The sequence below is a fragment of the Citrobacter sp. Cb023 genome (assembly GCF_030336805.1).
GTDB lineage: Bacteria > Pseudomonadota > Gammaproteobacteria > Enterobacterales > Enterobacteriaceae > Citrobacter > Citrobacter braakii.
Genome location: NZ_JAOWCV010000033.1, coordinates 1 through 115343, shown reverse-complemented (window position 1 = coordinate 115343; position 115343 = coordinate 1). Strand labels below are relative to the sequence as shown.

Sequence of the window (115343 nt, the reverse complement as noted above, 5' to 3'; positions counted from 1 at the left end):
AGGAAGGTATCAAAAATCCGGTCGGTCTTTCCGGTGTGCGTATGCAGGCAAAAGTCCACCTTATTACCTGCCACAACGACATGGCGAAGAATATTGTCAAAGCCGTTGAACGTTGTGGTCTGAAAGTTGACCAACTGATTTTTGCCGGGTTGGCAGCCAGTTATTCCGTATTGACGGAAGATGAACGTGAACTGGGTGTCTGCGTGGTGGATATTGGTGGTGGTACAATGGACATCGCCGTTTATACTGGCGGGGCGTTGCGCCACACTAAAGTTATCCCTTATGCAGGGAATGTCGTGACCAGCGATATCGCGTATGCCTTTGGTACGCCGCCGAGCGATGCTGAAGCCATCAAAGTGCGTCATGGCTGCGCACTGGGTTCCATCGTGGGTAAAGACGAGAGCGTTGAAGTGCCAAGCGTTGGTGGTCGTCCGCCGCGTAGCCTGCAACGTCAGACTCTGGCAGAGGTCATTGAGCCGCGTTATACCGAGCTGCTCAACCTGGTCAACGAAGAAATTTTGCAATTACAAGAACAGCTTCGCCAGCAGGGTGTGAAACATCATCTGGCGGCGGGGATTGTGTTAACCGGCGGTGCTGCGCAAATTGAAGGTCTTGCGGCCTGCGCACAGCGCGTGTTCCATACACAAGTACGTATTGGCGCACCGCTGAATATTACCGGTCTGACGGATTATGCCCAGGAGCCGTATTATTCAACGGCGGTAGGGCTGCTGCACTACGGGAAAGAATCCCATTTAAGTGGTGAGGCTGAAGTAGAAAAGCGCGTAACTGCCTCGGTCGGATCGTGGATCAAGCGACTGAATAGCTGGTTACGTAAAGAGTTTTAATTTTTAAAGAGACCGACGCAAATTAACGGTCTCAGGCGACAGGCACTACACAAAGTCATTCAAGTTGCATCGCGGCGGCAACTGAGCGAATCTCCTGGAGCATAGTTTACTATGTCACGGGAGTGAGTGAAGGCAGCCAACAAAGAGGCGGCTTGAAGGATGAAGTGTAAAACGGAGAGAGAAACTATGTTTGAACCTATGGAACTAACCAACGACGCGGTGATTAAAGTCATCGGCGTCGGTGGCGGCGGCGGTAATGCCGTTGAACACATGGTGCGTGAGCGCATCGAAGGTGTTGAATTCTTCGCGGTGAATACCGACGCTCAGGCGTTGCGTAAAACGGCGGTTGGACAGACCATTCAGATTGGTAGCGGCATCACCAAAGGTCTGGGCGCGGGTGCAAACCCGGAAGTCGGTCGTAATGCGGCAGACGAAGATCGCGAAGCTCTGCGCGCAGCGCTTGACGGCGCAGACATGGTGTTTATCGCAGCTGGCATGGGCGGCGGTACCGGTACCGGTGCAGCGCCAGTGGTAGCTGAAGTCGCAAAAGATTTAGGTATCCTGACCGTTGCTGTCGTGACTAAGCCTTTCAACTTTGAAGGCAAGAAGCGTATGGCATTCGCGGAGCAGGGTATCACCGAGCTGTCCAAACACGTGGACTCTCTGATCACTATCCCGAACGACAAGCTGCTGAAAGTACTGGGCCGTGGTATCTCCCTGCTGGATGCATTTGGCGCAGCGAACGACGTGCTGAAAGGCGCAGTCCAGGGTATCGCTGAACTAATTACTCGTCCGGGCCTGATGAACGTCGACTTTGCAGACGTACGCACCGTGATGTCCGAAATGGGCTACGCGATGATGGGTTCTGGCGTGGCGAGTGGTGAAGACCGTGCAGAAGAAGCGGCTGAAATGGCTATCTCTTCTCCGCTGCTGGAAGATATCGATCTGTCCGGCGCACGCGGCGTGCTGGTTAACATTACTGCGGGCTTCGACCTGCGTCTGGATGAGTTCGAAACCGTGGGTAACACGATTCGTGCCTTTGCATCGGATAACGCAACTGTGGTTATCGGTACCTCTCTGGACCCGGATATGAACGACGAACTGCGCGTGACCGTTGTTGCGACTGGAATTGGTATGGACAAGCGTCCTGAAATCACTCTGGTGACCAACAAACAGGTACAGCAGCCGGTAATGGATCGTTACCAGCAGCACGGTATGGCGCCGTTGACGCAAGAGCAGAAACCGGTAGCGAAAGTGGTTAACGACAATACGCCGCAAACCACGAAAGAGCCGGATTATCTGGATATCCCTGCATTCCTGCGTAAGCAAGCTGATTAAGAATTAGCTGGAATTTGGGAATTGTGGCTCTTTGTGCTAAACTGGCCCACCGAATGTATAGTACACTTCGGTTGGATAGGTAATTTGGCGAGATTATACGATGATCAAACAAAGGACTCTTAAACGTATCGTTCAGGCGACTGGCGTCGGTTTGCATACCGGCAAAAAAGTCACCCTGACATTACGCCCTGCGCCGGCCAACACCGGGGTCATCTATCGTCGCACCGACTTGAATCCTCCGGTAGATTTCCCGGCCGATGCCAAATCTGTGCGTGATACCATGCTCTGTACGTGTCTGGTCAATGAGCATGATGTGCGGATTTCAACCGTAGAGCACCTTAATGCTGCTCTGGCGGGCTTAGGTATCGATAACATCGTTATTGAAGTTAATGCCCCGGAAATCCCGATTATGGATGGCAGTGCCGCTCCGTTCGTTTACCTGCTGCTTGATGCAGGTATTGAAGAACTGAGCAGCGCCAAAAAATTTGTTCGCATCAAAGAGACCGTTCGTGTCGAAGATGGCGATAAGTGGGCTGAGTTTAAGCCGTATAATGGTTTTACGTTGGATTTCACCATCGACTTTAACCATCCGGCGATCGACTCCAGCACGCAGCGCTACGCGATGAACTTCTCTGCGGATGCGTTCATGCGCCAGATCAGCCGCGCGCGTACTTTCGGCTTCATGCGTGATATCGAATATCTGCAGTCCCGCGGCCTGTGCCTGGGCGGCAGCTTCGATTGTGCCATCGTTGTTGACGATTATCGCGTATTGAACGAAGACGGCCTGCGTTTTGAAGACGAATTCGTTCGTCACAAAATGCTCGACGCGATTGGTGACTTGTTCATGTGTGGTCACAACATTATTGGTGCATTCACCGCGTATAAATCCGGTCATGCACTGAATAACAAACTATTGCAGGCAGTCCTGGCAAAACAGGAAGCTTGGGAATATGTGACCTTCCAGGACGATGCAGAACTGCCGTTGGCGTTCAAAGCACCTTCGACTGTACTGGCATAACGACATACGCTGTCGCATAAATTCGACTGGTAAATCTGGCACTCTCTCCGGCCAGGTGAGCCAGTCGTTTTTTTATCTTCCGATTGCAAAACCACCTTATCTGAATCGACTTTTCCCCACCGACAGATTAAAACACCGTTCGAACGCTGCTTTCTTAAGCATATTTACCCGCGACTTGCTGTCATTACTGCTGTGGAGCGTACGCTTTAATGGTAATATTTATGCGCAAAAAAATGGTTTTGCATTTGTAACCCCAAACGCAGGGTATATCAGGTGGCAATAACGTGAGTGGAATACTGACGCGTTGGCGACAGTTAGGCAGACGGTACTTCTGGCCGCATCTCCTGTTGGGGATGGTCGCGGCTAGTTTTGGCCTGCCTGCGCTCGGTAATGCTGCTGAACCTAATACTCCCGCGAAGGCGACCGCCAGCAATCACGATCAATCTGCCAAAGTTAACTTTAGCCAGCTTGCTTTGCTGGAGGCGACCAATCGCCGCCCGAATTTTACCGTTGACTACTGGCATCAGCATGCCATTCGTACGGTCATTCGCCATCTTTCTTTTGCTATGGCTCCTCAGGCGCTGCCTGTTGCCGAAGAGCCGTTGCCAATCCAGGCGCACCATCTTGCGTTACTGAATACGCTCAGCGCGATGCTGACGCAAGAAGGCAGACCGCCCGCGGCCGTGAGTCGCGTGACATATGCTCATTTTACCTCTCAGGCCGCATTTAGCGTTCCGGTCTGGATCAGCCAGCTGCAGGGTATCCGTGCTGGCCCTCAACGCCTCAGCTAAAAAAGAACCTTCCAACTTATAATTTTTGACTCCGCACCGCGGGGCGTTTGAGATTTTATTATGCTAATCAAATTATTAACAAAAGTATTCGGTAGCCGTAACGAGCGTACGCTGCGTCGTATGCGTAAAGTGGTCAATGTCATCAATGCAATGGAACCGGAGATGGAAAAACTCTCCGATGATGAACTGAAAGCGAAGACCGCTGAATTCCGCGCCCGTCTGGAAAAAGGCGCCAGCGTTGAAAGCCTGATCCCGGAAGCGTTCGCGGTGGTCCGCGAAGCGAGTAAGCGTGTGTTCGGCATGCGTCATTTCGACGTACAGCTGCTGGGTGGTATGGTGCTTAACGATCGCTGCATCGCGGAAATGCGTACCGGTGAAGGTAAAACCCTTACCGCAACGCTGCCAGCCTACCTGAACGCCTTAAGCGGGAAGGGTGTACACGTGGTTACCGTGAACGACTACCTGGCTCAGCGTGACGCCGAAAATAACCGCCCGTTGTTTGAATTCCTCGGCATGACCGTGGGTATCAACATGTCTGGCCTGCCTGCGCCAGCCAAGCGTGAAGCCTACAATGCCGATATTACTTACGGTACCAACAACGAATACGGCTTTGACTACCTGCGCGACAACATGGCGTTTAGCCCGGAAGAGCGCGTTCAGCGTAAACTGCACTATGCGCTGGTCGATGAAGTCGACTCCATCCTGATCGATGAAGCGCGTACGCCGCTGATCATTTCCGGTCCGGCTGAAGACAGCTCGGAAATGTATAAAAAAGTGAACAAAATCATCCCGCACCTGATTCGTCAGGAGAAGGATGATTCCGACACGTTCCAGGGGGAAGGCCACTTCTCTGTTGATGAGAAAGCGCGCCAGGTCAACCTGACCGAACGTGGTCTGGTACTGATTGAAGAGCTGTTGGTTAACGAAGGCATCATGGATGAGGGCGAATCGCTGTACTCTCCGGGCAACATTATGCTGATGCACCACGTGACTGCTGCACTGCGCGCACACGTGCTGTTTACCCGCGACGTTGACTATATCGTGAAAGACGGTGAAGTTATCATCGTCGACGAACACACCGGTCGTACTATGCAGGGCCGCCGCTGGTCCGATGGTCTGCACCAGGCTGTTGAAGCCAAAGAAGGCGTAGATATCCAAAACGAGAACCAGACGCTGGCATCTATTACCTTCCAGAACTACTTCCGTTTGTACGAAAAACTGGCCGGTATGACCGGTACAGCAGATACTGAAGCCTTTGAATTCAGCTCCATTTACAAACTGGATACCGTTGTTGTGCCGACCAACCGCCCGATGATCCGTAAGGATTTACCGGATCTGGTGTACATGACTGAAGCGGAAAAAATTCAGGCGATCATTGAAGATATTAAAGAGCGTACCGCAAATGGCCAGCCGGTGCTGGTTGGTACTATCTCTATTGAAAAATCGGAAGTGGTTTCTAACGAGCTGAACAAGGCGGGTATCAAACACAACGTTCTGAACGCCAAGTTCCACGCCAACGAAGCCGCAATCGTCGCCCAGGCGGGTTATCCGTCCGCAGTGACTATCGCGACAAACATGGCAGGTCGTGGTACCGATATCGTGCTGGGTGGTAGCTGGCAGGCGGAAATTGCCGAGCTGGAGGACCCGACTCCAGAACAAATCGCGCAGATCAAAGCCGAGTGGCAGGTTCGCCATGATGCGGTGTTAGCTGCAGGCGGTTTACATATTATCGGTACCGAGCGTCACGAATCTCGTCGTATAGATAACCAACTGCGTGGTCGTTCTGGTCGTCAGGGGGATGCGGGGTCTTCTCGTTTCTATCTGTCGATGGAAGATGCGCTGATGCGTATTTTTGCTTCTGACCGCGTGTCCGGCATGATGCGTAAACTGGGCATGAAGCCTGGTGAAGCGATTGAACACCCGTGGGTGACTAAAGCGATTGCAAACGCGCAGCGTAAAGTAGAAAGCCGCAACTTCGATATTCGTAAGCAACTGCTGGAATATGATGACGTTGCCAATGACCAGCGTCGCGCAATCTACACCCAGCGTAACGAACTGCTGGACGTAACTGACGTTAGCGAAACCATTAATAGCATCCGTGAGGATGTCTTCAAAGCGACGATTGATGCATATATTCCGCCGCAGTCTCTGGAAGAAATGTGGGATATCCCGGGTCTGCAGGAACGTCTGAAAAACGACTTCGATCTGGAAATGCCTATTTCAGAGTGGCTTGATAAAGAGCCTGAGCTGCATGAGGAAACGCTGCGCGAACGTATTCTGGCAAACGCCATCGAAGTTTATCAGCGTAAAGAAGAAGTTGTGGGCGCGGAGATGATGCGTCACTTCGAAAAAGGCGTGATGCTGCAAACTCTCGATTCTCTGTGGAAAGAGCACCTTGCGGCGATGGACTACCTGCGTCAGGGTATCCACCTGCGTGGTTATGCGCAAAAAGATCCGAAGCAGGAATACAAGCGTGAATCCTTCTCTATGTTTGCATCAATGCTGGAATCACTGAAGTACGAAGTGATCAGCACCCTGAGCAAAGTTCAGGTACGTATGCCTGAAGAAGTAGAAGCGATGGAGCAGCAACGTCGTGAAGACGCTGAACGTTTAGCGCAGATGCAGCAGTTGAGCCATAAAGGTGACGATTCTGCCGCGGCAGAAGAGCTGGCAGCACAAACTGGCGATCGTAAAGTGGGTCGTAACGATCCGTGTCCTTGCGGTTCCGGCAAAAAGTACAAACAGTGCCATGGCCGCCTGAGTTAAGAAAATAACTTACTGAAAAGGCGCAGAATTCTGCGCCTTTTTTATGGACGATAAAGATGAAAATACTACAGATCGCCGTCGGGATTATTCGCAACCAGCACCATGAAATTTTTATTACCCAGCGTGCGGCTGATGCCCACATGGCAAATAAGCTGGAGTTCCCCGGCGGGAAAATTGAAGCGGGCGAAACGCCGGAGCAGGCGCTGATTCGCGAGTTACAGGAAGAAGTAGGCATTACGCCGACTCAAAGCTCACTGTTCGAAAAGCTGGAGTACCAGTTTCCGGACCGGCATATCACTCTGTGGTTCTGGCTGGTTGAAAGCTGGGAAGGCGAACCGTGGGGGAAAGAGGGGCAACCGGCGCAGTGGATTGCGCAAGATGCTCTGAATACAGAAGATTTTCCGCCTGCGAATGCGCCGGTAATTGAAAAGCTGATTGCTGGATAAAGGTGTTCGTAGGCCGGATTAGGCAACCCCACCATCCGGCAAATTAGGGCGGGGTCGCTACGCTTGCCCGCCCTACGTTTTAGCTGAATTACTTCTGCTCTTCACTCCAGTCGTCGTTTTCCGACAGATCACCAGAGCTTGGGATACGTTTCTCTTCTGCGGCCCACTCACCCAGATCGATTAACTGGCAGCGCTTGCTGCAGAATGGGCGAAACGGGCTGACTTCACCCCACACTACGGGTTTGCCGCAGGTTGGGCAGTTGACGATGGTTTGTTCAGACATGTTGACTCCTTAACAGCACGCCAGATCAAAATCGAGACGCTCAGGCACCTGGCCATTCTCGCTATCCAGCGGCATAAAGCGAATAGCAAAGCGGCTCTTATGACCAGAAATTTGCGGATAAAGCTGCGAATCAAGCGGCAGCTGCAAGCGAAGCAGATCGGCATCTTCGCCGTTGTCCTGATAAAAACCATTCAAGCTGGTTTGCTTACGGAATGGCGCAGAGTTGCGAATTAAATCCAGCACCAGCGACAGTGCCTGATTGAGCGGATTCAGACTTGCAAGCCAGGTTTCAACCTGCGCGTCGCGATGCGACTGCGGTAGATGTAACCAGATATGCAGGGTCGGCAGATCGAAACTGCAGCATCCGCCAGGAATGCTTAAACGCTGACGTACAAGGCCAATCAGACGATCTTCGCGCAGCGTCTGTCCAATACGCGGAGCCGAAATCAGAATGCTGCCCGCGCTTTTTAACTGCTGGCGCAATGCGTCGATCCTGTTTTGATCGACGCCGGGAACTTCAACCCAGGCCTGGAGTTTACGCTGTTGTCTTTCCAGCTCTTTGAGGAGTTCGGTACGGACTTCGCCGCGTTCAAATACATCCAGTAAGTCCCCGATGTTGCGGAAAAAATGCAGTGCGCCTGCATGGTCCGCTATGGGTACATTAACGGAGAGCTGTTGGATTAAAAACTCAATGCGCAGCCATGTACGCATCTTCTCATTGAGAGGGTGTTCAAAAAGGACCTGGGTGTGCATTACGGTTTTTCCTGTGAGACAAACTGCAACGCGCATTGCAAATAGAGCGCGTGCAGGCGGGCGACATCCGAGGCGATGGCCTCCGGTGCGCCATTATTATCAATAACATCGTCTGCCACGGCCAGACGCGCTTCGCGCGTTGCCTGGGCAGCAAGAATTTGTTCAACATGCTCACGCGTGACGTCATCGCGCTGCATAGTGCGTCTGAGCTGTGTCTCGGGGGTAACATCCACCACGAGTACGCGGTTGGCTTTTTTATACAGCGAATTTTCCACCAGCAAAGGTACAACCCACAACAGATAAGGGGAGGTTGCTTGCTGAAACTGGCGCTGCGTTTCCTGCTGAATAAGTGGATGGAGCAAGGCATTCAACCAGCTTTTTTCCTCAGGACTGGAAAAAATGCGTTCGCGTAAAATGCGTCGCTGCAACGATCCGTCGGCAGCGATAACTTCGGTACCAAAATGTTCTTCGATCGCCTTAAGGGCTGGGGTACCGGGTTCAACCACCTGGCGCGCAATAATATCTGCATCAATGACGTTTATTCCGAGGTCAGCGAACGCATTTGCAACGGTACTTTTACCACTGCCAATGCCGCCGGTTAAGGCTACCGTATACCTCATAGATGCAGATCCTGGAGTTTAAGTTTGATTATCAAACAGTTAAAAGTTACGCGTGCGACGGCGAGGTTGCTGCAGGATTAACCTACTATTCGCCAGGTAAATTTATGGGATTGTAGCGTAAAAAAAGAGAATTTCGCAGTCTTGCGCGGCATTGATTAGTGCGTATGATAGCGTCACTGGAGTTGTGAGTTTCGATTTTTCGCCATTAACCCCAGGAATCCGCATATGCGTATCGAAGAAGATCTGAAGTTAGGTTTCAAAGACGTTCTTATCCGCCCTAAGCGTTCTACTCTCAAAAGCCGTTCCGATGTTGAGCTGGAACGTCAATTTACCTTTAAGCACTCAGGTCAGACCTGGTCCGGCGTACCCATTATTGCCGCGAACATGGACACTGTCGGGACGTTTGCCATGGCAACGGCGCTGGCATCCTTCGACATCCTGACTGCGGTACACAAACACTATTCTGTTGAAGACTGGGCTGCTTTCATCGCAGAGAGCTCTGCTGATGTGCTCAAACACGTAATGGTTTCAACCGGCACCTCTGACGCAGATTTCGAAAAAACCAAACAGATTCTGGCGCTCAACCCGGCGCTGAACTTTATCTGCATTGATGTGGCAAATGGCTACTCAGAGCATTTTGTTCAGTTTGTGTCGAAAGCGCGTGAAGCATGGCCGACAAAAACAATTTGTGCGGGCAATGTGGTTACTGGGGAAATGTGTGAAGAGCTGGTTCTTTCCGGCGCGGACATTGTTAAAGTCGGCATTGGCCCGGGTTCTGTATGTACCACACGTGTAAAAACCGGCGTTGGCTACCCACAGCTTTCTGCGGTTATTGAATGTGCCGATGCAGCTCACGGTCTGGGCGGCATGATTGTCAGTGACGGCGGCTGCACAATGCCGGGTGACGTGGCAAAAGCGTTCGGCGGTGGCGCGGACTTCGTTATGCTCGGCGGTATGTTGGCCGGTCATGAAGAAAGCGGCGGCAAAATTGTTGAAGAGAACGGTGAGAAATTCATGCTGTTCTACGGCATGAGCTCTGAATCAGCCATGACGCGTCACGTTGGTGGTGTTGCACAATACCGCGCCGCGGAAGGTAAAACAGTTAAGTTGCCTCTGCGTGGCCCGGTTGATAACACTGCACGCGATATCCTTGGCGGCCTGCGTTCTGCCTGTACCTATGTCGGTGCATCTCGCCTGAAAGAACTGACCAAACGTACAACGTTTATTCGTGTACAGGAACAAGAAAACCGCGTTTTCAATAGCCTGTAAGAACAGGTAGGACTATGACATGCCGGATAAGCAGTGCGCCATCCGGCATTTGAATTTATCCCACCCCGCTCATCGCATCTCCTAAATGAAAAATCGGCAAATACATCGCAACGACCAGCGTACCGATTATCAGCCCCGTAATGACCAGTAACGCAGGCTCGAGTAGCGCAGCCAGATTCTCTGCCTGAGACAATGTTTTCTCGCCGTGGTGATAGGCGAGATTACGCAGCATTGTATCCAGCGAGCCGGAAGCCTCACCTGTTCTGACCAACTGTATGCACAATGGGCTGAATTCACCGCAATTTTTTAGCGCTAACCAGACCGGTTTTCCGGCGCTGATGTCGTGATGTACCTGCGCTAAGCGTTGTGACCAGAAAGGGTTGGCCAGCGTTTCAGTGACGCTCTCAAGACCTTGCAGAAAAGGAATACCTGCATTTTGCGTTAACGCCAGAACAGTGAAGATCTGCGTGAGTTTTTGCCCTCTCACCATCGGCCCTATGACCGGGAGGCCGAGCAGCAATTTCTGGCGCAGAGTGAGCCAGTATGGCTGCTGCTTCATCAGGTGATATGCTGTAACCGCTATCAGGCTGAATGCTCCCGCCAGCCATCCCCATTGGCTGCTAAAATGCGCGATGGCAATAATCCACTGAGTGAGTGCCGGTAGCGGGGTGTTAAACGTCTGGTAAATGGCGGCAAACTCAGGGAGTACAAACTGCAGCATCGCGAATACCACCATCACTGCCATCGTGATGATGAATATCGGATAGCGTAGGGCTTTTTTAACTTTATCCGCCAGCTGCTGTTGATTCTTCTGCTGGCGGGCGAGTTCAAAGCAGCAGTCGTCCAGCTTACCCGTAAGCTCTCCGGTACGGATCATTGCCTGATAAAGAGGCGGAAAAACGTGTTGCCACTGAGATAGCGAGGTGGAGAGAGAAATACCCTGTTCCATATCGTGAGCCAGCGTGCGCAGTAGCGCTTGCCATTGGCTGCTGGGATGCTGTTCAGCCAGCAAAGCTAAACTTGCCGAGAGTGTTAGCCCTGCTTTCAGCAACGTCGCCAGTTGATGTATGGTTTCAGCGCTTTTTTCACGGCTCCAGTGTGAGGCTTTGACACGCATACGATTAATGCGCAGCGGCGTGATATGCCGTTGCTCGAGAGCAAGCATCAATGAGGGGCGGGTATCGGCCCAAAGTACGCCTTCCAGTGGATTACCTTCGTTGCTAATACCTTGCCAGCGCCAAAGCAGTTTAGCTGACATGGGGCATGCCCAGTACGCGTACCAACTCTTCAAATGTTGTTAACCCTTGTTCGACGGCCTTGCAACCATTTTCGAAAAGCGTGCTCATCCCCAGTTGCTGAGCATTCGATTCCACTCCGTCTACGGACGTACCGTTGGCGATGCTCTGGCGCAATGCAGGTGTAACGGGGAGAACTTCAAACAATGCCGTACGGCCATAAAATCCGTGATAGCAATGTTGGCAGCCCGGAGCCTGCCAACGAGGCAGTGGCGTAGGCCAGATCGCTTCCGGGAGCATGATCGGCGTTTCCAGACGTTGTCGGCAATGGGGACACAATTTTCTCACCAACCGCTGCGCAATGACGAGCGTCAGCGCGGAGGCGATCATCCAGCGTGCAACCCCCATTTGCTGCAAGCGTATTAGTGTTTCTGTGGTGGAATTGGTATGTAGTGTTGATAGAACCAGATGACCGGTTTGTGCGGCTTTAAGGGCTATTTCAGCCGTTTCGCCATCACGGATTTCACCCACCATGATAATGTCGGGATCCTGACGCAGCAGCGCGCGCAATACTCCCTGAAAAGTGAGACCGGCACGTGGATGAATTTGTGTCTGGTTAAGACCTGCGATCGGGATCTCTACTGGATCTTCCACGCTACAGAGGTTAACGTCCGGAGTGTTTCGGGTCTGCAGCGCACTGTACAGCGTGACCGTTTTACCGCTTCCGGTCGGTCCGGTGACCAGAATCAGCCCCTGAGGCTGCTGCAACGCTTGTAAAAATGCTGCCAGCTGCGCGTCCTGCATTCCCAGCGCGGTGATTTCCAGCGCTTGATCGACCTGATGCAGTAGCCGTAGCACCACTTTTTCGCCAAAGCGACAGGGCAAGGTGGCGATGCGAAACGAGACCGGCTCTCCTGAAATTTCAACGGTAAATTGGCCGTCTTGCGCAAGTCGGTGCTCGGCAATATCCAGACTGCCTAAAACTTTTAGTCTGGCAGTGATGGCGATACCCATCTCGGTCGTGACGTCCGGTAAAGCATGCAGTACGCCATCCACACGTAATCTGATTCGATAGTGATTTTCCGCTGGCTCAAAATGAATATCAGAAGCCCGTTGCACCAGCGCGGATTGAAACGTCTGATTCAGCAAATCTGCTGCGCTGGCGCTGCTTTTCGTGACCACTGCCGGGAGCATTTTCTGTGGCGTATGCGTGTGGCCTTCCATTTGTTGACGCGTCCAGCAGACGATGTCGATACGTCGGGTGGTGGCAAAATGCAGTGCGTCCAGCAATTCGTGGGACGGAGCGTCCACGACGGCGATGTGCACCACTTCATTGTCTGCATCCAGTAATATTCCCTGATGACGTTGGCACAGCGCCGTAAGTTGGGTGGTATTCATCTCTTTTCCTTAATTGATATCGAAACGGAAAACGTCTTCACAGGCCTGTTGCAATGCGCTGTCATTCTGGATAGCGCAGTTACGACTCCAGCCGGTAATACCGTTGGCATTGTCCCAACCCGGCGTCATGGTGATGCTTAACCCGTTCAGGCTTTCTTGTCCGCTGAGGCTGACCACCCCTTTTTCAACGCTCATGGCGGAGACATAACGGGTGGTGGCTGGAGAAGGGATGCCATTCGTTCCGGCATCACAGGTTGTTGTTCCGCCATGCTCCAGCGCACAGAGCTCAACCGCCGTGCGATAGGGAACAAAGGTTTGCAGCATGTCTGTTAACGCGGCTTTGCGCAGATAGTTTTGATAAGCCGGAATACCGATGGCGCTAAGGATGGCAATAATGCCAATGACCACCATGAGTTCGATAAGTGTGAAGCCTCGTTGCTTGTCCATCGTTCGCTCCTTGAGTTAGCTGGCGCTACTTTGGCAAACGCTCGGGGTCACGGCGAGAGGCAAAAAACAGAACGGGAAGGCGGGTTCCGAGGATTTTTATGAAATTACAGAGTCAGACAACGTATTTGCGAAGAGGCTCGAAGAAACAGCCGTATGGCGGCGTAAACGCTTATCCGGCCGATAGAAAAAACCGACGTGATGGGCCCGATAAGTGAAAGTACTATCGGGCTAAACCATCAGTAATTAGCGAAAACGCATAGAGAGATCGAGCGCGCGAACATGCTTGGTCAGCGCGCCAACAGAGATGAAATCCACGCCGGTTTCGGCAAATTCGCGCAGAGTTTCATGAGTGACGTTACCCGACACTTCCAGACGCGCCTGGCCGTTGGTGCGTTTTACCGCTTCCCGCATTTGGTCAGTTTCGAAGTTATCGAGCATGATGATGTCGGCCCCTGCTTTCAGCGCGTCGTCCAGTTCATCCAGGCTTTCTACTTCGACTTCAACCGGCACATCCGGGTGCAGCCAGAAGGCTTTTTCAACGGCCTGACGTACCGAACCAGAAGCAATAATGTGGTTTTCTTTAATCAGGAAAGCGTCAGAAAGGCCCAGACGATGATTCGCGCCACCGCCGCATAATACGGCGTATTTCAGCGCGGTACGTAGCCCCGGCAGAGTTTTACGTGTATCCAGCAGTTGGGTTTTTGTTCCCGCCAGCAGGTCGACATATTTACGCACCTCGCTCGCCACACCCGAAAGCGTCTGTACAAAATTAAGCGCGGTACGTTCGCCAGTTAGCAGCATGCGGGAAGGGCCGTCCAGTTCAAATAGCGGCTGATTGGCCTTAATGCTGTCGCCATCTTCGACATGCCAGGTGATGTTGACATCATCGCCAGCCAGTTGAATAAAGACCTCTTCTACCCAACGTTTTCCACAAAAAACGCCATCTTCGCGGGTGATCACGGTGGCGTGGGAGCGCATATCCGCGGGTAAAAGCTGTGCGGTGATATCGTTATTGGCATCAACTTCTCCGCCTAAATCTTCACGCAGCGCCTGAGCTACAGCGGCAGGGATATCCAGATTTATGCGTTCCAACAGCGCGTCACGTCGGTAGTCAGGGTTATAGCGGCGAGGCGGCATGATAAAACTCCAAATTGCTAACGAATCATAAGGTGGAAACATGCTACCCTGAACCTGATATGAGCACCACCAATAAGGAGATTCTGCATGTTGTTAGACGAGGGCTGGCTGGCAGAGGCGCGACGCGTTCCCTCTCCTCATTACGATTGCCGCCCGGATGACGAAAACCCTTCTCTGCTGGTGGTGCATAATATCAGCCTGCCGCCCGGTGAGTTTGGCGGCCCGTGGATCGATGCGCTGTTTACGGGCACGATTGATCCCAATGCCCATCCTTATTTTGCCGGGATCGCCCATTTGCGCGTTTCGGCACATTGTTTAATTCGCCGTGACGGTGAAATCGTGCAGTATGTCCCCTTTGATAAACGCGCCTGGCATGCTGGCGTGTCGAACTATCAAGGCCGCGAACGCTGTAATGATTTCTCAATTGGTATTGAGCTGGAAGGGACGGATACGCTGGCCTATACCGATGCGCAGTATCAGCAACTGGCAGCCGTGACGAATGCCCTGATTACGTGTTATCCGGCCATTGCCAACAACATGACAGGACATTGCAATATTGCGCCCGAGCGTAAGACCGATCCCGGGCCCTCTTTTGACTGGGCAAGGTTTCGCGCCCTGGTCACCCCCTCGTCGCACAAGGAGATGACATGACGCTGTTTACAACATTACTGGTGTTGATTGTTGAACGCCTGTTTAAGCTGGGTGAGCACTGGCAGCTTGATCACCGGGTTGAAGCTTTTTTCCGCCGGGTGAAGCATTTTTCGATGATGCGTACGGTAGGCATGGCCCTTATTGCGATGGGGGTGACGTTCCTGCTGCTGCGCGCACTTCAAGGCCTGTTGTTTAACGTGCCTTTGCTGGTGGCGTGGATCTTAATTGGTTTGCTGTGCATCGGCGCTGGCAAGACGCGTCTTCATTATCATGCCTATCTGAACGCGGCTGCTCGCGATGACGCTCACGCCCGTGAAGCGATGGCCAGCGAGCTGACCCTGATTCATGGGATTCCGCCTGAGTGCGATGAGCGTGAGTTCTTGCGCGAACTGCAGAACGCGCTGTTATGGAACAACTTTCGTTTTTATCTGGCGCCGTTATTCTGGCTGATTGTCGGTGGCCCGTGGGGACCGGTGACGCTGGTGGGTTATGCCTTTCTACGTGCCTGGCAGTCCTGGCTGGCGCGCTATCAGACGCCACACCAGCGTTTGCAATCAGGTATCGATGCGATCCTGCATGTGCTGGACTGGATCCCGGTGCGCCTGGCGGGTGTCGTCTATGCGCTGCTGGGGCACGGCGAGAAGGCGTTGCCAGCCTGGTTTGCGTCGCTGGCGGATCTGCATACTTCGCAATATCAGGTGCTTACTCGCCTTGCGCAGTTTTCTTTAGCGCGTGAACCACATACCGATAAAGTCGCAACGCCAAAAGCCGCGGTTTCGATGGCGAAGAAGACCTCGTTTGTGGTGGTGGTGGTCATTGCCGTGTTGACCATTTATGGAACATTAATTTAAGCCATTATTAGTGGATGGCGCTGCGCTTATCCGTCGAGGAAAAAAATTGGCCCGGTCGCTTTGTGCTTGCGGGCCAATCTTTCAAAGCGTATCAGCAGGCGGGATGCCAAAATCTGGCATCCCGTTTTCGTTCCAGCGCACCAGCTTCAGACGAGTGTGGCGGTTTGGATCGTATAGCGGGTCGCCCTCGATTTCAGTGTAATTTCTCGCGTGGTACACCAGCACATCTTCACCTTCCGGCGTTTGCGTAAAGCTGTTGTGCCCCGGCCCGTATTGGCGGTTTTCGTAGCTGGTGGTAAAGACCGGGCGCGGCGATTTGTGCCAGTTCTGCGGGTTGAGCGGATCGGCATTGAGATCAATCCACAATAATCCCATACAGTAGTTCTCATCGGTGGCGCTGGCGGAATAGCTGATAAACAGCTTGTCGCCGTGAACCATGACGGCCGGGCCTTCGTTGACCCAAAAACCCCGGCATTCCCAGTCATACTCTGGATGACTGAGCATTACCGGCTCGCCTTTAATCGTCCATGGATTTTCCAGTTCGGCGAGATAGATATTGGAGTTTCCGGCGATATCGGGGGATTTCTGCGCCCACAGATACCACTGTTTTCCCTGATGGTTAAAGGTAGTGGCATCAAGCGCGAAGGTATCAAACTGCGTTTTAATCTGCCCTTTCTCTGTCCATTGGCCGGTCAGCGGATCGGCGTCTGCACATTCGAGCGCAAACATACGGTGCTGGAACATCCCCAGCTTGTCGAGCGCCTGTGTGTGGGCGGCGGCAAAATAGATGTACCACTTGCCTGCCAGATGATGGATCTCAGGTGCCCAGATCAACTGGCTCATGGGGCCGTTTTCTGGTTTGCGCCAGACGACAACCGGGATAGCGGTGCGTAACCCTTCCAGCGAGTCCGCCCGGCGGATCTCCAGACGATCGTATTCGGGCACTGAAGCAATGAAATAGTAGTGGCTACCGTCACGTAAAATAAACGGGTCGGCACGCTGTTCAATAAAGGGATTTGGCCACTGATTCATTAGGCTTTCCTTACGTTTTCAGTCGTTTTTATATCGTGGTACTCATTCAGTTCACGGTAGTTGGCGCGGCGCTTTTCTAAATCTGTCTGGATTTGTTGCATAAACTCGCGGTCAACTTTCAGCAGACGAACTACGCCTGCGGTAATCAGGTAGCCTACACCCGGTATGATGGTAAACAGCAACATAATACCGTTAATGGCGGAGTCGCTTTGCGCTTTCGCCCCTGCGTCGTAGCCGTACCAGGAGAGCAGGAAACCAACCATCGCTCCGGCAATCGCCAGGCCCAGTTTCAAGAAGAACAGGTTGCCGGAGAAGCTGATTCCGGTGATACGTTTACCGGTTTTCCACTCGCCGTAATCATCGACATCCGCCATCAGCGACCAGTGCAGTGGGGATGGGATCTGATGCAGAATGTTGAGCAGGAAGTAAAGCACCATAATCATCATGGTGGCTTTAGGATCGAAGAAGTAAAACGCGCCGGAGAAAATCGCCAGGATGATATTGGTCCAGAAGAAGACTTTCAGTTTGCACCAGCGATCGGTTAACACCTTCGCCAGCATGCTGCCGATCATCATGCCCACAACGCCAAGGCTGATAAACAGCGTTGCGAACTGCGTGCTTTGCTGCATAACCCAGGTTACGTAGTACATGGTGGCAGCCATGCGAATAAAGCCCGGACAGACGTTGCACAGGGTTAACAGCAGGATTTTTACCCACTGATCGTTTTTCCATACATCTTTCAGGTCGGCTTTTAAATCGTCGTTAGTCGGGACGGCAGGACGTACGCGCTCACGGACGGTTGCAAAGCAAAACAGGAACATACACATGCCGATGAAGGCCAGCACTGCCATCGCCATCTGATAGCCTTTAGCTTTATCTTCCCCGCCAAACCAGTCCGCCATTGGCAGCAAGGTGAGGGAGAGCAGCAGGGTTGCAATTCCTACCAACACAAAGCGATATGACTGGCAGGCGACACGTTCCTTTGGATCGTTAGTGATGACGCTGCCGAGCGAGCAGTAAGGGATGTTGATCGCCGTATAGGTGATAGAGAGCAGGAAGTAGGTGACGAACGCATAGATTACTTTGCTGTTATATGTCCACTCAGGGGTGGTAAACATGAGTACGCTAAATAATGCGTATGGGAAAGCCATCCACAAAAGCCATGGACGAAATCGACCATATTTGCTGCGGGTGCGGTCGGCCATCGCGCCCATAATAGGGTCGGTAACGGCATCTATAACGCGTACTGAGAGCAGTAACACGCCGACCAGGGCCGGTGCCAGGCCAAAAATATCTGTGTAAAAATAGTTAACAAACAACATGATGGCGCCAAAGATGATGTTGCATCCGGCGTCGCCCATTCCATAGCCGATCTTTTCTTTCACCGTGAGCTTACTGGTTTCCATCAACTGCACTCCATTAATAAGATATGGAGATAATTATTGTCTGGCAGAGGTGTTTTTGCGTTGCAGGATAACGCCAGTGATATGGACGAAACAGTCGTGAGTGGGAAAGTGTGAGGCAGGTAACAACCCCCACCTGATGCAGGTGGGGGAGGGAGAATTAATGCGCTTTAGCTACTTTGGCGGTTTTCTGTTTGCACAAATAGCCGATGCCAAGAATGGCTATCCATACCGGGATTAAGTACACCGAAATCGCCATGCCCGGCGTCATCAGCATAATCACCAGCACTGCAGCCATGAAAATCAGACATACCCAGTTACCAAGCGGATAGAGCAGCGCCGGGAAACGGGTGGTAACGCCTTGCTGCTGTTTGGCTTTGCGGAACTTCATGTGCGCCAGGCTAATCATTGCCCAGTTGATCACCAGTGCGGAAACCACCAGCGCCATCAGCAGGCCAAAGGCGGATTCCGGGGCCAGATAGTTGATCAGTACACACAGAGCCGTAACCAGCGCGGAGACCAGAATGGTGTTCACCGGTACGCCGCGTTTGTCGACGTTCATCAGCGCTTTTGGCGCGTTGCCCTGCTGTGCCAGACCGAACAGCATACGGCTGTTGCAGTATACGCAGCTGTTATACACAGAAAGGGCAGCGGTCAGCACTACGATGTTCAGTGCATTGGCAACAAAGGTGTCGCCCAGCTCGTGGAAAATAAGGACAAACGGGCTGGTATCAGCCGTGACGCGCGTCCACGGCATCAGGGAAAGCAGAACAGCCAGCGAACCTACATAGAAAATCAGGATACGGTAGATAACCTGGTTGGTTGCTTTGGGAATGCTTTGCTCCGGGTTATCGGCTTCTGCTGCGGTGATCCCGACCAGCTCCAGCCCACCGAAAGAGAACATAATAATAGCCATCATCATCACCAGACCGGTGAAGCCGTGCGGCAGGAAGCCACCCTGACTCCACAGGTTACTGACGCTGGCCTGCGGGCCGCCGTTGCCGCTAAACAGCAACCAGCCGCCGAACAGAATCATCGCAACCACGGCAATGACTTTAATAATGGCGAACCAGAACTCCATTTCCCCAAACACTTTCACGTTGGTCAGGTTGATGGCGTTGATCAGCACGAAGAAGGCTGCAGCAGAAACCCAGGTGGGGATATCCGGATACCAGAACTGGATGTATTTACCTACGGCAGTCAGTTCAGCCATGGCAACCAGGACGTACAGTACCCAATAGTTCCAGCCAGAAGAGAAACCCGCGAAACCGCCCCAGTATTTATAAGCAAAGTGGCTAAAGGAGCCTGCAACCGGCTCTTCAACTACCATTTCACCTAATTGACGCATAATCAAAAAGGCGATAAAGCCGGCAATTGCGTAACCCAGAATAATACCCGGTCCTGCAGACTGGATAACGGATGCGCTACCGAGGAATAACCCGGTACCAATCGCGCCACCCAGCGCGATTAGCTGTATATGGCGGTTCTTAAGACCGCGCTTGAGCTGATCGCCATGCTGTTGACTTTCCATCATTAAACCTCGTGTGTGGTTTTACTCTTCATATTTCGAGTACTTATTTTTTGAACTACGCAGCAATGCGTGTGTAAGTTTGCAATTCCGTTTGTTGTATTTATTTGTTTACAGATGCTTTATATAAAATGTTGCCTCAATGCTTTTGTCTTGATCAGAATAATGATATGCGAGCGCGAATGCACCTGCTTTATGCGGGCAAGATGACGAGTTGAATAAAAAGAAACCATTTGTAAATGCGAGTTTATCTACCACAAAATTTCCATTTTGAATTTTTATTCACTAATTGTGGCTAATGTGTCGATAAATAATCAGGTGAATCGGTTCAGATGAGATATTTTTTCGTTTCAATTCCGTTAAAACTACCCCGTGGTGGGTAAATTTAACATTTGTGCATAGTTACATGTTTGAAACGTTATTTCTGTAATGTTGTTAAAATATGCCCCCTTTACTGATTTCAATCAAAACCTGTATGGACAGAAGGTGAATACTTTGTTACTTTAGCGTCAAGAACATGAAATTGGTAAGACCAATTGACTCCGGGCAAATGGCTTAAGACAGGAAATCATGGCCTACAGCAAAATCCGCCAACCAAAACTCTCCGATGTGATTGAGCAGCAGCTGGAGTTTTTAATTCTTGAGGGGACACTTCGCCCCGGAGAAAAACTCCCACCGGAACGCGAGCTGGCAAAACAGTTCGACGTCTCCCGCCCCTCCTTACGCGAGGCGATCCAACGCCTTGAAGCGAAGGGGTTACTGCTTCGTCGTCAGGGCGGTGGCACTTTTGTTCAGAGCAGCCTGTGGCAGAGCTTTAGCGACCCACTGGTAGAGCTGCTCTCCGACCATCCTGAATCCCAGTTTGACCTGCTTGAGACGCGCCATGCGCTGGAAGGTATTGCAGCCTATTACGCTGCACTGCGCAGCACGGATGAAGACAAAACGCGTATCCGTGAACTCCACCATGCGATCGAGCTTGCTCAACAGTCCGGCGATCTTGACGGCGAATCTGACGCGGTACTCCAGTATCAAATTGCTGTCACCGAAGCGGCACATAATGTGGTGCTGCTCCATTTGCTAAGGTGTATGGAGCCGATGCTGGCCCAGAACGTTCGGCAAAACTTCGAATTGCTGTATGCGCGTCGCGAGATGCTGCCGCTGGTGAGCAGTCACCGTACCCGCATCTTTGAAGCAATTATCGCCGGGAAGCCTGAAGAAGCGCGTGAAGCGTCTCACCGTCACCTGGCGTTTATCGAAGAGATTCTGCTGGACAGGAGCCGTGAGGAAAGCCGTCGTGAACGCGCCTTACGCCGTCTGGAGCAACGAAAGAATTAGTGATTTTTCTGGCAGAACGTTAACCAGAAGATGTTGTAAATCAAGCGCTATCGAAAGGCGCGGCAACTAAACGCAGAACCTGTCTTATTACGCTCTCTGGTGAGAACGTAATGGGACAGGTTCCAGATAACTCAACGTATTAGATAGATAAGGAATACCCCCATGTCAGAACGTTTCCCAAATGACGTGGATCCGATCGAAACTCGCGACTGGCTACAGGCGATCGAATCGGTCATCCGTGAAGAAGGTGTTGAGCGTGCTCAGTATCTGATCGACCAACTGCTTTCAGAAGCTCGCAAAGGCGGCGTGAAAGTAGCGGCAGGTGCTGGGGCCAGCAATTATGTAAACACTATTGCCGTTGAAGATGAACCGGAATACCCGGGCAATCTGGAGCTGGAACGTCGTATTCGTTCTGCTATCCGCTGGAACGCCATCATGACCGTACTGCGCGCGTCTAAAAAGGACCTCGAGCTGGGTGGCCACATGGCATCCTTCCAGTCCTCCGCAACGGTGTATGATGTTTGCTTCAACCACTTCTTCCGTGCACGTAACGAGCAGGATGGCGGCGATCTGGTTTACTTCCAGGGCCACATCTCTCCGGGCATCTACGCTCGCGCATTCCTGGAAGGTCGTCTGACTGAAGAGCAGATGAACAACTTCCGTCAGGAAGTACATGGCAAAGGCCTGTCTTCCTACCCGCACCCGAAACTGATGCCGGAATTCTGGCAGTTCCCGACCGTATCTATGGGTCTGGGCCCAATCGGTGCAATCTACCAGGCTAAATTCCTGAAATATCTGGAACACCGTGGCCTGAAAGATACCTCTAAACAAACCGTTTACGCCTTCCTGGGCGACGGCGAAATGGATGAGCCAGAATCTAAGGGTGCTATCACCATCGCGACCCGTGAGAAACTGGACAACCTGGTCTTTGTTATCAACTGTAACCTGCAGCGTCTTGACGGTCCGGTCACCGGTAACGGCAAGATTGTTAACGAACTGGAAGGCATTTTCGCGGGCGCTGGCTGGAACGTTATCAAAGTCATGTGGGGCGGTCGTTGGGATGAGCTGCTGCGTAAAGATACCAGCGGTAAACTGATCCAACTGATGAACGAAACCGTTGACGGCGACTACCAGACCTTTAAATCCAAAGATGGCGCATACGTACGTGAGCACTTCTTCGGTAAATACCCGGAAACCGCAGCCCTGGTTGCTGACTGGACTGACGAGCAGATTTGGGCTCTGAACCGTGGTGGTCACGATCCGAAGAAAGTCTACGCTGCACTGAAGAAAGCGCAGGAAACCAAAGGCAAAGCAACTGTAATCCTGGCCCATACCATCAAAGGTTACGGCATGGGTGACACCGCCGAAGGTAAAAACATCGCTCACCAGGTTAAGAAAATGAACATGGACGGCGTGCGTTATATCCGCGACCGTTTCAATGTTCCTGTGACCGATGAGCAGGTTGAAAACCTGTCTTACATCACCTTCCCGGAAGGTTCTGAAGAGCACACTTATCTGCACGCTCAGCGTCAGAAACTGCACGGCTATCTGCCTGCTCGTCAGCCGAACTTCACCGAGAAGCTGGAACTGCCTGCTCTGGAAGACTTCGGTGCGCTGCTGGAAGAGCAGAACAAAGAAATCTCCACCACTATCGCTTTCGTTCGTGCCCTGAACGTGATGCTGAAGAACAAGTCGATCAAAGATCGTCTGGTTCCGATCATCGCTGACGAAGCGCGTACTTTCGGTATGGAAGGTCTGTTCCGTCAGATCGGTATCTACAGCCCGAACGGTCAGCAGTACACCCCGCAGGACCGTGAGCAGGTTGCTTACTATAAAGAAGACGAGAAAGGTCAGATCCTGCAGGAAGGCATCAACGAACTGGGTGCTGGCGCATCCTGGCTGGCTGCTGCGACCTCCTACAGCACCAACGATCTGCCGATGATTCCGTTCTACATCTACTACTCCATGTTCGGGTTCCAGCGTATCGGTGACCTGTGCTGGCAGGCAGGCGACCAACAGGCTCGCGGCTTCCTGGTAGGGGGAACTTCTGGTCGTACGACGCTGAACGGCGAAGGTCTGCAGCACGAAGATGGTCACAGCCATATTCAGTCTCTGACTATCCCGAACTGTATCTCTTACGATCCGTCTTACGCGTACGAAGTTGCGGTCATCATGCACGATGGTCTGGAGCGTATGTACGGTGAGAAACAAGAGAACGTTTACTACTACATCACCACGCTGAACGAAAACTACCACATGCCGGCAATGCCAGCAGGTGCCGAGGAAGGTATCCGTAAAGGTATCTACAAACTCGAAACCCTCGAAGGTAAGAAAGGTAAAGTTCAGCTGCTGGGCTCCGGTTCTATCCTGCGTCACGTGCGTGAAGCAGCACAGATCCTGGCGAACGACTACGGTGTAGGTTCTGACGTTTACAGCGTAACCTCCTTCACTGAACTGGCGCGTGATGGCCAGGATTGTGAACGCTGGAACATGCTGCACCCGATGGAAACTCCGCGCGTTCCGTACATCGCTCAGGTGATGAACGACGCTCCGGCAGTGGCATCTACTGACTATATGAAACTGTTTGCCGAACAGGTTCGTACTTATGTACCGGCTGATGATTATCGCGTACTGGGTACTGACGGCTTCGGTCGCTCTGACAGCCGTGAAAACCTGCGTCACCACTTCGAAGTTGATGCTTCTTATGTGGTTGTAGCGGCCCTGGGCGAACTGGCTAAACGTGGCGAAATCGATAAGAAAGTGGTTGCTGACGCAATCATCAAATTCAACATCGATGCAGATAAAGTTAACCCGCGTCTGGCGTAAGAGGTAAAAGAATAATGGCTATCGAAATCAATGTACCGGACATCGGGGCTGATGAAGTTGAAATCACCGAGATCCTGGTCAAAGTGGGCGACAAAGTTGAAGCTGAACAGTCGCTGATCACCGTAGAAGGCGACAAAGCCTCTATGGAAGTTCCGTCTCCTCAGGCAGGTATCGTTAAAGAGATCAAAGTCTCTGTTGGCGACAAAACTGAGACCGGCAAACTGATCATGATTTTCGATTCCGCCGATGGTGCAGCAGCCGCTGCACCTGCTCCGGCAGAAGAGAAGAAAGAAGCCGCTCCGGCAGCAGCACCTGCTGCGGCAGCGGCGAAAGAAGTACACGTACCGGACATCGGCGGTGACGAAGTCGAAGTTACCGAGGTTATGGTTAAAGTGGGCGACACCGTTGCGGCTGAACAGTCTCTGATCACTGTTGAAGGCGATAAAGCGTCGATGGAAGTTCCGGCGCCGTTCGCGGGCACCGTTAAAGAGATCAAAATCAACACGGGCGACAAAGTGTCTACCGGTTCTCTGATTATGGTCTTCGAAGTTGCAGGCGCAGCGCCTGCTGCAGCACCGGCTCAGGCGGCAGCTCCAGCAGCAGCGGCGGCTCCGGCAGCTTCTGGCTCGAAAGAGGTTAACGTTCCGGATATCGGCGGTGACGAAGTTGAAGTCACTGAAGTGATGGTTAAAGTGGGCGATAAAATTGCCGCTGAGCAGTCACTGATTACCGTTGAAGGCGATAAAGCGTCGATGGAAGTTCCGGCACCGTTCGCGGGCACCGTGAAAGAAATCAAAATCAGCACCGGCGACAAAGTCAAAACCGGTTCTCTGATTATGATCTTCGAAGTTGAAGGCGCAGCACCTGCTGCCGCTCCAGCTGCCGCGGCTGCTCCAGCCTCTGCAGCTGCACCGGCTCAGGCTGCTAAACCAGCCGCAGCTCCGGCCGCGAAAGCGGAAGGTAAATCTGAGTTCGCTGAGAACGACGCTTACGTTCATGCAACACCTCTGATTCGTCGCCTGGCGCGCGAGTTCGGTGTAAACCTGGCGAAAGTGAAAGGTTCTGGCCGTAAAGGTCGTATCCTGCGTGAAGACGTTCAGGCTTACGTGAAAGACGCTATCAAGCGTGCTGAAGCTGCTCCGGCAGCGGCAGGCGGCGGTATTCCGGGCATGCTGCCTTGGCCGAAAGTGGACTTCAGCAAGTTTGGTGAAATCGAAGAAGTGGAACTGGGCCGTATCCAGAAAATCTCTGGTGCTAACCTGAGCCGTAACTGGGTGATGATCCCGCACGTTACTCACTTCGACAAGACCGATATCACCGATCTGGAAGCGTTCCGTAAACAGCAGAACGCCGAAGCTGAAAAACGTAAACTGGATGTGAAATTCACGCCAGTGGTCTTCATCATGAAAGCCGTTGCCGCCGCTCTGGAACAGATGCCGCGCTTCAACAGCTCTCTGTCTGAAGACGGTCAGCGTCTGACCCTGAAAAAATACATCAACATCGGTGTCGCGGTGGATACGCCGAATGGTCTGGTTGTTCCGGTCTTCAAAGACGTGAACAAGAAGAGCATTACCGAGCTGTCTCGTGAACTGACCACCATCTCCAAGAAAGCGCGTGATGGCAAGCTGACCGCTGGCGAAATGCAGGGCGGTTGCTTCACCATCTCCAGCATCGGTGGCCTGGGTACGACCCACTTCGCGCCGATTGTGAACGCGCCGGAAGTGGCTATCCTCGGTGTCTCCAAGTCCTCTATGGAGCCAGTGTGGAACGGTAAAGAGTTTATGCCGCGTCTGATGATGCCGATTTCGCTCTCCTTCGACCACCGCGTAATCGACGGTGCTGATGGTGCGCGCTTTATCACCATCATCAACAACATGCTGTCTGACATTCGCCGCCTGGTGATGTAAGCGAAAAAGCCGGCCCGACGGCCGGCTTTTTTCTGGTAATCTCATGAAGTCAGTGAGGTTATTGTGCGAAAGACAAATCGGTTGCCGTTTGTTGTTTCAAAATTGTTAACAATTTTGTAAAATACGGGCGGATAGAACGACCCGGTGGACGACGGGTATAAATTAAGAGGTCATGATGAGCACTGAAATCAAAACTCAGGTCGTGGTACTTGGGGCAGGCCCTGCAGGTTACTCTGCTGCCTTCCGTTGCGCAGATTTAGGTCTGGAGACCGTCATCGTAGAACGTTACAGCACCCTCGGTGGTGTTTGTCTGAACGTCGGCTGTATCCCTTCTAAAGCGCTGCTGCACGTAGCAAAAGTTATCGAAGAAGCCAAAGCGCTGGCTGAACACGGTATCGTTTTTGGCGAGCCGAAAACCGATATCGACAAGATTCGTACCTGGAAAGAAAAAGTTATCACTCAACTGACCGGCGGTCTGGCGGGTATGGCCAAAGGCCGTAAAGTGAAAGTGGTTAACGGTCTGGGTAAATTTACCGGGGCGAACACCCTGGAAGTTGAAGGTGAAAACGGCAAAACCGTGATCAACTTTGACAACGCGATCATCGCGGCGGGTTCCCGTCCGATCGAACTGCCATTCATTCCGCATGAAGATCCGCGCGTGTGGGATTCCACCGATGCACTGGAACTGAAAACTGTTCCTAAGCGCCTGCTGGTAATGGGCGGCGGTATCATCGGTCTGGAAATGGGTACCGTGTACCATGCGCTGGGTTCAGAGATCGACGTGGTTGAAATGTTCGACCAGGTTATCCCGGCTGCCGATAAAGACGTGGTTAAAGTCTTTACCAAACGCATCAGCAAGAAATTCAACCTGATGCTGGAAACCAAAGTAACCGCCGTTGAAGCGAAAGAAGACGGTATCTACGTTTCCATGGAAGGCAAAAAAGCGCCTGCTGAAGCTCAGCGTTACGATGCAGTGCTGGTGGCTATCGGTCGTGTACCGAACGGCAAAAACCTCGACGCGGGTAAAGCTGGCGTGGAAGTTGATGACCGTGGCTTCATCCGCGTTGACAAACAGCTGCGCACCAACGTGCCGCACATCTTTGCTATCGGCGATATCGTCGGTCAGCCGATGCTGGCGCACAAAGGTGTTCACGAAGGTCACGTTGCCGCTGAAGTTATCGCCGGTAAGAAACACTACTTCGATCCGAAAGTTATCCCATCCATCGCATACACTGAACCAGAAGTTGCATGGGTTGGCCTGACTGAGAAAGAAGCGAAAGAGAAAGGCATCAGCTTTGAGACCGCCACCTTCCCGTGGGCTGCTTCTGGTCGTGCTATCGCTTCCGACTGCGCAGACGGTATGACTAAACTGATTTTCGACAAAGAATCTCACCGTGTTATCGGTGGTGCGATTGTCGGTACCAACGGCGGCGAGCTTCTGGGTGAAATCGGTCTGGCGATCGAAATGGGTTGTGATGCTGAAGACATCGCGCTGACCATCCACGCGCACCCGACTCTGCACGAGTCTGTGGGCCTGGCGGCAGAAGTGTTCGAAGGTAGCATCACCGACCTGCCAAACCCGAAAGCGAAGAAAAAGTAATCTTCCCGCTTTTGTGAAAACGCCTCTTCGGAGGCGTTTTTTTTGCCTGAAAGCTACCAGTTTTGGTAACGTTGCCGCACTGCGCCAGGGCACGTCCGGTATCAAGCTGCAAACCAGCAGCGCGCAGGGCGATCGCGCAAAATACCAGACCCGCGTCGTGTCTAATTCCAACAAAGTGAACCTGAAGTTCGAAGAAGCGAAACCGGTTCTGGAAGCGCAGCTGGCGAAATCCGTCGCTAACATCCTGTAATCTCTCGTGAGTTGGCCGGAGCCCCGGTCAACTCACTATTTGACTGGCATTCAGGGCGCTACGGGCTGCCAGTTTTTATCCAGATGATATGCGGTTAACGCCTCGGCTTTCTGCTGTGCATCAGCGCCGAGATCGGCCTGATAGACTTTATCATCACCGTTAATCATAAAACTCATAACGCCAGTGTGATCGTAGCTGACGGGCCAGGCAACCATCGCAAAGCCGCTGGTTTTATCGGGAAGGATACGGAAACGATAGCCGTGATAGCCCGTGCCAGGCTCCTGCGGACTAAAGGCCGGGCCAAGCGGGCTTGGCGCTTCGCCGGGCGAAACAGGCCAGTACAGACCATCTTTTTTCCCTTCAGAACTGACAATCTTTTGCGCGTATTTTTGGTTCATCGCAAAGTAGCTTTGCTGAGCATCTACATAGGCGTGTAATGCTTCAATAGCGGCAAGTTCGTTGCGCCCAATCTCTCGGGTCAGGATCTCTTCAGCCGCTTCCTTGATATCAAATTGCCAGCCGGAAGCGGTTTTAACAACCGGGATCGGCAGTTGCCAGTCGCTGTCCCCGACCACCAGGTGCGCGCTATTGCCGTCGATGACGGTATTATGGCGGACCTTCCAGTCGCGCAGGAAGCGATCAACCGCATCAGGATCGACGCCTTCCGGTGGCAGAAACTCGCGCCAGTTTTCCCCGAGCAGGTTGTTCATCGCGCTTTCATTCTGCTCGCTTATCGCGGTTGCCAGGGCATCGGTCGCCTGGTCTGGTGCGCTGAAGGATTGCTGTGCCATCGCGGTGGTCGAAACCATGAATAACACCATTCCACTGAGTAGTTTATTTTTCATGTCGGTTCCCTTAACGATGACGGAATTCACGGTGTTCAGCACGGTCGCCGGATAGCTGGCGAGATGGCTGGTTGCGGGCGACCTGCCTGCTTTGAGCCCCTCGCTGCTGCTGCGCCTGCCAACTGGCGGAGCGACTGTCGTTGCCGCTCAGCGCATTGGCCCGCGGCTGGCTAGTCCGCTGTTGAAGATTGCGCTGCTGCACGTTGCGTTGCTGCGCTGGTTGCGTGACCCGTTTCTCTTGTCGCTGAGTGGCGGCCTGGCGATGTTCATGTTGCTGAGTGTTTGCCCGTTTTGCCGTTTGCGGTTTGCTATCGTAACCACGGTAGTTATTACGCTGGGAAATTTGCTTAAGCTGTTGGCTGGATGCCTGACGCTGGGCGTCTTTCGTTCCCGTACGCGCCGTCTGGGGGAAGGTTTTCCCCGTTGATTTTTCCATCTGGCTCAACGCTGCCTGACGCTGGCTATCACGGTTGACCGGTCTTTGCTGGGTTGAACTTAGGCCCGTAGCCGTGTTAGTGGAGTGGAAGCGGTTATTGAGCTGGCTATTAGGGTACGGCACCCCTTCGCGATAGGCCGGGTTGTGCTGCCAGGTACGGTTGGCATCCGTCAGACGCTGTCCACTGATTTTATTGAAGTTATCAACGTTGATATTGATGTTGTTATCACCGTTGCGGTTATAGCCGCCATGGTTATCCCAGTCATCGTTATGATGGTGATCCCAGTCATCGTCGTCATCCCAGTCAATATTGCTGAAGATGGCATAAGTTGTGGCGACGCCGAGGCTGAAGCCTAAACCGTTAACGAAGCTGTTGCCAAACTGCTCGCCGGGCGTTGGCGGTAGATAGGTTGGCGGATAGGCGGTGTTCGGCCAGGTACCGTAAACCGTATTTGGGTTATAGGTGGGAACGTAAACTACCTGCGGGTCGGCGGATTCAATTTTGATTACCGTTGGGCTTGCTGAGGCGGCGGTCGTGGCTGTTGTGGTCGTTGACTCGCTGGTAACGGTTTTAGCCGGAGCTGCTTTGGCCACGGTGGTAACAGTCTGCTGCGGTGTTGATTGCAATGCTCCGGTCTGTTGCGCCAGCGCACGCAGGCGTTGAACGGAATCCATAACCTCTTTCGGCTGCGCAAGGAATGCATCGCCTAGGCTCTGTACCCACGGCGGATTTTCACCCATCAGCGACATCAGCTGTGGAAACGCCACCAGCGATTTCACGCTGGGATCCCAGGGTTGGCTGGCAACGGCCTGAATGGCGGCATCACCCTGCATTTTGGGATTGTCTTTTGACCACTGCGCGGCCTGGATGACGTTGGCCGGGTAGGTTGAGGCCATCAAAATTTGCGACAGCAGTGAATCCGGATAGAGCGCGATAGGCGCAACCCACTGATCGATTTGTGCCGATGTGTACGTAGGGGCTGCGGTGGGCGCTGGTTGATCGGCCGGGGCAGGGGCCGCTACGGGAGCTGGAGCCGGTGCGGACGGTTGCTGTGCGACGGGGGCTGGAGCTGCTGGCTCCGTTGCGCGACTTTTAACGAACATCACGCCAGAGGCGGCAAACAGCCCGGCACTGCACAGAAGGACAAGCAGATGTGGCTTAAAGGGCAACTTCATAAAATGACTCCAACGAGACAAGCGCTGTGCCGTGAGGCGTTCTGTTGCCGCGAGTATTATTCACCCGTGTTAGATAGTTTTGACTTTTATTGGGGATTCACCCGGCAGGTCCGGAAAAAGAGTGTGACGATTTATTACACAATTATATCTGATGGCTGAAAAATCGCTGGAATATTCAGCATATCGCGCTTGAAAATCAACCGTTTCACATCGTTTTTAGGGAGCCTAAATTACGCCCCGCCTTGTCGCTACACCATTCTTAACGATTCAGCCAATTTTTTATGTTGCTTTTTTGTAAACGGATTAACACTTAATGAAAATCCTGTTATTGTGCCTTACGCGGTACCGGGCATTTACCCTACTAACTACTGTCTCACAGGAGCGTGAAGAGAATCGCCCATCTACAAAAGCGCCGCATTATGACAATGAGAGCGAGGAGATATCGTCGTGCTAGAAGAATACCGTAAGCACGTAGCTGAGCGTGCTGCCCAGGGGATTGTGCCAAAACCGTTAGACGCAACCCAAATGGCCGCACTTGTCGAGCTGCTGAAGACCCCGCCTGTGGGCGAAGAAGAATTCCTGTTAGACCTGTTGATCAACCGCGTTCCTCCTGGCGTAGATGAAGCCGCTTATATTAAAGCGGGTTTTCTCGCTGCCGTCGCGAAAGGCGACACCACCTCCCCGCTGGTGACTCCAGAAAAAGCCATTGAACTGCTGGGCACTATGCAGGGTGGTTACAACATTCATCCGCTGATCGACGCGCTTGACGACGCAAAACTGGCGCCGATTGCCGCCAAAGCGCTCTCCTCAACGCTGCTGATGTTCGATAACTTCTACGATGTAGAAGAAAAAGCCAAAGCGGGCAACGAATATGCGAAGCAGGTAATGCAGTCCTGGGCCGATGCCGAATGGTTCCTGAACCGTCCAGCTCTGGCTAAAAAAATCACCGTTACCGTGTTTAAAGTGACGGGTGAAACCAACACCGATGACCTCTCGCCGGCACCGGACGCATGGTCTCGCCCGGATATCCCTCTGCACGCGCTGGCGATGCTGAAAAACGCCCGTGAAGGTATTGAACCGGACCAGCCGGGCGCGGTAGGCCCGATCAAACAGATTGAAGAACTGCAGAAAAAAGGCTACCCGCTGGCTTATGTGGGTGACGTTGTTGGTACCGGCTCTTCGCGTAAATCTGCAACCAACTCCGTACTGTGGTTCATGGGCGATGATATCCCTCATGTACCGAACAAGCGCGGCGGCGGTCTGTGTCTCGGCGGCAAAATTGCACCGATCTTCTTCAATACCATGGAAGATGCGGGCGCACTGCCAATCGAAGTGGACGTTTCGAACATGAACATGGGCGACGTGATTGACGTTTACCCGTTCAAAGGAGAAGTGCGTAACCACGAAACCGGCGAATTGCTGGCAAGCTTTGAGCTGAAAACTGATGTGCTGATCGACGAAGTGCGCGCTGGTGGCCGTATTCCGCTGATCATCGGTCGTGGCCTGACCACCAAAGCGCGCGAAGCGCTGGGACTGCCGCACAGCGACGTATTCCGTCAGGCGAAAGACGTGGCGGAAAGCAGCCGCGGCTTCTCTCTGGCGCAGAAAATGGTGGGCCGCGCCTGCGGCGTGAAAGGTATCCGTCCGGGCGCGTACTGCGAACCGAAGATGACCTCCGTGGGTTCTCAGGATACCACCGGCCCGATGACCCGTGATGAACTGAAAGACCTGGCGTGCCTGGGCTTCTCTGCTGACCTGGTGATGCAGTCCTTCTGTCACACTGCCGCGTATCCGAAGCCGGTTGACGTGACCACGCACCACACTCTGCCGGACTTCATCATGAACCGTGGCGGCGTGTCGCTGCGTCCGGGGGATGGCGTAATCCACTCCTGGCTGAACCGCATGCTGTTGCCGGATACCGTCGGCACCGGCGGTGACTCCCATACTCGTTTCCCGATTGGTATCTCCTTCCCGGCGGGTTCTGGCCTGGTGGCGTTTGCTGCTGCGACCGGCGTGATGCCGCTGGATATGCCGGAATCCGTTCTGGTGCGTTTCAAAGGCAAAATGCAGCCGGGGATTACCCTGCGCGATCTGGTACACGCCATTCCGCTGTACGCGATCAAACAGGGTCTGCTGACCGTTGAGAAGAAAGGTAAGAAAAACATCTTCTCTGGCCGCATCCTCGAAATCGAAGGTCTGCCGGATCTGAAAGTGGAGCAGGCGTTCGAACTGACCGATGCCTCCGCTGAACGTTCCGCTGCTGGTTGTACCATCAAACTGAACAAAGAGCCGATCGTTGAGTATCTGAACTCTAACATCGTTCTGCTGAAGTGGATGATCGCTGAAGGTTACGGCGATCGCCGTACGCTGGAGCGCCGTGTGCAGGGGATGGAAAAATGGCTGGCGGATCCGCAATTGCTGGAAGCCGACTCTGACGCAGAATACGCGGCAGTGATCGACATCGATCTGGCGGATATCAAAGAGCCAATCCTGTGTGCACCGAACGATCCGGACGACGCGCGTCTGCTGTCTGACGTGCAGGGCGAGAAGATCGATGAAGTCTTCATTGGCTCCTGCATGACTAACATCGGCCACTTCCGTGCAGCGGGTAAACTGCTGGATGCACACAAAGGCCAGTTGCCGACGCGTCTGTGGGTGGCTCCGCCAACCCGTATGGATGCGGCGCAGCTGACCGAAGAAGGCTACTACAGCGTGTTTGGTAAGAGCGGTGCGCGTATTGAGATCCCAGGCTGTTCGCTGTGCATGGGTAACCAGGCGCGTGTGGCTGACGGCGCAACGGTGGTTTCGACCTCTACCCGTAACTTCCCGAACCGTTTAGGTACCGGGGCGAACGTCTACCTGGCTTCTGCGGAGCTGGCGGCGGTTGCGGCGCTGATTGGCAAACTGCCGACGGCGGAAGAATATCAGGCCTATGTGGCGCAGGTTGATAAGACGGCGGTGGATACTTACCGTTATCTGAACTTCGACCAGCTGTCTCAGTATACTGAGAAAGCCGATGGTGTGATTTTCCAGACCGCGGTGTAATACGCAAACGCGATTTGTGTAAAAACGCATCAATGCCCGGAGAAGTCTGCTTCTCCGGGCATTTTTATTTCTATTCCTTATACCCGCTACGCTTTTTTTCTGCCGCGCTGCTGCGATAATTACAGCAAGGTGCAATGCGGTATTGGCGCATTGCCGGGAGCAGAGGAAGACATTATGGATTACGAATTTCTGCGCGATATTACCGGAGTGGTAAAAGTGCGTATGTCCATGGGCCACGAGGTGGTGGGGCACTGGTTTAACGAAGAAGTGAAAGAGAACCTGGCCTTACTTGATGAAGTGGAACAGGCGGCGCATGCGGTGAAGGGCAGTGAGCGCTCCTGGCAGCGAGCAGGGCATGAATACACGCTCTGGCTGGATGGTGAAGAGGTGATGGTGCGCGCCAATCAGCTGGAATTCTCCGGAGATGAAATGGAAGAGGGGATGAGCTACTACGACGAAGAGAGCTTTTCACTCTGCGGCGTAGAGGACTTTCTTCAGGTCGTGGCGGCTTATCGTGAATTTTTAAAGCAAAAATGATCTTCTTAGGGTTGTGTAATTAACTGGGAGGTTTTAAATTTAGACATCTTGTGAATTAACAAGATGTCTAAATTTTATGGATGAAAGTAAATCAGAATCAGGGATTATCAATCATGAGTTATCTAAAGATAAGTGGGTTTAAAAATAGTAAATGGGCTGTTACTGCGGTTCTTGTTTTTGTTAATTTTGTTTTCTTTGTTTTTTCGGCTTATTTGGATTCGCGGGCGTTTAATTTATATCAAGCATCCTCATTCATCATTGCATGGGGAGGGAATGCGTCTCCGTTAACCCTATCAGGTGAATACTGGAGACTTTTAAGTAGCATGTTTATGCATTTAAGTATTTTTCATTTTTTCTCTAATATGATTGCACTACTTGGGATTGGTTTTTTGTTTGAAAACATGTTTTCACGTAGAGTTTTTATTGCTGTCTATATGTTATCTGGTATCGCTGGAGGGATATTAAGTGCTGTAGTTCATCGATATGAGTTGATAGTTAGTTGTGGAGCATCAGGAGCCATTCTTGGTATTACCGGCTATTTGCTAGCTTTTGGATTGTGTAACAAGATCGAGCTTCCATTTTCTAAAATTTTCACCAATGTTATTATTGTAATATGTTTAGGATTATTTCTGCCTGTAGATAACATGGCACATTTGGGTGGTTTTGTTACTGGGTTCGTCTTAGGTGCCCTAAGTGTAGATGGGAAGACCCATTTTTTTAAAAAACCAGGCAAGGTTTCAATAATTCTGATCATGACAGTGTGTATAGTTGAAGGTGCTGTGCTTGCTAAATATTCAATTCCTGAGAATATTAAGTTCGTTCGACTTTCTAGATTAGAGTTTATTGTGAAAGACATGCGAGAGGGTGCCCCAGACCAACCGATAGATTTTAGATTTTTTAACCAATGTGTTGATGCTAGTGTTGAAAGCGGAAGTATTGTTCGATCTGAACTAATCGACTGTGAAAAAATGAGGGGGTTGTTTTATAAATATGGCTTAAGAATTAAAGAGCGTATTGAAGAGGATTTGAATAATTGTATAAATATTACTGAGGATCTGCGTTCTGAAAAGATAAGTGAAACTGAAAAACATAGTATAGAAATAATTAGTAATTATTGCGTGGCCCGACAAAAACTTGTTAATATTTCTTTTAAAAATTATCCAAATTCATCTGTAGATATCAAAAAATATTTTGAAGCTGAACATCAATTTAACGAATCAGTGATCGTGAATGATAACTCTAGTAAAATATTTGAGAATATCCCTGAATTAATATTTAATGCTGTTTCTTTAGAGCGGTGCAGAACTACAATTTGTCGTCGGTGGTAATAAACAATTTTTGTCACAAGACCTGTGTTGAAAATCGGTGTCTGAATGTGAAGTTAGATAAAATTACTTGTATATTATGGGGGGAGTAGATTTCGCGTATCTCTCTCCAGAGCAGACCGGTGATGACATTAGGTTCCTCTTCTCTAAACTCTTTCGGTTCAGTATGGGACGTGCAGTGCTGAAGGTAGATTTCTTTCAGTAAAATCTTAGTATGAAAGATATTTTCCTTGTTCACGTCGTAGGTGAAGTCGCGAACGTGGTACTTCACTCGGTATAGCGTCGTCCCCCCTCCTGATAATCAGCATATTCCTGGCATGGCTATGGGCCAATACAGGAACGTGGGCCATCATTTCATGATTCATAAACTCATCGCGCTCGGTGATTTGCACCACGTCATCCAGCAGCCAAAATCTTCGTTTTCAAAAATGATGTGATCTTGGTGATCCAAAGTAAACAATGACAGGGAATGCCCAGTCATTGTTTCAATAGACGTTTCAGTGGATAGAGGCTATTTAACGTAAGCCAACAGGCTCAGGGAGTCACGTGCCAGCGCTTTGCATTTCTTGGCCGTTGGGATGCCTATACCGCTGAGGTCGCGGTAGCTGTCTTCACCCAACGCTTTCATATTGAAGGTGTCGTAATTGCTCAGGTCCCACTGGTTTTGCTGGGCAAAAAAGACCAGTGCGCGACGAATCTGCCCATTTGGCAAATTCTGGTATCCACAGTCATTTTTCAGAAAAACAAAAACTGCCGTTAAATCGGCCATATCTTCGGCTTCGGACTCACTAAGCGCGTAGCTGTTTGCGCATACGGCCATCAGGCTGCCGAACAAAACGGTTCTGAAAAACGTCTTCATTGCTTCTACCACTGCATCACGGAATTTAAACGTTAGCACACTGCGAGCGAAGCGACGACCTTTATTATTAGCCGTTTACTTGACCTTCCCGTAAGGGGAGGGCTTATGCTTAAAAGATAGCCTGCTTAAGCTGCTGAATATAAGGAAGTGATTATGCAACGTCGTGACTTTTTAAAGTACTCCGTGGCGCTGGGCGTCGCGTCAGCGTTACCTCTGTGGAGCCGGAGCGTATTTGCTGCAGACCGTCCCGCATTACCCATTCCAGACCTGTTAACCGCAGATGCCTCTAACCGTATGCAGCTGATCGTGCAAGCCGGACAGTCGAGTTTTGCCGGTAAAACAGCCACGACCTGGGGATATAACGGCAGTTTGCTCGGGCCGGCGGTCAAGCTGAGTAAAGGGCAATCGGTGACGGTGGATATCCATAACCAGCTTGCCGAAGAGACGACGTTGCACTGGCACGGGCTGGAAATCCCCGGTGAAGTCGACGGTGGCCCGCAAGGTATTATTCCGGCGGGTGGGAAACGTTCTGTGACCTTCACACCGGATCAGCGCGCGGCAACCTGCTGGTTCCACCCGCATCAGCATGGGAAGACTGGTCATCAGGTGGCGATGGGCCTGGCCGGACTGGTGCTGATTGAAGATGAAGAGATTCGCAAGCTGCTGCTGCCTAAGCAGTGGGGCATTGATGATGTGCCGGTGATTATTCAGGATAAACAGTTCTCTGCTGATGGTCAGGTTAACTATCAACTGGACATCATGACCGCTGCCGTCGGTTGGTTTGGCGATACGCTGCTGACCAATGGGGCGATTTATCCTCAGCATGCTGCACCGCGCGGTTGGCTGCGTCTGCGTCTGCTAAATGGTTGTAACGCACGCTCACTGAATATCGCGGCCAGCGACAATCGTCCTTTGTACGTTATTGCCAGCGACGGCGGACTGTTGGCGGAGCCAGTAAAAGTAACCGAACTTCCTATGCTGATGGGCGAACGCTTTGAAGTGCTGGTGGATGTGAGCGACGGTAAAGCGTTTGATCTGGTCACTCTGCCTGTGGGTCAGATGGGCATGGCGATTGCGCCATTTGATAAGCCGCATCCGGTGATGCGCGTTCAGCCGCTGCTGATTACCGCTTCCGGCACGTTACCGGATACGCTGACATCCATGCCGGCGCTGCCATCGCTTGAGGGGCTGACGGTGCGCAAACTGCAATTATCGATGGACCCAATGCTCGACATGATGGGCATGCAAATGTTGATGAAGAAGTACGGCGCTCAGGCTATGGCGGGTATGGATCATGGCAAGATGATGGGCCATATGAATAATGACAATATGGGCCACGGGAGCATGAAGCATGGCAATATGAACCACGGTGAGATGGGGAATATGCAACATGGCGACATGGGCAACATGAAGCATGGAACATTCGATTTCCATAATGCCAACCGGATTAATGGTCAGGCGTTTGATATGAATAAACCGATGTTTGCCGCGGCGAAAGGTCAACACGAACGCTGGGTGATTTCCGGTCAGGGCGACATGATGCTGCATCCGTTCCACATTCACGGCACGCAGTTCCGTATTCTGTCTGAAAATGGCAAAGCGCCTGCTGCGCACCGCGCGGGATGGAAAGATACGGTGCGGGTAGAGGGCGGCGTGAGCGAGGTGCTGGTGAAATTTGACCACGACGCGCCAAAGGAACATGCCTATATGGCGCACTGCCATTTGTTAGAGCATGAAGACACCGGGATGATGCTCGGTTTTACCGTATAAACATTTAGCGGATAGCGGTGGCGCTATCCGCTAAATGTTTATTCCAAAAACGGATTATTACTCTATCGTCGAGTAAAGGCATTCATATACTGATGAGATTAATCACTCATCACGAGGTATTCATGACCCTTTTGCGTAAAGTACTGACGGCATCTTTTATTATGCTTCTGGCGGTTTCGGCACAGGCTGCGATGAAGATGGAACGCCAACAGATTTCAAAACTGAATTTAGGTCTCGAAATTCCGCAGACGCTCACGCCGATGCCGGACGAAATGGCAAAAATCAAATACCCTTCTGAAAACCGTCCACAGGTGATTTACGGTGACGAACGCGGTAAAGCGTCTCTAGGTATTACCGCCGGGCGCAACGCGTTGCCTGCCGCTCAGTTGGATATGGCAAAGGATGCGACGCTGAAGATGCTGACCAATTTCAAGCCGCAGGCGGAACCTGTCACGGTTGATGGACATAAAGCGTGGCTGATTACTTTCCGTTCTCAAGCGCCGGATACTGAAATTCTCAATATGCTGCTGATTACCTCGCAAAACGAGAAAGCGGTGCAGGTCTCCTTCAATATGACCAAAGATCTGGTGGCTCAGTATCAGGAAGCCGCAAAAGCGTCGTTACTGTCACTGAAGTTTGAATAAAAAAACGCCCGCTGATTAGCGGGCGTTGTCCATTTTACTTCGCGTCGTCCGGCAACGCATATGCCACAATATAATCGCCCATCTTGGTGCCAAATGAGCCGTGGCCCCCGGCGGATATCACCACATATTGCTTACCGTTAACTTCATACGTCATCGGCGTTGCCTGGCCGCCTGCCGGAAGCCGACCCTGCCACAGTTTTTCACCGTTGCTCATGTTGTATGCGCGCAGATAGTTATCGGCAGTCGCAGCTATAAACAGCACGTTACCCGCGGTGGAGATAGGTCCACCCAGCATCGGCATTCCCATATTGAACGGCACCGGAACCGGCATTGGGAATGGCATGCTGTCCTGTGGCGTGCCAATGCGTTTTTTCCATACCACTTGATTGGTTTTCAGATCTACGGCGGAAATGTAGCCCCATGCTGGCTGTTTACACGGCAGACCAAATGGTGAAAGGAACGGATTGAGCGTTACGCCGAATGGTACGCCGTACTGCGGCTGAATACCGGACTCCGTGCCAGTACCTTTGGCATCTTTCGGCGGCTCCATCGGATTGCCGGGACCGCGTGGGATCAGCTTAGAAACGAACGGCAGCGCCATCGGGTTGGCAATGGCTATCTGACGGTTGGGATCCACGGAAATACCGCCCCATTCGAACATGCCGAGGTTACCCGGGAACACCAGAGTGCCTTGCTCTGAAGGCGGGGTAAAAATGCCTTCATAGCGCAGCTGGTGGAACATTACGCGGCACACCAACTGGTCAAACATGGTTGCGCCCCACATATCCGCACCACTGAGATCTTTTTGCGGACGGAAACTGAGATCGGAGAACGGCTGGGTTTTGCTGACATAATCACCTTTGGCTGCACCTTGCGGCACCGGTTTTTCCGGGGCAGGCACCACCAGTTCACCATTACGGCGGTCAAGCACAAAGATATTACCGGTTTTTGCCGGGGCATAAATGACCGGAATTTTCTCTCCATTGACGTTGATATTCGCCAGGGTTGGCTGCGCCGGTAAGTCCATATCCCACAGATCGTGGTGAACGGTCTGATAGCTCCAGGCCAATTTCCCGGTCGTGGCATTTAACGCCAGAATGGCGCTGGCGTAACGTTCCTGTTCCGGTGTGCGGTTACCGCCCCAGATATCCGGCGTGGTAACGCCCATGGGTAGATACACCAGATCCAGCTTCGCGTCGTAGGCCGCAGGCGCCCAAGAGTTGGGTGAATTAAAGGTGAAGGTATGTTCATCTGACGGGATGAAATTAGGATCCTTGGCTCCGGGATCAAACGCCCACAGAAGCTTGCCGTTATTGACGTCAAAACCACGTATCACCCCGGATGTTTCGCGGGTTGAGTAGTTATCGGTTACCGACCCGGCAATAACGATAGTTTTATCGGTGATTATCGGGGGAGACGTCGGTTCGTACAGGCCCGGTGAGGTATCCGGCATATTGGTCTGCAGATTCAAAATACCTTTATTGGCGAAGGTTTCGCACAGCTTGCCGGTCTCGGCATTCAAGGCAAACAGTCGACCATCATTGACCGGCAAAAGGATGCGGCGCGGACAGTCGGCCATCACCTCTGCAGAAGCTGTATCCGGTCTGGCTTCATGATAAGAAACGCCGCGACAGGTTACGTGCTGGAAGCTGGTATTGGTATTGAGTTGGGGATCGAAATGCCACTTCTCTTTCCCGCTGGCCGCATCCAGGGCGAACAGCCGCTGATGGGCGGTACACAGATAAAGAGTATCCCCCACTTTTATTGGCGTGACTTCATTGGTGATTTCACCGGGATCGTTGGGTTGTTTTAAATCCCCGGTACGAAATACCCAGGCTTCTTTCAACTGATGAACGTTGTCAGCGTTAATTTGTTTTAACGGTGAGTAGCGTTGACCTTCCTGATTGCGACCGTAAGCCGGCCAATCCTCGTCGGCAACCGCTGAGATTGCATCGGCCTGAGAGGTATCTGCACTCAGCGTGCCGTGAACCTCTTGCGGGTCGTTGAAGCCAGCCCAGGTCAGGATACCGCCGCTAATCAGCAGGGCCACCACCAGCGCCGCTACTGCGCCACTGGAAGGGATAATCAGGCGATGCCAGACGAAAGGAAGGATAAGCCAGATACCAAAGAAGACCAGGATGTCGCTACGCGGCGTCAGCGCCCAGAAATCAAAGCCGACTTCCCAGACGCCCCAAATCATGGTGGCGAGAAGCAGGGCGGCATACAGCCAAAGGGCGGAGCGGTTACTGCGCCACAGCAGGAGAGCCACACCGAGCATGGCAAGGCCCGCGATCGGGTAATACCAGGAGCCACCGATGGCGACCAGCCAGCCTCCACCAATCAGGAGATATAGTCCACAAAGTGCCGCAAACAGGGCGCTCAGGGTCACGATAAGCCGTTGAGAACGTACGTTGTTATTTGCCATAAAAAATACCATCACAGGTGTTATTTCTTTAATAGCAGTTAATTATAGGAGCTAAAACGCGTGATAAACGTCACATTATGAACTTTATCAACAGATGCCGCGTATGAATGCTTTTGCTGGTATACTGCGTGCCTTGCGCTTAGATGCTGGCTTATTAAAAGTTAGCATTGAGTGATTTGTTTTTAAATCATATGGTTAGAGATATGAAACATACTGTTGAAGTCATGATCCCGGAAGCGGAGATCAAAGCGCGTATTGCTGAACTGGGACGTCAGATTAACGAACGTTACAAGGACAGCGGCAGCGATATGGTGCTGGTTGGTCTGTTACGCGGCTCATTTATGTTTATGGCCGACCTGTGCCGTGAAGTGCATGTCTCCCACGAAGTCGATTTCATGACTGCTTCCAGCTATGGCAGCGGAATGTCCACCACGCGCGATGTTAAAATCCTGAAAGACCTGGATGAAGACATTCGTGGCAAGGACGTGCTGATTGTCGAAGACATCATCGACTCCGGTAACACGTTGTCCAAAGTGCGTGAGATTCTGAGCCTGCGCGAGCCGAAATCCCTGGCTATTTGTACGCTGCTGGACAAACCTACCCGTCGTGAAGTGGATGTTCCGGTTGAGTTTATCGGATTCTCTATCCCAGATGAGTTTGTTGTCGGCTATGGCATTGACTATGCCCAGCGTTATCGCCATCTGCCGTACGTTGGCAAAGTGGTGCTGCTGGACGAGTAATGTCGGGAGCGCCTGATGGCGCTTTGCTTATTCGGCCTGCACGATACTTCCCCGCAGGCCGAAAAGCGACTTAAGCGTCGCTGCCGCTTGTTGGTATCTGCTTGTGATTGGTATGTTTCTGGCTGAGGTTAGACAGCCCCTGGCGATAGCGCTGCTCCAGCGTCTCGCGACTGGTGGCGGTGACGTCCAGATCGCGCAGCAGGCCATCATGAATACCGTAAGCCCAGCCGTGAATGGTCACTTTCTGACCACGCTTCCAGGCTGAACGCATGATGGTTGAGTGGCCCAAGTTGTAGACCTGCTCCATTACATTCAGTTCGCACAGGGTGTCAATGCGACGTTCCTGCGGCATTTCGCCCAGCAGTGAACTGTGTTTAAACCAGATATCGCGAATATGCAGTAACCAGTTATCTATCAGCCCCTGTTCTTTATTTTCAATAGCCGCCTGTACGCCACCACATCCATAGTGGCCGCAAATAATAATATGTTCCACTTCCAGCACATCCACCGCATACTGAACCACTGAGAGACAGTTCAGGTCGGTGTGAATAACCAGATTGGCAACATTACGGTGAACAAATAATTCACCCGGCTCAAGACCGGTTAAACGTTCTGCGGGAACGCGACTGTCGGAACATCCAATCCATAAAAAGCGCGGATTTTGTGCGTGAGTCAGCGTTTCAAAAAATCCGGGATCCTCTTCTACCAGCATCTTTGACCATAGCGCGTTGTTGCTGATGAGTGTATCTATGTCTTTCATGGAGGCTGTAACCAATTGAATTGCGTTGCGCTAATATAGGTTAACTCCTGATTTATTAAAACCAAATATCAAGCATTAGAATGTAAGGTAAGTAAAAAACCATGACCATTGCTCTGGAACTTCAACAACTTAAAAAAACCTATCCCGGTGGCGTTCAGGCGTTACGCGGAATAGATTTGCAAGTCGAAGCGGGGGATTTTTATGCGCTTTTGGGACCGAATGGCGCAGGCAAGTCCACCACCATCGGGATAATCAGCTCGCTGGTGAATAAAACCTCTGGGCGGGTGAGCGTCTTCGGATACGATCTTGAAAAAGATACCGTTAATGCGAAACGCCAGCTTGGTCTGGTACCGCAGGAGTTTAACTTTAACCCGTTTGAAACCGTGCAGCAGATCGTAGTCAACCAGGCGGGTTATTACGGCGTTGAGTATAAAGAGGCGGTCAAACGCAGCGAACTATATTTAAAGCAGCTCGATTTATGGGAAAAACGTAACGAGCGCGCACGCATGCTCTCCGGCGGGATGAAACGCCGTCTGATGATTGCCCGCGCACTAATGCACGAGCCTAAATTACTCATCCTTGATGAACCGACGGCGGGGGTCGACATTGAGCTGCGTCGTTCAATGTGGGGTTTTTTAAAGGATTTAAACGACAAAGGCACCACGATTATTCTGACCACTCACTATCTCGAAGAAGCGGAAATGCTGTGTCGCAACATCGGCATTATTCAGCATGGCGAGCTGGTGGAAAACACCTCGATGAAGAGCCTGCTCTCTAAGCTGAAATCCGAGACCTTTATTCTCGATCTGGCGCCGAAAAGCCCGCTGCCAAAACTGGAGGGCTATCAATACCGGCTGGTGGATACCTCCACGCTGGAAGTGGAAGTCCTGCGTGAACAGGGGGTCAACAGCGTGTTCTCACAGCTGAGCGCCCAGGGCATTCAGGTATTGAGTATGCGAAACAAAGCGAACCGACTGGAAGAACTGTTTGTTTCTCTGGTGCATGAAAAACAAGGAGATCGCGCATGATGCAGCTTTATTGGGTTGCGCTGAAAAGCATCTGGGCGAAAGAGATCCACCGCTTTATGCGTATCTGGGTCCAGACTCTGGTTCCTCCCGTCATTACTATGACGCTCTATTTTATTATCTTTGGTAACCTGATCGGCTCGCGTATCGGCGAAATGCATGGTTTTAGCTACATGCAGTTTATCGTGCCAGGGCTGATTATGATGGCGGTAATTACCAACTCGTACGCTAACGTGGCATCGTCATTCTTCAGCGCCAAGTTTCAACGCAACATTGAAGAGTTACTGGTCGCTCCGGTACCGACGCACGTGATCATCGCCGGCTTTGTTGGCGGCGGCGTGGCGCGTGGCCTGTGCGTAGGGATCCTGGTAACAGCGATTTCGCTGTTCTTTGTGCCGTTCCAGGTGCATTCCTGGGTCTTTGTGGCGCTTACGCTGGTGTTAACAGCGGTGCTGTTTTCGCTGGCCGGTCTGTTGAACGCGGTTTTCGCTAAAACCTTTGACGATATCAGCCTGATCCCAACCTTCGTGCTGACTCCGCTGACCTATCTGGGTGGCGTTTTCTATTCGTTAACGTTGCTGCCGCCGTTCTGGCAGGGACTGTCGCATCTGAACCCGATTGTCTACATGATTAGCGGTTTCCGTTACGGCTTCCTGGGGATCCACGATGTTCCGCTGGTCACGACCTTTGGCGTGCTGGTGGTGTTTATCGCGGCGTTTTATTTGCTGTGCTGGTACCTGATTCAGCGCGGACGCGGCCTGCGCAGCTAAGTCTTTCTTCCTCTCCTTGCCCGGGAGAGGAAGACTTTTGATGCTTATCACCATTACGGATTTATCACCCTGATAAACTACTTGCCTGCTAAGGAGGTAGGCAATGCTAGGTTGGGTAATTACCTGTCATGATGATAAGGCACAGGATATGCTGCATCGTCTGGAGAAAAAGTACGGCCCGTTGGTTCAATGCCAGGCGGTGAGTTTTTGGCGTGGGCTTAGCTCGAATATGCTAAGCCGCATGATGTGCCATGCCCTGCATGCTACAGACTCTGGCGAGGGTGTGATATTCCTGACGGATATGGCCGGGGCCGCGCCTTACCGCGTGGCTTCGTTAATGAGCCATAAACATCCCCAGTGTGAAGTGATTTCAGGTATCAGTTATCCATTGCTTGAGCGAATGCTTTCGTCGCGGGAATCGATGAGCAGTTCTGCGTTTCGTGATAGCATCGTTGCGCTTGGCGGGCCCGAAGTCTCAAGCCTCTGGCATCAACAACAGAAAAATCCCCCCTTCGTGTTGAAGCATGATTTGTATGAGTATTAATCATTGGTATTGATGGCGCTTTTGCTACAATAGCCGGGGTTTCTCGCCTCGGTTATCTCATATGGTGATGCGCGTTCTGCTTGTTTTATTGCTCCTGTTTTCTGGCAGCATAGCTGCGGCTTTGCCTGCTCGCTACATGCAAACCACCGAAGCAGCCGCCGTGTGGGCGCAGATTGGCAACAAGATGGTGACGGTAGGAAATATTCGCGCCGGGCAGATCCTCGCCGTTGAGCCAATTGCGGCAGACTATTACGAATTTACCTTTGGTTTTGGTACCGGGTTTATTGATAAAGGGCATCTGGAGCCTGTGCAGGGGCGGCAGAAAGTCGACGATGGTCTGGGCGATCTCAATAAACCCCTCAGCAACCAAAGCCTGATCACCTGGAAAGATACGCCGGTTTATAACGCTCCGGATGTTGGTAGCGCCCCGTTTGGCGTGCTGGCGGATAATCTGCGTTATCCGGTTATCAGCAAGCTTAAAGACCGTCTCAACCAAACCTGGTACCAGATCCGTATTGGCGGCAGACTGGCCTATATCAGCGCTCTGGATGCGCAGGAAGACAACGGTATCCCGGTGTTAACCTATCACCATATTCTGCGCGATGAAGAGAATACCCGTTTTCGCCACACCTCCACGACAACCTCCGTACGCGCCTTCAGCAACCAGATGGCCTGGCTACAGGACCGCGGCTACACCACGTTGACGATGTACCAACTGGAAGGCTATGTTCGCAACAATATGAATCTCCCGGCGCGGGCGGTGGTGCTGACTTTTGATGATGGTCTGAAGTCGGTGAGTCGTTATGCTTACCCGATTCTGAAGCAGCACGGCATGAAGGCAACGGCGTTTATTATCTCCTCACGTATCAAGCGCCACCCGCAGAAGTGGGATCCGAAATCACTGCAGTTTATGAGCATCGCGGAACTGAATGAGATCAGGGACGTGTTCGACTTCCAGTCGCATACCCATTTTTTACATCGGGTTGATGCGAATCACCGGCCAATCCTGCTGAGTCGCAGCTATCACAATATTCTGTTTGATTTTGCCCGTTCGCGTCGGGCGTTGTCTCAGTTTAACCCTCACGTTCTTTATCTTTCTTACCCGTTTGGCGGCTATAACGCCACCGCAGTAAAAGCGGCAGGCGACGCGGGATTCCACATGGCGGTCACCACGGTGAGAGGGAAGGTTAAACCGGGGGATAATCCGTTCTTATTGAAAAGACTTTATATTTTAAGAACGGATTCGCTGGAGACGATGTCGCGGCTGATAAGTAATCAGCCGCAGGGGTAAGGGCTGTCAGGCAACCTGTACCGGAATGGCTTTCGCGGTGCGCTTCATTTCGTTGTCGCCTTCAAAATAGGCCACTTTCGGACGCCAGGTGCGGGCTTCTTCATCAGACATGGTGACGAAGCTGGCGATAATCACAATGTCGCCGACTTCAGCACAGTGTGCCGCTGCGCCGTTCACCGAGATGATTCTGGAGCCGCGTTCAGCCGCAATCGCATAGGTTGAGAAACGTTTACCGTTGGTCACGTTCCAGATATCAATAGCTTCGTTTTCCAGAATACCAGAGGCATCGAGGAAATCCTGGTCGATGGCGCAGGAGCCTTCGTAGTGCAGGTCCGCCTGCGTGACTTTTACGCGGTGGAGCTTGCCTTGCAGCATGGTGCGAATCATAACTTCTATACCCTGTCGTTTACCTTGGCTAAGCAGGCACTACTGGCCTGCTTTGAGAAATTCTCAGGCAGTATTGCCTGATTTTTAACCCCTGTCTACTGGGCTAATGTAACGCTTTGATTATCGATCAGACGTGCCTGACCCAGCCAGGCGGCGGCCAGAATCACCGCGCGTTTACTGGTTTCCGTCAGCTCCAGCAGCGTGTCGGCATCACGAATCTGAATATCGTCGGCACGGAAGCCTTTTTCATTCAGTTCCTGCTCGGCAATGGCAATAATCTCTTCCTGGTCACGATGGCCGGCAAGCAGCTTTTCAGCGATGCCGTTCATCACTTTGTGCAGACCCGGCGCAATTTTTCGCTGCTCTGCGGTCAGATAGCCGTTACGTGAGCTAAGCGCCAGACCGTCTTTGGCGCGAATAATCGGCACGCCAACGATCTCAATGTCATAACCCAGATCCGCCACCATTTTGCGGATCAGCGCGAGCTGCTGGAAATCTTTCTCGCCAAAGCAGGCGATATCTGGCTGGATCAGGTTAAACAGCTTGCTGACGATAGTGGAAACGCCACGGAAATGGCCTGGACGGCTGGCGCCTTCCAGCATGGTGGAGAGACCGGGAACTTCAACGAAAGTCTGGCCTTCCAGACCCTGCGGGTAGATTTCCTCAACGGCTGGCGCAAAAACATAATCGACTTTACGCTTGTTCAGCTTTTCACAATCTTCCTGCAGCGTGCGTGGATAGCGCACCAGATCGTCCGGTCGGTCAAACTGCATCGGGTTGACGAAAATGCTGACGATCACCACATCAGCCCGCGCTTTTGCCTCATCGACCAGCTTCATATGGCCGTCGTGCAGGTTGCCCATGGTGGGAACCAGAGCGACGCGTTTGCCTTCCTGACGCAGACGACGAATATGCTGGCGCAGCAGCGGCAGGGTTTCAATGATTAACACGACAAGACTCCTTGAGTTGCCTGAGGAACCGTAGGCCGGATAAGGCGTTTACGCCGCCATCCGGCAACATGCAGCGAACCGCCTGATGGCGCTACGCTTTTCAGGCCGATATATGGCCTGAAAAATTAGTGGAAACTGTGTTCTTCGCCCGGATAAACGCCGGACTCCACTTCAGCCATATACTGCCGCACTGCGGCGCGCATGTCGCCTGCTTCATTGAGGAAATTCTTCGCAAATTTCGGGATGTGGCCACCGGTAATACCAAAGGCATCGTGCATGACGAGGATTTGTCCATCGGTGACGTTACCAGCGCCGATTCCGATAACCGGAATCGACAGCGCTTCGGTGACGCGCTTCGCCAGCTCAACCGGCACGCACTCCAGCACCAGCAACTGAGCGCCAGCGGCTTCTAAGGCCAGCGCGTCATCCAGCAATACCTGCCCGGCGTCGCCGCGGCCCTGAATTTTATAGCCGCCGAAAATATTCACCGACTGCGGTGTTAATCCCAGATGACCGCAAACCGGTACGGCGCGTTCGGTGAGCATTTTTACCGTATCCACCAGCCAGGCGCCGCCTTCAATTTTGACCATATTAGCGCCCGCCCGCATCACCACAGCGGCGTTTTCAAATGCTTGTTCCGGCGTGGCGTAAGCCATAAATGGCAGGTCGGAGAGCAGCAGACAGTTGGGAGCGCCACGACGTACGGCACGAGTGTGGTAAGCAATATCTTCAACGGTGACCGGTAGGGTGGAGTCATGCCCCTGAATCGTCATGCCCAGTGAGTCGCCAACCAGCATCACATTAATGCCTTCGTCGGCAAATAACTTAGCGAAGCTGTAGTCGTAGGCGGTAATGGTCGCGAAGCGTTTTTTCTCTTGCTTGCATTTCTGCAGCAGTGAAATGGTGGTGGGTTTCATAACATTTCCTGATGATGAAAGTCATATTTATCGGCATTCTAACAGTCACATTCAGGGGGGCAATTGTTTTAAGCAACCGTTTGGCACTAAAGTAGTAAACGCTGAAGGGGAGGGGATACTTTACCAGTGTGCAGGTTTTGCGGCACCAAGATGGGTGAGGTGCTGATGCAGGCTGATACCCTCCGGGAAGATAAGCTCAGGTGCGATTTCAGCGAGCGGCCACAGCATAAAACCACGGTTTTTCATGTCGTAGTGCGGCACGGTCAGACGTTCGGTGTTAATCACTTCATCGCCAAACAGCATAATATCGAGGTCCAGAGTGCGCGGCCCCCAGCGTTCGGCTTTACGTACGCGTCCCTGTTGCAGCTCAATGCGTTGGGTATGATTAAGCAATTCTTCGGGAGCGAGAGTGGTTTCCAGCGCCACGGCAGCGTTCAGGTAATCTGGCTGATCCTGTGGGCCTAATGGCGGTGTGCGGTAAAAGGAGGAAACAGTGACGATACGGCTGTCGGGAATGTCGCCAATCGCTTTTACGGCAGCATTAACCTGCTCCAGAGGAGAGGCCAGATTACTGCCGAGAGCGATATAGGCGATGGTCACGCGGAACCTTCACGGCGCGGGGCGCGTTTACGCGGGCGACGATGACGACGGCGTTCTGGTTCTTCGTCGAGTTCGTTGAGCATGCCTTTTTGTTCCGGCGGTGCTGAAACCTGGAATTCTCCCCACCACTGCGCCAGACGCTGCAGCTCAGCGTTGTTTTCCACTTCGGCACGCAGGGCCAGCAGATCGTAAGCTGCGCGGAACTTCGGATGCTCCATCAGCTTCCAGGCGCGTTTGCCCTGGCGACGAGACATGCGTAGCTGCAACTGCCAGATATCACGGGTCAGCGAGGTCAGACGTTTCGGGATCGCCAGCGAGCGGCAGGCTTCATCCAATACGTCGTTCATCGCCAGTGCGAAGGCATCGTAGTAAGCCAGACCGCTTTCCTGGGCAATTTTCTGCGCAGCTTCCAGTAACGGATACCAGAACATGGCGGCGAACAAGAACGCCGGGTTAACGCGCATATCATTGTGGATGCGGTTATCGGTATTCTTCAGCACCTGAGCGATGATGCGTTCCATTGGGCTGTCACCGTCTTCGGTGAAATAGCGCGTAATGGTGGGGAACAGCGGCTGGAACAGGCTGTACTCACGCAGTTTTTTATAGGTTTCATACCCATAGCCCGCCTGTAACAGTTTGAGTGCTTCTTCAAACAGGCGTGCGGGGGGAATATCGTTAAGCAGTGTTGCCAGACGCGGGATTGGCTCAGCGGTTTCCGGGCTGATACGCATGTCGAGCTTGGCGGCAAAGCGCACGGCCCGCAGCATACGTACAGGGTCTTCGCGGTAGCGCGTTTCCGGATTACCGATCAGGCGAACGATGCCCTCTTCGAGATCCTGCATGCCACCAACGTAATCACGCACGGTGAAATCGGCCACGCTGTAATACAGGCTGTTAATCGTGAAGTCGCGACGCTGGGCATCTTCTTCGATGGAGCCGAAGATGTTGTCGCGCAGCAGCATACCGTTTTGTCCGCGCTGTGAGGTTGTGCGATCGGACTCGCTGCCTTCATGATGACCACGGAAAGTTGCCACTTCGATAATTTCCGGGCCAAACATGACATGGGCCAGACGGAAACGGCGACCAACCAGACGACAGTTACGAAACAGTTTTCGCACCTGATCTGGCGTGGCGTTAGTCGTGACATCAAAATCTTTCGGCTTTTTGCCCAGCAAAAGATCGCGTACGCCTCCGCCAACCAGCCATGCCTCGTATCCGGCCTTATTGAGCCTGTACATTACCTTCAGGGCATTTTCACTGATATCTTTGCGGGAGATAGAGTGCTGCTCACGCGGGATTACCGTCATATGTGGACGGGCGACGGCGAGCTCGGCCTCGCGCTCCTCGCGGCTTAGCACCTTGCGGCAAAAATTAGCGACTCGGGTAAAAATAGTGCACCTCGGTAGTGTCAAACTTCAATCAGAACAAGTGTTGCTGTGTAAAAATAGCGGCTAATCATAGCTCAGCATGATGCATTTGAGAATGGCGGATTTACGATCGCCGATTCTGGCACCGCTGTCAGACTCCAGTTTTCAATGGCAAACGTGAGAATCTGATCCACGCGCATCTCCTGCCACGGGATATCGGAGTGCTGGCCGAGAAAGCGCAGCGCAGCAACAATCACCGGGCGTGGATCGCCTTGCGGCAGTGCAGGTGCATGATTTTGTTTTGAAAGTTTAGCGCCTTGTTCGTTGAGCGCCAGCGGCAGATGAATATAGTCCGGCGCTTGCCAGCCGAACTGTTGATACAACGAAATTTGCCGTACCGTCGGTTCGATAAGATCGGCACCGCGCACAATTTCCGTCACGCCCTGGAAGTGGTCGTCTACCACCACCGCGAGGTTATAGGCAAACAGCCCGTCGCGACGGTGAATAATAAAATCTTCCTTTGCAAGCCGCGGATCAGCCTGAATCACACCGCGCAGTTGGTCCGTAAACTGCATCACCGGATGGCGTTGCTTAATGCGGACCGCCGCCTGTTCAGGCCCGTGGCGTAGCTCACGGCAATAACCGTCGTAAATACCGCCGACGCTTTGAATACGCGCGCGCGTACAGGTGCAGTAATAGCTCAGATCCTGCTGATGCAGCCAGGCCAGCGCCTCGCGGTAGGCGTCATGACGCTGGGATTGCCATAAAATATCGCCATCCCAGTGCAGTCCGTAATGTTCCAGCTGACGCAGAATCGTGTCTGCAGCACCGGGAACTTCACGAGGGGGGTCAATATCTTCAATGCGTACCCGCCAGATTCCGCGACGAGCACGGGCCTGCAGGTAACTCCCGAGGGCGGCAATCAGTGAACCAAAATGGAGTTCGCCAGAGGGGGAAGGGGCGAAGCGGCCAATATAATGTGAATCGCTCATTTTGCGGGCTAACAAATAATAAGGCGGGAGAAGCTCCCGCCTGTAGTAAACGTGGTAAAAATGACCGGAATTAACCTGCCATTTGTTTTTCGCGGATTTCTGCCAGCGTTTTACAGTCGATGCACAGATCGGCTGTCGGACGCGCTTCCAGACGGCGAATACCAATTTCTACGCCGCATGATTCGCAGTAGCCGAAATCTTCGTCTTCTACTTTCTTCAGCGTCTTCTCGATCTTTTTGATCAGTTTGCGCTCACGATCACGGTTACGCAGCTCAAGGCTGAATTCTTCTTCCTGTGCGGCGCGGTCCACCGGATCAGGGAAGTTAGCCGCTTCGTCTTGCATATGAGATACGGTGCGATCAACTTCATCCCTAAGTTGATTACGCCATGCCTCAAGAATACGCCTGAAGTGCGACAGCTGGGCTTCGTTCATATACTCTTCGCCCGGTTTCTCCTGGTACGGCTCCACCCCAGCGATGGCGAGAATACTCAGGGACGATGTTTTACGGTTTTGCCCTTCTTGCATGTTGCTTCTCCTTAACACGCACTATCGATCCCCATGTTCGGGGGAAAAATCAGGTCGCTATAAATAGCAGATGCTTTTCCGGATAGCAATTATCTAAACGTAACACTTGACAACCCTGTGAGGAAAAGCGTATTTGCCCACGCGCCCAGAATACTAATTAACCGAATATTTACACCATTACAAGGTAATGGGCAACGGCTCTTTAAGAGTCATACCATGGGCAGAAAGTTCCGCTTTATAAACCAGAATTTCTACCCCCTTAAGCTGTGCTTCAACTAATAATTGCGCATATTTTGCATCGATATGGCGCGCGGGTGAAAACCGTGTAATGGCTGAATGCAACACCGCGAAAAATATCACCGCGCGCTTGCCTTCGGCCGCTACGCTCATCAATTCCCGAAGATGTTTCTGACCTCGTTCAGTGATGGCATCGGGAAAATAACCCTGATCTTTTTCCGCCAACGTGACTGATTTCACTTCAATATAGCAGTCAGGTCGGGAATCCGCCTGTAACAAAAAGTCGATGCGGCTCCCTTCGGCGCCGTATTTTACTTCACTTTTCAAGGTGCTGTAGTCTGAAACTTCCGAAATTAACGAACGCTGAATAGCCTCTTTCGTTAATCTATTGGCCCACAGCGTGTTAACACAAATAAGTGCACCGGATTGGGTTTGCGTTAATTCCCAGGTATGTGGATATTTTCGTTTGGTATTTTCTGATGTCGAATACCAGACAGTATCTCCCGGCGTTGCGCAGCCGGTCATGGCTCCCGTATTGGGGCAGTGTAGCGTTAACGTTGTGCCATCTGGTGTGATCACATCCGCTAAAAAACGCTTATAGCGCTGAATGAGCGTTGCAGGTTGTAAAGGTGGAGAAAATTGCATGAACAGTTCCTTTGATTATTCAGTCAGCGTCCAGCGTTGCAACTGCGTGTAACGCGTGCGTCCTCGCATGAATGAGGAGGAATAAAGCCCAAACTCCGTTACCGGAAACGACCAGCCAAACCCTGGCGGAGGGATAGATACCGCGTGTCCGGCGTCACGCAGCAGCGTGATATGCGGGTGAAACGGCTGCGGGCTCTGGTGGCAGCCACTGCGTGCGGCTTGTGCCCGCAACATGTTCGCCAACTGCAGCAGCCCGCGCGGCGGCTGACGCATTCCCAACCACACGACTCGCGAGCGCAGCCATTGCCCGGCATCGTCGAGTTTGAGCGTAAAACCCGGCTGGCGAATACGCCCTGCAAGCTGCGTTAACGCATGCTGCTTCTCAGCGCTGACGTCGCCCAAAAAGGCGAGCGTCAGATGCAGATTATCGGCGGCGACGGGACGACCCGCTTCAGGGGGGAACTGCGCGGCCCGCCAGTGGATTAACTGCTCCCGAACCTCGCCAGGCAATTCAATCGCAAAGAACAGCCTTTTTGGCTCAGACATGATGGATACTCGGTTATGAATTAACGCGATGCTACAATGCAGCGCGAAGAATGTTAACCCTCTGGAGTCATTTGTGACGTCGTTGCCCGTTGCCGCCGTAGTGCCTGAACTACTTACCGCCCTTGATGCCTCGTCGCAGGTTTTGCTGACGGCGCCGACCGGTGCCGGGAAATCAACCTGGCTGCCGTTGCGACTCCTTGAACATCGCGGTATCAAGGGACGGATTATTTTGCTGGAGCCGCGGCGTCTGGCAGCACGCAATGTGGCGCAGCGGTTGGCGGAATTGCTGAATGAAAAGCCTGGCGAGACCGTGGGGTATCGCATGCGTGCGCAAAGCTGCGTAGGGCCGCAGACCCGCCTTGAGGTGGTGACGGAGGGGGTTCTGACGCGCATGATCCAGCGCGACCCCGAATTGACGGGCGTTGGGCTGATCATCCTCGACGAATTTCACGAGCGGAGTTTGCAGGCCGACCTGGCGCTGGCGCTGTTGCTGGATGTGCAGCAAGGGCTGCGTGACGATCTGAAACTGTTGATCATGTCTGCCACTTTGGACAACGGGCGTTTGCAGCAGATGTTGCCTGATGCGCCGACGATCGTTTCTGAAGGCCGCGCTTTTCCCGTTGATCGACGATATCAGCCGTTGGCGGCGCATCTGCGTTTTGCTGAAGCGGTAGCGGTAGCGACGGCAGAACTCCTGCGCCATGAAAGTGGGTCGCTGCTGCTGTTTTTACCGGGTGTAGGGGAAATCCAGCGCGTGCAGGAGCAACTGGCAACGCGTGTGGGCAGCGATGTGTTGTTGTGCCCACTGTACGGCGCGCTGATGCTTGCCGAGCAGCGTCAGGCGATTTTTCCCGCGCCGCAAGGCAAGCGCAAAGTGGTGCTGGCGACCAATATTGCCGAAACCAGCTTAACGATCGAAGGCATCCGGTTGGTGGTGGACTGCGCCCAGGAGCGCGTGGCGCGCTATGATGCGCGTACCGGTTTAACGCGACTGATTACCCAACGCATAAGCCAGGCCTCGATGACCCAGCGAGCGGGACGCGCGGGCCGTCTGGAACCTGGTATCTGCCTACATTTGCTTGCCAAAGAGCAGGCGGAAAGAGCGGCGGTACAGGGAGAACCGGAGATTTTACAGAGCGACCTGTCCGGACTGCTGATGGAGTTACTGCAATGGGGATGCACCGACCCTGAGCAACTGAACTGGCTGGATACACCGCCCGCCATCAACCTGCAGGCGGCAAAGCGGCTGCTGCAGATGCTGGGGGCGCTTGAGGGTGACAGGCTCAGCGCCAGGGGGCAGAAAATGGCGACGTTGGGTAACGACCCCCGTTTAGCGGCTATGCTGGTTAGCGCCAACAATGACAATGAAGTGGCAACGGCGGCAAAACTGGCTGCGATTCTGGAAGAGCCGCCGCGCGGTGGCAGTACCGATCTGGCTGTAGCGTTTTCACGAAATCAGCCCGCCTGGCAGCAGCGCAGCCAACAATTGCTGAAACGGCTTAACGTTCGCAGCGGACAGCCGGACAGCGCGCTGCTCCCCTCATTACTGGCGCAGGCGTTTGCCGATCGGATCGCGCGTCGGCGCGGGCAGGAAGGGCGCTATCAACTGGCGAATGGCATGGGGGCAATGCTGGATGCCGATGACGCCTCCGGACGCCATGAATGGCTGATTGCGCCGCTGTTACTGCAGGGCAGCGCTTCGCCGGATGCGCGTATTCTGCTGGCTCTGCCGCTGGATATCGAAGCGCTGATACAGGCATGCCCTGAACTGCTACAACAATCTGACACCATCGAATGGGATGAAACTCAGGGAACGTTAAAAGCATTGCGTCGGTCGCGCATTGGCCAGCTAACGGTAAAAGTACAGGCGCTGGCCAAACCCTCGGAAGAGGAGTTGCATCTGGCGATGTTGAACGGCATTCGCGATAAAGGGCTAAGTGTGCTCAACTGGACGCCGGAAGCCGAGCAATTTCGCCTGCGTCTGCAATGTGCGGCAAACTGGTTGCCAGAGTATAACTGGCCCGCGGTAGATGAGGATTCTCTGCTGGCGACGCTGGAGAGCTGGCTGCTGCCGCACATGAGCGGTGTGCACTCGTTACGCGCGTTAAAAGCGCTAAATGTGGGTCAGGCGTTGCGCGGTTTGCTGGATTGGTCAATGCTGCAACGTCTGGATAGTGAACTGCCAGCGCATTACACTGTGCCGACGGGAAGCCGGATTGCCATTCGCTATCATGAGGATAACCCTCCGGTATTGGCGGTTCGGATGCAGGAAATGTTTGGTGAAGCGAAGACCCCAACCATCGCCGAGGGGCGCGTGCCGCTGGTGCTGGAACTGCTGTCTCCGGCCCAACGACCGTTGCAGGTAACGAGCGATTTGAGCGCGTTCTGGCAGGGATCGTACCGTGAGGTGCAAAAAGAGATGAAAGGGCGCTATCCCAAACATGTCTGGCCGGACGATCCGGCGAATACCGCGCCAACGCGGCGAACAAAGAAGTATTCGTAATGAAACTGTAGGCCGGATAAAGCGAAGCCGTCATCCGGTATAAACACGGCAGTAAATTGAGAGATTTCTTCTTCTGTTAACTGACGGAAGAACAGAGAATCGGGCCTTTGCGCCTGAATGTTGCGGAGAAAAAGCATGGCGGGGAATGACCGCGAGCCAATTGGACGTAAAGGGAAACCCTCGCGTCCGGTGAAACAAAAGGTGAGCCGTCGTCAACTCAGAGATGAAGAGTATGACGACGATTATGATGATGATGACTATGAGGATGAAGAACCGATGCCGCGTAAGGGTAAAGGCAAAGGGCGTAAGCCTCGTGGTAAACGCGGCTGGTTCTGGCTGCTGGTAAAACTGTCGATTGTTTTTTTGGTGCTGATCGCCATTTACGGCGTTTATCTGGACCAAAAAATCCGCAGCCGTATAGATGGTAAAGTCTGGCAGCTTCCTGCGGCAGTATATGGCCGTATGGTTAACCTTGAGCCAGAAATGCCGATCGGCAAGAACGAGATGGTGAAACTGCTGGAGGCTACGCAGTATCGTCAGGTGACGAAGATGACGCGCCCTGGCGAATTCACCGTGCAGGCGAAAAGCATCGAGATGATCCGTCGTCCGTTTGATTTTCCGGACAGTAAAGAAGGGCAGGTGCGCGCGCGTCTGACCTTTGATGGCGACCATCTGGATACCATCGAGAATATGGATAACAACCGCCAGTTTGGTTTCTTCCGTCTCGATCCGCGACTGATTACCATGCTCTCTTCGCCTAACGGTGAGCAGCGCCTGTTTGTCCCGCGCAGTGGATTCCCGGATCTGCTGGTGGACACGCTGCTGGCGACCGAAGATCGTCACTTCTATGAGCATGACGGTATCAGCCTCTATTCCATTGGCCGTGCGGTGCTGGCGAACCTGACGGCGGGGCGCACGGTACAAGGGGCCAGTACGCTGACCCAGCAACTGGTGAAAAACCTGTTCCTGTCCAGCGAACGTTCCTATTGGCGTAAAGCCAACGAAGCCTATATGGCGCTGATCATGGATGCGCGTTACAGCAAAGACCGCATTCTTGAGCTGTACATGAACGAAGTCTATCTCGGTCAAAGCGGTGACAATGAGATCCGCGGCTTCCCGCTGGCGAGCCTCTACTACTTTGGCCGTCCGGTGGAAGAGCTGAGCCTCGACCAGCAGGCGCTGCTGGTAGGGATGGTTAAAGGGGCGTCAATCTATAATCCGTGGCGTAACCCGAAGCTGGCACTGGAGCGTCGTAACCTGGTGCTGCGTTTGCTACAACAGCAGCAGATTATCGACCAGGATCTGTATGACATGCTGAGCGCGCGTCCGTTAGGCGTACAGCCGCGTGGTGGGGTGATCTCACCGCAGCCCGCCTTTATGCAGATGGTGCGCCAGGAGCTACAGGCGAAGCTGGGCGATAAAGTTAAAGACCTCTCCGGCGTGAAGATTTTCACCACCTTTGATTCCGTGGCGCAGGATGCTGCAGAAAAAGCGGCGGTGGAAGGTATTCCGGTGCTGAAGAAACAACGTAAGCTGAGCGATCTGGAGACCGCGATTGTGGTGGTCGACCGCTTCAGCGGCGAAGTGCGTGCCATGGTCGGGGGGGCAGAACCGCAGTTCGCTGGTTATAACCGTGCGATGCAGGCACGTCGTTCGATTGGTTCTTTGGCTAAACCAGCGACCTATCTGACCGCGCTCAGCCAGCCGAAGCTGTATCGTCTGAATACCTGGATTGCCGATGCCCCGATTGCGCTGCGTCAGCCTAACGGCCAGGTGTGGTCGCCGCAGAACGATGACCGTCGCTATAGCGAAAGCGGAAAAGTGATGCTGGTAGATGCGTTAACGCGCTCAATGAACGTGCCAACGGTAAATCTGGGGATGGCGCTGGGCCTGCCTGCCGTAACCGATACCTGGCTGAAGCTGGGCGCGCCGAAAGATCAGCTTAACCCGGTTCCAGCCATGCTGCTGGGGGCGTTGAACCTGACGCCGATCGAAGTGGCGCAGGCGTTCCAGACTATCGCCAGCGGCGGGAACCGTGCGCCGCTGTCGGCGCTGCGTTCGGTGATTGCCGAAGATGGTACGGTGCTGTATCAGAGCTTCCCGCAGGCCGAGCGTGCCGTTCCGGCGCAGGCGGCGTATATGACGCTGTGGACCATGCAGCAGGTGGTTCAGCGTGGTACGGGGCGTCAGCTTGGCGCGAAATATCCTGGGCTTCATCTGGCAGGGAAAACCGGGACCACTAACAACAACGTGGATACCTGGTTTGCCGGGATCGACGGCAGCCAGGTAACCATCACCTGGGTGGGCCGTGATAACAACCAGCCAACCAAGCTGTACGGTGCCAGCGGTGCGATGTCGATTTATCAGCGTTATCTTGCCAACCAGACGCCAACACCGCTGGTGCTGACGCCGCCGGAAGATGTGGTGGATATGGGCGTGGACTACGACGGTAACTTCGTTTGTAGCGGGGGGATGCGTACGCTTCCGGTATGGACTACCGATCCTGATTCGCTGTGTCAGCAGGGTGAAATGATGCAACAGCCGACCGGGAATCCGTTTGATCAGTCAACGCCGCAGCAGCAGCCTCAACAGCAGCAGCAACAACCGGCGCAGCAGGAAAAGAAAGATAGCGACGGTGTCGCTGGCTGGATAAAGGATATGTTCGGCAGTAACTGATATTGCTCAAAACCCGCTTCGGCGGGTTTTTCTTCTTTGGTCCATTCTCAGGGCCGAATAACATTCCAGCCTAATTTATTAACCCTTTCTTTTCATCTGGTTATTTCTTAACCCCTCAGTTTTAGTAGGGACGCGTATTGCTTGCTATCTCGCCAGAGTTTCGAATATTATGCTGCCGTTATAATAATAATTCTCGTTTACGTTATCATTCACTTTCATCAGAGAAATACCAATGGCGCGTCTTAAAACTGCTCAGCCAAGTTCATCGCTGCGTAAAATCGCAGTAGTGGTAGCCACAGCGGTTAGCGGCATGTCTGTCTATGCACAGGCGGCGGTTGACCCGAAAGAAGAAACCATCACCGTAACTGCTGCACCTGCCGCACAAGAAAGCGCATGGGGGCCAGCGGCAACCATCGCCGCACGACAGTCTGCTACGGCGACCAAAACCGACACCCCGATTCAAAAAGTTCCTCAGTCTATTTCAGTGGTCACCGCCGAAGAGATGGCGTTGCATCAGCCGAAATCAGTTAAAGAGGCGCTCAGCTATACGCCTGGCGTAGCCGTAGGCACCCGCGGCGCGTCTAACACCTATGACTACCTGATTATTCGCGGATTTGCCGCCGACGGCCAAAGTCAGAATAACTATCTGAATGGCCTGAAGATGCAGGGTAACTTCTACAACGATGCGGTAATCGACCCGTATATGCTGGAACGCGCTGAAGTGATGCGCGGTCCGGTTTCCGTTCTTTACGGAAAGAGTAACCCTGGCGGCTTGTTGAACATGGTCAGCAAACGCCCGACCACAGAGCCGTTAAAAGAAATTCAGTTCAAGATGGGCACTGACAGCCTGTTCCAGACCGGTTTTGACTTCAGCGATGCGCTGGATGACGATGGTGTGTACTCATACCGCCTGACCGGCTTGGCGCGTTCCGCGAATGCGCAGCAGCAGGGCGCGGAAGAACAACGCTACGCCATCGCGCCATCGTTCACATGGCGTCCGGATGATAAAACGAACTTTACCTTCCTCTCCTACTTCCAGAACGAGCCGGAAACTGGCTATTACGGCTGGTTGCCGAAAGAGGGGACGGTGACTGAGCTGCCGAACGGCAAGCGTCTGCCTACCGATTTCAACGAAGGTGCGAACAACAATACCTACTCTCGTAACGAGAAGATGGTGGGCTACAGCTTCGACCACGAATTTAACGACACCTTTACCGTGCGTCAGAACCTGCGTTACGCGCAAAACAAGGTTTCGCAGAACAGCGTGTATGGCTACGGTATGTGCTCTGATCCGCTCTATACAAAGGATCCGGCTAACAGTCCTTGCGCCAGCGTTCCTCAGTCCGAGTGGGCTCACACGCTGACTCGTCAGTATGTTGACGATAATGAGAAATTGCAGAACTTCGCTGTTGATACCCAGTTGCAGAGCAAATTCGCTACCGGTTCCGTGGATCACACATTGCTGACCGGCGTTGACTATATGCGGATGCGTAACGATATCAACTCCTGGTTTGGTTGGGCTGGTTCGGTAGCGCCTTCAGATATTTATAACCTTGATCGCAGCGACTTTGATTTTGGGGCACATACTGGACCGGGCGCTGCCTACCGAGTTCTGAATAAACAGGAACAAACGGGCCTGTACGCTCAGGATCAGATGCAGTGGGATAAGGTGCTGGTCACTCTGGGCGGTCGTTACGACTGGGCTAAGCAGGACTCACTGAACCGCGTTTCTGGCGTGCTGGATTCCCGTGATGACAGACAGTTCACCTGGCGTGGCGGTGTTAACTACCTGTTCGACAACGGTGTGACTCCGTATTTCAGCTACAGCGAATCGTTTGAACCTAGTTCTCAGGTCGGGGAAAGCGGTAATATCTTTACTCCATCTAAAGGTAAGCAGTACGAAGCGGGCGTGAAGTATGTGCCGAGCGATCGTCCGATCGTGATCACCGGTGCTGTTTACCAGTTGACCAAAACCAACAACCTGATGGCCGACCCGAACGGATCATTCTGGTCAGTTGAAGGCGGTGAAATTCGCTCACGTGGTGTGGAAATTGAAGCGAAAGCGGCGCTGTCAGCCAGCGTTAACGTGGTCGGTTCTTATACCTATACCGATGCGGAATACACCACTGACACCAACTACAAAGGTAACACGCCTGCTCAGGTGCCAAAACATATGGCATCACTGTGGGGGGATTACACCCTTTATGACGGCGCGCTTTCCGGGCTGACGTTGGGTACGGGTGTTCGTTATACTGGCTCCAGCTATGGCGATCCGGCAAACTCCTTCAAAGTGGGAAGCTATACGCTGGTGGATGCGTTAGTACGTTACGATCTGGCGCGCGTCGGCATGGCGGGTTCCAACGTGGCGCTGCATGTGAACAACCTGTTTGACCGTGAGTACGTCGCCAGCTGCTTCAATACCTATGGCTGCTTCTGGGGCGCAGAACGTCAGGTCGTTGCAACCGCAACCTTCCGTTTCTAATTTCTTTTTGGGCACGCTTTGCGTGCCCGTTTTACAAGTTGGCTGCTATGCAGGAAAACAGATCCCATCCCGACACCACTTTCGCGTTGCGTAATGTCTCCTTTCGTGTGCCTGGCCGCACGCTTTTGCATCCTCTCTCATTAACTTTTCCGGTAGGGAAAGTGACCGGCCTTATCGGTCACAACGGGTCCGGAAAATCGACGTTATTGAAAATGCTGGGACGTCATCAGCCGCCGTCGGAAGGTGAAATCCTGCTCGACGAACAGCCGCTGGAGAACTGGAGCAGTAAAGCGTTTGCCCGCAAGGTCGCCTATCTGCCGCAGCAGTTGCCGCAGGCCGAAGGGATGACGGTGCGTGAACTGGTGGCGATTGGCCGCTATCCGTGGCACGGGGCGCTGGGACGTTTTGGCGTTGCCGACAGAGAGAAAGTAGAAGAAGCTATTTCGTTGGTCGGCTTAAAACCGCTGGCGCACCGCCTGGTGGATAGCCTGTCCGGCGGAGAACGCCAGCGTGCGTGGATTGCCATGCTGGTGGCGCAGGACAGCCGCTGTCTGCTGCTTGATGAGCCGACTTCCGCGCTGGATATCGCTCATCAGGTTGACGTGCTGGCGCTGGTGCATCGCTTAAGCCAGCAGCGTGGGCTAACGGTGATTGCGGTGCTGCATGATATCAACATGGCGGCCCGCTACTGCGATTACTTAGTTGCGCTGCGCGGTGGTGAAATGATTGCGCAAGGAACGCCTGCTGAACTGATGCGCAGTGAAACTCTGGAACAGATTTACGGTATCCCGATGGGCATTTTGCCGCATCCGGCCGGTGCCGCACCCGTGAGTTTTGTCTATTAATGATTGAATTACATCATATTACCCGTCGGCGTCTGCTTACGGCGATGGCGCTCTCGCCGCTGCTGTGGCGGATGAATACGGCGTCCGCCGCGGCGATTGATCCGCAGCGTATTGTGGCGCTGGAATGGCTGCCGGTAGAGCTGTTGCTGGCGCTGGGTATTACGCCGTATGGCATTGCGGATATCCCTAACTACAAGCTGTGGGTCAGTGAGCCACCTCTACCGGACTCGGTGATTGATGTCGGGCTACGCACGGAACCCAATCTCGAACTGCTGACCGAAATGAAACCCTCGTTTCTGCTCTGGTCGGCAGGCTATGGTCCTTCCCCGGAAAAGCTGGCGCGTATTGCACCTGGTCGGGGATTTAACTTCAGCGACGGTAAAAAACCTCTGGTCGTTGCGCGACAATCGCTGCAGGAAATGGCGCAATTGTTCAATCTGCAGGACTCTGCTGAACGCCATCTGACTGAGTACGATCGTTTTATTGCCAGCCTGAAGCCGCGCTTCATTCAACGCGGCGCGCGCCCTGTGCTTCTCACCTCTCTGCTTGATTCGCGGCATATGCTGGTGTTTGGCCCAAACAGCCTGTTTCAGGACGTGCTGGACGAATATGGGATCCCCAACGCCTGGCAGGGAGAGACAAACTTTTGGGGCAGCACTGCCGTGAGTATTGACCGTCTGGCTGCTTTTCAGGATGTCGATGTATTGTGCTTTGATCACGGCAACGATAAAGAGATGGCTGCACTGATGTCTACGCCGTTGTGGCAGGCGATGCCCTTTGTTCGCAGTGGACGTTTTCAGCGCGTGCCGGCCGTCTGGTTCTATGGCGCAACGCTATCAGCCATGCATTTTGCCCGCATTCTGGATAATGCGCTGGGAGGCAAAGCGTGAGTAAACGTATCGCGCTGTTCCCCATTCTCCTGCTGACGGTTCTGTTTGTTGCCGCCTGTTGGCTCACATGGGTTAACTTCTCCGTTGCGCTACCGCGCAACCAGTGGCAACAGGCTATCTGGTCACCGGATATCGATGCCATTAAACAGATGGTTTTCCACTACAGCCTGCTGCCGAGGCTGGCGATTTCGCTGTTGGTCGGTGCCGGGCTGGGACTGGTCGGCGTATTGTTTCAGCAGGTGCTGCGTAACCCACTGGCGGAGCCAACCACGCTAGGCGTTGCGACCGGTGCGCAGTTGGGCATTACCGTCACGACGCTGTGGGCTATTCCCGGTGCGCTCACCACGCAATTTGCTGCGCTGGCAGGTGCTTGTGTCGTTGGGGCGCTGGTGTTTGGCGTCGCCTGGGGTAAACGTCTTTCTCCGGTGACGTTAATCCTTGCCGGACTGGTGGTCAGCCTGTACTGCGGGGCGATTAACCAGTTGATGGTTATCTTCCATCACGATCAACTGCAAAGCATGTTTTTATGGAGCAGCGGCACGCTAACCCAAACCGACTGGAGCGGCGTACAGCGACTGTGGCCGCAACTGCTGGGCGGCGTGATGCTGACTCTGCTGCTGTTGCGTCCAATGACGCTGATGGGACTGAATGACGGCGTGGCGCGTAACCTCGGTCTGGCGTTGTCGCTGGCGCGCCTGGCGGCCTTATCGCTGGCGATTGTCATCAGCGCCTTGCTGGTTAACGCGGTTGGGATTATCGGCTTTATTGGCCTCTTTGCACCGCTGCTGGCGAAAATGCTCGGCGCGCGGCGTCTGTTGGCGCGTCTGATGCTGGCCCCGCTGATTGGTGCGTTGATCCTCTGGCTCTCTGACCAAATCATTCTGTGGCTGACCCGCGTATGGATGGAGGTCTCCACCGGTTCGGTGACGGCGCTGATTGGTGCGCCATTGCTGCTGTGGTTGTTGCCGCGCCTTAGAAGTATGAGCGCACCGGATATGAATGCCAGCAACCGTATCGCCGCGGAGCGTCAGAATGTACTGATGTTTGCGCTGGCGGGTGGGGTGGTTTTGCTGCTGACTCTGGTGGTGGCGCTGTCGTTTGGCCGCGATGCGCACGGCTGGACATGGGCCAGCGGCGCGATGCTGGATGAACTGATGCCCTGGCGCTGGCCACGTATTCTGGCGGCGTTGATTGCCGGGGTGATGCTGGCGGTAGCGGGCTGTATTATTCAGCGTCTGACCGGAAACCCAATGGCGAGCCCGGAAGTTCTGGGCATTAGCTCCGGCGCGGCATTTGGCGTGGTGTTAATGCTGTTTCTGGTCCCCGGAAATGCATTTGGCTGGCTGCTGCCCGCAGGGAGTCTCGGGGCTGCGGTCACCTTGCTTATCATTATGATTGCCGCCGGGCGCGGTGGTTTTTCGCCGCACCGTATGCTGCTGGCAGGGATGGCGCTCAGTACGGCGTTTACTATGTTGTTGATGATGCTGCAGGCCAGCGGCGATCCGCGTATGGCGGGCGTGCTGACCTGGATCTCCGGCTCAACCTATAACGCGACGGGCGAACAGGTACTGCGCACCGGGATTGTGATGGTTATCCTGCTGGCACTGACACCGCTGTGTCGTCGTTGGCTGACGATTTTACCGCTCGGCGGCGATACGGCGCGTGCGGTGGGTATGGCGATCACGCCGTCACGCGTAGGGTTACTGCTGTTGGCTGCGGGGCTAACGGCGACAGCAACCATGACCATTGGACCGTTGAGTTTTGTCGGGCTGATGGCTCCGCATATTGCCCGAATGATGGGTTTTCGTCGCGCGATGCCGCATATGCTGATTTCGGCGCTGGCGGGAGGTGTGCTGCTGGTCTTTGCTGACTGGTGCGGCAGGATGGTGCTGTTTCCGTATCAGATCCCGGCGGGATTACTGTCGACGTTTATTGGCGCGCCGTACTTTATCTATCTGCTACGTAAGCAGAGTCGCTGAGGTTAATCTCTTCCATTTAGGCTGAGTCGCCATTCGGCAATAAAAAAGCCGGGTGGCGGCTTCGCCTTACCCGGCTTACATTATTTCTGGACGTTCTCTTTTACAATTTCGCAAACACCCGGCGCGCGGCGTCGATGGTGTTATTGATATCGTCTTCACTGTGCGCGACGGACATAAAGCCCGCTTCGAAGGCGGACGGCGCCAGGTAAATCCCTTCATCCAGCACCATGTGGAAGAAACGCTTGAAGCGTTCAACGTCGCATGCCATCACATCCTGATAGCAGGTCACGGTTTCTGCATCGGTGAAGAAAATCCCGAACATCCCGCCCACATGGTTAACCACCAGCGGAATATTCGTTTCTGCGGCGGCTTCCAGCAGACCTTCCGCCAGACGCGTCGTCAGTTCGTTCAGCGTTTCATGAATACCCGGCTGGGCCACTTCGTTCAGACAAGCAAAGCCTGCCGCCATCGCAATCGGGTTACCTGAAAGCGTACCCGCCTGATATACCGGACCGGTTGGCGCCAGCGCGTCCATCACATCACGGCGACCGCCGAATGCGCCAACGGGCATCCCGCCACCGATGATTTTGCCAAGGCAGGTCAGATCCGGAACGACGCCGTAATAATCCTGCGCACCGGCCAGCGCCACGCGGAAACCGGTCATGACTTCATCGATGATCAACAGCGCGCCAAACTCATCACACAGGGCACGCAGGCCCGGCAGGAATTCTGGCAGCGGCGGGATGCAGTTCATGTTGCCTGCGACCGGCTCAACGATAATGCAGGCGATCTCCTGCGGATACTGTTCAAATGCCGCACGAACTGAAGAGAGATCGTTGTAGGTGCAGGTCAGGGTGTGTTTCGCAAAATCGGCTGGAACGCCCGGGGAGTTTGGCTGACCCAGCGTTAACGCGCCGGAACCAGCTTTAACCAGCAGGCAGTCGGCATGACCGTGATAGCAACCTTCAAATTTGATTATCTTATCGCGACCGGTGAAACCGCGCGCCAGACGGATTGCGCTCATCGTCGCTTCCGTACCGGAGTTCACCATACGCACCATATCCATGGTCGGCACAAGTTCAGTGACCAGCTCCGCCATTTTCACTTCCATCTCGGTCGGCGCGCCGAAGCTTAAACCGCGCTCCGCGGCTTCAATCACCGCATTGCGAATTGCCGGGTGGTTATGGCCCAGTACCATCGGTCCCCAGGAACCGACGTAATCGACATAGGCTTTACCATCGACATCGTACAGATACGCGCCGTCCGCTTTTTCGATAAACAGCGGAGTACCACCCACGCCAGTAAAGGCGCGAACGGGGGAGTTAACGCCGCCAGGGATAAGTTCGCGTGCTGCGCTGTAGAGATTTTCAGACTTACTCATGGATGGGGTCCTGGTTCGTAGAAAAAGTAAATGCCCGCTATTCTAGTTATTCAGAGAAGGTTATGAAAGTTTTACGCATTTGAAACAATGCGATTTGCAGGGGATTTTCGTGAAATGTGCGAGTAGAATGCCGATTCCGTATTTGTATTACCAATTAATGATCATCTGATGAAGACTGACTCTCCCTCTTTTGAAGCACAACAAATTGTGCGTTTACGCCGCAGGGATCAAATCCGTCGACTCCTGGAACGCGACAAAACGCCGTTGGCGATCCTGTTGATGGCCGCCGTTGTCGGTACCGTGACGGGGCTTGTTGGCGTGGCATTTGAGAAAGCGGTGACCTGGGTGCAAAATCAGCGCATTGGCGCCCTGGCCCAGGTTGCGGACCATGCCATTCTGCTTTGGCCGCTGGCGTTTATTCTCTCTGCATTGCTGGCGATGGTCGGCTATTTTCTGGTTCGTAAATTTGCGCCGGAAGCGGGAGGCTCGGGGATCCCTGAGATTGAAGGCGCGCTGGAAGAGCTACGACCTGTGCGCTGGTGGCGCGTTCTGCCGGTGAAATTTATTGGCGGCATGGGCACGCTGGGAGCCGGTATGGTGCTCGGGCGAGAAGGGCCGACCGTACAGATAGGCGGGAACATTGGGCGCATGGTGCTGGATATTTTCCGCATGCGCAGCGCCGAAGCGCGACATACCCTGCTGGCCACCGGTGCGGCTGCGGGTTTGTCGGCGGCGTTTAATGCGCCTCTGGCTGGGATCCTGTTCATTATTGAAGAGATGCGCCCGCAGTTTCGCTATAACCTCGTCTCGATCAAAGCCGTGTTTACCGGCGTTATTATGTCGAGCATTGTGTTTCGTGTGTTCAACGGTGAAGCACCGATTATTGAAGTCGGAAAGCTGTCTAATGCGCCGGTAAATACGCTGTGGCTGTATCTTGTGCTGGGGCTTATTTTTGGCTGTGTCGGGCCGTTGTTCAACACCATGGTGTTGCGTACCCAGGATATGTTCCAGCGCTTCCACGGCGGTGAAATTAAAAAATGGGTGCTGATGGGTGGCGCGATTGGTGGCCTGTGCGGGATCCTGGGATTAATTAAACCGGAAGCGGCAGGCGGCGGGTTTAACCTGATTCCTATCGCCGCGGCGGGTAATTTTAGCGTCGGTTTACTGCTGTTTATATTTATTACCCGGGTGATCACCACGCTGCTGTGCTTCTCTTCCGGCGCGCCCGGTGGGATTTTTGCCCCGATGCTGGCGCTGGGTACGTTACTTGGCACCGCGTTCGGTATGGCCGCGGCGGCCTCTTTTCCACAGTATCATCTGGAGGCCGGAACCTTTGCCATTGCCGGAATGGGGGCTTTGCTGGCGGCTTCGGTACGTGCACCGCTAACCGGTATTGTACTGGTGCTGGAGATGACCGATAACTATCAGCTCATTTTGCCAATGATTATTACCTGTCTTGGCGCAACACTATTAGCCCAATTCATGGGTGGAAAGCCGCTATACTCGACTATCCTTGCCCGCACGCTGGCAAAACAGGAAGCGGAGCAGGCAGCAAAAAGCCAGAGTACCGCCGCTGGCGAGAATACTTGAACGAAATACCAGGGTATTAGATAATGGCCTTAACCATTGGGTTATAATTTGCCCAATTGCCAATGTCGTTTGGAGCAAAATATGAGTGATGACGTAGCGCTGCCACTGCAATTTACTGAAGCAGCAGCCAATAAAGTAAAAAGCCTGATCGCTGACGAAGATAACCCGAATCTGAAATTACGCGTGTATATCACCGGCGGTGGTTGCAGCGGTTTCCAGTACGGTTTCACCTTTGATGATCAGGTGAACGATGGTGATATGACCATTGAGAAACAAGGTGTGGGTCTGGTGGTTGATCCGATGAGCCTGCAATATCTGGTGGGCGGCGCGGTTGACTATACCGAAGGTCTGGAAGGTTCCCGCTTCGTTGTGACTAACCCCAATGCGAAAAGCACCTGCGGGTGTGGTTCTTCTTTCAGCATCTGATTGCTGCCTGTAATACCGATGGTCTGATGGTGTAGGCCCGGTAAGCGTAGCTCCACCGGGCAATGTGCCGGTTGGCGGCGTAAACGCCTTATCCGGCCTACATGTTCTGCATCATCACATCAGCGCCCGTTATCATCCAGAGCAAACGTCGGCAATTTCAAATGCCAGCGAATGGCGGCAAGCCGAATCAGCAGGGTGACGATCATCCCCATCATACTGGCGTTTTCCAGCGATACATTAAAGGTATAAAACGCTGTCGCATGCACGATCCCGCCGATAATACATGCCGTGGCGTAGATTTCGGTGCGCAGAATCATCGGGACTTCACGAGCTAACACGTCGCGAATGATCCCGCCGCCGACGCCGGTAATCACCCCCATACAGATCGCCACCAGGGGGCCCGTCCCTGCGAGAAATGCTTTATTGACGCCAATCCCCACGAACACAGCCAGGCCAACGGCATCCAGCACTGGAAGGATCCACTTCGGTAAACGTCGTGGCTGACGTACCAGCAGGATTGTCAGCATGCTGGTGATCATTGCCACCACCAGATCGGTGGGATCCTTAACCCAAAATACCGGCCCATGATCCAGCGCCATATCGCGGATCGTTCCGCCGCCAACGGCGGTAACCACCCCGAGGACCAGGACGCCAAACGGGTCCATTCGCAATTTTCCGGCCAGTAAGACGCCAGAGATAGCAAATACCGCGGTACCGACAATATCCAGCCAATAGACGAGCATTTTTAAATCCTCACAACAGACCTGGTGGGGGCAGGCGCTAATTTATCTGTGAAAGCGCATTACAGAGTTGTTTTGCGGCGAGGATAATACGCGGGCTCGCGCGTTCGAACCAGTCACTATTAAGTGTAATAATGGGTATTTTTAGCTGGTTTCCCCAGTATTGTTCAATTTTCAGAGTTTCGCCTGGCCCTCCGGTTGCAACAATAGCCTGGGGCGCTCGTGCCAGGACCTGCTCACGGCTAACCTGCGGCCAGGGGACCCGACTGCCGGCAAAGATGTTTTCTCCACCGCATACCTCAAGAACTTCGTGCTGAATGGAGCCTTTTCCACTGGTAAACAGAGGATTTGCGCCAAACTGGAGAAACACGCGTTTTTTCGGTTTGTTGGCATACCGAGATTTTAGTAAAGCATAGTCATCAAGCATAGTTTGCGCCGCCTGTTTAGCCTGCTCAGGCTTTGGGCTCCACGCTGCCAGCTGGCGGAGCGCATCGGCGACCTGCTCGATGGTTACGGCGTCCACCCAGATGACCTTAATTCCCAGGGCGGTCAGCTGATTCACCTGCCGCTCAGCATTTCCCCCGCGCCAGGCGACGACTAAATCCGGTTTAAGCGCCACAATGCGTTCAAGGTTCATACCTTGCCAGGTGGAAACCTCCTCGATATTTTTGGCCGCTGGCGGGTAGTTTGAGTAGCTACTGACGCCTACGGGTGTAATGCCGGCGGCAAAGGCGAGTTCGGTATTGGCAGGAGAAAGCGTCACAACACGCGGTGCGGCGTACAGGAACGCCGGAAGAGTGAATAGCAGGGCGACCAGCGCCCTGGAGAGTAATTTAGCCATGCGCCAGTTTCTGTACCAGCGTTTCAACCATCAGGCTTGACTGTTTCGCGGCAACAACCAGGAACTCGTCAAAGCTGAGATGGGACTGCTGATCGGCGACGTCAGAGATGGCGCGAACCACGACAAACGGCACATTGAAGTTATGGCACACGTGCGCAATCGCGGTCGCTTCCATCTCAACGGCAATGGCCTGCGGGAAGTTATGCTTAATTTTAGCCAGACCCACGGAGCCATTAATGAAGGCATCGCCGCTGACGATAAGTCCGCGAACGGCGTTCAGATTGAGTTGTGCAATGCAGGATTCTGCTGCAGCAATCAGCGCAGGATCGGCTTTAAAACCAGCCGGGCAGCCCGGTAACTGACCAAATTCATAGCCAAAGGCGGTGACGTCGGCATCGTGATAGCGCGCTTCGTCAGAAACCACAATATCGCCGACTTTCAGCGTAGAGGCCAGGCCGCCCGCGGAACCGGTGTTAATGATGGCATCCGGCTTGCAGCGTTCAAGCAGCAGCGTAGCGCCCAGCGCCGCCGCCACTTTACCGATACCTGATTTCAGTAGCGCAACCTCTGTACCGTTCAGTTGGCCGGTGTAAATTTCACAACCGCCGAGAGAGAGGGTCTGACGGTTTTCGATTTTGTCACGCAGCAGCGTAACTTCTTCTTCCATTGCACCAATGATGCCGATTTTCATAGATTTACTCGCGATAAGCCAGATTTGAGGGCATAGTCTATCATGCGCTTAAGGGGTAGCGCATTTCTCAGGCGGGAGAGGATATGGTACAGATCGATTTCCGAAAAAAAATAAACTGGCATCGTCGTTACCGTTCGCCGCTGGGCGTGAAGACGGAGCATGAGATCCTGCGTATTTTCGAAAGCGATCGTGGACGTATTATCAATTCTCCGGCTATTCGCCGACTGCAACAAAAAACCCAGGTCTTTCCGCTGGAACGTAACGCGGCGGTGCGCACGCGCCTGACGCACTCGATGGAAGTTCAGCAAGTTGGGCGCTATATCGCTAAAGAGATCCTCAGCCGACTGAAAGAACTAAAACTGCTGGAGCAGTATGGTCTGGATGAACTGACGGGACCGTTTGAGAGTATTGTCGAAATGTCGTGCCTGATGCATGACATCGGCAATCCGCCGTTTGGTCATTTTGGTGAAGCGGCGATTAATGACTGGTTCCGCCAGCGGCTGTATCCCGCCGACGCGGAAAGTCAGCCCCTCAGCGATGACCGCTGCCTGGTGGCGGCGTTACGTTTGCGCGAAGGCGAAGAGTCGCTGAATGATATTCGCCGTAAGGTGCGCCAGGACCTGTGCCATTTTGAAGGTAATGCCCAGGGGATTCGTCTGGTGCATACTTTGATGCGTATGAATCTTACCTGGGCCCAAGTTGGCGGTATTTTAAAATATACCCGTCCGGCGTGGTGGCGTGGAAGTACGCCTACGACGCATGACTATTTAATGAAGAAACCGGGCTATTACCTTTCTGAAGAACCGTATATTGAACGGTTACGTAAAGAATTATCATTAGCGCCCTACAGTCGCTTTCCATTAACCTGGATAATGGAGGCTGCCGATGATATCTCTTATTGCGTGGCTGACCTGGAAGATGCCGTTGAGAAAAGAATCTTTAGCGTCGAGCAACTTTATCACCATCTGCATGAGGCGTGGGGGCATCACGAAAAAGGTTCCCTGTTTAGCCAGGTAGTTGAGAATGCCTGGGAGAAATCACGTTCAAATACATTAAGCCGGAGCACGGAAGATCAGTTCTTTATGTATTTACGCGTCAATACGCTGAATAAACTGGTGCCGTATGCAGCCCAGCGGTTTATTGATAATTTACCGCAGGTTTTTGACGGCAGCTTTAATCACGCGCTATTAGAAGATGCCAGTAGCTTTAGTCAGTTGCTGGGGGTCTATAAAAATGTGGCGGTAAAACACGTATTTAGTCATCCGGACGTTGAGCAGTTGGAATTGCAGGGGTATCGGGTGATCAGCGGGTTGCTGGAGATCTATCAGCCTTTATTAAAAATGTCCCAGTCAGATTTTACTGAGCTAGTCGACAATGAAAGAGTTAAACGTTTTCCTATCGAATCACGATTATTTCAGAAGTTGTCTACTCGCCATCGTCTTGCTTATGTCGAGGCGGTTAGTAAAATATCAACGGGTTGCGCTGAGTTTTCGGTAATGGAATATTATTATCGCTGCCGGCTGATTCAGGATTATATCAGCGGGATGACCGATCTGTATGCCTGGGATGAATATCGTCGCTTGATGGCCGTAGAACAATAAATACTCATTTGTAAAGACGGCCAATAAAATTTTACTTTTTCCTTAAACTCAATTCTGGAACTTAGCGCTATAAAACGACTCTGACGTATACAGCAATTTTGCGTTACCTGTTAATCGAGAACGAAACACATGAAAAAAACCACATTAGCAATGAGTGCACTGGCTCTGAGTTTAGGTTTGGCGTTGTCCCCCCTGTCTGCCACAGCGGCTGAGACGTCGTCTTCAGCAATGACCGCCCAACAGATGCCAAGCCTGGCCCCGATGCTCGAAAAAGTGATGCCATCGGTGGTAAGTATTAACGTCGAGGGGAGCACGACGGTAAATACGCCGCGTATGCCGCGTAATTTCCAGCAGTTCTTCGGTGATAATTCACCATTCTGCCAGGACGGTTCACCGTTCCAGAGTTCACCGTTCTGCCAGGGCGGCGCGCCGGGCGCTGACAACGGCGGCGGCCAGCAGCAGAAATTTATGGCGCTGGGTTCCGGCGTAATTATTGATGCCGCGAAAGGGTATGTCGTGACCAACAACCACGTGGTGGATAACGCCACGGTGATTAAGGTTCAGTTGAGCGATGGCCGTAAATTTGATGCGAAGATCGTGGGTAAAGATCCGCGCTCCGATATCGCGCTGATCCAAATTCAGGATCCGAAAAACCTGACGGCGATTAAGCTGGCAGATTCCGACGCGCTGCGTGTGGGTGATTATACCGTAGCAATTGGTAACCCGTTTGGCCTCGGTGAGACCGTGACCTCCGGTATTGTTTCTGCACTGGGCCGTAGCGGCCTGAACGCGGAAAACTACGAAAACTTTATTCAGACGGATGCCGCGATCAACCGGGGTAACTCCGGTGGCGCACTGGTTAACCTGAACGGTGAGCTGATCGGTATTAACACCGCGATCCTTGCGCCGGACGGCGGTAACATCGGTATCGGCTTTGCAATCCCGAGCAACATGGTGAAAAACCTGACGTCGCAGATGGTTGAGTTTGGTCAGGTTAAACGCGGTGAGCTGGGTATTATGGGTACCGAGCTGAGCTCTGAGCTGGCGAAAGCGATGAAAGTTGATGCTCAGCGTGGCGCATTTGTCAGCCAGGTGATGCCGAACTCTTCCGCAGCGAAAGCAGGTATTAAAGCCGGGGATGTGATTACCTCCCTGAACGGTAAACCGATCAGCAGCTTCGCCGCCCTGCGTGCGCAGGTGGGTACGATGCCGGTAGGCAGCAAAATTAACCTTGGCCTGTTGCGTGACGGTAAGCCGGTCACTGTGAATCTGGAACTGCAGCAGAGCAGCCAGACTCAGGTTGATTCCAGCTCTATCTTCAAAGGCATTGAAGGGGCTGATATGAGCAACAAAGGCCAGGACAAAGGGGTCGTGGTCAGCGAGGTGAAAGCGAATTCTCCGGCTGCACGGATTGGCCTGAAGAAAGGGGATGTGATTATCGGCGCGAACCAGCAGCCGGTGAAAAATATCGCCGAACTGCGCAAAATCCTCGACAGCAAACCGGCTGTACTGGCGCTGAACATTCAGCGTGGTGACAGCTCCATCTATCTGTTGATGCAGTAATCTCACTAAACCCCTTCCTGCACAGGAAGGGGTTTCTTTTTGTGATACTTCCCACAACTCCATACTTCTCCCTCTCGCTTTGTGCAGTTGCACAATGCCGCCGCTTATTATCTTCCCTATGCTTGAGCTCTGCTCACAGGAGGGGTTTATGGCTGGCTGGCATCTTGATACCAAAATGGCGCAGGATATCGTAGCGCGAACCATGCGCATCATTGATACCAATATCAACGTAATGGATGCCCGCGGGCGGATCATTGGCAGCGGCGATCGCGAACGAATTGGTGAATTGCACGAAGGCGCGCTGCTGGTGCTTTCGCAAGGTCGGGTGGTCGATATTGACGATGCGGTAGCCCGGCATTTACACGGCGTGCGTCAGGGGATAAACCTGCCGCTGCGTCTGGAAGGCGAAATCGTTGGCGTTATCGGTCTTACTGGCGAGCCGGAACATCTGCGCAAGTATGGCGAACTGGTGTGCATGACCGCCGAAATGATGCTGGAACAGTCGCGTCTGATGCATCTGTTAGCGCAGGATAGCCGTCTGCGTGAAGAGCTGGTGATGAACCTGATTCAGGCTGAAGAGAATACCCCGGCGCTGATGGAATGGGCACAGCGATTGGGCATTGATTTGAACCAGCCGCGCGTGGTGGCGGTAGTGGAGGTCGACAGCGGTCAGCTTGGCGTTGATAGTGCGATGGCGGAGCTACAGCAATTGCAGAACGCGTTGACTACACCCGAACGTAATAATCTGATTGCGATTGTTTCTCTGACCGAGATGGTGGTGCTGAAACCAGCGCTCAATCAGTTTGGCCGCTGGGACGCTGAAGATCATCGCAAGCGCGTTGAGCAACTGATTGCCCGCATGAAAGAGAATGGACAACTGCGTTTTCGCGTGTCGCTGGGCAACTATTTTACCGGGCCCGGCAGCATTGCCCGTTCGTATCGTACGGCGCGCACCACCATGATGGTCGGCAAGCAGCGGATGCCGGAAAGCCGGAGCTATTTCTATCAGGACTTGATGTTGCCGGTGCTGCTGGACAGCCTGCGCGGCGGCTGGCAGGCCAATGAGCTGGCGCGCCCGCTGGTAAGGCTGAAAGCGATGGATAACAACGGTTTGCTGCGTCGAACATTATCGGCATGGTTTCGACATAACGTTCAGCCGCTGGCGACCTCAAAAGCATTGTTTATTCACCGCAATACGCTGGAGTATCGCCTGAACCGTATTTCAGAGCTGACCGGGCTGGATCTGGGGAATTTTGACGATCGACTGCTGCTGTATGTGGCGTTGCAGCTGGATGAGCAGCATTGATTAATTGCCTGATAAGCGTAGCGCTATCAGGCAACAATCTACTTATTTGCGCGTCAGTTTTTCCAGATCGGCTTCAATCTCGCTGATCTTGTTGGTCACGACGCTTTCCAGATGACGTAAATCATCGAGGATCTTGCGTTTAAGATCGACTTCGCTGCGATCTCGCTGGCAGATCTGATCCAGTTCGTCGATCACGTAGCGCAGGTTGGGACTGATCTCCTGCACTTCTTTGTAACCCTGGCCGACGCCATCGGCGACAACCGTTTTACGCTGACGGGGATATTTGAACTTCACGCTCTTGGCAAAAAACTCGCCTTTATCCTTCTGGAAATAGATTTTCAGGATATCGTTGTTGGCTTCTTGCCGCAGGCTGTAACGATCGATCTCTTCAGGATTAGTAATGCCCAGACTTTTCAGATTGTCATACATAGCGGTACCCTTAAGCTCACTATAACCATTGAATAATTAACGAAAAGCCTTGTTTATGCCACTCGCAGATGTAAAAAAAGCGGGCTAAGCCCGCTTTTTCAAATCGCTGTTAGTCGATGGTGCGTAACAGTTCGTTGATTCCCACTTTGCCACGCGTTTTGGCATCGACTTTCTTCACAATCACCGCGCAGTACAGGCTGTATTTGCCATCTTTCGACGGCAGGTTGCCGGAGACGACCACGGAGCCCGCCGGAACGCGGCCGTAATGCACTTCGCCGGTTTCGCGATCGTAAATACGGGTGCTCTGGCCGATATACACACCCATAGAGATGACGGAGCCTTCTTCGACGATCACGCCTTCAACCACTTCAGAGCGCGCGCCGATGAAGCAGTTGTCTTCGATGATGGTCGGGTTAGCCTGCAACGGTTCCAGTACGCCGCCGATACCAACGCCACCGGACAGGTGTACGTTCTTACCGATTTGCGCACAGGAACCCACGGTCGCCCAGGTATCAACCATCGTACCTTCATCAACATAAGCGCCGATGTTCACGTAAGACGGCATCAGCACGGTGTTACGGGCGATAAACGCGCCCTGACGCACTGCCGCAGGCGGAACCACGCGGAAACCTTCTTTCTGGAAGCGCGCTTCGTCGTAGTTGGCGAATTTCATCGGCACTTTATCGAAGTAACGGCTTTCCGCACCCTCGATAACCTGATTATCGTTAATACGGAAAGAGAGCAGGACCGCCTTTTTCAGCCACTGATGCGTGACCCACTGACCCTCAATCTTTTCTGCGACGCGCAGTGCACCGGAATCCAGTAAAGAAATAACCTGATTCACCGCTTCGCGGGTTACGGTATCTACATTTGCCGGAGTAATGTCGGCACGGCGCTCGAAAGCGGACTCAATAACGTTCTGTAACTGCTGCATTGTTAAACTCTTTCCATAATAAATAAAAACATTACCCTTTATCGTTTGGATTGAGGGCCTCTGTCAACCGTTGATGCACTTCCTGCTGCAGCTCATTATTAAGGGCGCGCCGGTCGGCGGTGGCGATTATGAATAAATCTTCTACTCGCTCGCCAATAGTTGTAATTCGGGCGCCATGCAGCGAAATTCCCAGATCGGCAAAAATCTGCCCGACCCGCGCCAGCAGTCCTGGCTGGTCGAGAGCGATAAGCTCAAGAAATGATTTTCGGTCGGTATGGGTCGGCAGAAAAGTGACCTCGGTATCGACGGTAAAGTGACGTAATTTTGCCGGCTGGCGACGCGGTTGCGGCGGCTGCCAGCTACGCTGGGTGATCGCCTGTTCAAGCCCAAAACGGATCGCTTCGTGTCGGTCTGACGACAGCGGGCTACCGTCTGGTTCCAGCACAATGAACGTATCCATCGCCATCCCATCGCGGGTGGTGAAGATTTGCGCATCGTGGACGCTAAGATTGCGCCTGTCCAGTTCGGCGCAGACGGCAGCAAACAGGTAAGGGCGGTCAGGGCTCCAGATGAAAATTTCCGTCCCGCCTCGCGTGGCCTGCGGGCTGAGCAGGATCAGCGGCTTGCTGAGATCGTGTTGCAGCAGATGACGTGCATGCCAGGCCAACTGATTTGGGCTGTGACGTACAAAATAGTTGGCGCGACAGCGCGACCAGATATGGTGTAGCGCTTCTTCATCAATGTTGTCCATGCGCAGTAGCGCCAGCGCCTGAAGCTGATGATGGCGTACGCGCTCACGCATATCCGGCGTGTTTTGCATCCCGCGCCGTAACTGTTTTTCCGTCGCGAAGTACAGCTCGCGCAGCAAGCTTTGCTTCCAGCTATTCCACAGCGTTTCGTTGGTGGCGCAAATATCTGCGACGGTCAGGCACACCAAAAAGCGCAGACGATGTTCCGTTTGCACCTCTTCGGCGAATTGCTTAATGACTTCGGGATCCTGAATATCGCGGCGCTGAGCGGTAACCGACATCAGCAAATGCTGGCGCACCAGCCACACGATCAGTTGCGTTTCGCGGGAGTTCAGACCGTGCAGTTCGGCGAATTTGAGCACATCCTGGGCGCCGAGAACCGAGTGATCGCCGCCGCGACCTTTGGCGATATCGTGGAACAGCGCGGCAATCAGAATCAGCTCCGGCTGTCGCAGACGCGGCCACAGATCCACGCACAGCGGATGGCGCTGACGGGTCTCTTCGTTAGCAAAACTTTCCAGCTTAAGCATTACGCGAATAGTGTGTTCATCCACCGTATATGCATGAAACAGGTCAAACTGCATTTGGCCGACAATATGCGACCATTGCGGCATATAGGCCCACAACACGCTGTGGCGATGCATAGGCAGCAGGCCGCGACTCACCGCGCCCGGATGGCGCAACATACTGAGAAACAGCGAACGCGCTTCCGGGATGTAGCACAGCGGCTGCGTTAAATGACGGCGGGCATGACGTAAATGGCGCAGCGTAGTGGAGTAAATTCCGCTGATCGCGCTATTACGCACCATGATGTAAAACATCCGCAATATCGCTTCGGGTTTGCGAATAAACAGGTCGTCGTCGCGCAGATCAATCAACGTGCCGCGCAGTTGAAAGTCGTCATCAATCGGACGTGGTTTTTCATCGGCGGGCAGGGCGAGGATCGCCTCGTCGAACAGTTGCAACAGCATGTGGTTCAGTTCGCTGACCCGTCGTGTGACGCGGAAATAGTCTTTCATCATCCGCTCGATAGGCTCGTTGCCTTCACCGCCGTAGTTCAGGCGTTGCGCCACGCTGAGCTGACGATCAAACAGCAGACGGTTGTCGTAACGACTAACGACCAGATGCAGGGCAAAGCGAATGCGCCACAGGATATGCAAACATTCATTCAGCTCGGCACGTTCTGCCTGCGTCAAAAAGCCGAAACCGACCATTTCATCCAGTGAGGTGGCGCCAAAATGGCGGCGGGCCACCCATTGCAGGGTATGAATATCGCGCAGGCCGCCGGGGCTACTTTTGATATCCGGCTCCAGGTTGTAGCTGGTGCCGTGATAGCGCTGGTGGCGCTGATTCTGCTCTTCAACTTTGGCTGCGTAAAACTTATCGGACGGCCAGAAACCTTCGCTAAAAATATGCTTTTGTAGCTCAAGAAACAGCGCCACATCACCAATCAGCAGGCGTGTTTCAATCAGGTTGGTGGCGACGGTTAAATCTGACAATCCTTCCAGCAGACACTCTTCCAGCGTGCGCACGCTGTGCCCAACCTCGAGCCTCACGTCCCATAGCAGCGTTAACAGTTCGCCAACTTTTTCGGCCTGCGCGTCTGGTAGCTTTTTACGACTCAGGATCAGCAGGTCAATATCGGAAAGCGGATGCAGTTCGCCGCGCCCGTAACCGCCAACGGCAACCAGCGCCAGGTCGGCAATTTGACCGAAACCGGCTTCAATCCACAGACGTTGCAGTAACTGGTCAATAAACTCGGTGCGGGCCTCAATCAGCTGCTCTGCGGAAATCCCGCTGTCAAACGCGTCACCTAACCAGTGCTGGAAAGTGTCGATATGCGCTTTAATGCCGGGGCAGTTGAGATCGTGCTGCGGCCAGGTTCCGGGGTTCTGCGGTTGGCCTGGCAGGGTGGGGAGGGCAGTATTTGCGTGTTGTTCAGGAAGAGTATTCATTATGCGCCACCCATTAAAAAAGCCGGATGACGGCGTGAACGCCTTACCCGGCCTACGAAGTAGTACAATTTGTAGGCCTGATAAGATGCGGGTGCATCGCCATCAGGCAAAACATTATTCGTCGTGTGTGATAATCGCCGGGATGGTGTCATCCTTGCGTAATGTCAGAATTTCACAGCCTTTTTCCGTCACCACAATAGTATGCTCGTACTGAGCAGACAAGCTCCGATCTTTGGTTTTCACCGTCCACCCGTCTTTCATGGTGCGGATGCGGTAATCACCGGCATTCAGCATGGGTTCTACGGTGAAGGTCATGCCCGGCTGCAGTACCACACCGCCGTCGTCTGCATCGTAGTGCAGAACCTGCGGCTCTTCATGGAAGCCGCGACCGATGCCGTGACCGCAATATTCACGAACCACAGAGAAGCCTTCGCCTTCCGCGTATTTCTGAATCGCAGCGCCCAGCGTGCGCAGGCGAATACCCGGTTTTACCATCCGCAGCGCCAGATACAGGCTTTCCTGCGTGACGCGGCACAAACGCTCGCCCAGAATGGTTGGTTTGCCGACGATGAACATTTTCGAGGTATCACCGTGGAACTCGTCTTTAATCACGGTTACGTCGATGTTGACGATATCGCCGTCTTTCAGGAGCTTGGCGTCGTCCGGGATCCCATGGCACACCACTTCATTAATAGAGATGCACACGGACTTTGGATAACCGTGATAGCCCAGGCAGGCGGAAATGGCCTGCTGCTCATTCACGATGTAGTCATTACAGATACGATCCAGTTCGCCGGTGCTGACGCCTGGCTTAACAAACGGTTCGATCATTTCCAGTACATCGGCGGCCAGACGGCCAGCGACGCGCATTTTTTCGATTTCTTCAGGGGTCTTGATTGAGATAGCCATGAATTCTGTCCATCAGTGCCGATGATATCGGCAATAATTGTTTAAGTGGTGCCAATGGTATCAGTCCGGCATACATGCTGCCAAATTGAGAATCATTCTGAACTTCGCCTTTCGTGCCACAGGTGCGTTGGCCGTAATTTTTCACTCCAGCCGCTTACTGCATGTAGGCTCCCGGAGATGCAAAAATTGGCTGCCTCCCCGTAACACGAAATTCATCGTTCATTCAGCACGCACCGCCAACAATTATTGGTGTCGGTAGCGTATTTGTGGTATAAAGCGCGCCGGACTTCCGATCCATTTGAAGACTACACACGATGGACGGGAGCGACAAATCTCACTTTGTGTAACAACACACACGTATCGGCACATATTCCGGGGTGCCCTTTGGGGTCGGTAATATGGGATGCGTGGAGGCTTAACCCCAACTTTTATATATAGAGGTTTTAATCATGGCAACTGTTTCCATGCGCGACATGCTCAAGGCTGGTGTTCACTTCGGTCACCAGACCCGTTACTGGAACCCGAAAATGAAGCCGTTCATCTTCGGTGCGCGTAACAAAGTTCACATCATCAACCTTGAGAAAACTGTACCGATGTTCAACGAAGCTCTGGCTGAACTGAACAAGATCTCTGCTCGTAAAGGTAAAATCCTTTTCGTTGGTACTAAACGCGCTGCAAGCGAAGCGGTGAAAGAAGCTGCTAACAACTGCGACCAGTTCTTCGTGAACCATCGCTGGTTGGGCGGCATGCTGACTAACTGGAAAACCGTTCGTCAGTCCATCAAACGTCTGAAAGATCTGGAAACTCAGTCTCAGGACGGTACTTTCGAAAAGCTGACCAAGAAAGAAGCGCTGATGCGTACTCGTGAGCTTGAGAAACTGGAAAACAGCCTGGGCGGTATCAAAGACATGGGCGGTCTGCCGGACGCTCTGTTCGTAATCGATGCTGACCACGAGCACATTGCTATCAAAGAAGCAAACAACCTGGGTATCCCAGTATTTGCTATCGTTGATACCAACTCTGATCCGGACGGTGTTGACTTCGTTATCCCGGGTAACGACGACGCAATCCGTGCTGTGACCCTGTACCTGGGCGCTGTAGCTACTACCGTTCGTGAAGGCCGTTCTCAGGATCTGGCTTCCCAGGCGGAAGAAAGCTTCGTAGAAGCTGAATAATAAGGCACGCTCGTTCGAGCCCCCTTATAAACCAGGTAGTATCACGTTTGGTTAGGGGCCCTTTAGGCCCCTTTTTCACTTTTAAATCTGTGCGGTTTCATGCCGGGCAGATCAAATCTTCCGAGGATTTTAGAATGGCTGAAATTACCGCATCCCTGGTAAAAGAGCTGCGTGAGCGTACTGGCGCAGGCATGATGGATTGCAAAAAAGCACTGACTGAAGCTAATGGCGACATCGAGCTGGCAATCGAAAACATGCGTAAGTCCGGCGCAATCAAAGCGGCGAAAAAAGCAGGCAACGTTGCTGCTGACGGCGTAATCAAAACCAAAATCGACGGCAACATCGCTTTCATTCTGGAAGTTAACTGCCAGACTGACTTCGTTGCTAAAGATGCTGGTTTCCAGGCATTTGCTGACAAAGTACTGGACGCTGCCGTTGCTGGCAAAATCACTGACGTTGAAGTTCTGAAAGCGCAGTTCGAAGAAGAGCGTGTTGCTCTGGTTGCTAAAATCGGTGAGAACATCAACATCCGTCGCGTTGCTTCCCTGGAAGGCGAAGTTCTGGGTAACTACCAGCACGGTGCTCGTATCGGTGTTCTGGTTGCTGCAACTGGCGCTGACGAAGAGCTGGTTAAACAGCTGGCAATGCACGTTGCTGCAAGCAAACCAGAATTCGTTAAGCCGGAAGACGTTTCTGCTGAAGTGGTAGAGAAAGAATACCAGGTTCAGCTGGACATCGCGATGCAGTCTGGCAAGCCGAAAGAAATCGCAGAGAAAATGGTTGAAGGCCGCATGAAGAAATTCACCGGCGAAGTTTCTCTGACTGGTCAGCCTTTCGTTATGGATCCGAGCAAATCTGTTGGTCAGCTGCTGAAAGAGCACAACGCTGATGTAACAGGCTTCATCCGCTTTGAAGTGGGTGAAGGTATCGAGAAAGTTGAGACTGACTTTGCAGCAGAAGTTGCTGCGATGTCCAAGCAGTCTTAATTTTTAAAGGAGCCGCCTGAGGGCGGCTTCTTTTTGTGTCTGGCTTGTAAATTCAGCGAACCGCTATAGTGGTCATGCTGAAAAGCGACATACAATGTCGCCGGAATTAATTCATCTCATTCGTTGACAGTCTCAGGAAAGAAACATGGCTACCAATGCAAAACCCGTCTACAAACGTATTCTGCTTAAGTTAAGTGGCGAAGCTCTGCAAGGTTCAGAAGGCTTCGGTATTGATGCAAGCATCCTTGACCGTATGGCTCAGGAAATCAAAGAGCTGGTTGAGCTGGGTATCCAGGTTGGCGTAGTGATTGGTGGTGGTAACCTGTTCCGTGGCGCTGGTCTGGCGAAAGCAGGGATGAACCGCGTTGTGGGCGACCACATGGGCATGTTAGCCACCGTCATGAACGGTCTGGCGATGCGCGATGCGCTTCACCGCGCCTATGTGAACGCTCGCTTGATGTCCGCAATTCCTCTGAATGGCGTATGTGATAACTACAGTTGGGCGGAAGCAATCAGCCTGCTGCGTAACAACCGCGTTGTTATTTTGTCTGCGGGTACTGGCAATCCGTTCTTCACTACCGACTCTGCTGCTTGCCTGCGTGGTATTGAAATTGAAGCGGATGTGGTACTGAAAGCCACCAAAGTCGATGGCGTATTTACGGCTGACCCGGCTAAAGATCCAACGGCGACTATGTACGAACAGTTGACCTATGCTGAAGTACTGGATAAAGAGCTGAAAGTGATGGATCTTGCGGCGTTTACGCTGGCTCGTGACCACAAATTACCGATTCGTGTCTTTAACATGAACAAACCGGGTGCGCTGCGCCGTGTTGTTATGGGTGAAAAAGAAGGCACGTTAATCACGGAATAATTCCCGTTGCGGCTAAATGCAGGTAATATTCCGCTTTAATGTCGCGGGATACGTCCCTCAAAATTAATCAAGACTATACTTGTCACATCTTGCGTGGTGGGTATGGTCTGACTGAAACAAGCTTTCAAGGATTCGTAACGTGATCAACGATATCAGAAAAGATGCTGAAGTACGCATGGACAAATGCGTCGAAGCGTTCAAAAACCAAATCAGCAAAATTCGCACGGGCCGTGCTTCTCCTAGCCTGCTGGATGGTATTGTCGTGGAATATTACGGCACACCGACCCCGCTGCGCCAGTTGGCAAGCGTAACGGTTGAAGATTCCCGTACCCTGAAAATCAACGTGTTCGACCGTTCTATGGGGCCAGCCGTTGAAAAAGCAATTATGGCTTCCGACCTCGGTCTGAATCCAAGCTCTGCGGGTTCCGACATCCGCGTTCCGCTGCCGCCGCTGACTGAAGAACGTCGTAAAGATCTGACCAAGATCGTGCGTGGCGAAGCTGAAGGCGCGCGCGTTGCCGTACGTAACGTACGCCGCGATGCCAACGACAAAGTGAAAGCGTTGTTGAAAGAAAAAGAGATCAGCGAAGATGACGATCGCCGTTCTCAGGACGACGTACAGAAACTGACTGACGCAGCTATCAAGAAAGTTGATGCGGCGCTGGCAGAGAAAGAAACGGAACTGATGCAGTTCTGATTCTCCTGTACGCTAAAAACGCCGCTTAGAAGGCCTGAGAAGGCTGGATGGCGGCGTTTTGCTTTTTTCTGTCTATATACTCTAAATAATTCGAGTTGCAGGAAGGCGGCGACGCAGGGCATCCCCGGGAGCGTACACCCGTGCGTGACAGGGGTGAACGAGGAGAGCCAACGTACATGCAACTTGAAGTATGACGAGTAAAATTCTTCTGGATGTCTGATGAAGCAATTAACCATCCTGGGATCAACCGGTTCCATTGGTTGCAGTACGCTGGATGTAGTACGCCATAACCCGGAAAAATTCCGCGTTGCTGCGTTGGTGGCGGGTAAAAATGTCGTCCGTATGGTTGAGCAATGTCTGGAATTTTCTCCTCGCTATGCGGTAATGGACGATGAAAAAAGCGCTGCGTTGGTAAAAGCAGCTCTGCTGGAGCAGGGCAGTCGTACTGAGGTTATGAGCGGGCAGCAGGCTGCCTGTGATATGGCTGCGCTGGATGATGTTGATCAGGTTATGGCGGCGATTGTCGGCGCGGCGGGCTTGCTACCGACGCTGGCGGCAATCCGCGCGGGCAAAAGCATTTTGCTGGCGAATAAAGAGTCACTGGTGACCTGCGGGCGTCTGTTTATGGACGACGTGCAACGCCACAAAGCACAGCTTTTGCCGGTAGATAGCGAACATAACGCGATTTTTCAGAGTTTACCGCAACCTATCCAACACAATCTGGGATACGCTGACCTTGAGCAAAATGGCGTCATATCAGTTTTGCTTACCGGGTCTGGTGGCCCTTTCCGTGAAACGGCATTGCGCGATCTGGTTTCTATGACCCCCGATCAAGCATGTCGTCATCCGAATTGGTCGATGGGACGAAAAATCTCTGTCGATTCAGCCACCATGATGAATAAAGGTCTGGAATACATTGAAGCGCGTTGGTTATTTAATGCCAATGCAAGCCAGATGGAAGTGCTGATTCACCCGCAGTCGGTTATTCATTCGATGGTGCGTTATCAGGATGGTAGCGTTCTGGCGCAGTTGGGGGAACCTGATATGCGTACACCTATTGCTCATACGATGGCATGGCCAGAACGAGTGACGTCCGGCGTCAAGCCTGTCGACTTTTGCAAGCTCAGCGCGTTGACGTTTTCCGCACCTGATTACCAGCGTTATCCATGCCTGAAACTGGCGATGGACGCGTTTGAGCAAGGGCAGGCGGCGACGACCGCTTTGAACGCAGCGAATGAAATTACCGTTGCCGCATTTCTGGCGCAGCAGATCCGATTTACCGATATTGCTGACCTGAATTTATCCGTGCTGGATAAGATGGATTTGCAGGAGCCACAGAGCGTTGATGACGTGCTGAAGGTTGATGCTATCGCGCGGGAAGTCGCCAGAAAAGAAGTGATGCGACGCTCAAGCTGATGATAATCCCTCCTCGGAGAATCGCGCTATTTGTTAGCGTTGGGCTTCAGTGATATAGTCTGCGCCACTCGATCGCGGGTATTTGTTTTTTTTCGGTCGGGTAAGCCGTGGTTTGACACGGCTTTTTTGTGGATGCACAAAATCATTCAGGTTGCATCAAGGTGGCAAGTGGATGAGTCCCCTGGAGCATACAAAGAGTATGTGACTTGGGCGAAGATCACAGCCGACGAAGGAGCAGCCTGAAGGATGAAGCGCAAAAGGCTTCAGTATTCCTGAGTACCGTATAATCCTTTCAGGGACTAAAAACGCGTTATGTTGTCTGCAACTAAACCATTAAGCGAAAATTTGCCAGCACATGGTTGTCGCCATGTAGCAATTATCATGGATGGCAATGGCCGCTGGGCGAAAAAGCAAGGGAAGATTCGCGCCTTTGGACATAAGGCCGGAGCAAAGTCCGTCCGCCGGGCTGTCTCTTTTGCTGCCAATAACGGTATTGATGCGTTAACGCTGTATGCCTTTAGCAGTGAGAACTGGAACCGACCTGCGCAGGAAGTGAGCGCGTTAATGGAGCTGTTTGTGTGGGCGCTTGATAGCGAAGTGAAAAACCTGCACCGCCATAACGTACGTCTGCGTATTATCGGGGATATCAGTCGATTTAACTCACGTTTGCAAGAACGGATTCGCAAATCAGAAGCGATTACTGCCCAGAATACCGGGTTGACGCTAAATATTGCAGCGAATTACGGTGGACGGTGGGATATAGTCCAGGGAGTCAGACAACTGGCACAACAGGTGCAGGATGGTCTGCTGCGTCCAGAGCAAATCGATGAAGAGATGCTGGGGCAGCAAATTTGTATGCATGAACTGGCTCCTGTGGATTTAGTGATAAGGACTGGGGGAGAGCATCGAATTAGTAATTTTCTGTTGTGGCAAATTGCCTATGCCGAACTTTACTTTACGGATGTTCTCTGGCCCGATTTCGATGAACAAGACTTTGAAGGTGCGCTGCATGCCTTTGCTAATCGTGAGCGTCGTTTCGGCGGCACCGAGCCCGGTGATGAAAAAGCCTGATGGGGGTCGCTTTTGCTGAAGTATCGCCTGATTTCTGCTTTTGTTTTAATACCCGTTGTCATCGCGGCGCTGTTTTTGCTGCCGCCGGTGGGGTTCGCCATTGTTACGCTGGCCGTCTGTATGCTGGCCGCCTGGGAATGGGGACAGTTAAGCGGTTTTACCACGCGTACGCAGCGAGTCTGGCTGGCTGTTTTGTGCGGGCTATTGCTGGCACTGATGCTATTTTTGTTGCCGGAATACCATCGCAATATTCATCAGCCGCTGGTTGAAGTATCGCTGTGGGCGTCGCTGGGCTGGTGGGTCGTGGCGCTGTTACTGGTGCTGTTTTATCCCGGCTCTGCGTCGGTCTGGCGTAATTCCAAAACATTACGCATAATTTTCGGCGTGTTAACCATAGTCCCTTTCTTTTGGGGAATGCTGGCGCTACGTGCATGGCACTATGATGAGAATCATTATAGTGGCGCGCTATGGCTGCTGTATGTCATGATTCTCGTCTGGGGAGCGGACTCGGGTGCCTATATGTTTGGTAAGCTGTTTGGCAAACATAAGCTGGCGCCGAAGGTTTCTCCTGGTAAAACCTGGCAGGGTTTTATTGGCGGACTCGCCACTGCTGCCGTGATCTCATGGGGTTATGGCATGTGGGCGAATCTTGAGGTTGCGCCTGTCACCTTGCTTATTTGCTCCATCGTTGCAGCCCTGGCCTCCGTGCTGGGTGATCTGACCGAGAGTATGTTTAAGCGTGAAGCAGGTATTAAGGACAGTGGTCACTTAATACCAGGACACGGCGGTATTTTGGATCGTATTGATAGCCTGACGGCTGCGGTACCGGTCTTTGCCTGCCTGTTGTTACTGGTATTCAGGACGCTCTAACGGATGGTCTTATGCTGAGTATTCTCTGGAATCTGGCTGCATTCATCGTTGCACTTGGTGTGCTTATCACCGTGCATGAATTTGGTCATTTCTGGGTTGCACGGCGCTGCGGAGTCCGCGTCGAACGCTTTTCCATTGGCTTTGGAAAAGCGCTTTGGCGGCGTACCGATAAATCAGGTACGGAATACGTCATCGCCCTGATTCCCCTCGGCGGTTACGTCAAAATGCTGGATGAGCGCGCTGAACCGGTCGCACCGGAGCTGCGCCATTACGCTTTCAACAATAAAACGGTTGGACAACGCGCAGCCATCATCGCCGCAGGTCCGATTGCCAACTTCCTTTTTGCTATTTTCGCGTATTGGCTGGTGTTTATCATCGGTGTCCCTGGCGTTCGTCCGGTTGTTGGTGAAATAACACCCAACTCGATTGCCGCACAGGCGCAAATTCAGCCGGGTACGGAACTAAAAGCGGTTGATGGTATCGAAACCCCTGATTGGGATGCCGTGCGATTACAACTGGTATCCAAAATTGGCGATGAACATACGACTCTCAGCGTGGCGCAGTTTGGCAGCAACCAGCGGCAGGACAAAACGCTGGATTTACGCCATTGGGCATTTGAGCCAGACAAAGAGGATCCTGTTTCCAGTTTAGGGATTCGCCCACGCGGTCCGCAGATTGAATCGGTGCTGTCAGAAGTGCAGGTAAACTCCGCTGCAAGTAAGGCGGGTTTGCAAGCTGGCGACAGGATCGTTAAAGTCAATGGTCAGCCGCTGACGCAATGGATGACGTTCGTGACGCTGGTGCGCGATAATCCGGATAAGCCGTTAGCGCTAGATATTGAAAGACAAGGAAGTTCCTTGTCTTTAACGTTAACCCCAGATTCAAAACAGGTTAACGGGAAGGCAGAGGGTTTTGCGGGCGTGGTGCCTAAAGTTATTCCTCTGCCTGATGAGTATAAGACTGTACGCCAGTATGGGCCATTCAGCGCCATCCTCGAAGCCTCGGATAAAACGTGGCAGTTGATGAAGCTGACGGTCAGTATGCTGGGAAAATTGATTACCGGTGATGTAAAACTGAACAACCTCAGTGGGCCGATTTCTATCGCCCAGGGGGCTGGGATGTCAGCGGAGTTCGGGGTTATTTATTACCTGATGTTCCTTGCGCTTATCAGCGTGAACTTAGGGATAATCAACCTGTTTCCGTTGCCCGTTCTTGACGGGGGGCATCTGCTGTTCCTGGCGATTGAAAAGCTGAAGGGCGGTCCGGTATCCGAGCGGGTTCAAGACTTTAGTTATCGCATTGGCTCTATCTTGCTGGTGTTGTTAATGGGGCTTGCACTTTTCAATGATTTCTCTCGGTTGTAAGAGAGTGTTAGGAAGAACGCATAATAACGATGGCGATGAAAAAGTTGCTCATAGCGTCGCTGCTGTTTAGCAGCGCCACCGTATACGGTGCTGAAGGGTTCGTAGTGAAGGACATTCATTTCGAAGGCCTACAGCGAGTCGCCGTTGGTGCGGCTCTCCTCAGTATGCCGGTGCGCACAGGCGACACGGTTAATGATGAAGACATCAGTAATACCATTCGTGCTCTGTTCGCCACCGGTAACTTTGAGGATGTCCGCGTCCTGCGCGATGGTGATACCCTTCTGGTTCAGGTAAAAGAACGTCCGACGATTGCCAGCATCACTTTCTCCGGTAACAAATCGGTGAAAGATGACATGCTCAAGCAAAACCTCGAGGCTTCTGGTGTGCGTGTTGGCGAGTCTCTGGATCGCACTACGCTAGCCGATATCGAAAAAGGGCTGGAAGATTTCTACTATAGCGTCGGTAAGTACAGCGCCAGTGTGAAAGCGGTGGTAACGCCGTTGCCGCGTAACCGCGTTGACCTCAAGCTGGTCTTCCAGGAAGGCGTTTCGGCGAAGATCCAACAGATCAATATCGTCGGCAACCATGCTTTCTCGACCGACGAACTGATCTCTCACTTCCAACTGCGTGATGAAGTGCCGTGGTGGAACGTGGTGGGCGATCGTAAATACCAGAAACAGAAACTGGCGGGCGATCTTGAAACCTTGCGCAGCTACTATCTGGATCGCGGTTATGCTCGCTTCAATATCGATTCCACCCAGGTTAGCCTGACGCCGGATAAAAAAGGTATCTACATTACCGTTAACATCACTGAAGGCGATCAATACAAGCTTTCAGGGGTTCAGGTGAGCGGTAACCTGGCTGGGCACTCCGCCGAAATTGAGACCCTGACCAAAATCGAGCCAGGCGAACTCTATAACGGCACCAAAGTGACCAAAATGGAAGATGATATCAAGAAGCTTCTGGGTCGCTATGGCTATGCCTATCCGCGCGTACAGTCGCAACCTGAAATCAACGACGCCGACAAAACCGTTAAATTACGCGTAAACGTGGATGCAGGTAACCGTTTCTACGTGCGTAAGATTCGTTTTGAAGGTAACGACACTTCTAAAGATTCCGTTCTGCGTCGCGAAATGCGCCAGATGGAAGGTGCCTGGTTGGGTAGCGATCTGGTTGATCAGGGTAAAGAGCGTCTGAACCGTCTGGGTTACTTTGAAACTGTCGATACCGATACTCAGCGTGTACCGGGCAGCCCGGATCAGGTTGATGTGGTCTATAAGGTTAAAGAGCGTAACACCGGTAGCTTTAACTTCGGCGTTGGTTACGGTACTGAAAGCGGCGTGAGCTTCCAGGCTGGCGTTCAGCAAGATAACTGGTTAGGTACCGGTTATTCAGTCGGGATCAACGGCACCAAAAACGACTATCAGACCTATACTGAGTTGTCTGTCACCAACCCATATTTCACCGTTGATGGGGTGAGCCTTGGTGGTCGCGTTTTCTACAATGACTTTAAAGCGGATGATGCAGACCTGTCCGACTATACCAACAAAAGTTATGGTACTGACGCAACGCTCGGCTTCCCGATCAACGAATACAACACCTTGCGTGCGGGTGTGGGTTATGTGCATAACTCCTTGTCTAACATGGATCCACAGGTTGCAATGCAACGTTATCTGGTTTCAATGGGTAAGGATCCTGACGCTGATAGCTTTAAATCAGACGATTTCACCTTCAACTATGGGTGGACATATAACAAGCTGGACCGTGGGTACTTCCCAACGGAAGGTACGCGTGTCAACCTGAACGGTAAAGTAACCATTCCGGGTTCTGACAACGAATACTACAAAGCGACGTTGGATACCGCGACCTATGTGCCGATCGATGACGATCACAAATGGGTTGTTCTGGGTCGCACGAAGTGGGGCTATGGTGACGGCATCGGCAGCAAAGAGATGCCGTTCTACGAGAACTTCTATGCGGGTGGTTCCAGCACCGTGCGTGGTTTCCAGTCCAACACCATCGGTCCAAAGGCTGTCTATTTACCGGCTAATCGTTATAACAACGATAGCGATTACGATAACGAATGTGACGCCACCAATACTTCACCGTGTAAATCGGATGATGCGGTGGGCGGTAACGCCATGGCTGTCGCCAGCCTGGAATTCATTACCCCGACGCCGTTTATCAGCGACAAGTATGCCAACTCGGTCCGTACCTCGTTCTTCTGGGATATGGGTACCGTTTGGGATACGAACTGGGATTCAGCTAAGTACTCTGGTTATCCGGACTACAGCGATCCGAACAATATCCGTATGTCAGCGGGTATCGCTTTACAATGGATGTCCCCATTGGGGCCGTTGGTTTTCTCCTACGCCCAGCCGTTCAAGAAGTACGATGGAGACAAAGCGGAACAGTTCCAGTTTAACATTGGTAAAACCTGGTAATTGTTCTTCGCAAAGGAATGTAGTGGTAGTGTAGCGATGACTTTAGGCGATCTTGCATGGGATCGCCTGGCCACGCAAAGAACTGTACCTTCGGGTGCAAATGGGATGGTAAGGAGTTAATTGTGAAAAAGTGGTTATTAGCTGCAGGTCTCGGTTTAGCGATGGCAACGTCCGCACAGGCTGCTGACAAAATTGCAATCGTCAACATGGGTAGCTTGTTCCAACAGGTTGCACAGAAGACGGGCGTTTCTGCTACGCTGGAAAACGAGTTCAAAGGCCGTGCCAGCGAACTGCAGCGTATGGAATCTGATCTGCAATCTAAAATGCAGCGTCTGCAATCCATGAAAGCGGGTAGCGATCGTACCAAGCTGGAAAAAGACGTCATGGCTCAGCGTCAGACTTTCTCTCAGAAAGCTCAGGCTTTTGAGCAGGATCGTGCGCGTCGTTCCAACGAAGAACGTGGCAAACTGGTTACTCGTATCCAGACAGCTGTGAAATCTGTTGCTAACAGTCAGAGCATCGATCTGGTTGTTGACGCAAACACCGTTGCATACAACAGCAGCGATGTAAAAGACATCACCGCTGACGTACTGAAACAGGTTAAATAAGTAATGCCTTCAATTCGACTGGCTGATTTAGCAGAGCAGTTGGATGCAGAATTACACGGTGATGGCGATATCGTCATCACCGGCGTAGCGTCCATGCAATCTGCGCAAACTGGCAATATCACGTTCATGGTGAATCCTAAGTACCGTGAACACTTAGGCGTATGCCAGGCCTCTGCCGTTGTGATGACGCAGGACGATCTTCCTTTTGCTAAGAGTGCTGCGCTGGTAGTGAAGAATCCCTACCTGACCTATGCACGTATGGCGCAAATCTTAGATACCACGCCGCAGCCCGCACATAACATTGCACCGAGTGCAGTGATCGATGCGACGGCGAAGCTGGGTAATAATGTTTCTGTGGGCGCAAATGCGGTCATTGAGTCTGGCGTAGAACTGGGCGATAACGTCGTTATCGGCGCAGGCTGCTTCGTCGGAAAAAATACTAAAATCGGCGCAGGTTCACGCTTGTGGGCGAATGTGACGATTTACCACGACATTCAGATCGGTGAGAATTGCCTGATCCAGTCCAGCACTGTCGTCGGATCTGATGGATTTGGTTACGCGAACGATCGCGGTAACTGGGTGAAGATCCCGCAGCTTGGTCGCGTGATTATCGGCGATCGCGTCGAGATCGGCGCTTGTACCACCATTGACCGTGGTGCGCTGGACGATACTGTGATCGGTAATGGTGTTATCATTGATAACCAGTGCCAGATTGCGCATAACGTTGTGATTGGCGACAATACGGCGGTAGCCGGTGGCGTCATTATGGCGGGTAGCCTGAAGATTGGCCGTTACTGCATGATTGGCGGCGCCAGCGTGATCAATGGGCATATGGAAATATGCGATAAAGTCACGGTTACTGGCATGGGTATGGTGATGCGTCCTATCACCGAACCTGGCGTCTATTCCTCAGGCATTCCGCTACAGCCCAATAAGGTATGGCGTAAAACAGCTGCACTGGTGATGAATATTGATGATATGAGCAAGCGTCTCAAAGCGATTGAGCGCAAGGTTAATCAACAAGACTAAAGCACCGTTTTTGCATGTCTGACTTTTCGGCCTGTCCCATTCATACGATTGCGACAGGCCGTGTTATTATTGCCTTTTAGTATATTTTGACAGGAAGAGTATTTTGACTACTAACACTCATACTCTGCATATTGAAGAGATTTTAGAACTTCTGCCGCACCGTTTTCCGTTTCTGCTGGTTGACCGCGTGCTGGATTTTGAAGAAGGTCGCTTTCTGCGCGCAGTGAAAAATGTATCTGTTAACGAGCCTTTCTTCCAGGGCCACTTCCCGGGTAAACCTATTTTCCCTGGCGTACTGATTCTGGAAGCAATGGCGCAGGCCACTGGTATCCTCGCGTTTAAAAGCGTAGGGAAACTGGAACCAGGTGAACTGTACTATTTTGCGGGTATTGACGAAGCGCGCTTTAAGCGTCCTGTCGTGCCAGGCGATCAGATGATCATGGAAGTGACTTTCGAGAAAACGCGCCGCGGCCTGACCCGTTTTAAAGGGGTTGCGCTGGTCGACGGTAAAGTTGTGTGCGAAGCAACGATGATGTGTGCCCGTAGCCGGGAGGCCTGATACGTGATTGATAAATCCGCCTTTATTCACCCAACTGCCATTGTGGAAGAAGGCGCCAGCATTGGCGCTAACGCTCACATTGGCCCATTTTGTATTGTTGGACCCCATGTTGAAATTGGTGAGGGTACCGTACTGAAGTCTCACGTTGTCGTGAATGGCCATACAAAAATTGGTCGCGATAACGAGATCTATCAGTTTGCCTCCATCGGTGAAGTTAACCAGGATCTGAAATATGCTGGCGAACCGACCCGCGTGGAAATTGGCGATCGCAACCGCATCCGCGAAAGCGTCACCATTCATCGTGGCACAGTGCAGGGCGGTGGAGTGACGAAGGTGGGCAGCGATAACTTACTGATGATTAATGCGCACGTCGCGCATGATTGTACGGTAGGCAACCGCTGTATTCTGGCGAATAACGCCACGCTTGCCGGGCATGTATCGCTGGATGATTTTGTTATCATCGGCGGCATGACTGCGGTGCATCAGTTCTGCATCATCGGCGCGCATGTGATGGTTGGCGGCTGTTCTGGCGTTGCTCAGGACGTGCCTCCATACGTTATCGCCCAGGGCAACCACGCAACGCCATTTGGCGTCAATATCGAAGGTCTGAAGCGTCGTGGGTTCACCCGCGAAGCGATTACCGCGATTCGTAATGCCTACAAAGCGTTGTACCGTAGTGGTAAAACGCTGGAAGAAGTGAAACCGGAAATCGCGGAACTGGCGAAACAATACCCTGAAGTTCAGGCTTTCAGCGACTTCTTTGAGCGCTCAACGCGTGGTCTGATTCGTTAATGACTGAGCAGCGTCCTTTAACGATTGCCCTCGTCGCCGGAGAAACCTCCGGCGATATTCTTGGTGCAGGGTTAATCCGTGCACTCAAGGCTCGCGTTCCCAATGCGCGTTTTGTTGGCGTGGCGGGTCCGCTGATGCAGGCCGAAGGCTGTGAAGCCTGGTACGAAATGGAAGAGCTGGCGGTAATGGGCATTGTTGAAGTGCTCGGACGCCTGCGCCGGTTACTGCATATTCGCGCCGATCTCACTCGCCGATTTACCGACTTAAAGCCGGATGTTTTCGTCGGTATTGATGCGCCTGATTTCAATATTACCCTCGAAGGGAATTTGAAAAAGCAGGGCATTAAAACCATTCATTACGTCAGCCCCTCTGTGTGGGCCTGGCGACAGAAACGCGTTTTCAAAATAGGCAGATCCACCAATATGGTGCTGGCCTTTCTGCCTTTCGAAAAAGCGTTTTATGACAAATTTAACGTCCCGTGCCGCTTTATCGGTCATACCATGGCAGATGCCATGCCGTTGGACCCGGATAAAAACGCGGCTCGCGATGTTCTGGGTATTCCCCATGACGCTCACTGCCTGGCGCTATTGCCAGGAAGCCGTGGCGCAGAAGTGGAGATGCTCAGCGCCGATTTTCTGAAAACGGCGCAGTTGTTACGTCAGCATTATCCAGATCTCGAAGTGGTAGTGCCGTTGGTGAATGCCAAACGTCGCGAGCAGTTTGAGCGCATTAAAGCTGAAGTTGCACCGGAGCTTTCCGTACATCTGCTTAATGGGATGGGACGTGAAGCGATGGTTGCCAGCGATGCCGCACTGCTGGCTTCAGGCACCGCTGCGCTGGAATGTATGCTGGCAAAATGCCCGATGGTGGTTGGCTATCGTATGAAACCTTTCACCTTCTGGCTGGCGAAGCGTCTGGTGAAGACCGATTACGTTTCGCTACCTAACCTGCTGGCGGGAAGAGAACTGGTTAAAGAGCTGTTGCAGGAAGAGTGCGAACCGCAGGCGCTGTCGCAAGCGCTGTTGCCGTTGCTGGCGAATGGCAAAACCCGCCATGTGATGCACGACACATTCCGTGAACTGCATCAGCAGATCCGTTGCAACGCTGATGAGCAGGCGGCGGATGCGGTCCTGGAGTTAGCGCAATGATTGAATTTGTATATCCGCATACGCATTTAGTGGCGGGTGTAGATGAAGTTGGACGTGGTCCTTTAGTCGGCGCGGTCGTCACTGCCGCCGTCATTCTGGATCCGGCTCGCCCTATTATCGGTCTTAACGACTCAAAAAAACTGTCGGAAAAACGTCGCCTGGCGCTATTCGATGAGATTAAAGAAAAAGCGTTAAGCTGGAGCCTGGGGCGTGCTGAACCACATGAAATCGACGAGTTGAATATTTTACATGCCACTATGCTGGCCATGCAGCGTGCGGTTGCGGGTCTGCATATAGCGCCGGAATACGTACTGATCGACGGCAATCGTTGCCCGGCATTACCGGTGCCATCGCTGGCGGTGGTAAAAGGTGATAGCCGCGTGGCGGAGATTAGCGCGGCGTCGATACTGGCAAAAGTCACTCGTGATGCTGAAATGGCGGCCCTGGATACGGTGTTCCCGCAGTATGGCTTTGCACAGCACAAAGGCTATCCAACCGCTTTTCATCTGGAAAAGTTGGCAATGCATGGCGCAACAGAGCACCATCGCCGTAGTTTTGGCCCCGTCAAACGCGCACTGGGACTCACGTCCTGATTCTTGTGTCGAAGGAATCTGAAGATGTCTGAACCTCGTTTCGTCCACCTGCGGGTGCACAGCGACTACTCCATGATCGATGGGCTGGCGAAAACCGGGCCGCTGGTGAAAAAGGCGGCCGCGTTAGGCATGCCTGCGCTGGCGATCACCGATTTTACCAACCTGTGTGGTCTGGTGAAGTTTTACGGAGCGGGTCACGGTGCGGGTATCAAGCCAATAGTTGGCGCAGATTTTCATGTCCGTAGCGAGCTGCTGGGCGATGAACTCACGCAGCTCACCGTGCTGGCCGCAAACAATACCGGCTATCAGAACCTGACGTTGTTGATATCGAAAGCCTATCAGCGTGGTTATGGCGCAGAAGGGCCGGTCATTGACCGGGATTGGTTGGCCGAGTTAAAAGAAGGTTTGATTTTGCTCTCCGGCGGCCGCATGGGCGACGTTGGGCGCAGCCTGCTGCGCGGTAATAGCGCACTGGTTGATGAGTGCGTAGCGTTTTACGAAGAACATTTTCCAAATTGTTACTTCCTCGAGCTTATCCGCACCGGCAGGCAAGATGAAGAAAATTATCTGCATGCAGCGGTAGAACTGGCGGAAAGGCGTGGTCTTCCGGTGGTGGCGACCAACGATGTTCGTTTCCTTGAAACCGGTGATTTTGACGCGCATGAAATCCGCGTGGCAATCCATGACGGGTTCACCCTTGACGACCCGAAACGCCCGCGTAATTATTCGCCGCAGCAGTACATGCGTAGCGAAGATGAGATGTGCGAGCTGTTTTCCGATATTCCGGAAGCGCTGCAAAACACCGTTGAGATAGCTAAGCGCTGTAACGTGACGGTACGTCTGGGTGAGTATTTCCTGCCACAGTTCCCGACCGGTGATATGACCACCGAGGATTTCCTCGTGGCGAAATCGCGCGAAGGTCTGGAAGAGCGTCTGGCGTTTTTGTTCCCGGACCCTGAAGTTCGCGCGCAGAAGCGCCCGCCTTATGACGAACGTCTGGAAGTTGAACTTAAAGTTATCAACCAGATGGGATTTCCTGGCTACTTCCTGATCGTGATGGAATTTATCCAGTGGTCGAAAGATAACGGCGTACCGGTAGGCCCTGGACGTGGTTCCGGTGCCGGCTCGCTTGTCGCCTATGCGCTGAAAATTACCGACCTGGATCCGCTGGAATTTGACCTGCTGTTCGAACGATTCCTGAACCCGGAACGTGTCTCAATGCCCGACTTCGACGTTGACTTCTGTATGGAGAAACGCGACCAGGTAATTGAACACGTGGCGGAAATGTACGGTCGTGATGCTGTTTCGCAGATTATTACCTTCGGTACGATGGCGGCCAAAGCGGTTATCCGCGACGTGGGGCGCGTGCTGGGACACCCGTACGGCTTCGTGGACCGTATTTCGAAACTGGTGCCACCCGATCCGGGCATGACGCTGGCAAAAGCCTTTGAAGCCGAACCCCAACTGCCGGAAATCTATGAGGCAGATGAAGAGGTTAAAGCACTGATCGATATGGCGCGTAAGCTGGAAGGCGTCACGCGTAACGCCGGTAAACACGCCGGTGGTGTAGTTATCGCGCCGACCAAAATTACCGATTTTGCGCCGCTGTACTGCGATGAACAGGGGCTGCACCCGGTTACTCAGTTTGATAAGAACGACGTGGAATATGCCGGCCTTGTGAAGTTCGACTTCCTCGGCCTGCGTACGCTCACCATCATCAACTGGGCGCTGGAAATGATTAACGCGCGCCGTGAAAAGAACGGCGAGCCGCCGCTGGATATCGCCGCTATCCCGCTGGATGACAAGAAAAGCTTCGACATGCTGCAACGCTCGGAGACCACGGCGGTCTTCCAGCTTGAATCCCGCGGCATGAAAGATCTTATCAAACGTCTGCAGCCTGACTGCTTCGAAGATATGATCGCTCTGGTGGCCCTGTTCCGTCCTGGTCCGCTACAGTCGGGGATGGTAGATAACTTTATCGACCGTAAGCATGGTCGCGAAGAGATTTCCTACCCGGACGTACAATGGCAGCATGAGTGTCTGAAACCGGTACTGGAGCCGACCTACGGCATTATCCTGTATCAGGAACAGGTTATGCAGATTGCCCAGGAGCTGTCCGGATATACCCTTGGCGGTGCGGACATGTTGCGTCGTGCGATGGGTAAGAAAAAGCCGGAAGAGATGGCTAAGCAGCGCGGCACCTTTGAAGAAGGGGCGAAAAAGCGCGGCGTCGACGGCGAACTGGCGATGAAAATCTTTGACCTGGTGGAGAAATTCGCCGGTTACGGATTTAACAAATCGCACTCCGCTGCCTATGCGCTGGTCTCTTACCAGACGCTATGGCTGAAGGCGCATTACCCCGCCGAGTTTATGGCGGCGGTAATGACCGCCGATATGGATAACACCGAGAAAGTGGTCGGGCTGGTGGATGAATGCTGGCGTATGGGGCTCAAAATCCTGCCGCCGGACATCAACTCCGGGCTTTATCATTTTCACGTGAATGATGATGGCGAAATTGTCTATGGCATCGGCGCGATAAAAGGCGTGGGTGAAGGGCCAATTGAAGCTATTATTGAGGCGCGCAACGAAGGCGGTTACTTCCGCGAGCTGTTTGATCTCTGTGCGCGCACGGACATCAAAAAACTCAACCGCCGGGTGCTGGAAAAGTTAATCATGTCCGGGGCGTTTGACCGCCTAGGTCCGCATCGTGCGGCGCTGATGAATTCGCTCAACGATGCGCTAAAAGCCGCCGATCAGCATGCGAAAGCCGAGGCAACGGGTCAGGCGGACATGTTTGGCGTGCTGGCTGAAGAGCCGGAACAAATTGAACAGTCTTATGCTAACTGTACACCGTGGCCGGAGCAGGTGGTATTAGAAGGGGAACGTGAAACGTTAGGGCTTTACCTGACGGGACACCCCATCAACCAGTATTTAAAAGAAATTGAGCGCTATGTTGGAGGCCACAGGCTGAAAGACATGCATCCGACAGAACGTGGTAAAGTCACCACGGCTGCGGGGCTCGTCATTGCTGCGCGGGTAATGGTCACCAAGCGCGGCAATCGTATCGGCATCTGTACCCTGGATGACCGTTCCGGGCGTCTGGAAGTTATGTTGTTTACCGATGCCCTGGATAAATACCAGCAATTGCTGGAAAAAGACCGCATACTTATCGTCAGCGGACAGGTCAGCTTTGATGACTTCAGCGGCGGGCTTAAAATGATGGCCCGTGAAGTCATGGATATTGACGAAGCCCGGGAAAAATATGCTCGCGGGCTTGCTATCTCGCTGACGGACAGGCAAATTGATGACCAGCTTTTAAACCGACTCCGTCAGTCTCTGGAACCCCACCGCTCGGGGACAATTCCAGTACATCTCTACTATCAGAGGGCGGATGCACGTGCGCGATTGCGTTTTGGCGCAACGTGGCGTGTCTCTCCGAGCGATCGTTTGCTAAACGATCTCCGTGGCCTTATTGGTTCGGAGCAGGTGGAACTGGAGTTTGACTAATACAGGAATACTATGAGTCTGAATTTCCTTGATTTTGAACAGCCGATTGCAGAGCTGGAAGCAAAAATCGATTCTCTGACTGCGGTTAGCCGTCAGGATGAGAAACTGGATATTAACATCGATGAAGAAGTGCATCGTCTGCGTGAAAAAAGCGTAGAGCTGACGCGTAAAATCTTCGCCGATCTTGGCGCATGGCAGGTAGCCCAGTTGGCGCGCCATCCACAGCGTCCGTACACCCTGGATTATGTCCGCCTGGCATTTGATGAATTTGATGAGCTGGCGGGCGATCGTGCCTATGCGGATGATAAAGCTATTGTCGGCGGCATCGCGCGTCTGGATGGCCGTCCGGTGATGATCATTGGTCATCAGAAAGGCCGTGAGACCAAAGAAAAAATTCGTCGTAATTTCGGCATGCCGGCACCGGAAGGCTATCGCAAAGCGCTGCGTCTGATGGAAATGGCCGAGCGTTTCAATATGCCGATCATTACCTTCATCGACACCCCTGGGGCTTATCCGGGCGTGGGCGCGGAAGAACGTGGTCAGTCTGAAGCGATTGCGCGCAACCTGCGTGAAATGTCGCGTCTGAGCGTACCGGTAATCTGCACCGTTATTGGTGAAGGTGGTTCCGGCGGCGCGCTGGCGATCGGCGTAGGCGATAAAGTGAATATGCTGCAATACAGCACCTATTCCGTTATCTCCCCGGAAGGCTGTGCCTCCATTCTGTGGAAAAGCGCCGACAAAGCGCCGCTGGCCGCAGAAGCAATGGGAATTATCGCGCCGCGTCTGAAAGAGCTGAAGCTTATCGACTCTATCATCCCGGAACCGCTGGGCGGCGCGCACCGCAACCCGGAAGTGATGGCTGCGTCCCTGAAAGCACAGCTGCTGGCCGATCTCGCCGACCTCGACGTGTTAAGCAAAGATGATTTGAAAAACCGTCGTTACCAGCGTCTGATGAGCTACGGTTACGCGTAAACTGCATTAATTCTGAAAAGGGCCACAACGCTGTGGCCCTTTTTTTTACCTGTGGTTTCACCAGGCTATGATTAACTAAGGTTTTTCCAGGAGGAACGCATGAATATCATTGCCATCATGGGACCGCATGGCGTCTTTTATAAAGATGAGCCCATCAAGGAACTTGAGCGTGCGCTGCAACAGCAGGGGTTTCAGATTATCTGGCCGCAGAATAGCGTCGACCTGCTTAAGTTTATCGAACATAACCCACGAATTTGCGGTGTCATTTTTGACTGGGATGAATACAGTCTGGATCTGTGCAGTGACATCAACCAGCTCAACGAGTATCTCCCGCTCTACGCCTTTATTAATACCCATTCGACGATGGATGTCAGCGCGCACGACCTGCGCATGGCGCTGTGGTTTTTTGAGTATGCGCTGGGCCAGTCTGAAGATATTGCAACCCGCATCCGTCAGTACACCAGCGAATACCTCGATAACATCACGCCTCCTTTCACCAAGGCGCTGTTTACCTATGTGAAGGAAGGAAAGTACACCTTCTGCACGCCCGGACATATGGCGGGAACGGCGTATCAGAAAAGCCCGGTAGGCTGCCTGTTCTATGATTTCTTTGGCGGCAATACGCTGAAGGCCGACGTGTCTATTTCCGTGACTGAACTGGGTTCGCTGCTGGATCATACCGGCCCGCATCTGGAAGCGGAGGAGTATATCGCGCGCACCTTTGGCGCCGAGCAGAGCTATATGGTGACCAACGGCACCTCGACGTCGAACAAGATTGTCGGCATGTATGCCGCGCCTTCAGGCAGTACGCTCCTGATTGATCGCAACTGTCATAAGTCGCTGGCGCATTTGCTCATGATGAGCGATGTGGTGCCAATCTGGCTGAAGCCTACGCGCAATGCGCTGGGGATCCTCGGCGGTATACCTCGTCGGGAATTCACCCGCGCAAGCATTGAACGCAAGGTAGAAGAGACCCCTCAGGCACTATGGCCGGTACACGCGGTGATCACCAATTCCACCTATGACGGCCTGTTGTATAACACCAACTGGATCAAGCAAACCCTGGATGTGCCCTCCATTCATTTTGATTCTGCCTGGGTGCCGTATACCCATTTTCACCCGATCTATCAGGGGAAAAGTGGGATGAGCGGCGAACGGGTGCCAGGGAAAGTGACTTTTGAAACCCAGTCAACCCACAAGATGCTGGCGGCACTATCACAGGCTTCTCTGATCCACATTAAGGGCGACTACGACGAAGAGACGTTCAACGAAGCCTTTATGATGCACACTTCCACTTCCCCGAGCTACCCGATTGTCGCGTCGATAGAAACGGCGGCGGCAATGCTGCGTGGCAATTCAGGCAAGCGGTTGATCAATCGTTCGGTGGAGCGGGCGCTGCATTTCCGTAAAGAAGTGCAGCGGCTACGCGAAGAGTCGGATGGCTGGTTCTTTGATATCTGGCAGCCGGAAAGGGTAGATGAGGCGGAGTGCTGGCCGGTAGCGCCTGGTGAAGACTGGCACGGATTTGTTGATGCTGACGCCGACCATATGTTCCTCGACCCGGTGAAGGTCACCATTCTTACGCCGGGAATGGATGAACAGGGAAATATGAGTGAAGAGGGGATCCCTGCGGCGCTGGTGGCGAAATTCCTTGATGAGCGCGGCGTCGTTGTCGAGAAAACGGGACCGTATAATCTGTTGTTCCTGTTCAGTATTGGCATTGATAAAACCCGGGCGATGGGGCTATTGCGCGGCCTGACGGAATTTAAACGCTCGTACGATCTGAATTTACGCGTGAAAAATATGCTGCCGGATCTGTATGCCGAGGATCCCGATTTCTATCGTAATATGCGTATTCAGGATCTGGCGCAGGGGATCCATAAGCTGATCCGCCAGCACGATCTCTCCGGGCTGATGCTGCGGGCATTTGATACCTTACCGGAAATGAAAATGACCCCGCACCAGGCCTGGCAGCGGCAGATCAAAGGTGAGGTCGAAACGGTGGCGCTCGATCAACTGGTGGGGCGCATTTCTGCCAATATGATTCTGCCTTATCCTCCCGGTGTGCCGCTCTTGATGCCCGGGGAAATGATCACGGCCAAAAGTCGGGCTGTACTCGATTTTCTGCTGATGTTGTGTTCAGTGGGCCATCACTATCCTGGATTTGAAACCGATATCCATGGCGCTAAACTGGGTGAAGATGGCGTGTATCGCGTGCGAGTCCTAAAAATGGCATGACGACTTGCGTGAACCCATTACGCACGAGTAACGTGCTGGCAGAAAAACGAAAGAGGCGATGACGCTATGCTGGGATTAAAACAGGTTCACCATATTGCCATTATTGCGACGGACTACGCGGCGAGTAAGGCATTTTACTGTGATGTGCTGGGCTTTACGCTAATCAGCGAAGCCTACCGGGAAGAACGTGACTCGTGGAAGGGGGATCTGGCATTGAACGGTCAGTATGTGATTGAGCTTTTTTCTTTTCCATTTCCGCCTTGCCGTCCGAGCCGACCGGAAGCCTGCGGTTTACGCCATCTGGCGTTCAGCGTAGATGACGTGGAAAAAGCGATCACGCATCTGGAAGCTCACCACGTGAAGTGCGAATCCGTGCGTATCGATCCGTTTACCGGCAAACGCTTTACGTTTTTTAACGATCCGGACGGATTACCGCTCGAACTGTACGAGCTGTAAGTCTTATCATTGTGGCATTAACCTGGCAATGTGCCGGGCAATGCCCTTGTAAGTAACCATCATGACGACACTCACGCTGAACACTTCACTGCTAAATTCTCAATCGATTCTGGTCGCCTTTAGCGGCGGGCTGGACTCCACCGTGCTGCTACATCAGCTGGTACTGTGGCGAGCGCAAAATCCTGAGGTTGCCTTGCGCGCAATCCATATTCATCACGGATTAAGCCCGCAGGCAGACAGTTGGGTGCAACACTGTGAGTCGGTATGCGCACAGTGGCAGGTGCCGCTGGTGGTTGAACGGGTCCATCTTGAGGATGATGGTCTGGGCATCGAAGCTCAGGCGCGACGCGCGCGCTATCAGGCATTTGCGCAGACCTTACTACCGGGTGAAGTGCTGATGACTGCCCAGCATCTCGACGACCAGTGTGAAACCTTTCTACTGGCGCTTAAACGCGGCAGTGGTCCTGCCGGGCTCTCCGCCATGGGCGAAAGCTCACCATTTGCCGGAACCCAACTGATTCGACCGCTGCTGGCGCAAACGCGAGAGGCGCTTGAAGCATGGGCGCGACAGCATGAATTATGCTGGATCGAAGATGAAAGTAATCAGGATGATGCCTACGATCGCAATTTTCTCAGATTGCGCGTTACCCCCTTGCTCCAACAACGATGGCCGCACTTCGCGCAAGCCGCAGCCCGCAGCGCCGCGCTGTGCGCCGAGCAGGAGAGTTTACTGGATGAACTGCTGGCCAATGATTTAGCCGACTGCGTGACTGCCCAAGGCACACTGTTACTGGCACCGTTAATGATGATGAGTGGCGTGCGACGTGCCGCTCTGCTTCGTCGCTGGTTGGCTGGGGTAAATGCGCCGATGCCTTCCCGGGACGGGCTGGAACGTATCTGGCAGGAAGTGGCGTTGGCGCGAGAAGATGCTTCCCCCTGTTTTCGTCTGGGAGAATATGAGGTCCGTCGCTATCAGTCACAGCTATGGTGGGTTAAATCGGTCGACGGGCAAAGCGAAACCGTCATCCCGTGGTCATGCCGGGAAACGCCGTTGACGCTGCCAGCCGGGTTAGGCTCGGTGCAGCTAATCTCGGCTGGCGAATTGCGCATGCCGCAAGCAGGTGAAGCCGTCAGTATTCGTTTTAAAGCGCCAGGCGTATTGCATATTGTCGGGCGTAACGGTGGACGTAAATTAAAGAAAATCTGGCAGGAGCAGGGGATCCCGCCCTGGCGACGAGATACCACGCCGTTGTTGTTTTACGGTGAAACGTTGATTGCGGCTGCGGGTGTTTTTGTGACGCGTGAGGGTGCGGCGGTAGATGAAGAAGGTATGAGTCTGATTTGGCATACCTGATGGCGGTGCGATTATCAGGCCTGGTCATTTAGGCCTGATAAGGTGCAAGAAAAGTTAAGATTCGCTGACGACCACGGTACCGATTTGCGGGTGGCTGAAGCTGGCAATTTTATCGAGACGAAGCTCCCGGATTTCACCTGCGACATCTGCGACCAGATACTCCACGTTTTTGCGTGAAACCAGGTCATTCGCTTTCGCCTGCAAAACTTCGCCATCTTTTAGCGCCAGCGTCAGTAACAAATGGTTCTGGCAGGCGAGTTCAAGATTGTCGTAATCATCACAATTGATGGGTTGATACGTTTCATTCATTGACATAATCGCTCACCAGTAAGTTGGCGGCAGCATAGGCCGCTTTTTCCCTGACCGACTCTGGAAGGGCGCTGTCTGCCGCCACTTCATTAAGCACCTTCAATACGCAACCCAGCGCATCCGGGATATACCCTAAGTCTCCGCTGGCGATTTCCGCGTACCGCTTGCGTATTAACTCACAATATTTTTCCACATGCCCTCCTGTCAGCACTCTGACTTAACCGTGGATGCAAGTCTAAGCCTACGAAGATAAACTCTGTTTAGCAAGGTGACTATACCATACTCATTCAAGCAATATCAGCGCCTTGATTGAGGAGCTGTTAGCAGCCTTTTGCCGCAGTTTTCGCTACAATGAGCGCCTGATTCGAAAGGAGTTCTCTCATGGCGCTTAAAGCGACAATTTATAAAGCCGTCGTCAACGTAGCGGATCTCGACCGCAACCAGTTCCTTGACGCGGCCTTGACGCTGGCGCGTCATCCCTCTGAAACCCTGGAGCGCATGATGCTGCGCCTGCTGGCCTGGATTAAATATGCCGATGAACGGCTGCAGTTCACGCGTGGCCTGAGTGCTGAAGACGAGCCTGAAGCATGGCTGCGTAACGACCATCTGGGCATCGATCTCTGGATTGAACTGGGTCTGCCGGATGAGCGTCGTATTAAAAAAGCCTGTACCCAGTCTGGTGAGGTTGCTCTGTTTACTTACAACAGCCGTGCGGCCCAGATCTGGTGGCAGCAAAACCAGAGCAAGTGTGCGCAGTTTAAAAATCTCACCGTGTGGTATCTGGATGATGAACAGCTGGCGCAACTGAGTGATTTTGCTGGTCGTACAATGGCGCTGCAGGCAACTATCCAGGATGGCGCCATCTGGCTGTCTGATTCTCAGAACAATCTGGAAATTCATCTGACCGCGTGGCAGCCGCGTTGATGATTGTTATCTCCCGAAACGTCTCTATCCCTGACAGTGAGCTGGAAATCACGGCGATTCGGGCACAGGGAGCGGGCGGTCAGCACGTTAACAAGACCTCGACGGCTATCCATTTGCGCTTTGACATTCGGGCCTCAGGCCTGCCAGAGTATTACAAGGAACGTCTGCTGGCCGCCAGCCATCATCTGATTAGCAGCGATGGCGTTATTATCATAAAGGCGCAGGAATACCGTAGCCAGGAGCTAAATCGGGAAGCGGCAATCTCCCGACTGGTGGCGGTGATAAAAGAATTAACCGCGGTGCAAAAAAGCCGACAGGCAACACGTCCTACGCGCGCCTCGAAAGAGCGCAGGTTGTCATCGAAGGCGCAAAAATCCACAGTGAAAGCACTGCGTGGGAGAGTTCGTCGAACGCAAGACTGACGAGCGGGAATAAAAAATTATAAGGAATTCATAGTGAAAACAGCAATATTGTCCGTGGTCGCTGCATGCACGCTTTTTTCCTTGATCGGCTGTAACAACCGTACTGAAGTCGATGTACTACAGCCGACGCGGGCGGCAGAATTAAAACCGATGCAGCAAAGCTGGCGTGGCATTTTGCCTTGCGCGGACTGCGAAGGAATTGAAACCTCTCTGTTCCTGGAAAAAGACGGCACATGGGTGATGAACGAACGCTATCAGGGCGTGCGGGATGAACCGTCCTCCTTTGCCTCTTATGGTACATGGGCGCGCACTGCCGATAAGCTGGTGCTGACTGACAGCAAAGGTGAAAAGTCGTACTACCGGGCAAAAGGTGAAGCGCTGGAGATGCTCGATCGTGAAGGTAACCCGATTGAGTCACAGTTCAACTACACGCTTGAGCCAGTTTCTGCAAGCTTACCGGTGACGCCAATGCCGATGCGGGGCATGTACTTCTATATGGCTGACGCGGCAACCTTCACTGATTGTGCGACGGGTAAAAGAGTCTCTGTCGCGAACAATGCACAACTGGAGCGAGATTATCTGACTGCGCGTGGTGCAACGGATAAGGCAGTTCTGCTTACTGTGGAAGGGCACTTCACGATGGAAGAAAATCCTGATACGGGCACACCAGTGAAAACCTTAAGAGCGGATAAAGAAATTAAGTTTATCCCTGGCCAGAGTTGCGATGATTAATCTGCAGCTTATAAAAACTGTCCGGCGATCGCCCGGACAGTTTTTCCTTATCGGATCAATCCAACAAAACGGCTGGTTTTGATATAAATCCCTAACTTCAGGTGGCCGATATACTGTAGCTGCGTTTCAGACTTAAACGCGGAAATGTCACCTTCGCGCATATGCATCAGGTCGGAAGGGCTAATCCAACCCGGCTGCGCCATTGTTAGCGGATGCCCGGCTGTGGCAAACGCATCGGTTACAAATTCGGAGCAAAACCACGCCTTCTTTTCTCCTTCACTGGTATTGTTCAACTGTGCTTTTGCCAGCCCGCTGACGCATTGCTGGCGAAAATCCTCTGAGAAAGGATTCAATGAACATATTTGCCGGGTCACCATAAACGGAATAAATTCGACGATGCCGCGGTAGTTATAGCCGCTATCTTTGATTTTATAAGCGAATGTTTTGATTTCTTCGGCCTGCTGCGGTGTGAGGTTGGGGACCCGCAGAGCAAAAAGCTTATCGCTGTGATTTTCAGCCTTTTTGAGCGAAATGATTTGTACTCCCGCCCCAGTCGCTTCGGCAACTTCATTATCGCCAAGGTAAACGGCGACATGGCTGACAGAAGAGGTGCTGAACGCGCGAATACCAAATGAGGTCACCCCAAGACTGGAGGAGAACAGCAGGTCGCCCGGCCTGAGGTCGGTATCCGTAATTTCATGCAGCGCTTGATCGGTAAATGAACTTTGATGCTGGAGTTTTACCTCCCATTTCTTTGCCTGGGCATCAACAGCGGTTGCTGATGAATTTTGCTGACTGACGTCAATCGTGCAGGCTGAAAGCAGAAGAACGAAGGGGAGGAGCAGGCAGTAATACGCCGTTGGTTTAGCCATTTTATACAATCCATGTAAAAAAGGCCCTGATCCTCAGGGCCTTGTGCTGGTATTAGCCTTTAATAGCTTTGACCAGGTAGTCGACGATGTCGCCGGTTTTAATCAGCTCTTTCTCGCCGTTACGACGGTATTTGTATTCGATATCGTCGTTGTCGAGGTTACGGTCGCCCAGCACGATGGTATGCGGAATACCGATGAGCTCCATATCAGCAAACATCACGCCTGGACGCTCTTTACGATCGTCCATCAGCACTTCAATACCCTGCGCGCGCAGCTCCGCGTACAGCTTTTCAGCCAGCTCCTGCACACGGTAGGATTTGTGCATGTTCATCGGCAGAATAGCAACCTGGAACGGGGCAATGGCGTCTGGCCATACAATGCCGCGATCGTCGTAGTTCTGTTCAATCGCAGCAGCCACAACGCGAGTGACCCCGATACCGTAGCAGCCCATGGTCAGCGTCTGGTTACGACCATCTTCTCCCTGAACGGCGGCTTTCATCGCTTCAGAGTACTTGGTACCCAACTGGAAGATGTGGCCCACTTCGATACCGCGTTTGATCATCAGCGTACCTTTGCCATCCGGGCTTGGATCGCCGGCGACCACGTTACGAATGTCAGCCACTTCCGGGGTGGCCACATCGCGATCCCAGTTGATACCGAAATAGTGTTTACCGTCGATGTTGGCACCGGCAGCAAAATCGCTCATTACCGCAACGGTACGGTCGATAACCACCGGAATAGGCATGTTCACCGGACCCAGAGATCCTGGACCTGCTTTAACCAGCGCACGAATTTCTTCTTCGGTGGCGAAGGTCAGCGGGCTGGCAACCTGCGGCAGTTTTTCCGCCTTGACTTCGTTCAGCTCGTGATCGCCACGAACCAGCAGCGCAACCAGCGGGTAGCTGCTGCCTTCAACCGCTTTCACCAGCAGGGTTTTCACGGTTTTCTCGATAGGCAGGTTGAATTGTTCAACCAGCTCGGCGATGGTTTTAGCGTTCGGCGTATCAACCAGCGTCATTTCCTGCGTTGCAGCGGCGCGCGGTTCTTTCGGTGCAACAGCTTCGGCAAACTCGATGTTTGCCGCATAGTCGGAAGAGTCAGAGAAGATCACATCGTCTTCACCGCTCTGCGCCAGCACCTGGAATTCGTGAGAGGCGCTGCCGCCGATAGAACCGGTATCCGCTTGTACCGCACGGAAATCCAGCCCCATACGGCTGAAGATTTTGCTGTACGCAGCGTACATCGCGTCGTAGGTTTCCTGCAGAGATTCCTGAGAGGTGTGGAAAGAGTAGGCATCTTTCATCAGGAATTCGCGGGAACGCATCACGCCGAAGCGCGGACGCACTTCGTCACGGAATTTGGTCTGGATCTGATAGAAGTTCAGCGGCAGCTGTTTGTAAGAGCTCAGCTCATTACGGATCAGGTCGGTGATCACTTCTTCATGCGTTGGGCCGAGTACGAACGAACGATCGCCACGGTCAGCAATACGCAGCAGTTCCGGGCCGTATTGTTCCCAACGGCCGCTCTCTTCCCACAGTTCAGAAGGCTGAACGACCGGCATCAACACCTCGATCGCACCGGCGTTGTTCATCTCTTCACGCACGATGTTTTCGACTTTTTTCAGGACGCGCACGCCGGTCGGCAGCCAGGTATATAACCCAGAGGCCAGCTTGCGGATCATCCCGGCGCGCAGCATCAGCTGGTGGCTGATGACCTCGGCGTCGGCAGGTGTCTCCTTCAGAGTGGAGAGCAGATATTGGCTAGTACGCATGTTGTTACGGTTCCAGTTGAACGATCGAACAGGCTCAAAATGAGCCTGGCACAAAACAAAAGTGGTTTAGTTTACCAGCGAGAAGGGGATGTCAAAAGAGTACGCGATGCAAATTAGCGGGCTTCCAGAGCAAAGACCTCAAATCCTGACGGCGTCACGCGCCAGCGGACGTTAAAGTCCAGCAACCAGACGGCATAGGTTTTGCCTTCTTCCTCGTTTTTACGGTAGGCAGGACGCGGATCCTGCGCCAGCACTTCGGCAATAAACTGACGAAGATGCGGGTAACGCTGTTCGAGCTTTGGGAGTTGCTCAGCGAGCTCTTCACTGAACGTCACGTCTACACTGGCCTGCGGCGCGTCCTGAGCATAGCTGGCGCGAGCATCAGGCAGCGATTCGGCAAACGGCAGATACGGTTTTATATCCACTACCGGCGTGCCATCAACAAGATCCAGCCCGCCGAGCTCAAGGATTACGTGCTCTTTATGGCAACGGATGCCCCGCAGCTCAACCAACGACATGCCAACAGGGTTCGGACGAAACGTTGAACGCGTGGCAAAGACGCCCATTCTGGCATTGCCGCCAAGACGGGGAGGGCGCACGGTTGGACGCCATCCACCTTCCATTGTCTGGTGAAAAACAAAAATCACCCACAAATGGCTGAAGGCTTCCAGGCCGCGAACGGCATCGGCCTGGTTATAAGGTGCGAGCAAATGCAGTTCACCGCCGGCACTTTTCACCAGACCTGGCTGGCGTGGAACGGCGAACTTTTCTTTATAAGGTGAGCGGATAACGCCTATTTGCTCGAACTGAAAATGGCTCATTTCGCCGAAATGTTCAGTGCAGAACCGATGCAAACCGCCTGGCGATAGCAACCCGGCGTTCCGCTGGTTACTTCGCAACTGTGCAGCAATACCGCATTTGCTTTCATTTTAGATGCGTTAATCTGCATGCGTTTGCGTGCGGTTGGAATGCTCGGCGGAGAATCCTGGTTGGATGCCTGGCAGGATTCGCCGCTGACTTCGCCGAGATCGCGGAACGGTTTGCCAACTAAATCTTCAGCGTTAGTAATGATTCTTACCGGCGCCGCGCGCGGTGCTTTGGGTTTTTCCGGCTCCGCTTTAGGCGGGGTAGCGGTGCTTTGAACGGGTTCAACAGGGGATCTGCTTAACATAGAACAGCCGCTCAGCATGAGTGCTACTAAACAGATCGGTAAAGCACGCATAATATTTCCTCAATGAATGATCTAAACGTCAGATATTGAATCAGGTGCTTGCATAAATGACAAGACGGGCAAGCGCCCGTCCTGATGATATTACAGATTCTGGAAACAGCCTAAAATTACCAGCCCTTAACAGCACCGCCGTTGAAGACTTTGTTTGCTGCTTCGTACACTTCGTCAGACTGGTATGCCTGAACGAATTTCTTCACATTCTCAGCATCTTTATTGTCTTCACGAGTCACGATCAGGTTTACGTACGGAGAATCTTTATCTTCAACAAAGATACCGTCTTTAGCCGGGGTCAGGCCGATCTGACTGGCGTAGGTCGTGTTGATGACCGCCAGTGCGATTTGTGCATCGTCCAGGGAACGCGGCAGCTGCGGCGCTTCCAGTTCAACCAGCTTCAGGTTTTTCGGGTTTTCAATCACGTCCAGCGCGGTCGGCAGCAGACCAACACCGTCTTTCAGTTTGATTAAGCCCACTTTTTGCAGCAGCAGCAGGGAGCGGCCAAGGTTAGTCGGATCGTTTGGAATCGCGACCTGAGAGCCTTCCTGCAACTCATCCAGTGACTTGATTTTTTTAGAGTAGCCCGCAATCGGGTAAACAAAAGTATTACCTGCGGCAACCAGTTTGTAGCCGCGATCTTTGATCTGTTGATCCAGGTACGGTTTGTGCTGGAAGGCGTTAGCATCGATATCGCCTTTGCTCAGTGCTTCGTTAGGCAGGACGTAATCGTTAAACGTGACCAGCTCAACGTCCAGACCGTATTTTTCTTTAGCCACTTTCTGCGCGACTTCTGCGACCTGCTGCTCTGCGCCAACAATAACGCCCACTTTGATGTGGTTAGGATCTTTTTCATCCTGACCGCAACCCACAAGTGCCAGAGAACCGATCAGGGCTCCAACTGCCGCAAAGGTTTTGAATTTGAACGCCATGCTTATTTCCTTTTCTTAATGAGTTTTTAGTGTTGTGTGCAACGTTATTTGTGCGTGACAGCCCGGACGATGCGATCACCGGATAACTGAATTAAATAAACCAGAATGACGAGCAATACCAGCACTGTATTCATGACGGTAGCGTTGTAGCCAATATAACCGTACTGATAACCAATCTGGCCAAGACCACCGGCACCGACTGCACCGCCCATCGCGGAATAACCCACCAGCGTGATAAGGGTGATGGTGGCCGCATTGACCAGTCCAGGCAGTGCTTCTGGTAGTAATACCTTACGTACAATTTGCAGCGGCGTGGCGCCCATTGCACGGGAGGCTTCAATCAGCCCGGTCGGGATTTCGAGCAGCGCGTTTTCCACCATACGGGCGATAAACGGCGCGGCGCCGACGGTCAGCGGGACGATAGCGGCCTGCAGTCCAATAGAGGTGCCAACGATCATGCGGGTGAACGGAATCATCCACACCAGCAAGATAATGAACGGGATGGAACGGAAAATATTCACCAGTGCAGATAGCGTGCGGTAGAGCTTCGCGTTCTCAATGATTTGCCCCGGCCGCGTTACGTACAGCAACACGCCAACCGGCAGGCCAATCACAAAACCAAAAAAACCGGACACAAAGGTCATTGCCAGCGTTTCCCATACGCCGCGAACCAGCAGCCACATCATCGGCTCAGACATAACCCAGTACCTCTACTTTTACATGGTGTTCCTGCAACCAGTTAATGGCTGCTTGTGTATCTTCCTGTGTGCCGTGCATTTCAGTCAGCATGATGCCGAACTTCACGCCGCCGGCGTAATCCATCTGCGCGCTAATAATGTTGTTATTCACGTTAAAGCGACGGGCCGTCTCAGAAAGTAATGGCGCATCAACCGAATGACCGGTGAATTCCATGCGCAGCATTGGCACGCTGTCGGCTTCTGGCTTTGCTTTTAAACGTTCCAGATAATCTTCCGGGATATCCAGGTGTAGCGTGGACTGGATAAATTTCTGTGCCAGCGGCGTTTTCGGGTGGGAGAACACTTCGCTGACGGTGTCCTGCTCAATCAGCTCACCATTACTGATGACCGCTACGCAGTCACAAATGCGTTTTACAACGTCCATCTCATGGGTGATCAGCAGAATGGTGAGTCCCAAACGACGGTTAATGTCTTTCAATAATTCCAGAATCGAGCGGGTTGTTGCCGGATCAAGTGCGCTGGTGGCTTCATCACACAGCAACACTTTTGGATTGCTGGCCAGCGCACGCGCAATCGCCACTCGCTGTTTTTGTCCGCCGGAAAGGTTGGCCGGGTAGCTGTCGTGCTTGTCGCCAAGGCCGACTAAATCCAGCAGTTCTGTTACACGGCGTTTGATCTCTTCCTTTGGCGTATTATCCAGTTCCAGCGGCAGCGCGACGTTGCCAAACACGGTACGGGAAGAGAGCAGGTTAAAGTGTTGGAAAATCATGCCGATTTGACGGCGAGCTTTAGTCAGCTCGGATTCAGAAAGCGTCGTCAGCTCCTGACCGCCAACCTGAACACTGCCTTCGGTTGGGCGTTCAAGTAAGTTAACGCAGCGAATGAGCGTACTTTTACCGGCACCGGAGGCGCCAATGACGCCATAAATCTGCCCGGCAGGAACGTGCAGGCTGACTTTATTTAGCGCCTGAATGGTGCGAGTCCCCTGCTGGAACACTTTGGTGATATTCGAAAGTTTAATCATTGGTTATTTATTATCGTAATTAAGTTAGCCGTGGCATTTTCGTCTGTCTGGGACGGTCGAAGCCGTCAACAAGATGGATGTTAAGGCATCCAGACGTCTAAATCAATCTAGCTTTGCACGATGAGCACTTTCTTGCCCGCCGAAACATGCGATACTAGAGCCACATGCCTTATTCAGGAGCTATAAAAGGTGGCAAAATCTGTACCCGCAATTTTTCTCGACCGCGACGGCACCATTAATGTGGACCACGGTTACGTACATGAGATTGACGAGTTCGAGTTTATCGACGGCGTTATTGATGCCATGCGTGAACTTAAAAATATGGGTTACGCGCTCATTATCGTGACAAACCAGTCTGGTATCGCTCGTGGCAAATTTACTGAGGCACAGTTTGAAACGTTGACCGAATGGATGGACTGGTCGCTGGCCGATCGCGACGTTGATTTGGATGGTATCTACTATTGCCCGCATCATCCGCAGGGCACAGTAGAAGAGTATCGTCAGGTCTGCGACTGTCGTAAACCGCATCCTGGAATGTTGATCTCCGCCCGAGACTTCCTGCATATCGATATGGCCGCTTCCTATATGGTAGGCGACAAGATAGAAGATATGCAGGCAGCAGCAGCGGCGAATGTTGGAACGAAGGTTCTGGTGCGCACGGGTAAACCTGTTACGCCGGAAGCAGAAAATGCGGCAGATTTGGTCATAAACAGTCTGGCAGACCTGCCAATGGCGATAAAAAAGCAGCAAAAGTAAGCGCAATGGATAAAAGGTGAGCGGTTGAAACAAAAATGCATTTTTCCGCTTGTCTTCCTGAGTCGACTCCCTATAATGCGCCTCCATCGACACGGCGGATGTGAATCACTTCACACAAACAGCCGGTTCGGTTGAAGAGAAAAACCTGAAAATGAGGGTTGACTCTGAAAGAGGAAAGCGTAATATACGCCACCTCGCGACAGAGCGCTAAAGCGCGTCGCAACTGCTCTTTAACAATTTATCAGACAATCTGTGTGGGCACTCGAAGATACGGATTCTTAACGTCGCAAGACGAAAAATGAATACCAAGTCTCTGAGTGAACACGTAATTCATTACGAAGTTTAATTCACGAGCATCAAACTTAAATTGAAGAGTTTGATCATGGCTCAGATTGAACGCTGGCGGCAGGCCTAACACATGCAAGTCGAACGGTAGCACAGAGGAGCTTGCTCCTTGGGTGACGAGTGGCGGACGGGTGAGTAATGTCTGGGAAACTGCCCGATGGAGGGGGATAACTACTGGAAACGGTAGCTAATACCGCATAACGTCGCAAGACCAAAGAGGGGGACCTTCGGGCCTCTTGCCATCGGATGTGCCCAGATGGGATTAGCTAGTAGGTGGGGTAACGGCTCACCTAGGCGACGATCCCTAGCTGGTCTGAGAGGATGACCAGCCACACTGGAACTGAGACACGGTCCAGACTCCTACGGGAGGCAGCAGTGGGGAATATTGCACAATGGGCGCAAGCCTGATGCAGCCATGCCGCGTGTATGAAGAAGGCCTTCGGGTTGTAAAGTACTTTCAGCGAGGAGGAAGGCATTGTGGTTAATAACCGCAGTGATTGACGTTACTCGCAGAAGAAGCACCGGCTAACTCCGTGCCAGCAGCCGCGGTAATACGGAGGGTGCAAGCGTTAATCGGAATTACTGGGCGTAAAGCGCACGCAGGCGGTCTGTCAAGTCGGATGTGAAATCCCCGGGCTCAACCTGGGAACTGCATCCGAAACTGGCAGGCTAGAGTCTTGTAGAGGGGGGTAGAATTCCAGGTGTAGCGGTGAAATGCGTAGAGATCTGGAGGAATACCGGTGGCGAAGGCGGCCCCCTGGACAAAGACTGACGCTCAGGTGCGAAAGCGTGGGGAGCAAACAGGATTAGATACCCTGGTAGTCCACGCCGTAAACGATGTCGACTTGGAGGTTGTGCCCTTGAGGCGTGGCTTCCGGAGCTAACGCGTTAAGTCGACCGCCTGGGGAGTACGGCCGCAAGGTTAAAACTCAAATGAATTGACGGGGGCCCGCACAAGCGGTGGAGCATGTGGTTTAATTCGATGCAACGCGAAGAACCTTACCTACTCTTGACATCCAGAGAACTTAGCAGAGATGCTTTGGTGCCTTCGGGAACTCTGAGACAGGTGCTGCATGGCTGTCGTCAGCTCGTGTTGTGAAATGTTGGGTTAAGTCCCGCAACGAGCGCAACCCTTATCCTTTGTTGCCAGCGGTTCGGCCGGGAACTCAAAGGAGACTGCCAGTGATAAACTGGAGGAAGGTGGGGATGACGTCAAGTCATCATGGCCCTTACGAGTAGGGCTACACACGTGCTACAATGGCATATACAAAGAGAAGCGACCTCGCGAGAGCAAGCGGACCTCATAAAGTATGTCGTAGTCCGGATTGGAGTCTGCAACTCGACTCCATGAAGTCGGAATCGCTAGTAATCGTGGATCAGAATGCCACGGTGAATACGTTCCCGGGCCTTGTACACACCGCCCGTCACACCATGGGAGTGGGTTGCAAAAGAAGTAGGTAGCTTAACCTTCGGGAGGGCGCTTACCACTTTGTGATTCATGACTGGGGTGAAGTCGTAACAAGGTAACCGTAGGGGAACCTGCGGTTGGATCACCTCCTTACCTTAAAGAAACGTTCTTTGTAGTGCTCACACAGATTGTCTGATGAA

General features: G+C 52.8%; 99 protein-coding genes, 1 rRNA gene and 2 pseudogenes (1 of these 102 running past the window's edge). 61 read left to right on the top strand and 41 right to left on the bottom strand.

Annotated features, from left to right (window positions below; translation table 11 throughout):
• The 6 genes from ftsA to mutT form a co-directional block, all read left to right on the top strand.
• Nucleotides 1-845: the 3' portion of a cell division protein FtsA gene (ftsA, locus tag OGW44_RS09045; protein WP_003018755.1), read on the top strand. The gene continues 418 nt to the left of window position 1, outside the view; only the last 845 of its 1263 coding nucleotides appear in the window; its start codon lies beyond the left edge, outside the window; it ends in the stop codon at nt 843-845.
• A gap of 186 nt (nt 846-1031) precedes the next feature.
• Nucleotides 1032-2183 carry a cell division protein FtsZ gene (gene ftsZ / locus OGW44_RS09040; protein WP_003018753.1) on the top strand — a complete coding sequence of 384 codons (1152 nt, stop codon included), beginning with the start codon at nt 1032-1034 and terminating at the stop codon, nt 2181-2183.
• A gap of 100 nt (nt 2184-2283) precedes the next feature.
• Entirely contained in the window at nt 2284-3201 is a 918-nt protein-coding gene (lpxC, locus tag OGW44_RS09035; RefSeq protein ID WP_006686706.1) for a UDP-3-O-acyl-N-acetylglucosamine deacetylase, read from the top strand.
• 284 nt (nt 3202-3485) lie between these two features.
• Complete coding sequence (gene secM, locus OGW44_RS09030; RefSeq protein WP_016151701.1) at nt 3486-3992, top strand: secA translation cis-regulator SecM; 507 nt, start codon at nt 3486-3488, stop codon at nt 3990-3992.
• Nucleotides 3993-4052: 60 nt separating this feature from the next.
• Nucleotides 4053-6758: a preprotein translocase subunit SecA gene (secA, locus tag OGW44_RS09025; protein WP_016151702.1), complete on the top strand. Its 2706-nt coding sequence runs from the start codon at nt 4053-4055 to the stop codon at nt 6756-6758.
• Nucleotides 6759-6814: 56 nt separating this feature from the next.
• The gene (gene mutT, locus OGW44_RS09020; RefSeq protein WP_016155691.1) at nt 6815-7204 is read left to right on the top strand and encodes an 8-oxo-dGTP diphosphatase MutT; all 390 of its coding nucleotides are present in this window, start codon (nt 6815-6817) and stop codon (nt 7202-7204) included.
• A gap of 88 nt (nt 7205-7292) precedes the next feature.
• On the opposite strand, the gene yacG is transcribed toward mutT, so the two are convergent.
• From yacG to coaE, 3 genes are read right to left on the bottom strand one after another with little or no spacing between them, the layout of a single operon-like run.
• Nucleotides 7293-7487: a DNA gyrase inhibitor YacG gene (gene yacG / locus OGW44_RS09015; protein ID WP_016151704.1), complete on the bottom strand. Its 195-nt coding sequence runs from the start codon at nt 7485-7487 to the stop codon at nt 7293-7295.
• Nucleotides 7488-7496: 9 nt separating this feature from the next.
• Complete coding sequence (zapD, locus tag OGW44_RS09010) at nt 7497-8240, bottom strand: cell division protein ZapD (RefSeq protein WP_016151705.1); 744 nt, start codon at nt 8238-8240, stop codon at nt 7497-7499.
• Complete coding sequence (gene coaE, locus OGW44_RS09005; protein WP_016155692.1) at nt 8240-8860, bottom strand: dephospho-CoA kinase; 621 nt, start codon at nt 8858-8860, stop codon at nt 8240-8242. Before coaE ends, zapD begins: the two co-directional genes overlap by 1 nt.
• A 225-nt stretch (nt 8861-9085) precedes the next feature.
• On the opposite strand from coaE, the gene OGW44_RS09000 reads away from it, so the two are divergent.
• Nucleotides 9086-10129: a GMP reductase gene (locus OGW44_RS09000; RefSeq protein ID WP_003829510.1), complete on the top strand. Its 1044-nt coding sequence runs from the start codon at nt 9086-9088 to the stop codon at nt 10127-10129.
• 55 nt (nt 10130-10184) lie between these two features.
• Here the strand turns inward: OGW44_RS09000 and hofC are convergent, their stop codons facing one another.
• The 4 genes from hofC to nadC all read right to left on the bottom strand — a co-directional run bounded on the left by hofC (nt 10185) and on the right by nadC (nt 14346).
• Complete coding sequence (gene hofC, locus OGW44_RS08995; protein ID WP_137367163.1) at nt 10185-11387, bottom strand: protein transport protein HofC; 1203 nt, start codon at nt 11385-11387, stop codon at nt 10185-10187.
• On the bottom strand, nt 11377-12762 hold the full coding sequence (gspE, locus tag OGW44_RS08990; RefSeq protein WP_153689719.1) for a type II secretion system protein GspE: 1386 nt from the start codon (nt 12760-12762) through the stop codon (nt 11377-11379). Before gspE ends, hofC begins: the two co-directional genes overlap by 11 nt.
• A 9-nt stretch (nt 12763-12771) precedes the next feature.
• Entirely contained in the window at nt 12772-13209 is a 438-nt protein-coding gene (gene ppdD / locus OGW44_RS08985; protein ID WP_137380757.1) for a prepilin peptidase-dependent pilin, read from the bottom strand.
• A 243-nt stretch (nt 13210-13452) separates the two neighbouring features.
• Nucleotides 13453-14346 carry a carboxylating nicotinate-nucleotide diphosphorylase gene (gene nadC, locus OGW44_RS08980; RefSeq protein ID WP_185654739.1) on the bottom strand — a complete coding sequence of 298 codons (894 nt, stop codon included), beginning with the start codon at nt 14344-14346 and terminating at the stop codon, nt 13453-13455.
• An 87-nt stretch (nt 14347-14433) separates the two neighbouring features.
• Between nadC and ampD the strand changes: the two genes are divergently transcribed.
• Entirely contained in the window at nt 14434-14997 is a 564-nt protein-coding gene (ampD, locus tag OGW44_RS08975; RefSeq protein WP_101700748.1) for a 1,6-anhydro-N-acetylmuramyl-L-alanine amidase AmpD, read from the top strand.
• Entirely contained in the window at nt 14994-15848 is an 855-nt protein-coding gene (gene ampE / locus OGW44_RS08970) for a beta-lactamase regulator AmpE (RefSeq protein WP_016155697.1), read from the top strand. The genes ampD and ampE overlap by 4 nt, the downstream gene beginning before the upstream one ends.
• A gap of 81 nt (nt 15849-15929) precedes the next feature.
• Here the strand turns inward: ampE and OGW44_RS08965 are convergent, their stop codons facing one another.
• From OGW44_RS08965 to aroP, 3 genes are all read right to left on the bottom strand, one after another.
• Nucleotides 15930-16880: a glycoside hydrolase family 43 protein gene (locus tag OGW44_RS08965; protein ID WP_019078383.1), complete on the bottom strand. Its 951-nt coding sequence runs from the start codon at nt 16878-16880 to the stop codon at nt 15930-15932.
• A complete protein-coding gene (locus OGW44_RS08960) occupies nt 16880-18286 on the bottom strand; it encodes a glycoside-pentoside-hexuronide (GPH):cation symporter (RefSeq protein ID WP_016151715.1) in 1407 nt (468 codons plus the stop codon). Before OGW44_RS08960 ends, OGW44_RS08965 begins: the two co-directional genes overlap by 1 nt.
• A 157-nt stretch (nt 18287-18443) precedes the next feature.
• On the bottom strand, nt 18444-19817 hold the full coding sequence (gene aroP / locus OGW44_RS08955; protein WP_085951098.1) for an aromatic amino acid transporter AroP: 1374 nt from the start codon (nt 19815-19817) through the stop codon (nt 18444-18446).
• 564 nt (nt 19818-20381) lie between these two features.
• Here aroP and pdhR point away from each other — a divergent pair.
• From pdhR to traT, 5 genes and pseudogenes are all read left to right on the top strand, one after another.
• Nucleotides 20382-21146, top strand: a complete 765-nt coding sequence (pdhR, locus tag OGW44_RS08950) for a pyruvate dehydrogenase complex transcriptional repressor PdhR (protein ID WP_003018699.1) — start codon at nt 20382-20384, stop codon at nt 21144-21146.
• A 162-nt stretch (nt 21147-21308) separates the two neighbouring features.
• Complete coding sequence (gene aceE / locus OGW44_RS08945; protein ID WP_016151717.1) at nt 21309-23972, top strand: pyruvate dehydrogenase (acetyl-transferring), homodimeric type; 2664 nt, start codon at nt 21309-21311, stop codon at nt 23970-23972.
• A 14-nt stretch (nt 23973-23986) separates the two neighbouring features.
• Entirely contained in the window at nt 23987-25879 is a 1893-nt protein-coding gene (aceF, locus tag OGW44_RS08940) for a pyruvate dehydrogenase complex dihydrolipoyllysine-residue acetyltransferase (protein ID WP_016151718.1), read from the top strand.
• A gap of 175 nt (nt 25880-26054) precedes the next feature.
• Complete coding sequence (lpdA, locus tag OGW44_RS08935) at nt 26055-27479, top strand: dihydrolipoyl dehydrogenase (RefSeq protein WP_016155701.1); 1425 nt, start codon at nt 26055-26057, stop codon at nt 27477-27479.
• Nucleotides 27480-27546: 67 nt separating this feature from the next.
• Nucleotides 27547-27729 (top strand): annotated as a pseudogene (gene traT / locus OGW44_RS08930) (complement resistance protein TraT); the annotation flags it as partial.
• A 50-nt stretch (nt 27730-27779) separates the two neighbouring features.
• On the opposite strand, the gene OGW44_RS08925 reads toward traT, so the two are convergent.
• The gene (locus tag OGW44_RS08925) at nt 27780-28574 is read right to left on the bottom strand and encodes a DUF2950 family protein (protein WP_185654737.1); all 795 of its coding nucleotides are present in this window, start codon (nt 28572-28574) and stop codon (nt 27780-27782) included.
• Between the two features lie 10 nt (nt 28575-28584).
• A complete protein-coding gene (locus OGW44_RS08920) occupies nt 28585-30186 on the bottom strand; it encodes a DUF3300 domain-containing protein (protein WP_137367166.1) in 1602 nt (533 codons plus the stop codon).
• A 447-nt stretch (nt 30187-30633) separates the two neighbouring features.
• On the opposite strand from OGW44_RS08920, the gene acnB reads away from it, so the two are divergent.
• The 3 genes from acnB to OGW44_RS08905 all read left to right on the top strand — a co-directional run bounded on the left by acnB (nt 30634) and on the right by OGW44_RS08905 (nt 35096).
• Nucleotides 30634-33231, top strand: a complete 2598-nt coding sequence (acnB, locus tag OGW44_RS08915) for a bifunctional aconitate hydratase 2/2-methylisocitrate dehydratase (RefSeq protein WP_185654736.1) — start codon at nt 30634-30636, stop codon at nt 33229-33231.
• A gap of 174 nt (nt 33232-33405) precedes the next feature.
• On the top strand, nt 33406-33768 hold the full coding sequence (gene yacL / locus OGW44_RS08910) for a protein YacL (protein WP_016155706.1): 363 nt from the start codon (nt 33406-33408) through the stop codon (nt 33766-33768).
• Nucleotides 33769-33881: 113 nt separating this feature from the next.
• Nucleotides 33882-35096 (top strand): rhomboid family intramembrane serine protease, encoded by a 1215-nt coding sequence (locus OGW44_RS08905; RefSeq protein WP_185654735.1) that lies wholly within the window; start codon nt 33882-33884, stop codon nt 35094-35096.
• Between the two features lie 508 nt (nt 35097-35604).
• On the opposite strand, the gene OGW44_RS08890 is transcribed toward OGW44_RS08905, so the two are convergent.
• A complete protein-coding gene (locus OGW44_RS08890; RefSeq protein WP_003018667.1) occupies nt 35605-35952 on the bottom strand; it encodes a YacC family pilotin-like protein in 348 nt (115 codons plus the stop codon).
• Nucleotides 35953-36105: 153 nt separating this feature from the next.
• On the opposite strand from OGW44_RS08890, the gene cueO reads away from it, so the two are divergent.
• Complete coding sequence (gene cueO / locus OGW44_RS08885) at nt 36106-37722, top strand: multicopper oxidase CueO (protein WP_185654734.1); 1617 nt, start codon at nt 36106-36108, stop codon at nt 37720-37722.
• A 122-nt stretch (nt 37723-37844) separates the two neighbouring features.
• Nucleotides 37845-38366, top strand: coding sequence for a hypothetical protein (locus OGW44_RS08880; protein ID WP_185654733.1), 522 nt, complete (start codon nt 37845-37847; stop codon nt 38364-38366).
• Nucleotides 38367-38400: 34 nt separating this feature from the next.
• Here OGW44_RS08880 and OGW44_RS08875 read toward each other — a convergent pair whose 3' ends face one another.
• Nucleotides 38401-40791, bottom strand: coding sequence for a glucose/quinate/shikimate family membrane-bound PQQ-dependent dehydrogenase (locus OGW44_RS08875; RefSeq protein ID WP_185654732.1), 2391 nt, complete (start codon nt 40789-40791; stop codon nt 38401-38403).
• Between the two features lie 203 nt (nt 40792-40994).
• Here OGW44_RS08875 and hpt point away from each other — a divergent pair, with 203 nt between their 5' ends.
• Complete coding sequence (hpt, locus tag OGW44_RS08870) at nt 40995-41531, top strand: hypoxanthine phosphoribosyltransferase (protein ID WP_016151732.1); 537 nt, start codon at nt 40995-40997, stop codon at nt 41529-41531.
• 70 nt (nt 41532-41601) lie between these two features.
• Here the strand turns inward: hpt and can are convergent, their stop codons facing one another.
• Complete coding sequence (gene can, locus OGW44_RS08865) at nt 41602-42291, bottom strand: carbonate dehydratase (protein ID WP_016151733.1); 690 nt, start codon at nt 42289-42291, stop codon at nt 41602-41604.
• Nucleotides 42292-42392: 101 nt separating this feature from the next.
• Here can and OGW44_RS08860 point away from each other — a divergent pair, with 101 nt between their 5' ends.
• From OGW44_RS08860 to OGW44_RS08845, 4 genes are all read left to right on the top strand, one after another.
• On the top strand, nt 42393-43319 hold the full coding sequence (locus OGW44_RS08860; protein WP_046275357.1) for an ABC transporter ATP-binding protein: 927 nt from the start codon (nt 42393-42395) through the stop codon (nt 43317-43319).
• Nucleotides 43316-44086, top strand: a complete 771-nt coding sequence (locus OGW44_RS08855) for an ABC transporter permease (RefSeq protein WP_003829467.1) — start codon at nt 43316-43318, stop codon at nt 44084-44086. The genes OGW44_RS08860 and OGW44_RS08855 overlap by 4 nt, the downstream gene beginning before the upstream one ends.
• Nucleotides 44087-44189: 103 nt before the next feature.
• Nucleotides 44190-44630: a PTS sugar transporter subunit IIA gene (locus OGW44_RS08850; protein WP_016151735.1), complete on the top strand. Its 441-nt coding sequence runs from the start codon at nt 44190-44192 to the stop codon at nt 44628-44630.
• Nucleotides 44631-44691: 61 nt separating this feature from the next.
• Nucleotides 44692-45921, top strand: coding sequence for a polysaccharide deacetylase family protein (locus OGW44_RS08845; protein WP_016151736.1), 1230 nt, complete (start codon nt 44692-44694; stop codon nt 45919-45921).
• Nucleotides 45922-45927: 6 nt separating this feature from the next.
• Here the strand turns inward: OGW44_RS08845 and panD are convergent, their stop codons facing one another.
• The 9 genes from panD to thpR form a co-directional block, all read right to left on the bottom strand.
• Complete coding sequence (gene panD / locus OGW44_RS08840) at nt 45928-46308, bottom strand: aspartate 1-decarboxylase (protein ID WP_000621526.1); 381 nt, start codon at nt 46306-46308, stop codon at nt 45928-45930.
• Between the two features lie 95 nt (nt 46309-46403).
• Nucleotides 46404-47258, bottom strand: a complete 855-nt coding sequence (gene panC, locus OGW44_RS08835; RefSeq protein ID WP_016151737.1) for a pantoate--beta-alanine ligase — start codon at nt 47256-47258, stop codon at nt 46404-46406.
• A gap of 125 nt (nt 47259-47383) precedes the next feature.
• Complete coding sequence (gene panB / locus OGW44_RS08830) at nt 47384-48175, bottom strand: 3-methyl-2-oxobutanoate hydroxymethyltransferase (RefSeq protein WP_003829230.1); 792 nt, start codon at nt 48173-48175, stop codon at nt 47384-47386.
• Between the two features lie 120 nt (nt 48176-48295).
• Nucleotides 48296-48775, bottom strand: coding sequence for a 2-amino-4-hydroxy-6-hydroxymethyldihydropteridine diphosphokinase (gene folK, locus OGW44_RS08825; RefSeq protein ID WP_185654731.1), 480 nt, complete (start codon nt 48773-48775; stop codon nt 48296-48298).
• A complete protein-coding gene (pcnB, locus tag OGW44_RS08820; protein WP_203457720.1) occupies nt 48772-50166 on the bottom strand; it encodes a polynucleotide adenylyltransferase PcnB in 1395 nt (464 codons plus the stop codon). Before pcnB ends, folK begins: the two co-directional genes overlap by 4 nt.
• A 71-nt stretch (nt 50167-50237) precedes the next feature.
• On the bottom strand, nt 50238-51134 hold the full coding sequence (gene gluQRS, locus OGW44_RS08815; RefSeq protein ID WP_185654730.1) for a tRNA glutamyl-Q(34) synthetase GluQRS: 897 nt from the start codon (nt 51132-51134) through the stop codon (nt 50238-50240).
• Nucleotides 51135-51204: 70 nt separating this feature from the next.
• A complete protein-coding gene (gene dksA, locus OGW44_RS08810) occupies nt 51205-51660 on the bottom strand; it encodes an RNA polymerase-binding protein DksA (protein ID WP_003018625.1) in 456 nt (151 codons plus the stop codon).
• A 177-nt stretch (nt 51661-51837) separates the two neighbouring features.
• A complete protein-coding gene (sfsA, locus tag OGW44_RS08805; RefSeq protein ID WP_016151742.1) occupies nt 51838-52542 on the bottom strand; it encodes a DNA/RNA nuclease SfsA in 705 nt (234 codons plus the stop codon).
• A gap of 15 nt (nt 52543-52557) precedes the next feature.
• A complete protein-coding gene (gene thpR / locus OGW44_RS08800; protein ID WP_016155716.1) occupies nt 52558-53088 on the bottom strand; it encodes an RNA 2',3'-cyclic phosphodiesterase in 531 nt (176 codons plus the stop codon).
• A 73-nt stretch (nt 53089-53161) separates the two neighbouring features.
• Between thpR and hrpB the strand changes: the two genes are divergently transcribed.
• The 6 genes from hrpB (at nt 53162) to fhuB (ending at nt 64463) form a co-directional block, all read left to right on the top strand.
• Entirely contained in the window at nt 53162-55591 is a 2430-nt protein-coding gene (gene hrpB, locus OGW44_RS08795) for an ATP-dependent helicase HrpB (RefSeq protein ID WP_185654729.1), read from the top strand.
• A gap of 135 nt (nt 55592-55726) precedes the next feature.
• Nucleotides 55727-58267, top strand: coding sequence for a bifunctional glycosyl transferase/transpeptidase (gene mrcB / locus OGW44_RS08790; protein ID WP_016151745.1), 2541 nt, complete (start codon nt 55727-55729; stop codon nt 58265-58267).
• 232 nt (nt 58268-58499) lie between these two features.
• Entirely contained in the window at nt 58500-60749 is a 2250-nt protein-coding gene (gene fhuA / locus OGW44_RS08785; RefSeq protein ID WP_016151746.1) for a ferrichrome porin FhuA, read from the top strand.
• 47 nt (nt 60750-60796) lie between these two features.
• Nucleotides 60797-61594: a Fe3+-hydroxamate ABC transporter ATP-binding protein FhuC gene (fhuC, locus tag OGW44_RS08780; protein WP_003845793.1), complete on the top strand. Its 798-nt coding sequence runs from the start codon at nt 60797-60799 to the stop codon at nt 61592-61594.
• Nucleotides 61594-62484, top strand: coding sequence for a Fe(3+)-hydroxamate ABC transporter substrate-binding protein FhuD (gene fhuD, locus OGW44_RS08775; protein WP_049042714.1), 891 nt, complete (start codon nt 61594-61596; stop codon nt 62482-62484). Before fhuC ends, fhuD begins: the two co-directional genes overlap by 1 nt.
• Nucleotides 62481-64463 carry a Fe(3+)-hydroxamate ABC transporter permease FhuB gene (fhuB, locus tag OGW44_RS08770; RefSeq protein WP_185654728.1) on the top strand — a complete coding sequence of 661 codons (1983 nt, stop codon included), beginning with the start codon at nt 62481-62483 and terminating at the stop codon, nt 64461-64463. The genes fhuD and fhuB overlap by 4 nt, the downstream gene beginning before the upstream one ends.
• Nucleotides 64464-64563: 100 nt before the next feature.
• On the opposite strand, the gene hemL is transcribed toward fhuB, so the two are convergent.
• Nucleotides 64564-65844, bottom strand: coding sequence for a glutamate-1-semialdehyde 2,1-aminomutase (gene hemL, locus OGW44_RS08765; RefSeq protein ID WP_185654727.1), 1281 nt, complete (start codon nt 65842-65844; stop codon nt 64564-64566).
• A 168-nt stretch (nt 65845-66012) separates the two neighbouring features.
• Here hemL and clcA point away from each other — a divergent pair, with 168 nt between their 5' ends.
• The 3 genes and pseudogenes from clcA (at nt 66013) to erpA (ending at nt 67860) form a co-directional block, all read left to right on the top strand.
• Complete coding sequence (gene clcA, locus OGW44_RS08760) at nt 66013-67434, top strand: H(+)/Cl(-) exchange transporter ClcA (protein WP_019078400.1); 1422 nt, start codon at nt 66013-66015, stop codon at nt 67432-67434.
• Nucleotides 67435-67457: 23 nt separating this feature from the next.
• Nucleotides 67458-67523: pseudogene (gene yadW / locus OGW44_RS08755) on the top strand (small protein YadW).
• Nucleotides 67516-67860: an iron-sulfur cluster insertion protein ErpA gene (erpA, locus tag OGW44_RS08750; protein WP_003018581.1), complete on the top strand. Its 345-nt coding sequence runs from the start codon at nt 67516-67518 to the stop codon at nt 67858-67860. The pseudogene yadW and the gene erpA overlap by 8 nt, the downstream one beginning before the upstream one ends.
• A gap of 119 nt (nt 67861-67979) precedes the next feature.
• On the opposite strand, the gene OGW44_RS08745 is transcribed toward erpA, so the two are convergent.
• From OGW44_RS08745 to mtnN, 3 genes are read right to left on the bottom strand one after another with little or no spacing between them, the layout of a single operon-like run.
• Nucleotides 67980-68603 carry a TRIC cation channel family protein gene (locus OGW44_RS08745; protein WP_006686772.1) on the bottom strand — a complete coding sequence of 208 codons (624 nt, stop codon included), beginning with the start codon at nt 68601-68603 and terminating at the stop codon, nt 67980-67982.
• Between the two features lie 37 nt (nt 68604-68640).
• Entirely contained in the window at nt 68641-69441 is an 801-nt protein-coding gene (gene btuF, locus OGW44_RS08740) for a vitamin B12 ABC transporter substrate-binding protein BtuF (protein WP_016155723.1), read from the bottom strand.
• Nucleotides 69434-70132: a 5'-methylthioadenosine/S-adenosylhomocysteine nucleosidase gene (mtnN, locus tag OGW44_RS08735; protein ID WP_016151752.1), complete on the bottom strand. Its 699-nt coding sequence runs from the start codon at nt 70130-70132 to the stop codon at nt 69434-69436. The genes btuF and mtnN overlap by 8 nt, the downstream gene beginning before the upstream one ends.
• An 83-nt stretch (nt 70133-70215) precedes the next feature.
• Between mtnN and dgt the strand changes: the two genes are divergently transcribed.
• From dgt to cdaR, 3 genes are all read left to right on the top strand, one after another.
• A complete protein-coding gene (gene dgt, locus OGW44_RS08730) occupies nt 70216-71733 on the top strand; it encodes a dGTPase (protein ID WP_075847986.1) in 1518 nt (505 codons plus the stop codon).
• Nucleotides 71734-71862: 129 nt separating this feature from the next.
• The gene (gene degP, locus OGW44_RS08725; RefSeq protein ID WP_016151754.1) at nt 71863-73296 is read left to right on the top strand and encodes a serine endoprotease DegP; all 1434 of its coding nucleotides are present in this window, start codon (nt 71863-71865) and stop codon (nt 73294-73296) included.
• Between the two features lie 148 nt (nt 73297-73444).
• On the top strand, nt 73445-74602 hold the full coding sequence (cdaR, locus tag OGW44_RS08720) for a DNA-binding transcriptional regulator CdaR (protein ID WP_016151755.1): 1158 nt from the start codon (nt 73445-73447) through the stop codon (nt 74600-74602).
• A 42-nt stretch (nt 74603-74644) separates the two neighbouring features.
• On the opposite strand, the gene OGW44_RS08715 is transcribed toward cdaR, so the two are convergent.
• The 4 genes from OGW44_RS08715 to map all read right to left on the bottom strand — a co-directional run bounded on the left by OGW44_RS08715 (nt 74645) and on the right by map (nt 79578).
• Nucleotides 74645-75031 carry a DUF3461 family protein gene (locus OGW44_RS08715; RefSeq protein ID WP_003018562.1) on the bottom strand — a complete coding sequence of 129 codons (387 nt, stop codon included), beginning with the start codon at nt 75029-75031 and terminating at the stop codon, nt 74645-74647.
• Between the two features lie 109 nt (nt 75032-75140).
• Nucleotides 75141-75965 carry a 2,3,4,5-tetrahydropyridine-2,6-dicarboxylate N-succinyltransferase gene (dapD, locus tag OGW44_RS08710; RefSeq protein ID WP_003829186.1) on the bottom strand — a complete coding sequence of 275 codons (825 nt, stop codon included), beginning with the start codon at nt 75963-75965 and terminating at the stop codon, nt 75141-75143.
• Between the two features lie 31 nt (nt 75966-75996).
• Complete coding sequence (glnD, locus tag OGW44_RS08705) at nt 75997-78669, bottom strand: bifunctional uridylyltransferase/uridylyl-removing protein GlnD (RefSeq protein ID WP_016151756.1); 2673 nt, start codon at nt 78667-78669, stop codon at nt 75997-75999.
• Nucleotides 78670-78783: 114 nt separating this feature from the next.
• Nucleotides 78784-79578 carry a type I methionyl aminopeptidase gene (map, locus tag OGW44_RS08700; protein WP_016151757.1) on the bottom strand — a complete coding sequence of 265 codons (795 nt, stop codon included), beginning with the start codon at nt 79576-79578 and terminating at the stop codon, nt 78784-78786.
• A 449-nt stretch (nt 79579-80027) separates the two neighbouring features.
• Between map and rpsB the strand changes: the two genes are divergently transcribed.
• The 20 genes from rpsB (at nt 80028) to tilS (ending at nt 103728) form a co-directional block, all read left to right on the top strand.
• A complete protein-coding gene (rpsB, locus tag OGW44_RS08695) occupies nt 80028-80753 on the top strand; it encodes a 30S ribosomal protein S2 (protein WP_016151758.1) in 726 nt (241 codons plus the stop codon).
• Nucleotides 80754-80887: 134 nt separating this feature from the next.
• Nucleotides 80888-81739, top strand: coding sequence for a translation elongation factor Ts (tsf, locus tag OGW44_RS08690; RefSeq protein ID WP_016151759.1), 852 nt, complete (start codon nt 80888-80890; stop codon nt 81737-81739).
• 145 nt (nt 81740-81884) lie between these two features.
• On the top strand, nt 81885-82610 hold the full coding sequence (gene pyrH, locus OGW44_RS08685; RefSeq protein WP_005132114.1) for a UMP kinase: 726 nt from the start codon (nt 81885-81887) through the stop codon (nt 82608-82610).
• Between the two features lie 139 nt (nt 82611-82749).
• Nucleotides 82750-83307 (top strand): ribosome recycling factor, encoded by a 558-nt coding sequence (frr, locus tag OGW44_RS08680; RefSeq protein WP_016151760.1) that lies wholly within the window; start codon nt 82750-82752, stop codon nt 83305-83307.
• 219 nt (nt 83308-83526) lie between these two features.
• Nucleotides 83527-84723 carry a 1-deoxy-D-xylulose-5-phosphate reductoisomerase gene (ispC, locus tag OGW44_RS08675; protein ID WP_016155727.1) on the top strand — a complete coding sequence of 399 codons (1197 nt, stop codon included), beginning with the start codon at nt 83527-83529 and terminating at the stop codon, nt 84721-84723.
• A 312-nt stretch (nt 84724-85035) separates the two neighbouring features.
• Nucleotides 85036-85794 carry a (2E,6E)-farnesyl-diphosphate-specific ditrans,polycis-undecaprenyl-diphosphate synthase gene (gene ispU, locus OGW44_RS08670; RefSeq protein WP_003018543.1) on the top strand — a complete coding sequence of 253 codons (759 nt, stop codon included), beginning with the start codon at nt 85036-85038 and terminating at the stop codon, nt 85792-85794.
• A 12-nt stretch (nt 85795-85806) separates the two neighbouring features.
• Complete coding sequence (gene cdsA / locus OGW44_RS08665; protein WP_016151762.1) at nt 85807-86664, top strand: phosphatidate cytidylyltransferase; 858 nt, start codon at nt 85807-85809, stop codon at nt 86662-86664.
• 11 nt (nt 86665-86675) lie between these two features.
• Complete coding sequence (rseP, locus tag OGW44_RS08660) at nt 86676-88028, top strand: sigma E protease regulator RseP (protein WP_016151763.1); 1353 nt, start codon at nt 86676-86678, stop codon at nt 88026-88028.
• Between the two features lie 29 nt (nt 88029-88057).
• A complete protein-coding gene (gene bamA / locus OGW44_RS08655) occupies nt 88058-90472 on the top strand; it encodes an outer membrane protein assembly factor BamA (protein WP_016151764.1) in 2415 nt (804 codons plus the stop codon).
• Nucleotides 90473-90594: 122 nt separating this feature from the next.
• Nucleotides 90595-91080: a molecular chaperone Skp gene (gene skp / locus OGW44_RS08650; RefSeq protein WP_016151765.1), complete on the top strand. Its 486-nt coding sequence runs from the start codon at nt 90595-90597 to the stop codon at nt 91078-91080.
• Between the two features lie 3 nt (nt 91081-91083).
• Nucleotides 91084-92109 (top strand): UDP-3-O-(3-hydroxymyristoyl)glucosamine N-acyltransferase, encoded by a 1026-nt coding sequence (lpxD, locus tag OGW44_RS08645; RefSeq protein ID WP_185654726.1) that lies wholly within the window; start codon nt 91084-91086, stop codon nt 92107-92109.
• Between the two features lie 103 nt (nt 92110-92212).
• On the top strand, nt 92213-92668 hold the full coding sequence (fabZ, locus tag OGW44_RS08640; protein ID WP_003018528.1) for a 3-hydroxyacyl-ACP dehydratase FabZ: 456 nt from the start codon (nt 92213-92215) through the stop codon (nt 92666-92668).
• Between the two features lie 3 nt (nt 92669-92671).
• Nucleotides 92672-93460, top strand: coding sequence for an acyl-ACP--UDP-N-acetylglucosamine O-acyltransferase (lpxA, locus tag OGW44_RS08635; protein WP_003018525.1), 789 nt, complete (start codon nt 92672-92674; stop codon nt 93458-93460).
• Complete coding sequence (gene lpxB, locus OGW44_RS08630) at nt 93460-94608, top strand: lipid-A-disaccharide synthase (RefSeq protein ID WP_185654725.1); 1149 nt, start codon at nt 93460-93462, stop codon at nt 94606-94608. The genes lpxA and lpxB overlap by 1 nt, the downstream gene beginning before the upstream one ends.
• On the top strand, nt 94605-95201 hold the full coding sequence (gene rnhB, locus OGW44_RS08625; RefSeq protein ID WP_019078405.1) for a ribonuclease HII: 597 nt from the start codon (nt 94605-94607) through the stop codon (nt 95199-95201). The genes lpxB and rnhB overlap by 4 nt, the downstream gene beginning before the upstream one ends.
• Before the next feature lie 24 nt (nt 95202-95225).
• On the top strand, nt 95226-98708 hold the full coding sequence (gene dnaE, locus OGW44_RS08620; protein ID WP_142418028.1) for a DNA polymerase III subunit alpha: 3483 nt from the start codon (nt 95226-95228) through the stop codon (nt 98706-98708).
• 12 nt (nt 98709-98720) lie between these two features.
• Nucleotides 98721-99680, top strand: coding sequence for an acetyl-CoA carboxylase carboxyl transferase subunit alpha (gene accA / locus OGW44_RS08615; RefSeq protein WP_003018513.1), 960 nt, complete (start codon nt 98721-98723; stop codon nt 99678-99680).
• A 99-nt stretch (nt 99681-99779) separates the two neighbouring features.
• Nucleotides 99780-101918 (top strand): lysine decarboxylase LdcC, encoded by a 2139-nt coding sequence (ldcC, locus tag OGW44_RS08610; RefSeq protein ID WP_185654724.1) that lies wholly within the window; start codon nt 99780-99782, stop codon nt 101916-101918.
• Nucleotides 101919-101984: 66 nt separating this feature from the next.
• Nucleotides 101985-102374, top strand: a complete 390-nt coding sequence (locus tag OGW44_RS08605) for a VOC family protein (protein WP_049269214.1) — start codon at nt 101985-101987, stop codon at nt 102372-102374.
• 61 nt (nt 102375-102435) lie between these two features.
• Entirely contained in the window at nt 102436-103728 is a 1293-nt protein-coding gene (tilS, locus tag OGW44_RS08600; protein ID WP_115190977.1) for a tRNA lysidine(34) synthetase TilS, read from the top strand.
• 54 nt (nt 103729-103782) lie between these two features.
• Here the strand turns inward: tilS and rof are convergent, their stop codons facing one another.
• Nucleotides 103783-104043: a Rho-binding antiterminator gene (gene rof, locus OGW44_RS08595; protein WP_016151773.1), complete on the bottom strand. Its 261-nt coding sequence runs from the start codon at nt 104041-104043 to the stop codon at nt 103783-103785.
• A complete protein-coding gene (locus OGW44_RS08590; RefSeq protein ID WP_003018499.1) occupies nt 104030-104230 on the bottom strand; it encodes a YaeP family protein in 201 nt (66 codons plus the stop codon). The genes rof and OGW44_RS08590 overlap by 14 nt, the downstream gene beginning before the upstream one ends.
• A 188-nt stretch (nt 104231-104418) precedes the next feature.
• Here OGW44_RS08590 and OGW44_RS08585 point away from each other — a divergent pair, with 188 nt between their 5' ends.
• The 3 genes from OGW44_RS08585 to nlpE are packed head-to-tail and all read left to right on the top strand — an operon-like array spanning nt 104419 to nt 106115.
• On the top strand, nt 104419-104961 hold the full coding sequence (locus OGW44_RS08585; protein ID WP_019078408.1) for a YaeQ family protein: 543 nt from the start codon (nt 104419-104421) through the stop codon (nt 104959-104961).
• Nucleotides 104961-105383 carry an alternative ribosome rescue aminoacyl-tRNA hydrolase ArfB gene (gene arfB, locus OGW44_RS08580; protein ID WP_016151775.1) on the top strand — a complete coding sequence of 141 codons (423 nt, stop codon included), beginning with the start codon at nt 104961-104963 and terminating at the stop codon, nt 105381-105383. Before OGW44_RS08585 ends, arfB begins: the two co-directional genes overlap by 1 nt.
• 30 nt (nt 105384-105413) lie before the next feature.
• Nucleotides 105414-106115 carry an envelope stress response activation lipoprotein NlpE gene (gene nlpE, locus OGW44_RS08575; protein WP_087121852.1) on the top strand — a complete coding sequence of 234 codons (702 nt, stop codon included), beginning with the start codon at nt 105414-105416 and terminating at the stop codon, nt 106113-106115.
• A 47-nt stretch (nt 106116-106162) separates the two neighbouring features.
• Here the strand turns inward: nlpE and OGW44_RS08570 are convergent, their stop codons facing one another.
• The 7 genes from OGW44_RS08570 to metN all read right to left on the bottom strand — a co-directional run bounded on the left by OGW44_RS08570 (nt 106163) and on the right by metN (nt 112634).
• Nucleotides 106163-106987, bottom strand: coding sequence for a YaeF family permuted papain-like enzyme (locus OGW44_RS08570; RefSeq protein ID WP_185654723.1), 825 nt, complete (start codon nt 106985-106987; stop codon nt 106163-106165).
• A 52-nt stretch (nt 106988-107039) separates the two neighbouring features.
• The gene (gene proS / locus OGW44_RS08565; RefSeq protein WP_016151778.1) at nt 107040-108758 is read right to left on the bottom strand and encodes a proline--tRNA ligase; all 1719 of its coding nucleotides are present in this window, start codon (nt 108756-108758) and stop codon (nt 107040-107042) included.
• Nucleotides 108759-108871: 113 nt separating this feature from the next.
• A complete protein-coding gene (gene tsaA, locus OGW44_RS08560; RefSeq protein WP_185654722.1) occupies nt 108872-109579 on the bottom strand; it encodes a tRNA (N6-threonylcarbamoyladenosine(37)-N6)-methyltransferase TrmO in 708 nt (235 codons plus the stop codon).
• Nucleotides 109576-109980, bottom strand: coding sequence for an envelope stress sensor lipoprotein RcsF (gene rcsF / locus OGW44_RS08555; protein ID WP_016151780.1), 405 nt, complete (start codon nt 109978-109980; stop codon nt 109576-109578). The genes tsaA and rcsF overlap by 4 nt, the downstream gene beginning before the upstream one ends.
• A 116-nt stretch (nt 109981-110096) precedes the next feature.
• Complete coding sequence (metQ, locus tag OGW44_RS08550; RefSeq protein WP_006686809.1) at nt 110097-110912, bottom strand: methionine ABC transporter substrate-binding lipoprotein MetQ; 816 nt, start codon at nt 110910-110912, stop codon at nt 110097-110099.
• 44 nt (nt 110913-110956) lie between these two features.
• Nucleotides 110957-111610, bottom strand: a complete 654-nt coding sequence (locus OGW44_RS08545; RefSeq protein WP_016151781.1) for a methionine ABC transporter permease MetI — start codon at nt 111608-111610, stop codon at nt 110957-110959.
• Entirely contained in the window at nt 111603-112634 is a 1032-nt protein-coding gene (gene metN, locus OGW44_RS08540) for a methionine ABC transporter ATP-binding protein MetN (RefSeq protein WP_016151782.1), read from the bottom strand. Before metN ends, OGW44_RS08545 begins: the two co-directional genes overlap by 8 nt.
• A gap of 189 nt (nt 112635-112823) precedes the next feature.
• Between metN and gmhB the strand changes: the two genes are divergently transcribed.
• Together gmhB and OGW44_RS08530 are read left to right on the top strand one after the other, a co-directional pair.
• Complete coding sequence (gene gmhB, locus OGW44_RS08535; RefSeq protein WP_016151783.1) at nt 112824-113390, top strand: D-glycero-beta-D-manno-heptose 1,7-bisphosphate 7-phosphatase; 567 nt, start codon at nt 112824-112826, stop codon at nt 113388-113390.
• A 364-nt stretch (nt 113391-113754) separates the two neighbouring features.
• Nucleotides 113755-115296: ribosomal RNA gene (locus OGW44_RS08530) — 16S ribosomal RNA — on the top strand.
• Nucleotides 115297-115343: the final 47 nt, after the last annotated feature.

Excerpts from the sequence above, each read along its gene's own strand:
- erpA (WP_003018581.1), top strand. The coding sequence starts at position 67,516 with ATGAGTGATGACGTAGCGCTGCCACTGCAATTTACTGAAGCAGCAGCC.
- hemL (WP_185654727.1), bottom strand. The coding sequence starts at position 65,844 with ATGAGTAAGTCTGAAAATCTCTACAGCGCAGCACGCGAACTTATCCCT.
- tsaA (WP_185654722.1), bottom strand. The coding sequence starts at position 109,579 with ATGAGCCATTTTCAGTTCGAGCAAATAGGCGTTATCCGCTCACCTTAT.
- OGW44_RS08605 (WP_049269214.1), top strand. The coding sequence starts at position 101,985 with ATGCTGGGATTAAAACAGGTTCACCATATTGCCATTATTGCGACGGAC.
- OGW44_RS08570 (WP_185654723.1), bottom strand. The coding sequence starts at position 106,987 with ATGGCTAAACCAACGGCGTATTACTGCCTGCTCCTCCCCTTCGTTCTT.
- fhuC (WP_003845793.1), top strand. The coding sequence starts at position 60,797 with ATGCAGGAAAACAGATCCCATCCCGACACCACTTTCGCGTTGCGTAAT.
- ispU (WP_003018543.1), top strand. The coding sequence starts at position 85,036 with ATGTTGTCTGCAACTAAACCATTAAGCGAAAATTTGCCAGCACATGGT.
- rpsB (WP_016151758.1), top strand. The coding sequence starts at position 80,028 with ATGGCAACTGTTTCCATGCGCGACATGCTCAAGGCTGGTGTTCACTTC.
- can (WP_016151733.1), bottom strand. The coding sequence starts at position 42,291 with ATGAAAGACATAGATACACTCATCAGCAACAACGCGCTATGGTCAAAG.
- gluQRS (WP_185654730.1), bottom strand. The coding sequence starts at position 51,134 with ATGAGCGATTCACATTATATTGGCCGCTTCGCCCCTTCCCCCTCTGGC.
- OGW44_RS08905 (WP_185654735.1), top strand. The coding sequence starts at position 33,882 with ATGAGTTATCTAAAGATAAGTGGGTTTAAAAATAGTAAATGGGCTGTT.
- OGW44_RS08890 (WP_003018667.1), bottom strand. The coding sequence starts at position 35,952 with ATGAAGACGTTTTTCAGAACCGTTTTGTTCGGCAGCCTGATGGCCGTA.
- dksA (WP_003018625.1), bottom strand. The coding sequence starts at position 51,660 with ATGCAAGAAGGGCAAAACCGTAAAACATCGTCCCTGAGTATTCTCGCC.
- yacG (WP_016151704.1), bottom strand. The coding sequence starts at position 7,487 with ATGTCTGAACAAACCATCGTCAACTGCCCAACCTGCGGCAAACCCGTA.
- dapD (WP_003829186.1), bottom strand. The coding sequence starts at position 75,965 with ATGCAGCAGTTACAGAACGTTATTGAGTCCGCTTTCGAGCGCCGTGCC.
- ispC (WP_016155727.1), top strand. The coding sequence starts at position 83,527 with ATGAAGCAATTAACCATCCTGGGATCAACCGGTTCCATTGGTTGCAGT.
- rcsF (WP_016151780.1), bottom strand. The coding sequence starts at position 109,980 with ATGCGTGCTTTACCGATCTGTTTAGTAGCACTCATGCTGAGCGGCTGT.
- cueO (WP_185654734.1), top strand. The coding sequence starts at position 36,106 with ATGCAACGTCGTGACTTTTTAAAGTACTCCGTGGCGCTGGGCGTCGCG.
- bamA (WP_016151764.1), top strand. The coding sequence starts at position 88,058 with ATGGCGATGAAAAAGTTGCTCATAGCGTCGCTGCTGTTTAGCAGCGCC.
- ldcC (WP_185654724.1), top strand. The coding sequence starts at position 99,780 with ATGAATATCATTGCCATCATGGGACCGCATGGCGTCTTTTATAAAGAT.
- hpt (WP_016151732.1), top strand. The coding sequence starts at position 40,995 with ATGAAACATACTGTTGAAGTCATGATCCCGGAAGCGGAGATCAAAGCG.
- fhuD (WP_049042714.1), top strand. The coding sequence starts at position 61,594 with ATGATTGAATTACATCATATTACCCGTCGGCGTCTGCTTACGGCGATG.
- yacL (WP_016155706.1), top strand. The coding sequence starts at position 33,406 with ATGGATTACGAATTTCTGCGCGATATTACCGGAGTGGTAAAAGTGCGT.
- OGW44_RS08965 (WP_019078383.1), bottom strand. The coding sequence starts at position 16,880 with ATGAATCAGTGGCCAAATCCCTTTATTGAACAGCGTGCCGACCCGTTT.
- hofC (WP_137367163.1), bottom strand. The coding sequence starts at position 11,387 with ATGTCAGCTAAACTGCTTTGGCGCTGGCAAGGTATTAGCAACGAAGGT.
- thpR (WP_016155716.1), bottom strand. The coding sequence starts at position 53,088 with ATGTCTGAGCCAAAAAGGCTGTTCTTTGCGATTGAATTGCCTGGCGAG.
- aroP (WP_085951098.1), bottom strand. The coding sequence starts at position 19,817 with ATGATGGAAAGTCAACAGCATGGCGATCAGCTCAAGCGCGGTCTTAAG.
- glnD (WP_016151756.1), bottom strand. The coding sequence starts at position 78,669 with ATGAATACTCTTCCTGAACAACACGCAAATACTGCCCTCCCCACCCTG.
- sfsA (WP_016151742.1), bottom strand. The coding sequence starts at position 52,542 with ATGCAATTTTCTCCACCTTTACAACCTGCAACGCTCATTCAGCGCTAT.
- arfB (WP_016151775.1), top strand. The coding sequence starts at position 104,961 with ATGATTGTTATCTCCCGAAACGTCTCTATCCCTGACAGTGAGCTGGAA.
- panD (WP_000621526.1), bottom strand. The coding sequence starts at position 46,308 with ATGATTCGCACCATGCTGCAAGGCAAGCTCCACCGCGTAAAAGTCACG.
- OGW44_RS08745 (WP_006686772.1), bottom strand. The coding sequence starts at position 68,603 with ATGCTCGTCTATTGGCTGGATATTGTCGGTACCGCGGTATTTGCTATC.
- dnaE (WP_142418028.1), top strand. The coding sequence starts at position 95,226 with ATGTCTGAACCTCGTTTCGTCCACCTGCGGGTGCACAGCGACTACTCC.
- panB (WP_003829230.1), bottom strand. The coding sequence starts at position 48,175 with ATGAAACCCACCACCATTTCACTGCTGCAGAAATGCAAGCAAGAGAAA.
- metN (WP_016151782.1), bottom strand. The coding sequence starts at position 112,634 with ATGATTAAACTTTCGAATATCACCAAAGTGTTCCAGCAGGGGACTCGC.
- OGW44_RS08920 (WP_137367166.1), bottom strand. The coding sequence starts at position 30,186 with ATGAAGTTGCCCTTTAAGCCACATCTGCTTGTCCTTCTGTGCAGTGCC.
- lpxC (WP_006686706.1), top strand. The coding sequence starts at position 2,284 with ATGATCAAACAAAGGACTCTTAAACGTATCGTTCAGGCGACTGGCGTC.
- secA (WP_016151702.1), top strand. The coding sequence starts at position 4,053 with ATGCTAATCAAATTATTAACAAAAGTATTCGGTAGCCGTAACGAGCGT.
- accA (WP_003018513.1), top strand. The coding sequence starts at position 98,721 with ATGAGTCTGAATTTCCTTGATTTTGAACAGCCGATTGCAGAGCTGGAA.
- ampE (WP_016155697.1), top strand. The coding sequence starts at position 14,994 with ATGACGCTGTTTACAACATTACTGGTGTTGATTGTTGAACGCCTGTTT.
- aceF (WP_016151718.1), top strand. The coding sequence starts at position 23,987 with ATGGCTATCGAAATCAATGTACCGGACATCGGGGCTGATGAAGTTGAA.
- clcA (WP_019078400.1), top strand. The coding sequence starts at position 66,013 with ATGAAGACTGACTCTCCCTCTTTTGAAGCACAACAAATTGTGCGTTTA.
- OGW44_RS08855 (WP_003829467.1), top strand. The coding sequence starts at position 43,316 with ATGATGCAGCTTTATTGGGTTGCGCTGAAAAGCATCTGGGCGAAAGAG.
- zapD (WP_016151705.1), bottom strand. The coding sequence starts at position 8,240 with ATGCACACCCAGGTCCTTTTTGAACACCCTCTCAATGAGAAGATGCGT.
- OGW44_RS08850 (WP_016151735.1), top strand. The coding sequence starts at position 44,190 with ATGCTAGGTTGGGTAATTACCTGTCATGATGATAAGGCACAGGATATG.
- rseP (WP_016151763.1), top strand. The coding sequence starts at position 86,676 with ATGCTGAGTATTCTCTGGAATCTGGCTGCATTCATCGTTGCACTTGGT.
- dgt (WP_075847986.1), top strand. The coding sequence starts at position 70,216 with ATGGTACAGATCGATTTCCGAAAAAAAATAAACTGGCATCGTCGTTAC.
- proS (WP_016151778.1), bottom strand. The coding sequence starts at position 108,758 with ATGCGTACTAGCCAATATCTGCTCTCCACTCTGAAGGAGACACCTGCC.
- OGW44_RS08845 (WP_016151736.1), top strand. The coding sequence starts at position 44,692 with ATGGTGATGCGCGTTCTGCTTGTTTTATTGCTCCTGTTTTCTGGCAGC.
- tilS (WP_115190977.1), top strand. The coding sequence starts at position 102,436 with ATGACGACACTCACGCTGAACACTTCACTGCTAAATTCTCAATCGATT.
- gspE (WP_153689719.1), bottom strand. The coding sequence starts at position 12,762 with ATGAATACCACCCAACTTACGGCGCTGTGCCAACGTCATCAGGGAATA.
- pyrH (WP_005132114.1), top strand. The coding sequence starts at position 81,885 with ATGGCTACCAATGCAAAACCCGTCTACAAACGTATTCTGCTTAAGTTA.
- nadC (WP_185654739.1), bottom strand. The coding sequence starts at position 14,346 with ATGCCGCCTCGCCGCTATAACCCTGACTACCGACGTGACGCGCTGTTG.
- lpdA (WP_016155701.1), top strand. The coding sequence starts at position 26,055 with ATGAGCACTGAAATCAAAACTCAGGTCGTGGTACTTGGGGCAGGCCCT.
- OGW44_RS08960 (WP_016151715.1), bottom strand. The coding sequence starts at position 18,286 with ATGGAAACCAGTAAGCTCACGGTGAAAGAAAAGATCGGCTATGGAATG.
- mutT (WP_016155691.1), top strand. The coding sequence starts at position 6,815 with ATGAAAATACTACAGATCGCCGTCGGGATTATTCGCAACCAGCACCAT.
- ftsZ (WP_003018753.1), top strand. The coding sequence starts at position 1,032 with ATGTTTGAACCTATGGAACTAACCAACGACGCGGTGATTAAAGTCATC.
- map (WP_016151757.1), bottom strand. The coding sequence starts at position 79,578 with ATGGCTATCTCAATCAAGACCCCTGAAGAAATCGAAAAAATGCGCGTC.
- mtnN (WP_016151752.1), bottom strand. The coding sequence starts at position 70,132 with ATGAAAATCGGCATCATTGGTGCAATGGAAGAAGAAGTTACGCTGCTG.
- aceE (WP_016151717.1), top strand. The coding sequence starts at position 21,309 with ATGTCAGAACGTTTCCCAAATGACGTGGATCCGATCGAAACTCGCGAC.
- lpxB (WP_185654725.1), top strand. The coding sequence starts at position 93,460 with ATGACTGAGCAGCGTCCTTTAACGATTGCCCTCGTCGCCGGAGAAACC.
- coaE (WP_016155692.1), bottom strand. The coding sequence starts at position 8,860 with ATGAGGTATACGGTAGCCTTAACCGGCGGCATTGGCAGTGGTAAAAGT.
- mrcB (WP_016151745.1), top strand. The coding sequence starts at position 55,727 with ATGGCGGGGAATGACCGCGAGCCAATTGGACGTAAAGGGAAACCCTCG.
- OGW44_RS08545 (WP_016151781.1), bottom strand. The coding sequence starts at position 111,610 with ATGTCTGAGCCGATGATGTGGCTGCTGGTTCGCGGCGTATGGGAAACG.
- OGW44_RS08880 (WP_185654733.1), top strand. The coding sequence starts at position 37,845 with ATGACCCTTTTGCGTAAAGTACTGACGGCATCTTTTATTATGCTTCTG.
- metQ (WP_006686809.1), bottom strand. The coding sequence starts at position 110,912 with ATGGCGTTCAAATTCAAAACCTTTGCGGCAGTTGGAGCCCTGATCGGT.
- pdhR (WP_003018699.1), top strand. The coding sequence starts at position 20,382 with ATGGCCTACAGCAAAATCCGCCAACCAAAACTCTCCGATGTGATTGAG.
- fhuA (WP_016151746.1), top strand. The coding sequence starts at position 58,500 with ATGGCGCGTCTTAAAACTGCTCAGCCAAGTTCATCGCTGCGTAAAATC.
- rnhB (WP_019078405.1), top strand. The coding sequence starts at position 94,605 with ATGATTGAATTTGTATATCCGCATACGCATTTAGTGGCGGGTGTAGAT.
- lpxD (WP_185654726.1), top strand. The coding sequence starts at position 91,084 with ATGCCTTCAATTCGACTGGCTGATTTAGCAGAGCAGTTGGATGCAGAA.
- ppdD (WP_137380757.1), bottom strand. The coding sequence starts at position 13,209 with ATGGACAAGCAACGAGGCTTCACACTTATCGAACTCATGGTGGTCATT.
- rof (WP_016151773.1), bottom strand. The coding sequence starts at position 104,043 with ATGTCAATGAATGAAACGTATCAACCCATCAATTGTGATGATTACGAC.
- btuF (WP_016155723.1), bottom strand. The coding sequence starts at position 69,441 with ATGGCTAAATTACTCTCCAGGGCGCTGGTCGCCCTGCTATTCACTCTT.
- OGW44_RS09000 (WP_003829510.1), top strand. The coding sequence starts at position 9,086 with ATGCGTATCGAAGAAGATCTGAAGTTAGGTTTCAAAGACGTTCTTATC.
- OGW44_RS08585 (WP_019078408.1), top strand. The coding sequence starts at position 104,419 with ATGGCGCTTAAAGCGACAATTTATAAAGCCGTCGTCAACGTAGCGGAT.
- OGW44_RS08925 (WP_185654737.1), bottom strand. The coding sequence starts at position 28,574 with ATGAAAAATAAACTACTCAGTGGAATGGTGTTATTCATGGTTTCGACC.
- cdaR (WP_016151755.1), top strand. The coding sequence starts at position 73,445 with ATGGCTGGCTGGCATCTTGATACCAAAATGGCGCAGGATATCGTAGCG.
- tsf (WP_016151759.1), top strand. The coding sequence starts at position 80,888 with ATGGCTGAAATTACCGCATCCCTGGTAAAAGAGCTGCGTGAGCGTACT.
- OGW44_RS08875 (WP_185654732.1), bottom strand. The coding sequence starts at position 40,791 with ATGGCAAATAACAACGTACGTTCTCAACGGCTTATCGTGACCCTGAGC.
- degP (WP_016151754.1), top strand. The coding sequence starts at position 71,863 with ATGAAAAAAACCACATTAGCAATGAGTGCACTGGCTCTGAGTTTAGGT.
- ampD (WP_101700748.1), top strand. The coding sequence starts at position 14,434 with ATGTTGTTAGACGAGGGCTGGCTGGCAGAGGCGCGACGCGTTCCCTCT.
- OGW44_RS08860 (WP_046275357.1), top strand. The coding sequence starts at position 42,393 with ATGACCATTGCTCTGGAACTTCAACAACTTAAAAAAACCTATCCCGGT.
- OGW44_RS08715 (WP_003018562.1), bottom strand. The coding sequence starts at position 75,031 with ATGTATGACAATCTGAAAAGTCTGGGCATTACTAATCCTGAAGAGATC.